The organism is Flavicella sp. IMCC45668 (assembly GCF_057219105.1).
Genome location: NZ_CM170114.1, coordinates 2,248,509 through 2,363,851, shown reverse-complemented (window position 1 = coordinate 2,363,851; position 115,343 = coordinate 2,248,509). Strand labels below are relative to the sequence as shown.

The window sequence follows — 115,343 nt, the reverse complement described above, 5'->3', positions numbered from 1 at the left end:
CAAACATATTTTAGCATTTTTTGCCGCTTCAGATGGAATTGTAAATGAAAATTTAGCAGAGAATTTTGTGACTGAGGTGCAGTATTCTGAGGCGAAATTCTTTTATGGTTTTCAAATCATGATGGAGAATATTCATTCAGAGGTGTATTCTTTATTGATTGATACTTATGTGAAAGATGAATCTGAAAAAGATCAGTTGTTTAGAGCTATTGAAATTTTTCCTGCGATTAAGTTAAAGGCAGAATGGGCTTTGAAATGGATAGAATCTGATTCATTTGCAGAAAGATTGATTGCATTTGCTGCTGTGGAGGGGATTTTCTTCTCAGGTAGTTTCTGTTCTATTTTTTGGTTAAAGAAACGAGGATTACTTCCTGGTTTGGCATTTTCGAATGAGCTGATATCAAGAGATGAAGGTTTACATTGTGATTTTGCTGTACACTTACACAACAATCATATTGTGAATAAAGTTCCAAAAGAAAGGATTACTGAGATTATTGTAGATGCGTTGAATATAGAGCGTGTGTTTATTACAGAATCACTTCCTGTTAGTTTGATTGGAATGAACGCGAAATTAATGACTCAATACTTAGAGTTTGTTACGGATAGACTTTTATCAGAATTTGGATGTGATAAAGTGTATGGATCATCAAATCCATTCGATTTTATGGATATGATTTCTTTGGAAGGGAAAACAAATTTCTTTGAGAAAAGAGTATCTGAGTACCAAAAAGCAGGTGTGAAATCTGGAGGTACAGGATCAATCAGTTTTGATGCTGATTTTTAAATAGAAGCGAATACATATTTTCTCTAAGAAAAAAATAGAGAAATTTTAATAAGTTAATTCGGCCCTAAGAAGCTGGAGGAGGGATTTTAGCCCCTAGAGTTAAAAAATACAAATCAAAAAAACCACAAAGATGTTCGTAGTAAAAAGAGACGGGAAGAAGGAATTAGTAATGTTCGATAAGATCACTGCTAGAATTAGGAAAATTTGTTATGGATTAAATCCATTAGTTGACCCGGTTAAGGTTGCTATGCGCGTAATTGAAGGTTTGTATGACGGAGTAACTACTTCTGAATTAGATAATTTGGCTTCTGAAATTGCGGCTACTATGACTACGGCTCATCCTGATTATGCAAAATTAGCGGCACGTATTTCTGTGTCTAATTTACATAAAAACACAAAGAAAGTTTTCTCTGAAGTAATGGATGATTTATATACATATATCAACCCAAGAACAGGAAATGATGCTGCTTTATTGGCAGACGATGTGTACCAAATTATTAAAGATAATGCTGCTTTATTAGATTCTACACTTATTTACAGTAGAGATTTTAACTATGATTATTTTGGGTTTAAAACTTTAGAGCGTTCTTATTTATTGAAATTAAATGGAGAAATAGCTGAACGTCCTCAGCATATGTTGATGCGTGTAGCTATTGGTATCCATAAAGAAGATATTGAAGCTGCGATTGAAACGTACGAGTTGATGAGTAAAAAGTTTTTTACACATGCAACGCCGACTTTGTTCAACTCAGGAACGCCGAAACCACAAATGTCTTCATGTTTCTTATTGCAGATGCAAGATGATAGTATTGATGGGATTTATGATACATTAAAACAAACAGCTAAGATTTCTCAATCTGCAGGAGGAATTGGTTTATCTGCCCATAATGTAAGAGCTACAGGTTCTTATATTAGAGGTACAAATGGTACTTCTAATGGAATTATTCCAATGTTAAAAGTGTACAATGATACTGCTAGATATGTAGATCAGGGTGGAGGAAAGCGTAAAGGTTCTTTCGCTATTTATCTAGAGCCTTGGCATGCAGATGTAGTTGACTTTTTAGATTTGCGTAAAAATACTGGAGCTGAAGAGAAACGTGCGCGTGATTTATTCTTAGCACTTTGGATTCCAGATTTGTTTATGAAACGTGTGGAAGAAGATGGGAACTGGACGTTAATGTGTCCAAATGAATGTCCAGGTTTATATGATAGTTATGGAGATGAGTTTGAAAAACTATACGTCGGTTACGAAGAGAAACAAAAAGGTCGTAAAACAATCAAGGCTCGTGAACTTTGGGAGCGAATTCTAGAATCACAAATTGAGACCGGAAATCCGTATATGTTGTATAAAGATGCAGCGAATAGAAAATCAAATCAAAAGAATTTAGGTACCATTCGTTCTTCTAACTTGTGTACTGAGATTATGGAATATACAGCCAAAGACGAAGTAGCTGTATGTAATTTAGCGTCTATTTCTTTACCTATGTTCGTTTCTGAAAATGCGGAAGGGGTTAAGTTTTTTGATCATAAAAAACTGTATAAAATCACTAAGAAAGTTATACGAAACTTAAATACTGTAATTGATAGAAATTACTATCCAATAAAAGAAGCTGAAAATTCTAATATGCGTCATAGACCTGTTGGTTTAGGAGTGCAAGGATTGGCAGATGCTTTTATCATGTTGCGTATGCCTTTTACTTCTGATGAAGCTAAAAAATTAAATCAAGAAATATTTGAAACATTATATTTTGCTTCTGTAACTTCTTCTATGGAGATTGCAAAAGTTGATAAACCATATTCTTCTTATGAAGGTTCTCCAATGTCTAAAGGAGAATTCCAATTTAATATGTGGGGTGTTTCTGAAACAGAATTGAGTGGTAATTGGGATTGGGTTAAGTTGCGTAAAGATGTTAAAAAACACGGAGTTCGTAATTCACTGCTAATGGCTCCAATGCCAACGGCATCGACTTCTCAAATTTTAGGGAATAACGAAGCGTTTGAACCTTATACGTCTAATATCTATACTCGTAGAGTATTGTCAGGTGAGTTTATTGTTGTAAACAAACACTTGTTAGAAGACTTAGTAGGACTTGGGTTATGGGACAATGCAATGAAAGAAGATATCATGAGAGCAAATGGATCTATCCAGCATATTGATGTGATTCCTCAAGATATTAAGGACTTATATAAGACAGTTTGGGAGATGAGTATGAAAGATATCATTGATATGTCTCGTCAGAGAGGATACTTTATTGATCAATCTCAATCGTTGAACTTGTTTATGGAAGATGCGGATTACTCTAAATTGACTTCCATGCATTTTTATGCTTGGAAATCTGGATTAAAAACAGGAATGTATTATTTGAGGACTAAATCAGCAGTAAATGCGATTAAATTCTCTTTGGCTACAGATAAGAAAGCTCAAGCTCCGGGAGTTGCAGCACCGGTAGCAGCAGAAACTGTTCAAGATGCTCCATTAACAGCGGAAGAATTAAAACAAATGATTATTCAATCTCAAAACAATCCCGACGATTGTGAGATGTGTGGTTCTTAAATCATACTTGTTAAAAATAAAAAAAGGAACTCTAATAGAGTTCCTTTTTTTGTATTCGTAAAAAATTAATTTACAATTTCAAATTGTATATTGCAGCTAGAACATAATTGAAAGAATATATATGAATTGGGAGCAATTGCTGTCTTTGAAAAGAGCAGGAGACACAAAAAAACGCGATAGGAATAAGCAAGATGAAACTAGACTTGGTTTTGAAGTAGATTTTGACAGAATTGTATTCTCATCTTCATTTAGAAGTTTACAAGACAAAACACAGGTGATCCCAGTTTCTGAAACTGATTTTGTACATACCAGATTAACTCATAGTATGGAGGTTTCCGTTGTAGGGAGATCTTTAGGGAGAATTGTAGGACAGAAAGTAATTGAAAAATATCCCCATTTAAAAGAATTGGGCTATACTTTTAATGATTTTGGTGCTATTGTCGCTGCTGCTGCCTTAAGTCACGATATTGGAAACCCTCCTTTTGGTCATAGTGGAGAAAAGGCTATTGGAGAATATTTTAAATCTGGAAAAGGGAAACAATATAAATCTCAGTTGACCTCTAAGGAATGGCAGGATTTTGTTGATTTTGAAGGGAATGCCAATGGTTTTAAAATATTATCAGAAGGAAACGCAGACTCAGGCTTGAGACTTTCTTACGCCACGTTAGGTGCCTTTATGAAGTATCCCAAAGAGTCGCTTCCAAAGAAACCAACAAAACATATTGTAGATAAAAAATACGGCTTTTTTCAATCTCAAAAAGAGTTTTTTAAAGATGTAGTGCAAGACTTGGGATTAAAGCCTTTGAGAATCGGGGAAGATCTTGCCTATAATAGACATCCACTGTCTTTTTTAGTGGAAGCTGCGGATGATATTTGTTATACGATTATTGATTTTGAAGATGGAATCAATTTAGGTCTTATTGAAGAAGAGTTCGCTCTTGAGTATCTAATAAAACTTGTGAAAGATACCATCGATATAAAAAAATACAATTCATTACAATTTAAAAAAGAACGCGTTAGTTACCTTAGGGCTTTGGCAATTGGAACATTGATTCAAGAGGCAGTGCGTGTTTTTATAGAAAATGAAGAGGCTATTTTAAAAGGGGAATATGGTGTTTCGTTATTAGGTAAATGCAAATATGAAGCGCAAATAAATGATATTATTCAAATCAGTATTGATAAGGTATACAATAGCAATAATGTTGTTGAGAAGGAAGTTGCAGGGTATAAAATAATAGCAGATCTGTTAGAAGTTTTTATTTCGGCGACAAATAATATGTATGAGGGAGAAGCCTCTAACTATGATAAACTTATTTTTAAATTACTTCCGGAAAGTTATAGGAACCTTTCTGATTCAATTTATGATAGAATTATGATGATTTGTAGCTATATAGCTGGTATGTCAGATGGTTATGCTATATTGTTACACAAAAAAATTAGCGGAACCGCAATTTAATAGAATAGCTATGAAAAGGATATTAAGTATTGCTGGTGCGCTGTTGTTGGTTTATGTAATTTTTCAATTTAAAAATTACATAAAAGATCCGAAATTAAAACATATAGCGTATTTGGAGAATTCTCCATTTAAAAATACACTAAAGTTATCAAAGAAGGAGAGAAAAGCACAAGGTTTACCACCAAATAAATATTTTGAACGGGAATGGGAATTGTCAATGAACCCTGCTACCGGTAAACCTGAGCCTGAAAAAGTTTTAAAATTACAGCAAAAAATCCTGGAAAGAGGTCCTTTGCAAAAGGTTCCTGGAGATGCATTGGATAATAAATGGGTAGAAAGAGGTCCGAATAATGTTGGAGGTAGAACGAGAGTCTTATTGTTTGATCCTAATGATGCAACACATAAAAAAGTTTATGCTGGTGCGGTAAGCGGTGGCCTTTGGGTAAATCAAGATATAACAAACGTAAATTCAAGTTGGACTCAAGTAACAGGAGTTCCCAGTAATATGAATGTCTCATGTATTACTGTTGACCCTAGAAATAGTAATATTTGGTATTTAGGTACTGGTGAACAATATACTGCTGGTGCTGCTGTTGGAAATGGAGTCTATAAAACGACTGATGGGGGACAGAACTGGATAAATGTCTCTCTTAGTACCATTGGAATTGGCGATTTTTCTACTGATGTAGATTTTTTGGCAGGAGTTTATTTTATCAATGATATTATTGCATGGGACAACGGATCATCAACAGAAGTTTTTGTAGCTGTTGGTGGTTTTATTTATTCTGATGCTGGAAACCCTCAAAATTGGTTAGGTTTACAATCCGCAGGTTTATATAGGTCCATTAATTCCGGAGATACATGGTCAAGGATAGAATCCGATAATTTTAAGTATAATTTTATTGGTCGTGATTTTTTCTTTATGCCAAATGATTTTGAAGTAGGAATTGATAATACCTTATGGATGGGGACAATTGGTTCTGCAGTTGCATTAACTGGAGCAGGTTCGATCTTTAAGTCTTCGGACGGAGAAACATGGGATTTAGTAACAACGTTAGCCAATTCCAATAGAGTTGAATTGGCGGTGTCAAATTCTGATGCTAATAAACTATATGCTCTAACTCAGGGGACTACTTCTAGCGGTCCTCATATATATGGAACAACCGATGGTTTTAGTACAGTTACAGAATTGTCAAAACCGAATGATGCTGATCCTGGTATTCCTGATAACGATTTTACGCGAGGCCAAGATTTCTATGACCTAATGATTGAAGTGGATCCAAATGACGATGATATTCTATATGTTGGTGGTATTAATTTGTTTAGATCTACGGATGGTGCTCAAAATTGGGACCAAATTTCAAAATGGCGCAGTGGCATAACGGGAAGTTTTCCGGTGGTACATGCAGATCAACATGCAATGACTTTTAGACCTGAAGCATCAAATGAGGCTGTTTTTGGAAATGATGGTGGTGTTTATTATTGTTCATCGCTTGCTACGGCAAATACAACAAGCGCTACTACAAATTCGGTGAATTCTGATTTTAATGTTACACAGTTCTATTATACAGCACTAGCACCAACGGCGGACAATGAATACTTTTTAGGAGGAACGCAAGACAATGGAACACCTTTTTTTGGAAATCCTAATAGTCAAAATTCAGAAGATATTTTTGGCGGAGATGGAGCCGCATGTTTTGTAGATCAAGTAGGTGAGTCCTATATGATCGTCTCATATCTTTATAATAATGCTTACGGATTGTATAATTTTATTTTAAATGAATGGAGAACGATAAATAGTGATTCTGAAAATGATGGTGACTTTATTAATCAAGCGGCTTTGGATTCGAATTTAGATATTTTATATACGAATGGTTCCTCAGGGGGTATTTCTAAACTTTATAGGTATTCTAATCTTTTAAATATTTCGTCTAACGGTTCAGCTCTTAAACGATCATTAGCAGATCCGTTATTAATGAGTTCACCTACTGCAATAACGGTCTCAAATTATACCACCACAAGTTCTACTTTGTTGGTAGGAACTGAAACAGGAGAATTATTGAGAGTTATAAATGCAAATATAGATCCAGAATGGACAGATATTTCCGATTCTAATTTTTTAGGAAGTATTTCCGATGTTGAATTTGGTAATAATGAAAATGAAATCTTTGTTACTTTTCATAATTATGGCGTTTCTAGTATTTGGTATTCTAAAGATGGAGGAACTACATGGTCGGAAAAAGAAGGGGATTTACCTGATCTTCCTGTAAAAGCGATTTTGTCTAATCCGATAGAATCGAGCGAGGTTATTATTGGAACTGAATTAGGAGTTTGGAAGACTACTAATTGGAATGATGAAAACCCGAATTGGGTACAGTCTTACAACGGAATGAGTGATGTGAAGGTTACAGATTTTGAATATAGGAAAGATGGGTATGCAGTTATGGCGGCAACATATGGAAGAGGCTTGTTCTCTGGTGTTTTTGGAGCTAGTTCTCCAACATTTGCTTTGTCTGCTTCAGAAAGTTCTTTAAAAATCATAGAAACAAAACCAGTGACTTTTCAGGTTGCTTATCAGGTTTTTGCTGGGTTTGATGAAGAAGTATCCGTGCTGGTTTCAGGAAATCCGACAGGTTCATCCGTAACGATTAATCCTAATTCACCAATTTCAATGAATTCAAATGGTTCTTTTGAATTTACGGTTACTCCTTCCGATGAGTATGAAACAAGAACTTACTCTTTAGAAGTATCAGTAACTTCATCAGCTGAAACCAAAACAATAGGCTTTTTACTAGAGGTAGATTTAGACATTGACAATGATGGAATTGATGCAAAAGATGATAATTGTATCGATGTTGCTAATCCTGATCAATCGGATAATGATAATGACGGAATTGGAGATGTATGTGATGATGATGATGATAATGATGGTGTTTTAGATTTTAATGATAACTCTCCATTAGTTTCCAATCCAGATCAACTAGATACTGATAGTGATGGAGAAGGAGATGCTAGTGATACTGATGATGACAATGATGATGTTTTAGATGTGGAAGATAACTGTCCATTAGTTTTCAACCCAGATCAACTAGATGTGGACGAAGATACTATTGGTGATATTTGTGATGATTCTATTGAGATTGATCCAATTCAGCCAAAAGGGTTCACACCTAATAATGATGGAATTAATGACAATTGGGTCATAGAAAAAATAGAGGAGATGTATCCAGATAATACTTTGGAAATTTATAATAGATCTGGCCAGTTGGTTTATAAAGCTCAGCCATATAAAAATGAATTTTCTGGAGTATCAAATACCTCTGGGAATATGCAAAAATTACCGGTAGGTTCTTATATGTATATTTTAAAATCAGGAGATCCTATTGCGGATTTTTATCCAGAGGCATATGTTAAAAAAGGTTGGATGTATATAAAATATTAAAGAGAAAGAGATGAATAAAATAAAACTACTACTTGTTTTTATGCTTTTTGGAGGTGTATTATATGCACAAGAAAATGCGCCTAATTATTTATTGTACCGATACAATATGAATATTTTAAATCCTGCTTATGCTGGGGTGTCTGAAAACTCAGAGGTTGGGTTAGGTTTTAGAAAACAGGCTACAGATTTTGATGATTCAGCTATTACGCAATATGCTTCTTTTTCCACTCCTTTAAAAAAGAATTTGGGTATCGGTGCTTCTTTGATTAATGATAAGGTGTTTATTACAAAGGAAACTAGTATTGTGGTAGATTTATCTTATAAGTTACAAATGGATGCTGTAACCAATTTGTATTTTGGTTTGAAAGCTGGTGGAGCTTTTCATAGTGTAGATTATAATTCTCTTGGAGTGAATGACCCTTTGTTTAGTAGTAATGAAAGTACTTTTAGCCCACAAGTTGGGGCAGGAGCCTATTTAAAAGGGGAAAAGTATTTTATTCATCTTTCTTCCCCAAATCTAATTTTATCAGAAATTCAAAGTCCGAAATTGGACAATACTGGGTCAATTATATCCGAAAGTGTTGAAGAAAGATTACATGTGTATTTAGGTGCTGGTTATACTTTCTCTTTAAATGAAAATATTGATTTGACACCTTCTGTCTTTTCTAGATTAGTAACAGATGAAGAGATGCTTTTAGATATTTCTGCCGTTGCCGATTTTTCTGAAAAAATTGAAGCAGGATTGACTTATAGATTAGATACTTCGGTCATTGGTTCGATTATGTTGAAAGTTGTAAAAAATACATCTTTTGGATATGCTTATGAGTCTGTAACCTCTGATTTTAGTGCGGTTTCTTCAGGAACTCATGAGTTTGTAGTAAGGTTCGTGTGGTAATTTAGAAGGAATATACTACCCCAACACCCAAAAGTTGTTTCAATTGTATTTCTGGTTTTCCTGTTTCTTTATCAACTACATCGTTATCAAATACTATATGGGTACCAATGTTTGCTTTGACAAATTTATTAACGATGAGTTGCAGTTTTAGTTCCCAATCCACATCGATATTGGAAAAGTCATTTAAATAATCTGTGTAGAGAATAAGTTTATTGTTCATCACGATATTTTCCATAAGATCATGTTTCCATTCTCCAGTGGTTAAGATTCCAAATTCTATTTTTGATCTTTCTCCTTTAATTACACCAAAAGCTCCTTGGTTGGAGAGTATTTCATCATACACAAGTGTTGTTTTATTGGTCAGCGGAGAAAGGTAAAGTTTAAAGGCTTTATCAGGAGAGGTGTATTGTGAACCTACCCCAAGAAAGATGTAGGCAGGAGCAAAGAATTTTGAAATATAATCTTCTCTATTCGGATATTTATATCCGGGTGCATATTGCGTTCTAAAATTAAATCTTGCCGAATTGTACCAGTTTGAAGTAGCCGTTTTTCGATACCCAAAATTAGAGATAAACTCCAAAACATCATCGGTTTTTCTAGTGTCTTGGCCATTTTCTTTATTCAAACCATAGCGACTTTTAAAATGATTGTTCCAAAATAAACGATCTCTTTTGTAGTTGAATTCAAAATCAACAGTAGTAATACCAGCAATGGAATTTTCACCACCGGCACTCCAGTTAACAAAGGCTGTTTGCGTCATTAATAACCCCAAAGTTTTCTTGAATGCCCATTGCGTACTCGTGATTTTTTCTTTTTTTACAGGCGTAAGAGAGTCTATTTCAACATGTGCAGAAACCGTTGCGGTAAAAAGCAGAAATATTGTTGTAAATAGGGCTTGTTTCATGGTTTAGAAAAGTCTAAGATATCAAAAAAAGTGCCAAATAGTTATAAATTTAATTTGATCTCAGTTTTAATACTTTCATTATCTAAATGTATTGATTTGAGAAGTTCAGTTGTGGATCCATGTTCTATAAACTCATCCGGAATTCCGAGTGTTTTAATTCTTTTGTTGTGATAATTATTTTCTTGAGAAAATTCAATAATTGCACTTCCAAACCCTCCTTTAACGGCATTGTTTTCAATAGTCAGAATACGATCAAATTGGTTGAATATCTTTATCAAAAGCGATTTATCTAACGGTTTTATAAATAGCATATTGTAATGGGCTATTTTTTGCTCTTCTGATTCGGAGAAATCGTTGATTATTTCTGAGATTCTGGTTCCAACAGTTCCGATAGAAAGAATTGCTAGAGTGCTTCCCTCTTTTAAAATACGTCCCTTTCCAATAGGAATTTCTTCGAAAGGTACTTGCCAATTTTCAATGTTTCCTTTTCCTCGTGGGTATCTAATTGCAATCGGGTTTTTTAAATGTCCTAATTGTACCGTATATAAAATGTTTCTCAAATCAATTTCATTTTGCGGTGCAAAAAGGATCAGGTTTGGAATACATCTCAGATAACTGATGTCAAATACACCATGGTGTGTTGCTCCATCTTGTCCTACCAAACCTGCTCTATCGATACAGAAGATTACTGGAAGGTTCTGAATGGCTACATCATGAATAATCTGGTCATAGGCACGTTGCAGAAAAGTAGAATAAATGGTGCAATAAGGAATTAGTCCCTGAGTAGCCATACCAGCTGCTAAGGTAACTGCATGTTGCTCCGCGATACCTACGTCAAAAGCTCTTTCGGGTAAGGCTTCAATCATGTATTTTAAAGAGCTTCCAGTTGGCATTGCTGGGGTAATACCTACAATGTTCTTATTCTGTTTGGCCAATTCTAATAAAGTCAGCCCAAAAACATCTTGGTACTTGGGAGTATTATTATGGTTTTGTTTTGGTAAAATTTCTCCTGTGCGCTTGTCGAATTTACCAGGAGCATGATATTTTATTTGTTCTTGTTCAGCTTGTTTGAGTCCTTTTCCTTTTGTGGTAACGATATGAAGAAATTTAGGACCCTTTATTTTTTTTAATCTTTCAAGTTCAGTTAAAAGTCCATTTAAATTGTGTCCGTCAATAGGTCCAGAATAATTAAAGTTTAGGGCTTCAATCATATTTCCTTTAGGAGCCTTTTGACCGATTTTTGCTTTCATCAAGTACTCTTTTAATGCGCCAACGCTAGGGTCAATTCCCATTGCGTTATCGTTTAAAATTACAAGTAAGTTAGCATCTGTAACTCCGGCATGATTTAACCCTTCAAAAGCCATACCTGACGCAATAGAAGCATCACCAATAACAGCTATATGTTGTGTTTCTAGATCTCCCTTAATTTTAGAAGCCATCGCCATTCCCAATGCTGCAGAAATAGAAGTTGAGGAATGTCCTGTTCCAAAGGAATCATACTTGCTTTCTTTTCTATTTGGAAATCCGCTCAAGCCATTGAATTGGCGATTGGTGTGAAATTTTGTTTTTCTTTCAGTTAAAATTTTGTGCGCATAGGCTTGATGTCCAACATCCCATATTAAAGAATCTTTTGGTGTATTGAAAACATAGTGCAATGCGATGGTCAATTCTATAACCCCCAAACTTGCCCCCAAATGACCTTCTTTAGTGGCAACAAAATCAATAATTGCTTCTCGTAACTCTTTGGCAACTATGGGTAAATCACTAAAGTGAATTTGCCTTAAATCGTTAGGGTTTGTTATGGTATTTAGTAATTTTTTTGTCATAATTTGAGCGAAACAAAGATACTATAATTTAATACAGTTTTATTCTTAGAACTAGTTATAACTTAAAGGAATTCTTTATTTTTATCTGCATTAATTAAAATATACTTGGGACTATGTTAAATCCTTTTGATGATACTTATTTTATGAAACGTGCTTTGCAAGAGGCTCAATTGGCTTTTGATAAAGATGAAGTTCCCGTAGGAGCCGTTATTGTAAGTCAAGATAAAATAATTGCAAGAGGACATAATTTAACAGAGGCCTTAAATGATGTAACTGCACATGCAGAGATGCAGGCTTTTACGGCTGCTTCTGATTTCTTAGGAGGTAAGTATTTAAAGGATTGTACTTTGTATGTTACGTTAGAACCTTGTCAAATGTGTGCTGGTGCCAGTTACTGGACTCAGATAGGAAGAATTGTTTTTGGTGCATCGGATGGCGTAAGAGGTTTTGAGAAATGTAAAACGGTATTGCACCCTAAAACGACCGTTACGAAGGGTGTTTTGGAAGAAGAATGTTCTTTAATATTGAAGCGTTTTTTTATAGAAAAGAGAAATTTGAACTGATATGAAACTTAGTATTACTTACATAGAACTTAAACGTCCGATATATTTTTTTTCATTGTCTTTGCAAGCCATGAAAATTGTGAAACAGTTAAAAACAACGTCTTGTAAAAAGAATAAAAACCTTGGTTTTTGGACCAAGCATTATACTATGTCCTTATGGGAAGATGAAGATGCTATGAAAGAATTTGTTAGGAGCGGCGCCCATCTTGAAGCTATGAAAAATAGTTCACAAATAGCGAAAGAAATAAAAGTTTTAACAATCGATAGTGATAGGTTTCTTCCTTGGAAAGAGGCAAAAAAAAGAGTAACGAATCAGAAGAATGTTTTAAGGTAGTAGCACTAGGAATCTTCTTCTTTTTCTTCTGGCCCTTGCATGTTTTTAAATGAATATCGGGTTAAGTCTTTTCCTTTATATCCTATGTAAATAAATAGCGGAAGTAATACAAACGCTAAGACCAAAACACCTATTCCAATGAAAAATTCTGCTTTTTCTGCTTGGATACTTTGCATATAAAGTCCGCTACCAATTAAGCCGAGAACAATTAATAATATAAGTTTTAGTACTACCTTCATCTTAGTTTGTTACTTCAATTAATTTTCTTCTATAAGCTGTTAGCAATCTAGATTTAGAAATGAATCCCATATAGATTCCATTTTTTACAACGGGTAAATTCCACGCACCACTATCTTGAAATTTTTTCATGATTTCTTTCATGGTATTTTTTTCGTAGTCAATAATACCTTTAGAATTTTGCATCAATTCTTGTACCGTCACAGTTTCATACAATGTTTGATCAAACATAATTCCTCTAATATCATCCAATAGAACAACACCAAGGTATTGGTTTTTTTCATTGACTACAGGGAAGTTATTTCTTGATGATTTTGCAACTGCCTCCTTAACAACATACCCAAGTTTCATTTCGGGCAATAAGGAAATAAAATTTGTTTCAATTACCTTATCAATATCCATTAACATCAACACATTTTTGTCTTTGTCATGGGTCATCAATTCTCCTTTTTTTGCTAGTTCGGCGGCGTATATATTAAAAGGAATGTATTTTTTAGTGATCAGATATGAAATGGCAGCAGTGATCATAAGTGGAATAAATAATTCATGTCCACTAGTAATTTCGGCAATCAGGAAAATTGCTGTAAGTGGTGCATGAAGTACTCCTGCCATCAATCCTGCCATACCAACTAGGGCAAAATTTCCGGTTGATAATTGATGAGAAGAGATGTTTAAAGTGTTAAAAAACAATGCAAAAACAAAACCGGTTACACTTCCTGTAAATAAAGTAGGGGCGAAAACTCCCCCAACACCTCCAGCACCAAAAGTAATAGATGTTGCAACAATTTTAAAAACAACAAGACCTAATAAAAAGATAATAATCCACCAGTTGTTTTCAGTCACTATTTCAAAATAATTTTGTCCGAAAACTCCTGTTACGTTGTTGTTTAATAGGTTGTTGATGGTTTTAAAACCCTCACCAAATAATGGAGGAATAAAATAAACGATGATACCCAATCCGATACCCCCAATTAATAATCTTTTGTACGGGTTTGTAACTTTAGCGAAAAAGTCTCCAATGATAAAATATATTTTACTGAAGTATACAGAAATCAATCCACAACTCACACCTAAGGCCACATAATATATCGTATCAATCAGTGTGAATTTATCAGTAAGTTCAAATCTTAATATGGAGTTGTCACCTAAAAAAAAGTAAGAGGTTAGAATCGCTGAAATTGAAGATAATAATAATGGTATTAGTGAAACTAAGGTAAGGTCTAAACTAAAAATTTCAATTGCAAATACGATGGCTGCAATTGGGGCTTTAAAGATGGAAGACATGGCTGCAGCAGCTGCTGCTCCAATTAACAAGGTACGTGTACTTCTGTTCAGATGAAAAAGTCTAGATACATTAGAACCAATGGCAGCACTAGTTGCTACAGTAGGTCCCTCTAGTCCCACAGATCCACCGAACCCAACAGTTATGGGAGCCGTAAGTATGGAACTATACATTTTATAACGTTCCATAAGACCTTTCTTTTTAGATATCGCATGTAAAGTTGATGGGATTCCATGCGATACTCTATGTTTAATTACATGTTTAATCATCAGAAGAGTTAATAACAGACCGATGATTGGAAAGATGTAAAAAACAGATTGATAATTATGAACCTCCTCTTGAATAAGGTGGGTTAAGTTTTTTAGTGTCACGGCAGCTAAACCAGAAAGCAAACCAATAATTATACTAACAATGTAGATAAATTGTTGGCTTGTTAGATGTTTGTATTTCCAAATTAAAAATTTGGTAATCAGGTTTTTTTTCTGTGGTGACATATACTATTATCAATCAAAAATCCCACTTAGAAAAGTGGGATGTTATGTTTATGCTTGCTCGTTGTTTTCTTTTTCTAGAATGTTTAATTTCAAGCTCAATTCTGTAAGTTGAGCATCGTCTAAAGCTGCCGGTGCGTCAATCATTACGTCTCTTCCTGAGTTGTTTTTTGGGAAGGCAATAAAATCTCTAATAGTTTCTTTACCTGCTAAAATAGCCACCAATCTATCCAAACCAAAAGCCAAACCACCATGAGGTGGAGCACCATACTCAAAAGCATCCATTAAGAAACCGAATTGAGCTGTAGCTTCTTCTTCTGAGAATCCTAAATGTTTCAACATGATTGCTTGTGTAGCTTTGTCATGAATTCTAATAGAACCTCCTCCTATTTCATTACCATTTAATACTAAATCGTATGCGTTTGCTTTAACGGCACCAGGGTCTGAATCTAATAATTCCAATTGACCAGGTTTAGGTGATGTGAAAGGATGATGCATTGCATGGTAATGTCCTGTTTCTTCATCTAGTTCTAATAATGGGAAATCAATCACCCATAATGGAGCAAATTCTTCCGGTTTTCTTAAGCCTAAACGTTCTGCTAATTCCATACGTAAAGCACTTAATTGAGCTCTAACTTTATTGGTGTCTCCACATAGTACACAAATCAAATCACCAGGTTTAGCTCCTGTTTTTTCAGCCCATGCAGCCAAGTCTTCTTGATTGAAAAATTTATCAACAGAAGATTTGAAAGAACCATCTTCATTGTATTTAGCATAAATCATTCCGGTTGCTCCTACTTGAGGTCGCTTAACCCATTTGATTAATTTGTCTATTTCTTTTCTTGTATATGCGCCACCACCAGGAACGGCAATACCTACAACAAGTTCAGCGTCGTCAAATATTTTAAATTCTCTGTGTTTTGAAATTTCGTTTAATTCTCCAAACTCCATTCCAAAACGAATATCCGGTTTGTCATTACCATAAGTTTTCATGGCATGATCAAAAGTCATTCTTGGGAAATCTCCTATTTCAACATTGTTTACTTTTTTCAACAAATGACGTGTCAATCCTTCAAAAATATTTAAAACATCCTCTTGTTCAACAAAGGCCATTTCACAGTCAATTTGTGTAAACTCTGGCTGTCTGTCTGCACGTAGATCTTCATCTCTAAAGCATTTTACGATTTGGAAATATTTATCCATTCCACCAACCATCAACAATTGTTTGAATGTTTGAGGAGATTGAGGTAAGGCATAGAACTGACCTTCATTCATTCTAGAAGGTACTACAAAATCTCTAGCTCCTTCTGGAGTAGACTTGATCAAGTATGGAGTTTCAACTTCAATGAATTCTTCATTCGATAAAAAGTTACGAACTTCTTGCGTTACTTTAGACCTGAAAATCAAACTGTCTTTTACAGGATTTCTTCTGATGTCTAAATAACGATATTTCATACGCAATTCTTCTCCACCATCAGTTTCATCTTCAATGGTAAAAGGAGGAAGGTTCGCTTCGTTTAATATAGTCAATTCAGAAACCAAAATTTCTATCTCTCCAGTGGCAATTTTGTCATTTTTAGACTGACGTTCAATTACGGATCCTTTTACTTGAATAACAAATTCTCTACCTAGAGTTTTGGCTTGTTCAATAATTGCTTTGTCTGTACGATCGGCATCAAAAATTAGCTGCGTAATTCCATAACGATCACGTAAATCTAGCCAAATCATAAAACCTTTGTCACGTATTTTTTGTACCCAACCAGATAAGGTTACTTCTTGTCCAACATTTGAAATATTTAATTCACCGTTCGTATGACTTCTATACATCTATTAATTTATTTAGAAAGATAGGTAGTTTCCTATCTAAATGCGTTTAAAATTTGTTTCCCATTTGGGCTGTGCAAATTTAAGGATTTACTAGAAATAAGCTTAAGATTATCAATTGTTTTTATAAGTTTGTTAGAATCGTCTCATTGAGTTCTATAATATTTAGTTATGACAAATAAAATTAAAACAGGAGTGTTGTCTTTTGGTATGTCTGGGAGCTTGTTTCATTGCCCTTTTTTGAATATCCATGAACATTTTGAATTGCACAGTATTGTGGAGAGGTCAAAGAAAAAGGCGAATCTTGAATATCCTCAAATAATTAGTTTTGATTCTGTAGAGGCTATGTTAGCCAGTGATGATGTAGAATTGATAGTTGTTAACACGCCGAGTTCTACCCATTTTGAATTTGCTATGAAAGCGTTGAAAGCAAGAAAACATGTTCTTGTGGAAAAGCCATTTACAGCTACCGTAGAAGAAGCAAAATTATTATTGCAAGAAGCTCAGAGAAATAATTGTAGAATATTCCCATTTCAGAATAGACGCTTTGATAGTGATTTTCTGTCAGTTAAAAACGTTGTTAACTCGGGAGTTTTGGGGGATTTGATAGAGGTACATTTCAGATATGATCGATATAATATTTTAATTTCAGATAATAAAACAAAAGAGACAGCCACACCTGCAAGCGGCGTTTTGTATAATCTTGGACCGCATGTCATTGATGCTGCTATTGCTTTGTTTGGTCTTCCAGAGAAATGGTCGAAAGTAAAGAACAAAATAAGACCTCATACTGAAATTGACGACTATGGCGCTTTTCATTTTCAATATAAAAGTGGGCTTCAGGTTTTTTTAACAGTAAGTTTGTTGGTGGCTGATGCGCAGAAATCTTTTGTAATTCATGGTAAAAAAGGATCTTTTGTAAAAGGTAGAACAGATGTACAAGAGGAACAATTGAAAAGAAAAATGAGTCCAGAAGATAAGGGATTTGGAATGGAGGTTGCCGGCTCTGAAGGTGTTGTAACGATTGTTGAAAATGGTGTGAAGAAATCAGAAAAAGTATCTGCTGAGGCTTCTAATTATTTAGCCTTTTTCGATGCTGTTTCAAATGCTATTAGAAATGAAGAAGAATTTATTGTTACCCAAGAGCAAATTTTAAAACAAATTGAAATTTTAGAAGGTTAGCTAATTCTAAGCAGCGCTTTCTCATTGTGCTTAAAAATGTTTGTTAACTTTGCAGTAAAATAAAACTCCTTGGAAGCAAAGCTATATTTAGTACCTACACCGATTGGAAATTTGGAAGACATCACTTTCCGAGCGATAAAAACATTAAAAGAAGTCGATTTGATTTTAGCTGAAGACACACGTACTTCAGGAAAATTATTGAAACATTTTGAGATCGGAACTCAGATGATGAGTCATCATATGCATAATGAGCATAAGATGGTGGATAGAGTTGTGCAAAGAATACAATCAGGAGAGGCAGTTGCTTTGATTTCTGATGCTGGTACTCCAGCTATTTCTGATCCAGGTTTTTTATTATCTAGAGCTTGCGTTAAAGCGGGGGTATCTATTGAATGTTTACCCGGGGCAACGGCTTTTGTACCGGCTTTGGTGAATAGCGGATTGCCAAATGATAAATTTGTATTTGAAGGTTTTTTACCCGTTAAAAAAGGAAGGCAAACAAGATTATTATTGTTAGCCGAGGAAACTCGAACTATGATTTTTTATGAGTCGCCTCACAAACTTTTGAAAACTTTAGGTCATTTTTCTGAATATTTTGGCGCAGAAAGACAAGTTTCTGTTTCTAGAGAATTGACAAAAATGTTTGAAGAAACAAAACGAGGAACCGTAGCTGAAGTAATAGAACACTTTTCAAAAAACACCTTAAAAGGGGAAATTGTTGTTGTGGTGGACGGTAAAAAATAGATTCATTTGAAAAAAAATCTGTTTTTAAAGCGCTGATATTTAGGTGTTTTATTGTTTGTTGTAGTTTGGGTTTGATTTTTTTTTAAAAAAAAATTAAACCTTTTTTATTGATAGGGGTCGAAATAAAAAACCACTAATCAAGATACAATGAAAAAAATACCCCTAAGAATTCTTTTAAGTGCGATTGTTTTATTCGCGTCCTGTTCAAAAGAGGATACAACAGATAGTGAAATTCAAGGTGATCCTTTTGCGGAATTAAATTTACCAGATGAATATTTTAATTATGCAAACATTGCATTGCCGAACCATATAACTTCGAATGGATTTCCTGAGCTATTTCAATTCCAGGCAGTTACCGAGATTGACAATACTCCAAATGACAATCAAATAACCAACGCTGGTGCAACCTTGGGTAGAGTTTTATTTTATGATAAAAAATTAAGTGGAAATGGAACCATTTCTTGTGCTTCATGTCATGATGCTGCGCATGGATTTTCTGACCCTGAAGTTTTGAGTGTTGGGTTTGAAGGCGGCTTAACACGTAGACATTCTATGGCGATTGTAAATGCCAGATTCAATGCAGGTGGGAAGTTTTTTTGGGATGAAAGGGCAGCAACTTTAGAGGACCAAGTACTGATGCCTTTTCAGGATGATGTAGAAATGGGGTTGACTCTAAATGAATTGGTTCAGATTTTTCAAAATCAAGATTACTATCGAATATTGTTTGAAGATGCTTTTGGAGATCAAACGATTTCAAGCGATAGAATTTCAAAAGCTTTGGCGCAATTCATTAGAAGTATGGTAAGTACAACTTCGAAATATGACAAAGCTAGAAGTGAAGTGACTTCTGCGATTGTTGACTTTCCTGGTTTTACGGATCTTGAAAATCAGGGGAAAAGACTATTTTATCTGCCAAGACCACTTTCAAATGGTGTCAATGGAAATTGTGTTGGATGTCATCAAACAGAAGCTTTTATCGGTCCTTCGCGTACAAGTTTGGGGCCTTTAACAACTTTTACAACAACCAATGGATTAGATGCAGTATCTACCACTGATTTGGGGGTCAATGAAACTACAAAAAATGCAGCTGATATAGGGAAATTTAAGATTCCTTCTTTGAAAAATATCGCCATTAGACCGCCATATATGCATGATGGAAGATTTGCGACTTTGAATGAGGTTATTGAGCATTATAGTTCTGGAATTAAAAATCACGCGAATCTAATTTCACCTTTGGTAAATTCTGCTGGAGAAGTCGGCCAGTTTAATTTTACTCAAGACGAGAAAGAGGCATTGGTTGCGTTCTTAGAAACGTTAACAGATGATGATATGTTGACTGATGAGAAATATAGTAATCCCTTTGAATGATATGAAGCACGTGTTATATTTTATCCTAATTTTAACTGTTGTCAGTTGTTCTTCGGAGGTCGAAATTCAAAATGAGATACCTCCAGCAGAAGGGACTACACCTAATATTTTATTCATTATTGCTGACGATTTAGGAAAAGATGCAATCAATGGATTTTCAGAAGGAAGCATCAAACCAACGACTCCTAATTTAGATGCAATTAGAACTTCAGGGATTTCGTTTGAGAATTTTTGGTCATATCCAACTTGTTCGCCCACTAGAGCAACCATTATCACAGGGAAATATGGTTATAGAACAAATGTAAAATGGGCAAATGATGCATTAGATCCTTCTGAAAAAATATTGCAAAAATATATAGCTGAGCAAACTTCAAACGCATATACTTCAGCTATTGTTGGTAAATGGCATTTATCTGGCGGAGATACTTCAGTCAATCCAGAATCATTTGGATTAGATTATTTTGCTGGTCTCATTCGAGGTCAGCCTAAGAGTTATACCAATTGGCAATTGTACGAGAATGGTGCAAGTACAAATATGACAAAATATATTACATCAGCACTTACAGATTTAGCAATTGATTGGATAGAAACCCAAGAAAAATCTTGGTTTATGTGGCTAGCATATAATGCCCCACATACTCCGTTTCATGTTCCACCGAATGGTTTACACACCCAAGGTGATCTTCCTGTTTTCTCGGAAGGAATGGATGAGATGCCCTATTATTTAGCTGCAATAGAGGCCATGGACTACGAAATTGGTCGATTGTTGGGAGCTATGACACAAGAAACAAAAGAGAATACTATAATTATTTTTATTGGAGATAATGGATCTCCGAATGAAGTAGCACAAAGTCCTTATAATTTTTTTACTGCAAAAGGCTCTTTAAATCAAGGTGGAGTAAATGTTCCGATGTTTATTTCTGGAAAAGGGATTTCCAATACAAGTACTAATTCAAGCTTGATTTCGAGTACAGATTTGTTTGCTACAATTGCAGACATAGCTGGCGTTTCTGTAGATGAAATTAATGACAGTAAAAGTTTTAAATCATTGTTGACAGCACCTGGTGAAAACGTAGCACGCAAGTATCAATATGCTGAAAAAGATGATGGTTTGAATAACTTGTGGGCGATAAGCAATGGAGCCTATAAACTTATTAAAAATGCAAATGGAGAGGAAGCGTTTTTTCATCTTTTGGATGATCCCTATGAACAAACCAATCTTTTGGATGGAGCTTTGACAACTGCAGAAACTGCTGCTAAAATAGATTTAGAAACTGAATTATCAACTATTAGAAACTAGAAAAATGAACGCTAAGTGAAAACGTTTTCTAGTATCAATTAACCTAAATAGAATAAAATGAAAAAGTGTTTAAATGATTTAATCTTAATATTATTTGCTTCCATCGCTCTTTTTTCCTGTTCAAGTAATGAGGGACAGGAACCTGAAACTTCATCTGAAACTGAAATTGAAACTCCTTCAGTTTTTGAAGGATTTGCAAATGCTCCTTCCAGTTCGTTGATTTCATCTGGTACCGTTGAAGTAATTACGGAAAATACAGTGCGGTATCATATCATAAATATTTCTGATAAGCCTTATACTGTTACTATGGTTGAAACCGAAAATACTGTGGTAATTGTTGATTTGGGGCCTGGAACAGTAGCAGGAACTCAATTAAGGACGTATTTTGATGCAATTGCTAAACCAGGAGCTGTAATTATTACTCACAATCATAGCGATCATTATAGCGGAGCTGAGAGTTTTTCTGATTTTGATTTCTACGCACAAAGTGATGTTGCCATTCAGTTGAACACAAGTAGTAAATTTGGAGGATTGTATTCGAAAGGGGTTTTTGGGGTTCCCAATTCAAGGGAAATAGGTGATTTAATTTGGGTGTTTGATAAGGTTTCAAATGCTGAGACAGGGGAAAATGGTTACCTCTATAATGAAAGGCATAAAGCTTTGTTTGCTGGAGATTTAATATATAATTTGTGTCATCCGTTTTTAAGAGAATACACTCCGAACACTGGTGAAGACGAAATTGAAAATTGGATTGCTGGTTTGAATTTTCTTAAAAACAATTTTTCGAATTACAATCATATTTTTTCTGGCCATAACGGATCCCGTTCGGAGATTTCTAAGGTGATTGAAGAAAATATAAATTATCTTCAAAACGCAAAAGGAATTATTAAAGGGACTCAAAATATTACTGGTGGTGTAAAGGCAACAACAAATCAAGAAGTCATTGATGAGTTGCAAATTTTATTTCCAAATTATATGGAAGCAGGATTATTATGGTCACTTCCTGCAGCAATTGGTCCCAACGATACTGGTGCTGATTGGTTCTGAAAAAAAGATACAAAGCTAAAGGTTTACTTTAATAATTTACCTGAAATTGCATTCTAATGAGTTGTCCCTTTTGTCTGTTTACTGGATCTAAGGAGCTTTCATATCTTCGATCTGCAATTGTGTAGTTTGCGGTAAATTCGAATGCTTTATTGAGTTGCCATTCTACTCCAATTTCTAATTCCTGCATGTCATAACTTCTTGCATCTATTTCAAATTTTTTCCCACCTTGGTATCTCATGTATCTTGCAAATGGGGTGATGATATGCTCTTTTTTTCTAATCATATACATCAACTGAGCATAACCGCCATGTAGAGACTCTATTCCTATGGTGTGTGGTGTAGTAAGGTTGGAACTGTCATAAGCATATTCAGGTCCTTTCCCCAAATTATATTCAGCTTGAAAACCAAAAGGCTGTGGATAATAAATAAAATGAGCTGCAATTCTTTGGTCTCTAAAGGTTTGGTCTTGTGCCTCAATATCTGTAATGGTACCATCTTCGGTTCTTAATTTAACTCCTGAGTTTACTTCAGTTGTTACATATTCTCCAGTATAGCCGCTAATTCCTGCTTCTAGAAACTGGCCAGATTTTAATTTAATAGGATAGGTGAATCGCAAGGCGATGTGCTTTAGTTTATTGACATCAGGGACTAAGGTGTTTGCTTTTTGTCCGTTGTACAACATTAAATATGCCATTCCATAATCGCCACTACCTTTAAGTCCTTTAGAAACAAGCTCTTTTAATATTGCCCTTTTGTTGAGTGTTGCCCAATGGATTCCAAAACTCAGATCACGTTCATCTTTTACTGCACTGTTTAGAGGATCATTTCTATCTAAGCCAATTCTATTTTGAGAAGATTGTAGATTTTCAAATCCAAAAGGGATTTTACTTTGTCCACCTCGGAATTTAAAAGTACCCGCTTTGTCTATACTATAATCAAAATATGCATCTCTTAATTGTCCAAGATTTTTTCCGTCTGAAGCGAAGTCGGCTTGAAAATAAAAATAGACCCTTGGGTGAATCTGACCAGAAATTTTTAATCGCATACGACGAAGTGAAAAACCATGATATCCTCCATAGGTTCTGTCTCCTTGTGGACTTTCCATTTCTGGATTGGTCTTGTATAGGTCATTGTATCTGGCTTGTAAGTAGCCTCCTGTTTTAACTTTTTGATACCAATTTATTTCGGGAGGTGTTGTTTTGTTTTCTGTTTGTTGAGCATTTATGAAAAGACTGTTAAAAACAATAAAACTGATAGACCAGAAAATTTTCTTCATCACAACTGATTTAGTTGTTCTAAAGATAAACAATAGTTTTTAGGATTAGAATCTAACCTAGGTGAAAAAATGATTTTACTGGAATGAGATTATTTTTCTGGCGATTCTTTGTGAAATCCCGGTGATAATTTCATAAGATATGGTGTTCGAATTTTGCGCTAGTTCATTAACCATATTCTGATTGTCGAAAACAATAACTTGATCTCTTTCCTTGCATTCAACCCCGGTAATATCTACCATAATCATGTCCATACATACGTTTCCAATGATTTTGCAAAGAGTGTTGTTGATGATTACCGCTCCTTTTCCGTTACCTAATTCTCTAGAAATTCCATCAGCATGTCCTATAGGTAAAGTTGCTGTTTTGGTTTCTTTTTCTGCGATAAAAGCTCTGTTGTATCCCAATGATTCTCCGGGTAAAATATGATGGATTTGAGAGATAATAGTTTTTAAGGATCCTACATTTTTTAATTGGGTGGTTTCTTCAGGAGTATTTCCAAAACCATACATCCCTATTCCAAGTCGTACCATGGTATGATGAGCCTCAGGATAATTTATGATACCAGAAGTATTGCTTAGATGAAACTCTATTGGATGCGAGAAAGTCGTAGTGATTTTATCTCTTATGGCTTTAAATTTGTCAATCTGTTTATTGGTGAATTGTCTTTCATTTAAATCTTCACTGGCTGCCAGATGAGAAAAAACAGATTGTAGTTTCAAACTTTTGTTGTGTTGAAATACTTCTATAATAGTATCCACATCATTTGGAGTAAATCCAAGTCGATTCAACCCAGTGTTGAATTTTAAATGCACTGGGTAGTTCTCAAATTTGTTTTTTTGGGCAAATTCAATAAATGCAGTTAGCGTTGCATTAGAGTATATGTTTGGCTCTAGTTTGTATTTTGTTAAAAGTTCATAATTTTGAATTTGAGCATGTAGCACTAAAATAGGCAATTTCACTCCTGCTTTTCTAAGAGAAATTCCTTCATGAGTATAGGCAACAGCAAGATAATCTACATTGTTCTTTTCTAAAACAAGACTAATTTGAGCGGCATCATGGCCATAAGCATATGCTTTTACTACTGCTAATAGTTTAGTAGTGGGCTGTAATTTGTTTTTGAAATAGGCAATATTATGCGCTAAGGCATTCATGTCTAATTCTAGAACGCTAACATGATTATTTTCTATACTCTTCAAGATGAATTATTTTTTGTCTTTTTGTATTGCTTTAAAATAAGCTGCTCTGCTTAATGGTTCATAGTTTTCAGTTTCACCTAGAACAACTAGTTTTTTATCTTCTGTGGTACGATGGCTAAAATGTGCAAGGTTCCCTGTTTCTGTGCATACTGCATGTACTTTTGTAACGTACTCTGCAGTTGCCATTAGGTTGGGCATCGGACCAAAGGGTTTTCCCTCAAAATCCATATCTAAACCGGCAACAATAACTCTAATACCTCTATTGGCAAGATCGTTACATACAGATACAATTTCTTGGTCGAAAAACTGAGCTTCATCAATTCCAACAACATCTACATCATTTACTAATAGACGGATGTTTGAGGCAGCAGGAACAGGAGTGGACCTTATTTCATTGGCATCATGAGAAACAACCATTTCTTCATCATACCTTGAATCTGTGGTAGGTTTAAAGATTTCAACCTTTTGTTTGGCGATTTTTGCACGTCTAAGTCTTCTGATTAATTCTTCGGTTTTTCCAGAAAACATAGAACCACATATTACTTCTATCCATCCAAATTGTTCTGTATGATTTACTGTATTTTCGAGAAACATTTTGTAATTTTAAAACTTGAATCATTCCGACTGAGGTTTCAGTCTTTGTTCGACAAATTTATCAAAATAAAATAAGTAAAGGTCTTCAAAAAGAATCAAATTATGCATAAAAAGATAGAATCGGAGTTGGTGAGTTTAGCTCATAGTATTTTACAAATGAAAAATAAAGAGGATGTTTTAGCATTGAAAGCAAAGGCGGGAGAACTTTATGAGAAACTTTCGGTACTTGCTTTTGTAGATAGATATGTAGCCGCTACACCTGGTTCTTCAAAAGAAGAAATTCTTGAAAAAGCTGCTTTGTTGGAGTTGGATAAGGAGGCTAAATCGGTAGTTGCTGAATTGGAAGAGCCAGTAGTTGAACAAGAAATTGTATCTGAGGAAAAGGAGGGTTCTAAAATTGTTACTGAAGCTGTTGTGAACTCTGAGGAGCTACAAAAACAGGAAGAGGAAATAACTTTGGAAGAAGTTGTGGAAGAGGAAAACGAAGTTGCTCCTGTGACGGAAGCAAAGTCTGTTGAAATAGAGCAGGCAGTGGAAGTGAAAGAAACTCCCGTAGTTGAAGATTTATTTTCTACAAGACTAGAAGAAAAGGAGCCGGTGTTGAAAAAAAACACACTAGAAAAAGAATTGGAAGGAACGATCTCTTTGGATGTGACCACTGATTTATTTGAAAATGCTGTAAGGGTAGAAACTGCTAAAAAATCATTAAATGATGTTTTGGTGCACAAGAATTTACAGATCGGTTTGAATGATAGGATTGCGTTTGTGAAGCATTTGTTTGACGGAAGTCAGGAAGATTTTAATAGAGTAGTATCTCAATTAAATTCGTTTAAGGCAGAAAAAGAAGCTATTAAGTTTGTTACGAAGATGGTGAAATCTGATTATGACTGGAGTGGAAAAGAAGAATATGAAGAGCGATTTATTACATTAATTACTCGTAAGTTTGCATAATTATAAATTATAAGATAGAATAGATGAAGGCATCGGATTACAATAAAATTTTTGACAGTGTAATTGCAACATATCATGTGGTTGATTCAGTAGACCAACCTTTTGAAAATATATATGATTCAGCGACATTGGAACATTTGTTATATAGAAAATGTTGGATTGATACGGTTCAATGGCATTTTGAAGATATAATTAGATTACCAGATATCAATCCAGTTGAGGCGTTAGAGTTGAAAAGAAAAATTGACGCATCTAACCAAGATAGGACGGATATGGTTGAATATATTGATAGCTATTTTTTGAAAAAATACGAGAATGTAGTTGAAAAACAAACTGCAACAATTAATTCAGAAAGTCCAGCATGGGCTATTGATAGATTGTCTATTCTAGCTTTGAAGATTTATCATATGAGAGAGGAAGCTACAAGAGAAAGTGCTTCTTCAGAACACAAAGCGGCATGTCAAACGAAATTAAATATTTTGTTAGAACAACGTATTGATTTGTCTACAGCTATTGATGATTTAATTCAGGATATTGAGAGTGGAGATAAATACATGAAAGTTTACAAGCAAATGAAAATGTATAATGACGATGAGTTGAATCCGATGTTAAGAGCAAAAAAATAAAATAAAAAAAGTGAGAGGTTTTCCTCTCACTTTTTTTATGGATTCTGTTTTTTACACCAAGGCTTCAGAAAGTGCTTGTATATTTTTTTTACTGTTTCCAATAAAAATTTGATCATTTATAATTGCTACCGGGCGTTTCAAAAAAGTATAATTTTCTAAAATTAAATTTTTGAAATCTTGCTCAGAAAGGTTTTTGTCTTTTAAGCCTCTAGACTTGTATAGCTGAGCTCTTTTACTGAACAAATCTTCATAACTACCACTTAAGGCATACATTTCTTCTAATTGAGATTCTGTAATGTTTTCAGTTTTTATTTCTTGCAAGGTAACTCCCTCTAGATTCAATTCTTTTAGAATTCGTTTACAAGTATCGCAAGTTTTTAAATAATATAATTTTTTCATCTTTGGAATTTGACAGGTCTTTTGATTCCATCAAAAATAATATGTTTTGAACCTAAAATTAGCTACTTTTAGCAAAATTTTTTAATAAAATTATAGTTGTATTTATGGAGCATATTTTTGATAGTTTAAGCAAAGGGAGAGTTTTGATGTTAAAATTGATAGATGGACTTTCGATAGAACAATTAAATAAAATACCTGAAGGTTCTAAAAATAATATCGCATGGAATATAGCGCATTTAGTTGTGACGCAGCAATTATTATGTTACAAACTCTCTGGGTTACCTTGTTTAGTTTCTGATGAGATGATAGAGCTATACAGAAAAGGAACGGTACCTACAAAAGACGTTACCAAAGAAGAATTTGATGAAATAAAATCTTTATTTATTTCATTGCCTTTAAAGTTTGAAGAGGATTATAAGAAAAGAATTTTTCAAGAATATTCTTCGTACACAACAAGTGTGAATGTTACTTTGACAGACATAAAATCAGCAGCTACATTTAACTTATTTCATGAAGGAATTCATTTAGGAGCGGTGTTAGGCCTTCGAAAATTAGTTTAAGGAATACTTTCTATATCAATAGATTCGTTAACCGTCCAGTTGGCTTTTAGCTTTAGTTCGGTTTCAAAATAATAAACCTTTTCAGGCTGAATTTTATTTCGGAAATTCCCTGTGTCCCATATCTTGTTGTTGTTGTCGTCAAATATAATTCTAACAAGGTATGTGGCAGGTTTTAAGTCTACAAATTCGTAATTTTCACTTTTAGAAGTAGTTCTTTTTTCTACTACAAAATCATCTTTACCAGATAAAAGTTCAACAATTAAATTTTTGTTGTTTGGGTTGTTTACTCCCAATTCTAATATGGCAAAATCTTCAATGTCTTGTGTTTTTAGAATGTATTGCAACGTGTCATTTGTTTTGCCATGGAAGCTTTGAAAAGCATTTGGTAATACGTCTATTTGGTAACTTCCATTTCTGATTCTTTCAAAATCAATATATAGTTTTGATTTTTCTTTATTGAAACTTGGTTTAAAGTTTACCGCTAAAGTATCTTGATCTGTAACATAGATATTTTCCGGGTCTACAGAAGCAAAAGGGAAATTAGACTCTAAATAAAAGGTGTCTTTAGGATGTAAACTTCCACTGATAGGAGCTGTGATTTCTAAAGAATCTAGTTTTTTTGTTCTAAGTTTTACGGTGTATTTTTTTTCTAAAGTATCTTTTTTAACCAAGAATTGAAGTGAGTCTGCTTCAAATGGAGTGAACCAAAAATTCAAGGTATCCTTGTCTTTTTCTTTAGCGATAAAACTTTTGAAGTTTTCAGGCGTTTCTGTTAGTAGTTTGATATCTAATCCTTTTCGTTCCCCTTCGTAACCGAAAATTATTTTTCCAACACGTTTTTCAAGTGGTCTTTTTAATTTAAATGCTGACTTTTCCTTAAATAAGTTTAAGGTGAAAAAAGAATCTGTTGGGATTTGTATATAATTTTGTGAAAAGGCAATTTTATCATCTTTGGGATCAAACTGATAATTGTTGTTGTAATCTTTTAAGGCAATAAGTTGGTATTTCCCTTCTTTAATATTGGTGATGTCAAATACAATGGAGTCCAAGGTATTTGTCATATAACTTGGTTTCTCGTTATAGATGATAGAATCGTTATACGTTTCTGTAACCTCAAATAATAATACAGAGATTTCGGTGTCAAATACTCTTTCATAAGAATCCTTAACAATCCCATATATTTCTAAAGAATCTACATAACTACCTGTAGAGAATACATATTTGAAACTACCCAAAGGGTTTCCTTCATTGTTGTCCACAATACTATTTCCAAAATTGAATGAATAGGTAGTGTTTTCTTTAAGAGTGTCGTTAATTTTTATAGTAATTTTTTTGCTAGCAGTCCCAACGGGTGTAATGTCAGATTGATGTTTTAAAGGGGGCGAAACGATAAGTTGTTTGTTGAGGTCTTTAAATTTTACGTATTCATCAAACTGTAACTTAATTTTTTTAGAATTAAAATTGATCGCTTCATATACCGGTGTTGCGGTAACCATTACAGGAGCAATGCTATCTTTAGGACCTCCTGAAGGACTTCCTTTTCTGGCACAATTTGTTGTAATGATACAAACAAGCAGCGAAAATAGACTTAGAGAAAATAGCTTTTTCAAAATCGAAAAAAATTAAATTATAAGCTACAAAGTAACAATTTATTTAGGGAATTTTTTAATTAAAATTTAAAAGTTGATTGTGTGCGCTACTGACGCAATGGTTAAGGAGATATTTTGGGTTTTGAGTAATTCTTTTGCGCAGTTTTCCATGGTTGCTCCAGTGGTAATAACATCATCAAATAATAAAATATGTTTGCCAATGAGTTTCGTTTGATTTTGAAGTTTGAAATTATGTTTTGCATTTTCCCAACGAGCAAGTTTGTTTTTTTTCGTTTGGGTTTCAGTTGAGTTTATTTTAACCAAAACATTCTCAAGCATAGGAGCATTTAGATATTGTGAAAGAGCGTCACCAATGCTGGTGAGTTGGTTGTAGCCTCTTGATTTTAGTTTTTTGGTATGCAGCGGTACAGGGATTATGTAATCAATGGGTTTTAGGGTTTTAATTTTTCTTAAATCTTGCGCAAGTAGTGCTCCAAGGAGAGTGCCTATCTTTTGATTGTTATTATATTTTAATTCATGAATTAGATTTTGAGTTATGCTTTTCGGTTGGAAGAGCAATAATGAGGAAGCTAAGTTGTATGGGATTCTTCCGAAAAATATTTGATCAAGAGGATTGTTTTTTTGATTGCTGTAGTAGGCGTAAGGCAAATCATGAAAACAATGAGCACATAGGTTATTGTAGTTTTTTTGCAAATGTTGTGAACAGCCAATGCAGGTATTTGGGTAGAATAAATCTAGGATATCATTGAGTTGTTCTAAAAACATCATTCCTTTTTACTTAAAGATAACGAAAAACTTAGATAAGGGACATATTTATCTGTAATTATGGGAGGTATAACTGTGTATTTAAAATTATTAGTATTAAATTTGGCTGCTTAAAAATTAACCGAAAAATTAAAAATGGAAAATAAACAGCCAAGTAAGTTGACAACAATAGTATTAGGGGTATTATTATTAGTTGCAGTAGTATTTGCTTTCTATTCAAATTCTCAGCATACTGCTTTACAAGCAGAGCTAGAAGCTGAAAAAGCAGAAATCAAAGCAGAACTAGATGATTTAGTTGTGAAGTATGACGCAAAAATTGCGGAAAACACAACAATGAGTGCTAAGTTATCTGCTGCAAGAGAAGACATTGTTACTTATAGAGATTCTTTAGAATCTGAAAAGAAAGCGAGTTATTCAACGATCAAGAGATACAAAAACAGAGTTTATTCTTTGCAAAAGAAAAACAAAGAATTGTTTACTCAGGTTGAAGATTTGACTGCTCAAAATGAAAAATTAAACGAAGAAGTAATTGCTGCAAAAGCAATTATTGAAACGAAAGAAGCTGAAGGTGCTGAATTGGCCGCTAAAAATGAAGAGCTTGCAGGGAAAGTTGCTATTGCTTCTGAATTAGCTGTAGATGGATTGACAGTTGCTTCGATGAAGAAAAAATCTTCAGGATCTTTAAAAGCAACTACAAAAGCGAAATACACAGATGCTTTTAGAGTTTCATTTAAAATTGGAGAGAACGTAATTGCTGAGGGAGGAGATAAGGTTGCTTATATCATTATAACAGGTCCGGAAGGAGCAGTTGTTGCACCAAAAGGTAAGGTTGAAATTGCAGAGGAGGAAGTTTACTATTCTGATACAACAACGATCAATTACCAAAATATAGCAACTGATGTTATTGTAATAACTGATGTAGTTAGAAAAGAAAACAAAAAAGGAGTCTATACGATTGCTGCCATTTTGGATGGAAAAACAATTGGAGAGTCTAAAATTGCGTTGAAGTAATTTAGAAGAATATGATTATTTCATGATTGAAATAAGTAAAAGAGCGAAGTGAAAACTTCGCTCTTTTTTTGTTTAAATTTATTTTGAAAGGGTGTTTGTGAATACATCTTTTGACTTTTCAGAAAACATCATATACCCAACAACAACTGCCGTTTTTATGAATACAAGTATAGGAATTAAATGTCTACTATCTGATGCGTAGATTACGGGATTCGAGAATAGTGAAATTACATATTCGATACCTGAAAAAATAAGCTGTGTTCCAAGAATGATAGAGATTATAATAGGAGAACTTGTTCTCTTTTTTAAGAGTAATAGAATGGCTAATGCAGTGAATACTGCATAAGAAATAGTAGTTACTGAATTCATAAATACTTTTAAGCCTAGGAATATTTTATTTTCTTTAATAATTAAATACAACCATGTGCTAGAAAAAGATTCGATGATCATAATTAACTGAAAAAGAAAAGATAAGCACAAAACAATTGCTATGCTGATTAACCAGAAGTCAAATTTCTGATGTCCCTCATAAAAGGTTGTGATTTTGGGTTTCGGGTCATAGCGGTAAATTTTCGTTGATAACCAAACAAGCATTGCTACTAGCCAAAGTAAAATACCAATACCTAAGTAATGAAATAAGGTTTCGTTGGTTAAGGATATATTTAGAGGAGAGTGAGACTTGCTTTTAATTAGAGTATATCCAATGTTGTGATGGACTTTCTTTATGTCTTTAAAAAAAGCAGAGTAGTTTTCGCTTTTTACACAATCTGCTTTACTACTGTAAAGGTATGAGATGTCGATTTCTTTTTCTGAAGGTGAATACTTAGCCATAAAGTCATAAAAGAATTCGTTAGAGTCGACACTTAAGTATTCATTTTTGATATTCCAATTGCTATTTAGTTTGATTTTCATGTTGTATTCAATATCAACTGGGTGAGCTATGAAAAATGAATGTTCTCTCTTTTTTTCTGTAGGATTGGGTAAATTATTATATATCAGTCTAGGATGAAACCCAGCTAATAGCGATTGCTTATTTTCAATTGATTCTTCCCAAATACTGTCAATCTGATAGGATTCATAAATTGTAAAAATATTTTCTTTAGGGTTGTCTTCGTATGTGATGTCTTGGTTGAATTTTAGGTCTGAATAAATGTTAGAAAGATCTTCTTTAAAAGAGTTTTGGATGTTCTGAATACTATTTTCCTTGAAAATTTGTCTTTGATTATCGGCATAAGAACCATAAAAGATGGTTTTGGATTTTAATTGAACGCTTGAAGAATTCTCTAAGAATGTTATTTCTTCATCAATAATTGATTTTCCATAATCAGCTACTTTTATTTTCTCTAATCCTTCAGAGTTTTTTTTCAATACTAGTCCGTACTTGTAATCAGGGAAATATGTGGTTGTAACCGTACCGTGTTGGTTTGCTATTGTAGGATCGAACCAATACGAATATCCATCCGTGTCTTTAACTTTTACAACACAATGATTAAAATTATTGTAAGAAGGAAGCAGTGAATTGGATGTTTCGCCTAATAAGGAATTAACAAGAACAGGATATGCTTCAATTCCCAATTGATCAAGCATTGCACACATTAAAAGGCTTTTGTCTTTACAATCACCATATCGCTGATTAAAAACTTTATTTGGATGAAAAGGTTTATAGGCCCCAATTCCTGATTCTAGACCAAGGTATCGAATGTCGTCTTGAACAAAATTAAGAACTGCAAATATTTTATCTTTTCTATCTAAATGTTGTTTGTTAATACTATCCGTTAGAGAAATAATTTCAGGATTTAGTTTTTGCTTAATTGTGAAAAGATTAATTCCCCAATTGATTAAAGGTTTCCAACTATTGTTTGAGCTAACTTGTACCGCTTCATTTATTATTTCGGAAATTGGAATGTTGTTTTCTGGTAAAAATTCCTTAGAATCTTTTTTACTCCATGAATAATCAAATATTTTGTTTTCGGTTTTAATTACTGGCTCTAGGTCAGTGTTAAAGTTTTTAATGAATAATTTTTTTGGACTTATTATTCGAACATAATTATTAGCAATTGGAATTTGATCATTTAGATAAAAAAAGTCTGAAAATTCATCGTTTAATATCGGATTAAAACCTTTGGTTGTGTAGCTATAAGTCAAGATGTCACCGACTCGAACATCAGGAATGTGTGTTAATGCGGTTATAGTACCATCATAAATAAAACTTTCGGCGCTAGATTCTTTATGTAGCGATTGAAAATTTTTAAGGTCTAATTTGTTGATTTCTTTTCCATTTCGGATTATTTTAAGATCATGGAAAAATAGTTTTTGATAGGAAGGGTCATAATTAACTGAAACCGAAGAAACGTTTTGAATACCAGTGTTGTCAATAATCTTGATCGTATGTTTTATGAATCTTTCCTCTTTAATTATGTTTGTTTGTGTTTCTAGCAATAGAAAATACACACCTTGTTTTATTTCAGATAATGGTATGTTTTTTTCTGTAGAAAAATTATTTTTTTTAACCCATTTAGGTGTACTTTTTTGAATTATTTGAGAAAAAACATTTGCATTAAAAATGATAATAATAAGGAATAATAAATTTTTTTTCATTGATCTAATTTTAAGGCTAAAATACTTATTTTTGCAGCATGGCAAAGCAAGAAGATCAATTTAAAAAAGTAGTTTCACATGCAAAAGAATACGGATATGTATTTCAGTCTAGTGAAATTTATGACGGTTTGAGTGCAGTATATGATTATGCTCAAAACGGTATTGAATTAAAGAAAAATATTAGAGAGTACTGGTGGAAATCTATGGTGCAAATGCATGATAATATTGTTGGTTTAGATTCAGCAATTTTTATGCACCCAACAACCTGGAAAGCTTCAGGACATGTTGACGCATTTAACGATCCATTAATTGATAATAAAGATTCCAAAAAACGTTACCGTGCAGATGTTTTGATAGAAGACTATGTAGGTAAATTGGATGCTAAAATTGAAAAAGAAGTCGCTAAAGCTGCAAAACGTTTTGGAGATGCTTTTAATAAAGAAGAATTTCTAGCAACTAATGGACGTGTTTTAGGTTACAAAGAAAAAGGTGATGCTATTCTTAAAAGAATGGGGCAATCTTTAGAAAAAGAGGATTTGGCAGATGTCAAAGCTTTGATCGAAGAGTTAGGTATTGGTTGTCCTTTATCAGGTTCTAAGAACTGGACAGAGGTAAAGCAATTCAACCTAATGTTTGGTACAAAATTAGGGGCTTCAGCAGATTCCGCAATGGATTTGTATTTACGTCCTGAAACAGCTCAAGGTATTTTTGTGAATTTTTTGAATGTGCAAAAAACCGGAAGAATGAAGATTCCTTTTGGAATAGCGCAAACAGGAAAAGCGTTTCGAAATGAGATTGTAGCACGTCAGTTTATCTTTAGAATGCGTGAATTTGAACAAATGGAAATGCAGTTTTTTGTGCGCCCTGGTACACAAAAAGAATGGTATGACACATGGAAACAAACACGATTGAATTGGCATTTATCTTTAGGTTTAGGTGAAGAAAATTACCGATTTCACGATCATGATAAGTTAGCTCATTATGCAGATGCAGCTGCAGATATAGAGTTTAGGTTCCCGTTTGGTTTTAAAGAATTAGAGGGAATTCACTCAAGAACAGATTTTGACTTAAAAGCTCATGAGGAGCACTCTGGGAAGAAATTACAATATTTTGATCCTGAATTAGGGGAGAGTTATGTACCATACGTGGTTGAAACTTCTGTAGGGTTAGATCGTTTGTTCCTTTCGATTTTCTCTAACTCTTTGCAAGAGGAAGCGTTGGAAAATGGAACTTCACGTACCGTATTGAAGTTACCAGCGGTATTAGCGCCAACAAAAGCGGCTATTTTCCCATTAGTTAAAAAAGATGGATTGCCAGAAGTAGCAAAAGAAATTGTGAATGATTTGAAATTTGATTTCAATGTTATTTATGATGAAAAAGATGCTGTAGGTAAACGTTATAGAAGACAGGATGCAGCTGGTACACCATTTTGTATTACTGTAGATCACGATTCATTGAATGATAAATCTGTAACAATCCGTCATAGAGATACAATGGAACAAAAAAGAGTATTGATTTCAGAATTAAAATCAATTATCAATAAAGAAGTAAATATGTCTGAGTGGTTGCAAAAAATAAAGTAACCTAAATGGATCTATAATTTAAAAGCCTTTGAGAATTACTCAAAGGCTTTTTTTATTTCATGAAATTTTAATGAGATTAATTATTACATTTGGGGAAAAACCAAATATGAGAAATTATAAATTTTTATTCCTAGCTTTATTTATTAGTACCATCACTTTTGCACAGAAATCAGTGCTTATTCGTTATCAACCTAAGGTTGGAAGTACCTTAATGAATAATATGGATGCCGATATGAATATTACCATCAAAGCAGGAGATCAAAATATCGTAACAAAAATGACGATGGGATTTGATATGTCTTATCATACGAAGTCTAGAAAAAAAGATGTGAATGCTATTGATATGGTTTTTGAAAAAATAACAATGGACATTAATAACCCGATGATGTCTGGTTCTTACAATTCAGATAATAAAGAGGAAACAGATCCTTTTGCATTAAAGATAGCGGAAAGTTTTAAAGGGGTTTTAAATAAACCAGTTCCTATGAAAATAAATTCTCAAGGAAGTTTTTCAGAACCTATAGAAATTGAAAAAATATTTCCGCAAATACCAGCTTCAAAAGCTAATGAATTGAAGGAACAAATGTCCAATCAATTTATTCAATTTCCAGAGAATAAAGTTAAAATTGGAGAGAGTTGGACCATGTCAACTACTATGAATCAGGTGGGAAATTTAGAGTATACCTATACCTTAGTAGGAATTGAAAAAGATAGATTGTTGTTAACGCTTTCAGGAAAAATGTTAGAAAGTGAGAGTCAAACAGTAAAAATGCTAACCGCAAATATTTCAGGAGACGTTACCTTAGATAGAAAAACAGGTGAAACTCTAAAGTCGAATATTGTTATGGATATGGATATGCAAATGGAGGCTCAAGGAAATACAATGGATATGAATATGAAAGCTGAAATTGGAATAAAAGCTACGCAACTGTAATTAAATAAAAAGTATATCTAAAGTCCTAAGAATTTTCTTAGGGCTTTTTTTATGAGTTTTTTATTAAGAAGTATAAGGAACAAATACTAAAGCCTGTTAGAAATAAATCTTTGATAGTGTTTCCTGAAAAGCTTTTTATGAATCTTCCGATAAGAATACTTGAGGGTGTAAAAATTAGCAATACTGCGGCTCTATTTTCTAAACCGCTTGAACACATAGCGAGAGTTCCAAAAAACAACATTGAAATGGCAAGCCCATATTGAAACCGATAAGGGCTATTTATGGAAAGAACTTGAGTTAGGGAGGCAAGAATGCTTATTGCTGTTACTACTACAAGAATAATTAGGGGAGTAGCTAGATAATCTTGAAAATCAAAATTATAATTCAAGATGGAGTTAAAAGCTGTTTTCTCAAAAAAGAATGCTAGGTTATTTGTGAAAAAGCAATAACTAAAAAAAAGAATTAATGTGGCTGTAAAACCAAGAATTGGACTTAAAATATTTTTTAATTTTATTTTTTTAGACAAAATAATTCCTAAAAAAATAAAAGGTAGAAATACTACAGCTCCAGAAAAAATCAGAAACGAAATTCCGGCATAAATTCCAGTATCAAATAAAGTAGATTGTTTTTTTTCTTTGGATTTTAGTTGCGCAATATTTTTATAAATTAAAAGGTATAACAAGGAAACAATTAAAAATTTAATTTCTAAAAAAGCACTCGGAAACAAGCCATAAAGCAGGATCAAAGCAAATGTATTATGTAAATTTTCATTTGAAACTTTATTTTTTATAAAATAATAAGAGTTTAAAAAGATAAATGCAATGTTTAACAGCAGAGAAAAAAGTGCTAAACTCCAATGATTATAGTCTGTTGGAGCTTCTTTTCTTAAAAAAAAATGTGTTGTAAAAAGGAGAAAAAACAAAACTGAAAGGACAATACTATTAATGGGTTTAGTTTTGTCAAAAAAATTGGCTAGCATGTTTAGTTTTTATATTTTTGCAGCGTAAAGATAATTTAAGTTATGATAGCAAACAATATATTTAGAATCATCGGAGAATTGTTCACAGAAGGTCTTTTTATTCCTTTTGATTTAATTAGAAGCGATAAAAACTGGTGGACATCTAATATTATCAATTTTCTTTTTATCGGAGTCTTTTTTGTGTTATTAGCATATTGGATGAAAGAATCGATCAGATTTAAGAAAGAAGGTACAGAAGATTTACCTAAATAGAGTTTTCTTTTGGGAAGTAAAAACAAATTAAAACGTTTCAACGAAAACGAAACTTTTTCTAACGTTATTCAGCCAACTCGTGATGAGGTAACTACTAATTTTCCACATAAAGGAAAATGGAATGAGTTCTTTAAAAACGACAATCCTATCATTCTAGAATTAGGATGTGGTAAGGGTGAATACACAATCGCTTTAGCAGAAAAAAATCCGAACATCAATTATATCGGAATAGATATAAAGGGGGCTCGATTTTGGAGAGGTGCTAAAACTGCTTTGGAAGAAGATTTGCCAAACGTTGCCTTTATTCGTACTCAAATTGAGTTGGTAGATTTTTGCTTTGCGGAAAATGAAGTGAGTGAGATTTGGATTACTTTTCCAGATCCACAAATTAAATATAAAAGAACAAAGCATCGTTTGACAAATGCAGAGTTCTTAAAAAAATACCATCATATTCTAAATGAAGATGGAATCATGCATTTAAAAACGGATAGTGAGTTTATGCATGGTTATACTTTAGGTTTATTACATGGTCAAGGTCAAGAAGTGTTATATGCGCATCATGACATATATACCAACCCACATGCGCCTGAAGATGTTTTAAATACGCAAACATTCTACGAAAAGCAGTATTTAGAAGTAAAAAAAGCAATTACTTATATTAAGTTTAGACTTAAATACTAAATTATTAAGTGCTGTATTCTTACTAAACAAATAATTATATTTGTTTGAAAAGGGATGCATGAAAAATAATATTAGTTTAAAAGAAGCTATTTCTATCGGTATTGGTGGAATGGTTGGTGGAGGTATTTTTGCTGTTCTTGGTTTAGCGGTTTCTATAGCTAAAGGTGCAACCTATATTTCATTTTTAGTTGCTGGAATATTAGCTTTGGTTACGTCTTATGCTTATGCTAAACTTTCTATGAAATTTCCTGATAAAGGAGGAACTGTTCGGTTTATCAATGAAGGCTTTGGTACATCTGTTTTTAGTGGTGCTATTAATAATTTACTATGGGTTAGTTATATTATAATGCTTGCGCTATATGCTTCGGCTTTTGGTTCTTATGCACCAAATCTGATGTCTATTACAGGAAACCTAGCCATGGATTCACATCTGTATACTACAGGAATTATTGTTTTGGCAACTGGTATCAATTATTATAGTATCTCGGTTGTGGGTAAAATTGAGTCGTATGCTGTAGTAATAAAACTAATTATTTTAATTTCTTTTATTGGTATTGGAGCATATGGTTTAATCGGTAATCCTAATTTAAGTCAGCTTGGGGTAGATAATTGGGTGAGTTCTGTGAAAATATTAGCTGGTGGAATGGTGATTTTTGTGGCTTATGAAGGATTTGAATTGATTGCTAATGCAGCGCCTGATATTGAAAATCCAAAAAAGAATATACCCAAAGCCTATAAGTATTCCGTAATTTTTGTAATTCTTTTGTATGTGATTATTGCTGCGGTAACTGTTGGCTCACTGCCTTTTAGTGAAATTGCTACAGCAGAGGATTATGTGCTCGCAGAAGCAGCTAAACCCATGTTAGGTCAGGTTGGGTTTACCATTATTACTATTGCAGCTTTGATTTCAACATTTTCTGCCATTAATGCTTCTTTGTATGGGGGAAGTAGGGTGAGTTATGAAATTGCTGAGGATGATGAATTGCCTCATGAACTGACGAGCAAATTGTGGAATCAACCTATTGGTTTACTTGTTACTGCCGTTATTACGGTTTTAGTGACCATTGCATTAGAGTTAGAAAGTATATCTACTGCCGGAAGTATTGGGTTTTTACTGATTTTTGGTATTGTGAATTTTGTAGCTTATAAACTGTCTGAAAAAATTAATGGAAATAAATGGATTTCTTTCAGTGGATTTATTTTGTGTTTGGTTGCCCTTGTAGTGTTAGTGCTACAACAATTAAAAAGTAATTTTCTGAGTGTTGTGGTGGCTCTTTCTATTATTAGTGTTTGTTTTATTGGTGAATATATTTACAAGCATTATTTTGATGCCAAACAGAGTGATTAACTGTTTCTTAATTTGAGACAATTCTCAGAAAATTTAATCCCAACCGTTTTATTTAGTTCTAACGGAGTATTATGCTGAATAAAAAGTGTTTGATCTTTGAACACAACCTCAATTAAATAATTTCCTTCCATAAAATAGGTTTGTTTTATGATGGCTTTATGCTCGGAGTTGGCATCTATCTCGATATCTTGAGGATAGAGTAAAATGGTTTTGTTTGAGTTGGATTCGGTTATTTTGTTAAGTGCTATTTCGTTTACATCACCAAAGAAAGAAGCTACATATTTAGAGGGAGGATTGCTGTATAGGTTGTTTGGGGTGTTTTCTGCCACTAATTGTCCTTCTTTCATGACAAGTATGCTGTCAGCAAAAGAAAGCGCATCAGTACTATCGTGCGTTGCTACAATACAGGTAATATTCTTTTTACCTAAATAGTTGAATAATTTTCTTCGCAAGTTGTTTTTTCTAAAATTGTCGATGTGACTAAAGGGCTCGTCTAGTAATAATACCTCAGGTTCTTTTGCTAAAACTCTTGCCAGGGCAACTCTTTGTTTTTGGCCGCCACTTAAGTTTTTTACTTTTACATGTGCAAAATCAACCATATCCACCACTTCCAATAGTTCCGCAGTTCTTGCTTTTTTTTCTTTAGGAAATCTGTTCGGTAAAAATTTCCCAATGTTTTCTGCTGCTGAGGTAAATGGCATCAAGTCAAAATCCTGCGATAGATATTTCATAAAAGGCTCTCCTGGAACTAAATAATAATTCGGGCCCAATAATTTTTCATTATTGTAAGAAACAGTTCCTTTATCAATATGAAGCAATCCATAAATGATTTCTAACAGGGTACTTTTTCCGCATCCACTTTCACCTATAATAGCCAGGTATTCTCCTGGTTTAGCTGAGAAAGATATGTTTTTCACAACCTCTGTTTTATCATAGGCGAATGATACGTTTTTTAATTCTAGCAAAGCTGTTATTTTTTGAATTTTAGTTTTCTTTCGATAGCAGAAATCATCATTTTTGCAATATCTTTTCCTGTTGCTTTTTCTATTCCTTCAAGTCCTGGAGAAGAATTTACTTCTAATAATAATGGACCTTTGTTAGAACGAATTAAATCTACACCAGCTACATCAAGACCTAAAACTTTTGCCGCTTTAATGGCAAGTTTCTTTTCTTCTTGAGAGATTTTTACAATTCTTGCAGTGCCACCTTGATGAATGTTTGCTCTAAACTCTCCTTTTACTGCAACACGTTCTATGGAGGCAACAACTTTACCATCTATTACGAAACATCGTAAATCTCTTCCGTCTGCTTCTTTGATGAATTCTTGTACTAATATGTTTGTTTTAAGACTTTTAAAGGCGTTTATTACACTTTCTGCTGCTTTGTTAGTTTCTGCCAATACAACCCCTTTACCCTGTGTGCTTTCTAGTAATTTTATAATTAATGGAGCTCCATTTACCATTTCAATTAATTCCTTTGTTTCTAAAGGAGAATTGGCAAATCCAGTTGTTGGAATATGAATTCCATGTTTAGAGAATAATTGAGAAGAGAATAATTTATCTCTTGATTCTGCAATTGCAGAGGCTCCATTTTGGATGAACGTTCCTATAGAATCAAATTGACGGATCAAGGCACAACCATAAAAAGTCATACTTGGTTTTATTCTAGGGATAATGGCATCAAAACTATCCAAAACGTTTCCACCACGATAATGAATTTCTGGATTGTCAGCATCCATTTTCATATAACATTGCTGAGCATTTAAAAAGAACATTTGATGTCCTTCTTGCTCACCCGCTTCCATAATTCTTTTGTTACTATATAATTCAGGGTTACTTGCAAGAACCCCAATTTTTAGTCCATTTTCTGTAGTCTTACTTCTTTTATAATAAGAGTCTATTTGTTCTGGTGTAAAGGTTGTAAGACAATCTTCTTGAGAAGGATCAATAATTAATCGATCAATCATTGCTTCTCTACCTAATAACATTCTAAAGCCCATAGAATCTCTATTGGCCAATGTAATTTCAATTTCATATTGATCTTCACCGATGATAAGATCTGTAAGGATAACGTATCTCTTTTCACTAACTCCTGTTGAGCTTTTAACATATCTTGTACCAGATATTTTTGATTCACAATGGATGCTTACACTTGGGTTAGATTGCAAAGGAAATACTTCATAACGCACCCATTTTTCTCCTCTCTTTTTAAAGGGAACTATATTAAGTGCATGTATAGACGAGGTTTTGGCTCCAGAGTCAATTCTAGCTTTTATTGCCGGTATTTGAAGGTTTGGTAATACGCACCATTCCTCACTTCCAATTATTTTTTTTTCCATGAGATATATTCAATTGTTTTTAACAAATATATTATATAAATAGTTTCAAAGGTTAAATTAAAAATATGTTTTTAAACATAAAAAAAAGAGGAAACACAATTGTATTTCCTCTTTTTCTTTTATCGTTAAAGCGATTAAAATCTATTCTTGATTTTCGATTGCTTCTTTGATTTTTGCTTCCAATTCTTCTGCTAATTCTGGGTTGTCTTTGATTAAGTTTTTAACTGCATCACGACCCTGTCCTAATTTTGTATCTCCATAGCTAAACCAAGAACCACTCTTTTTGATAATTCCATAATTTACCCCGATATCTAAAATCTCACCAACTTTAGATACCCCTTTTCCGTACATAATATCAAATTCTGCTTGTTGGAAAGGAGGGGCAACTTTATTTTTCACCACTTTTACTTTAGTACTGTTTCCAATTACTTGGTCTCCATCTTTAATTTGAGTCCTTCTACGGATATCTAAACGTACCGATGCATAAAATTTTAAGGCATTACCACCAGTTGTTGTTTCTGGGTTTCCGAACATAACACCAATTTTTTCACGTAACTGGTTGATAAAAATAACAGTACAGTTCGTTTTAGAAATGGTACCTGTTAATTTACGCAAAGCTTGAGACATCAAACGTGCATGTAATCCCATTTTAGAATCTCCCATTTCTCCTTCAATTTCACTTTTAGGAGTCAATGCAGCAACAGAGTCAATCACTACGATGTCAATTGCACCAGAGCGGATCAGGTTTTCAGCAATTTCTAAAGCTTGTTCTCCATTGTCAGGTTGAGAGATAATTAAGTTGTCAATATCAACACCTAGGTTTTCTGCATAATATCTATCAAAGGCATGTTCTGCATCAATAAATGCAGCAATTCCTCCAGCTTTTTGGGCTTCTGCGATTGCATGGATTGTAAGTGTTGTTTTACCAGAAGATTCTGGTCCGTAAATTTCAATAATTCTACCTTTTGGGTATCCACCTACTCCTAAAGCAAGATCCAATCCTAAAGATCCAGAAGATATAGATTCCACATCTACATGAGCAACATCACCCATTTTCATAACAGCTCCCTTACCATAAGTTTTGTCTAACTTATCAAGGGTCATTTGTAATGCTTTTAATTTAGCATCTTTTTCTTTAGTATCATTTGCCATATTTGCTTCGCTTCTGAAATTTATAATTAGAAAGTAAAAATAGTAAAAATATTATGTTTTTTTCCTTCGAAATGAGCCTTCGAAAAGGAGTTTTCAACAATTTTAAAAAAACTATTTTTTTTGAAATTTATAAATGAAATTTTTATGTTCTGTATCAGTTTTTAAGATATAATAGCCTCTTGGCAAGTGTGATAGTTTTATACTTATTTCAGTTTCACTAGTCGTTTGTGAAAAGACCAACTGCCCCATGATATCATAAATAGAAATTGCATAAATTATCCCTTTACTTCTAATAGATAGATAATTTTGCACAGGGTTTGGGTATATAGAGAAGTTGATAGAATCCTTTGTGTAATCTGATTTTAAGACCCCTGAAATTTGAATAGTACCAATAACATCTTCAGGATAGCTGTAGCTTCCGAAATTCCAGTTGGAGATATTGGTGAATTGTTTGGCGCAATCTGAAATACTTAAATTGCTGCAAGTGTCAGGACCGTTATAATATCCCTCAGTAACAGTTGGTTGATAGATAGCGTTCTCGCCATCTACTAGTGTTGTTCCGGATAAAGTACTCCCGGGTGAGTCTGAATCACCAAAGTAACTTAAGAATGTTCCATAAGAAGATCTTGTTCCAGTGATTGCAATTATTTCATCATCGGTTAAATCTAAAGAGAAGCCCCCATCGCTTTCTGTAGCAGTTCCAATGGAAGCCTGTATACCAGGACTGTTGTCATTTGCATTTTCTATATGAACGACTGTCCCTTGAGATATGATTTCTCCAGTGCTGTTTACCCAGGTTACTTCCCCTTCCGTAGTTGTTGATGCAAAAGAGTTACCTGTCCATTCTTCATCGATAAATTTAATGGTAGTGTTGTTAGGGCAGTCGTCTAAAAGTAAAAATGAAAATCCATCAGGATTATCATGATAAGCAACAATAACAATATCTCCGGGTTCGGAAATAGAATTGTTTTGCACTTGGGCAAAAGAAATAAGTTGTGTTGTTAAAATCAGTAAAATTGATAATTGTTTTCTCATAGCATTTATTTTAGTTGTCATTTAAAAAGCTATGTGAAAACCTTGTGGTTGCACGTGTCAAATTACTATCTCAAGATAGTAATTTGAAATTTTCATTAGAGGAATAAGAATTCCTTTCCATAGCTTATTTAAGTTAAGAAAGGTTTTTTTAAAAAGAAAAATTGGCGCAGAGAATTTAGTAAAACCTGTGTGTTAACATAGGTTAATTTAGAAGGTTTCTAGTGCACTTTCAATCACCGTATAAATTTTTTCTAATTCTTCATTTGTAGTAATAAAGGGTGGTAAAATATAGATTGTGTTTCCTAAAGGGCGCAAACAAACACCATTTTTCATAAAAAAATTAAAAAGTTGATCTCTTAGATTTCCATAACGTTGCATCTCAATATTCAAATCTAAGGCAAATATTACTCCTGTTTGTCTTGTAGTTTTTACTTTTGGGTGATTCTTTATCCTTTCATTAAATGCAGCATGTTTCTTCTGAATTCTAATACTGTTTTCTTTCATTTCTTTAGAAATAAGAAGATCAATTCCTGCTGAAATTGCGGTACATCCAAGCGGATTAGCAGAGTAGGTATGTCCATGAAAAAAACCTTTAGAAATCTCACTATCATAAAAAGCATCATACACTTTTTGAGAACAGGTAGTGAGCGCCATTGGTACAATTCCTCCCGTAAGTGATTTAGACAAACACATAACATCTGGTTTGTTTTCTAAATAGTCTGAGGCAAAATATTTTCCAGTTTTTCCAAATCCGGTCATTACTTCGTCTGCAATACACACAACGTTGTTTTGCTGTGCAATTGCAATCAATTCACTTAATAATGCTGCAGGGTACATTTTCATGGCAGCTGCCCCTTGTACAAGTGGCTCAAAGATAAACGCAGCAATTTCACCGGTAGCAATCAATTGAGTAAAACTTTCTTTAACGTTATCGAAGTTTTCTTGTGTGGGTACTTCAATACGATCTATCGTTAATAAGAAATCTTCAAACGGACCATTGTAAACAGAAAGTCCGGATACGGACATTGATCCAAAAGTGTCTCCGTGAAAAGCATCTTCTAGGGCAATGATTCTATTTCGTTTTTCTCCTTGGTTGAAATGAAATTGAAGTGCCATTTTAATAGCGACATCAACAGAAGTAGATCCATTGTCTGAAAAAAATATTTTTTGTTGATTTTTAGGTAAAATAGTCATTAGTTTTTCTGACATTTCAACAGCAGGCGGATGTGTAAATCCGCTAAAAACAACCTGGTCTAATGTTCCTAATTGGGTTGTAACTTTATTGATGATGTAGTCATTACAATGACCATACATACAAGTATACCAAGAGGCGATTCCATCGATATAAGTATTGCCATCTTCATCATAAAGCAATGCACCCTTGGCTTTTACTATTGCCAAATGATTTGGGTGTAGTTTGTGTTGTGTTAGTGGATGCCACAAATGTTTTTGGTCACGTTCTTGTAAGTTCATTTTAGTGCTATTTCTATAGGAAATTCAAATGTACAATTCTATAATGTAAGTGAGGCTTAGGTTTTTTAATTATAACTTTAAGAGGTTTTCTCTAAATAAATTTGCATACTTAAGCGTTGTATCCTGATCAATAGTTTGTTCTTCATCAATCCTACCAATAACATTAGCTCCTGTCATTTTTAAGATGATAGATTCTGTTTCTTTGTTTTCTGAACCACTAAAGATTATGGAAACCTCAAAGCCTTTTTCTTGTAGCATTTTTACGGACAGTAATGTATGATTGATGCTGCCTAAATAATGACGAGAAACCAAAATTACTTTGTAGTCTGGTTGTATGATATCAAGGATAGTATGAGTGTCATTTAAAGGGACTAATAATCCACCAGCACCCTCAATTACTAGGGTGTTCTCTGTAGACGGACAGTTGATGTTGCTAAGTTTGATATTGATATTTTCAATTGCAGCTGCGGCATGGGGACTCATTGGAGTTTCCAGGGCATAGCTGTTTTTATAAAATTTAGAAGTCGTATTGGATATTAAGTTTTTTACTTTGTGTGTGTCAGAATAATCCAATTCACCAGCTTGTATTGGTTTCCAATAATCTGCCTTTAAGGCTTCTGTAACAATTGCAGAGGCTACAGTTTTTCCTACCTCTGTTGAAATTCCAGTGACAAATATTTTTTTCATGTTATAATGTTGCTAACGCTGTTAATAATGCATCTATTTCTTGGTGTGTATTATAGCTATGGATGCAGATTCTTAATCTTTCTTGACCTTTTGAAACAGTAGGTGAAAGAATGGCTTTAATATCAAATTCGTTTTCTTGCAGTTTTTGTGCGAATGCTTTTACAATGTTATTGCCCGGAATAATACAACAATGTATAGCACTGTTGCTTGCAACAAAATTAGAGTCTAATTTTTTTTCAGAAACTCCTTTTTTGAAGTAGGCGATATTGCCTTGTAATTTTTTTAATTCGGGTGTGGTTTGTAATTCTAGATACGCAGCCTGTATGGTTGCAATACTATGAGCAGCTGCTGCGGTTGTATAAATAAAAGATCTAGAAAAATTTATCAAATAGTTTCTTAACTCATTACTCCCAAGAATTATAGCTCCATGACAACCGAGAGCTTTTCCAAAAGTATGAACTCTTGCAAAAATTTGATGCTCCAAGCCTAGTTGTTGCACAGTTCCTTTTCCTTGTTCTCCAAAAACACCATTAGAGTGGGCTTCGTCTACAATTAAGAGGCATTGATACTGGTTGCATAAATTTACAATTGATTGGAGAGGTGCGCTATCACCATCCATAGAATAGATGGTTTCAATTGCTATATAAATGGTTCCCTCAGCTTTTTTAATTTTTTTTTCGAGATCTTCTGTGTTGTTATGCTTGAACTTAAATGATTTAGCATTACTTAATCGAATGCCATCTCTTATAGATGCATGAATTAATTCATCAAAAATTATGGTATCTCCTTTTTGTGCAATACAAGAGAACAAACCAATATTAGCATCATAACCAGAGTTGAATAGCAAGCCACTTTCAGCATTATGAAAATCAGCAATAAGGTTTTCAGTTTCTAGATGAATGTCGTGTGTACCTGAAACGAGTCTAGAGCCGGTACTTCCATTTTTAAAGATTTGAGAATTACACAGCTCATTTGATTTTTTACTGATTGCTATGTTTTGAGAAAATCCCAAATAGTCATTTGAAGAAAAATCAATTTTATTTTTGTCGTTTGTAAGAACACGAAACGAATTGTTGTTTATTCTTTCGTTTAGTTTTTTCTCAAGATGATTAGGGAAAATAGACATATTTAGACATTTGTATATTTCAAAATACACTGCGAAATTAATGAACTTTTTTAGAATATAAATTTTTAAAAATAAACTGATAAAAACTATTTGTTATAGTGAATATCACATTTGTGTTATAACACTTTGTAATAATTTTGTAAATTTGTAAGAATCACTATTTGAGACTATTAACCAAGTTCTGAAGAGTGTGTATATAAACTTAATCAAAAAATAAAACAATGGCATCATTAACCCCTTATACAGGTACCCTTGGTAAAAGATTAGCCAAACATTTACTAAGAAGGGCTACATTCAATATTTCTAAAGACAGAATAGATGAATTTAGTGCTTATACTCCTGCACAGGCAATTGCGAAACTAGCAATCATTCCTGATAAAAATTTAACACAACCTATTCATTATGTAGATGGAGAATTAACACAGCCATCTCCTTGGATTGATGATGATCCGACCTATGGAGCTGTGAATGTAAACAATGGGAGTGGAGGTTCAAAACTTAGGTATTTTGTTGTCGGATGGTGGTTGGATGAAGCGAAAAGAGATACTTCCTATCGATCAAAAATGGCCTATTTTTTATATACTGATTTTACTGCCGCTAGTGCGAATTTAAATGGCCAGTATGGTACGTTTTATGATTATTTACATTTGTTAGAGAGACATTGTTTAGGCGATTGGAGGGAATTTATTTTTCAGATGACTAAGAATCCCCAGATGTTGAATTATTTGAATAACAACCAAAATACTGTAGACAACCCAAATGAGAATTATGCTCGTGAATTGTTGGAATTGTTTACTATTGGGAAAGGGGCTCAAGCAGGTGTTGGAGATTACACAAATTATACAGAAAGTGATGTTGAGGAGGCCGCAAGAGTTTTAACCGGTTGGAAATATTATTACGTAAATACTGTAAAAGATCCGGATAAAGATAGATATCGAGTAACAAATGGCGCTGAATTTGGTGATATTCCTTGTGGGTATCCTTCTAGATGGCAGCATGATTATGATAGAAAAGAATTCAGTCATCGTTTTGATAATTATGTAATTGAAGCTTGGGATAAATCAGGAACTACCAATGAGCAAAAGGATGCTAGGATGGAGGCAGAGCTCAGAGAGTTCATCGATTTGATATTAAGCAAAGATGAAACGGCCAAATTTATTTGTAGAAAATTATATCGTTTTTTCGTGTCAAGAACCATAACTACTGAAATAGAAAGTGATATTATTGAGCCTTTAGCGGTAACGTTTAGAGCGAATTATAATTTGCAGGAAGTGATAGATCAATTGTTGTTGAGTAAGCATTTTTATGATCTTGATGATGTAAATAGTACGGACGAAATTATAGGAGGATTAATAAAATCTCCCTTAGACTTGGTTTTGCAAACGTTAACAATAACGGATTACCCTGTTCCGGATCCAATTACGCATGGACAACATCATTATCTAAATTTTTATTATTGGCAGATTGTTTTGTCAATTCTGGAACCCGCAAGTCAAAATCCTTTTTTCCCGCCATCAGTGGCAGGATTTCCTCCTAATTATGAAAATCCAGATTTTGATAAATTTTGGTTCAATTCTTCAACAATAATTCCACGTTATAATATGGCTGATGTATTATTGAATGCTGGGAAAACCAAAACAACATTTTATGTAACCACTTTTGTAGAAAATTCTGTAAGCGATCCTTTCAATCCTACTACGTTGGTTTCTGAATTGGTTGAGATTATGTTTCCAGAACCTATTGATGCGGATAGGTTGAATTATTTTGTAAATGATATTCTATTAGAAGGCGGTGAAACAACTCCTCAAATGTGGGCGGACGAATGGAATATATACAAAAACTCAGGAAATAATTCGGGAGTTGAAAGTGTCTTAAAACCATTGTTTAGAGCACTGACATGGGCACAAGAATTTCAAAATAATTAAAATATCAGAACATGAAAAGAAGAAAATTTTTACAACTATCGGCTTTAAGTTCTGCAAGTGCATTAATTTTAAATGGCCACAAAGTAAGTGCGTTTTCCAAAACTGCACTATTAAATAATATCCCGGCAGCCATCATTGAAGGAAGATCTTTAGTGATGATTCAGTTGTTAGGAGGTAATGATGGATTGAATACCTTGATTCCGTTGGATCAATACGACGATTATGCAAATTTACGACCTACTTTAAAGTTAGCCAATTCTGGTGTCAATGCTGCTATTAATTTAGATAGCACACTGCCTTTAGAAGATCAAATGCTTTTACATCCTGCGTTAACAGGCTTTAAAAGTTTATATGATGCAGGTAAGTTAAATGTGATCAATAGTGTTGGGTATCCAGTAATTAATAAATCACATTTTGCTGCACGTGCGTTGATGTTGAATGGGGGAGATGGAACGGTTGAAAATGCGAACAAAACCTCTGGTTGGATGGCTCGTTATTTGCATTCAGGATATAATTATCAAGATTATAGTGATCCGTTAGGAATTCAATTAGGAAGTAAAAAGCCATCATTAGGTTTTCATTCAGAAAATGAGCATAAAGTGGATGTGAATTTAACGGGTCAAGATGTTTCCGGTTATTATAGTGTAATTTCGAATATAGGAAATCCGGAACCAAGTAGTATTCCAAATTCAGAGTTTGGAGACAATATGAGTTTTATTTCACAAACCGAGCGAGCTACTAATGCTTATTCACAAAGGATAAGTGAGGTGTTTGATGCGGGTAGCAATAGTAATATCTCATATCCAGATTACGATTTGGCAAATCAGTTGAAAACAGTTGCCAGAATGATCAAAGGAGGTTCTAAAACAAAAATATTTTTGGTGACTGCTGGTGGTTATGATACGCATGCTGATCAGGTTGAAGGTGGAGCAAGTCATACGGGAACTCATGCCAATTTGTTAAAAGAATTGGGTGATTCAGTAAAGGCATTTCATGATGATATAGAGGCTATGGGGATTGATGAAAAGGTTGTTTCTGCTACATTTACCGAGTTTGGTAGAAAGCCTTTAGAAAATGGGAATTTTGGTACGGATCATGGAAATTTAGGGCCTATGTTTGTGATAGGTAGTGCTGTGAATCCGGGTGTTACTGGAACCAATTTAGATCTTTCTTCGATAGTGAAGCATTTTGACGAAGGTCAGATGCAGCATGATTATAGGCAAGTGTTTACAACCTTAATAGGAGATTTCCTCGGGGCCTCAAGTGATGTAATTGCTGGAACTGAATTTTCTGAATATGATGGAGATAAAAAATTAGATCTTATTGGAGCAAGTCAAAAGGCTTTGAGTACAGATCGCATTCAGGTACCGAAAAATCAAATGACCGTTTATCCAAATCCGGTTCAAGAAAATTTTGTGTTGAAATACGATAGTAAGATGTCTTACAGAGGTTATTTAGTATTATATAATATCTCGGGAGCTGTAACTTTTACGATGCCTTACGATTTTGATTTTGGGATTAATATTTTGCCTTCGATTGACATGCGTAATTTTAAAGCAGGACATTATATTTTAGCAATAAAGGATAGTTTTAATAAAACCATGGCGAAACAGCGCTTGGTTAAGGTATAAACAAAAAAAACTCCGAGTAAATTAATACTCGGAGTTTTTTTATTATTTGAAAAGTAATTAGTCTACTAAGATAACTACTTTGTTGTCTTTCATTTCAACAGTACCTGAAGTAATCTTTAGTGTAAGAATTTTATCATCATCTATATGAGTTTCAAAAAGACCACTTAATTGGTCAAATTCTAAATGCTCCTTAGTATGAACGTGAACTTTTACAATTCCTTCTTGTAAAACAGATACAATTGCAGCGTGATTTTCTAACATTTGAAAGTTACCATCTACACCTGGAACAGATACAGAGTCAACTTGGTCGCTAAAAATCGTAGCTTCTGGTGATACTATTTCTAAAAACATATTTTCTTTAGTTTTTCGTTTTTAGTTCTTAGTTTTTAATTTGGGTTGTTAAAAACTCAAAATTCAAACTAAGAACTCAAAACTTATTTTTAAGCTTCAGCTAACATTTTCTCTCCAGCGTCAATTGCGTCTTGGATAGAACCTCTTAGGTTAAATGCAGCTTCAGGGTATTTGTCTAATTCACCATTCATAATCATGTTAAATCCTTTGATAGTGTCTTTGATATCTACCAATACACCTGGGATTCCTGTAAATTGCTCAGCAACATGGAAAGGTTGAGATAAGAAACGTTGTGCACGACGTGCTCTGTGTACGATTAATTTATCATCTTCAGATAATTCCTCCATACCTAAGATCGCAATAATATCTTGCAATTCTTTGTAACGTTGTAATAATTCTTTTACATTTTGAGCACACTCATAGTGTTCTTTTCCTAAAATCTCTTCTGTTAAGATACGAGAAGTAGAATCCAATGGATCTACCGCTGGGTAAATACCTAACTCAGAAATCTTACGAGATAATACCGTAGTTGCATCTAAATGGGCAAATGTAGTTGCCGGTGCTGGATCCGTTAAATCATCCGCTGGTACGTATACCGCTTGTACAGATGTAATAGAACCAGTTTTTGTAGAAGTAATACGCTCTTGCATAGCTCCCATCTCAGTTGCCAATGTTGGTTGGTAACCTACGGCAGAAGGCATACGTCCTAATAAGGCAGATACCTCAGATCCTGCTTGTGTAAAACGGAAAATGTTATCTACGAAGAATAATACATCTTTACCTTGTGTAGGGTCTCCAGCTCCATCACGGAAATATTCAGCAATAGTCAAACCAGATAAGGCAACACGTGCACGTGCTCCAGGTGGCTCATTCATTTGTCCGAATACGAAAGTTACTTTAGAATCTTTCATTTTCTCGTGGTCGATCTTTTCAAGATCCCATCCACCTTCTTCCATTGAATGCTCAAATTCTTCTCCGTATTGGATAATTCCAGCTTCAATCATTTCACGCATCAAGTCATTTCCTTCACGTGTTCTTTCTCCTACTCCTGCGAATACAGAAAGTCCACCATGTCCTTTTGCAATATTGTTGATCAACTCTTGGATCAATACAGTTTTACCTACTCCGGCTCCACCAAATAATCCAATTTTACCTCCTTTTGAGTAAGGCTCAATTAAGTCAATTACTTTAATTCCTGTAAATAAAACTTCTGTAGATACAGACAAGTCTTCAAATTTAGGAGCATCACGGTGAATAGACATTCCCTTGTCTCCGTCCTTTGGTAAAGATTGTAACCCATCAATAGGATCTCCATTTACATTGAATAAACGACCGTAGATGTTATCACCTACTGGCACTTTAATTGGGCTTCCAGTAGCAACTGCTTCTACACCTCTACTCAAACCATCTGTTGAATCCATTGCGATACATCTTACAGTATCTTCACCGATGTGCTGTTCTACCTCTAAAACTAGTTTAGATCCGTTATCCCTTGCGATTTCTAATGAATCGAAAATTTTTGGAAGACCTTCTCCTGTTGTAAATGCGACATCAATTACTGGTCCAATAATTTGAGCAACTTTACCTGTTAATTTAGACATTGTTGTAACTATTAATTGTTAGTTCTATTTTTCTATGTGAGTTTTACCTCGTTTTTCAGGGTGCAAATATAGAAGTTTTAATTTGAAATAAAAATATGTTTTTGGGTTTTTTATAGTCCCAAAAAGTATTTTTTTTTAAAGGATTTTCATAAAGTTAAATGGAATGCCTAATGGCCTTGTATTTAGTGATCTATTGAAGATTTAGACTTCTTTCAAATGTTTGCTGCGTTGGTTTTATTCAAAAAGAATTTCGGTTTTTTTTGAAATCATTTTTGCAATAAAAAACCACCTTGTTTTGAAGGTGGTTTTTTCTGCTTGTTTTTCTGCTTGTTTTTAGAATCCTCGAACCGTCCAAGATGCATAAACTTGACTTCCTATGGTACCCGCTCCAGGAGCACTTTGGTATTCATGTCCTAATAAATTGGCTGCTCCAATTTTTAAAACAGATTTAATTTTTGGCATTGCATATGTTACCTGAGCATCCACCGTAGTTCTTGCTGGTAATATAGCGTCTATAAAGGTAGATTCCCATAAATAGGCATCGTTCCATCTAGCATCCAATCTGAATCCAACATTATGTCCAATGTTATTGTTTCCGAAAGAAACCTTTACCTTATGTTCTGGGGTGTTAAACCCTGCTTCATAATCTGGATCCGTGCTTTGGTCAAAATCAAATTTAGCCCAAGTATAATTGAAACCTAGATCATAGTTTCCAAAAACTTTTGTACTCAAACCAATTGCGGCTCCGTAAGAAGAGATGTCTGCTTTGGAATTGGTATAGGTTTGAAATGCTTGGTAATCCTCGTTTCCAATAGCGGCTAATAAATATTGTGTATTTGGGTCAGTAGCGACGTTATCTGGATCTATTGTAGAAACATCTCCATAAAATGGAGTTACAACAGTTTTATTCCCAATGAAGTTTTTGTATATATTATAATAAGTACTAAAGTCGATTACCCATTTTTTTACAACACCACGGTATCCCAATTCAAAAGCAGTTACTTGTTCTGGTTTGACAAAGTCGACTTGTGATTGTTCTAATAATCCTGCATGAAGTGCAGCTGCTTGTTCAGGTGTAATTGCCCCACCGCTTTCGATAACCGTTTTTTCTACTTCGTCACCAAAGATAGTTAAGGAATTTAGTGTGAATGAGTTTTCATAGGCGTCGCGACCGGAAAGAGTTACAGAGTCTGGTACTCCTGGAAGAGCTGCCCCTTTATCACTAACTTCTTTAGGTCTAGATTCATATCGATCTAAATTGTCTGGTGCAGATCCCACTAGAATCGCGCGTCCTAAATCAAGTCCAATATATTGATCTTGTGTGGTTGGGTTTCTAAATCCAGTTTGGTATGAGATTCTGAAATTGTGTTTTTTTGCTTCATCGGCATTGTAAACCAACGATACTCTAGGAGAGAAAAATCCATCAAAATTTTGTGATTTATCATAACGTACAGAGGCGGTTAGTTTCAGTTTTTCTTCTGCCAGCCATTTTTGACCCTGTACATAAGCTCCAAATTCATCATAGTCGATTGGACCATCTGCATCCGTAAAGATAGTACCGCTAGAGTTTAAGGAATACCTTCTTGCCGATCCTCCCAATTGGATTTCTGCGAAAGAAATTTTGTCTTTAAAGTTGTAATTGATATCTGAATGGTAGATTTTTGATTTATCTACAAATTTTGATCCAGTATTTAAATCTCCGTCAGAAATTGTTTTGTTGAATAATTCCTCAAATTCAGGAGTTCCTGGTTGAGGGGTTAAAAGTGCATCAGCAGATGTTCTTGCAATACCATGGGCTTGCTCAGAAGTTGCTCCCCCTTGAACTGCTTGTAAATATGCTCCGGTATAAGTTCCAAACCAAGGCTCTGCATTTCCTTTGTTCATGTTTACCCCGGTAAAAAACATGTCATACGAATCTCCGGCATCTTCTGCGGTCATATACGCTCTCCAAAAGAAATGATTGTTACGTACCTCTAATTTATGCTGTTGCATCACAAAGTTTTTAAGGTAGTACCTATTGGCTCCTTGGTATACCGTATTACCGGTACCATATTTACCATTGTAGCTTATTTCTAAATCGCCACCCGTAGGTCTGTAATACAGTCCAACATCCGCTTTGAAACTTCTTGCCTTATAGTCGGTTAAATCTGTTTCTCTATAACCTGTTCTACTCACATCTTCTGATGGTACTAAATTTGAAGCACCACCTGGAATTAGTCCTTGAGACTCTAAAACTTGTGCAACTTCGTTGATATTTGCTTGAACTTCATCACCATATACATTTGCCTGGTCAAATGCAGGACCTGTTATTTCTGGGATTATTTGATCTGGTTTCCCTGCTCCCTGGTCAACATATTGTTTGTAATCCGTAGCAGCCCAGTCAGTTCCGTCTAAAAAGGAAAGCGTTGCTTTTGCAGCAAATTTATCGTTGAACTTTTTCGCAACTCTTACACCGGCATCTATAAATTCATTGGTTCCGTTGGCTTCTTGAATGGTTACACCAGATTTTAAATAAGCACTCACTCCTTCGTGGTCAAAAGGGTTTTTACTATTCATAAATAAGATACCGTTAAAGGCATTGGCTCCGTATAAGGCAGAAGAAGCACCTGGAAGCAATTCAACACCTTGTATGTCTAACTCAGAAATTCCCAATAAATTTCCTACAGGGAAGTTCAAAGCAGGAGAGGCATTATCCATTCCGTCTACCAGTTGTAAGAAACGTGTATTTGAGAAAGCAGCAAACCCTCTTGTATTAACCGATTTAAAAGTCAAACTACTTGTATTGACATCAACTCCTTTCAAGTTTTCAAGTCCGTCGTAGTAAGATGCCGAAGAAGTGTTTTGGATCTCTTTGATTCCCATTCTCTCAATAGTCACCGGAGATTCAAAAATTCTCTCAGGTGTCCTGGAAGCAGAAACAACTACTTCATCAAGAACAGTTCCTTCGTGCAGGTTAAAATTGATTGATTGGTTGCTAGCATTAATGGTTTTAGTCTCTTTGTTAAAACCAACACTACTTGCTTGTAGTATAAAAGGTGGTGTTTTACTTGTTTCTAAAGTAAAATTTCCATCAAAATCGGTAGAAGTTCCGATTGTAGTGCCTTTTATTGTGACACTGGCTCCTGGGATAGGTTCATTTGTTTTTGAATCAATTACTTTACCCGAAATGGTTGTTTGAGCAAATGAAACAGCACTAAAAAGAACGAACGAAATAATCAATAAATGGTTTTTCATAGGTATATAGTTGGTTAGTTTCTATGAAAATACAATTTTTTTTCACAAAAAAAAACTAACCAATCATATTCCTTGTCGTTTGAATACGTTTAAATCAGGTGTTTAGTATTTCAGATAAAGCCAACCTTTTTGTGTTTTGTACTTTGGATCAGAAAAGCTAATCTCATAAATATAGGTCCCAATAGGAAGTTTAGAACCGTTGTTTCCTGTTCCATCCCAATCATTTTTGTAATTGCTGGAAGAGAATATTATTTGTCCTTGTAAATTAAATATTCTCACATTTGCGTTTGGTAAGGTTGGATGCTCAAAATTTGTTGTGTTTATGTTTTCTATGGTCCAATAATCATTGATTCCGTCTCCATTAGGAGAAAATGCTTTAACGGCAGCAGGAGAATCATCCTCAGGGAAGTTTCCTGAGCTTAATGCATTTTGGTCAATTCCATTGATTGTTATTTTCCAATCGTTTAAAGTTCCTTCATCATCAGCGGCATTGTCGGAGATACTTAAGGTCCAGATCCCTAGACTTTGTTTTTTTGAAAATAAAGATAGAGGTTCCAGAGGTCTATAAGAGCCTGTGTATGGAGCGGTTCCTTGAGTTATTGAAATCGAGGCATTGTCGTTAAAAATAGTATTATCATAGTTGGTTCCTTCGTCGTCACTATGTGTTACAAGTAATACCTTTTCGTTATCAGGATTTGTTAAATAAATCTCAAGATCGCCCACATAAGTGTGTGATATATCAATCGTAACAAGAACTTCTGATATGTAAATATTGTCGGTAATATTTATTTCTGAGGTGATTCCATCTGGAGTATTATCAGGAATAGATATGGTTTTATTATTGGTGAAATTAAATTCTTCAATAGTTCCGGTGGTAAATTTATAAATTTGAGAAAAAGTACCCGTGTTACAGCTGTTGGTCTCTCTTACTCTCCAATAATAAGTGTTGTTTTCAACTAGGTTGTTTGCAGCATATTTTTTTAAATCGGTGTTGCTAGACTCAATAATATTGGTGAAGTCTAAATCTGTAGCTATTTCAATATAGTAAGCGTTGAATTGCGTTTCTGTGTTCCAGGTAAACTCTATCGCTGTTTCTAAGCTAGTAATATTGTTCTGAGGGTATTGTAAATAAGGAACTGTGGTGATCTCAGTATCAATTGTAAGTGATAATTCTACTGTATTGGTCTCTGTAGTTGCAGTACCCGTAAGCTGTGGTTGGTAGGTTCCGACGAGTTCGTTGGATGTATTTGATATAGTCACTTCAACCATAGTGCCATCTGTAGTCGCTGTTTCTGGAGAAAATGTAGCAGAAGTTCCTTCTGGTAGATTGGACATTGAAAAAGTGGTTGTTTCATTAAAACCTTGGAATGTATTGTATTCAAAAGAATATACGGCATCGTTTGGCGCACAAGTTTTTGTAGAACTTTCTGTAAGACTCATGATAAACTTGGAAGATTCTATTATGAGGTCTGTGGCATTGATGTTATAGAAAATATTATCAACAGCTTCTACTTTTATTCTTGCATTTGATGTAGAAACCTGAGGGATAATAATATTATGACTTCCATTGTTCAATACGTTGGAAGCTGCTGTAATTGGAAATGTCATTCCTCCGTCTTCTGAAATTAGGATGTTTACAAAATCCGCATTAATTGGCGTTAAATTAGTGTCTGCCACTTCCCAGGTAACATTAGTAGATTCACCAGCGTAAAGAGTTTCTGAAGTGGTGTGAGAAGTAACCGCAAAAGATGCGTTTGTGTTTTCTACAGTGATTGTTATGTCATCGGTATCAAATTGACCATAGGGAGATCCATTATCTCTTGTAGTCAATCTGAATTTTAAATTTCTAGAAACAGAAGGGAGCTGTTCCCAGGTTGTACCTGTGCTACCTGTTAAAACAGTTTCTATAGCCGGGAAATATCTTTCAGCAGTAGTACTTCCTACTAAAGACCTAAATAAAGGACCCGTGCTGCTGTCTGCTTGAGGAGGCATTTGCGCAGTTTCTTTATCCATTTGCTCCCAAGTATAATGAAGCGCTCCTGTACCAGAAGTTCCTGTACCTGTTAGTACAAATGGAGTGGAAGCAGGGATGTTGTAATTTAATCCTGCATTTGCGGTAGGTGCTGCTTCTGTAATGTCATTCTGTTGGGCACAAGTGCTGTTTCCTAATACAATATTGTTATACATCTGTTCTAAACTAATTCCATGAAAATAGTCATTGCTGTTACTTTGCACATTAGGGCTACAAATACCTGCATACCCCATGATAGTTGATCCACTTCCGGGTTCTACGGAGCTGCTATTAGAAATATTACCACCACAAGAATTATTAAATGTATGTGTTGCTCCAAATTGATGTCCCATTTCATGCGCTACAAAATCAATATCAAAAGAATCTCCTTTAGCAGGGGTTCTACCGGAAACACCTTGTGCTTTTTTACTAGTACATGGAGATGCTAATTCAGCTAAGCCAGAAAACCCGGTATTGAATAAATGTCCGATATCATAATTAGCAGAACCAATAATAACATCACATTTGCTTTGAACTTCTTCTAACATTTTAAAGTCATCAGAACTCGTGTATCCATCTGTTTCTGGGTCTAGAAAAATCAAATCGTCATTGTTTTCAACCAATTGCATGGTTAGTGCAAGTTCTTTTTCAAAAACTCCGTTGATCCGTGTCATGGAAACATTCATGGCAGCAAGAACGGCTTCTTTCTTTTCTGTGTCTGTTGCAGAAACTGGAATTCCTTGGTCTGTCAAGTGGTATTGAGCATATTCACCAGTACAAGATAGCGCTAGTCTGAAAATTCTTGATTTACCATCATTGGTACTTGTTTTTTGTTCGGTGTTTTTTTTGTTTTTAGCAATGGAGGTAGCTTCATCAGTTACTTTACACTCATAATTCATGTTGTCAAAATCAATATCGCTTTTGTCATACACTTTATAAGTTAACGCATCTTTAGTATAGGGGTCAATAAATTCAGTATTTCCATTTTCTCTTAATTTCATAGAGTGCAATCCAATATTACTTACACTAAATCTAATGGTGTTGTTGGGAGTGTTTTTTGAGACTCCTAAGTAAGATTTTATATTTGGATATTTTTTTTGAAGTTCTGGAGCCAAGGTTGAAACTTCTGTAATGGTATATGTTGTAAGTGCTCCTTGTTTATTAGGGAAAGGAATTTCTAGATTGGATTTATTTATTTTCTTCGCAAGCTTTGTGTTTTTTAGAAGCGTTTTTAAACGATCTATATCCAGTCTGTAAATTTTTTCTTTTTCTAATTGTGTGATTTTTGCATTTTTTTGAAACAATAATAGACTTGTAGAGGATTCTTCTGTCCATAAATCTTCATTTTGAGAAAACCCGAACGAGGTTGCAAAAAAAGACAGTAAAATAAAGTATTTGAGTTGATTAGTAATATTGTCCATAAAAAAGTGCTTGTATCACAAACTTATTTAAAATAAATTAGAGTTGTAGATAAAATTGATAGAAGTTGAATTCTAATTGTTAAAACCTCATTGAATTTTTAAAAAAAAGGAGGATTTTTGAAGTTAAATAAAAAATGGGTGTAAATTTGCAGCTGTACTAAAATTTAATTTTGTCCCGTTGAAAGTAATTGAAAATTACAAGAATTTTACCGAAACCAAAAAATCTATTGTAACCATTGGGACTTTTGATGGTGTGCATATTGGTCATCAAGAAATTATAGCTCAGTTGGTAGCAACGGCGAAAAAAAATAATGCCAATTCTGTATTGCTTACTTTTTTTCCTCACCCTAGAATGGTGCTGCAAAAAGATAATAGTATTAAGTTGATCAATACTATTGAAGAGCGTATTGAAATTTTAGAAAAAACAGGATTAGATTATTTAATCATTCATCCTTTTGATAAAGATTTCTCTAGATTAACTGCTTTTGATTTTGTGAGGGATATTTTAGTAAATCATTTAAATACTGCGCAGCTGGTTATAGGGTATGATCATCGTTTTGGTAGAAATAGAGAAGGTGATTTTGAACAATTAGAAGAGTATGGAGAGATGTACGATTTTTTAGTACAAGAAATTCCAGCACAAGATATCAATGCAATTTCTGTTAGCTCTACCAAAATCCGAAGAGCTTTGGCCGAAGGAGAAATACAAAAAGTATCAAAATATTTAGGACATTGTTTTACGCTTTCAGGAAAAGTTGTCTCCGGTAAAAGGTTGGGGAATACTATAGGGTATCCAACAGCTAATTTAGAGATTAAGGAATCTTACAAACTCATTCCCAAAAAAGGAGTTTATTTGGTAAAGTCTATAATCAATCAACAGGAGTTTTACGGGATGATGAATATTGGCGTGAGGCCAACCGTTCAGGGAGAGTCTCAAACTATAGAAACTCATTTTTTTGATTTTGAAGGTGACTTATATGAGCAAAATTTGCAGATTGAATTAATTGAGTTTTTAAGAGAAGAACAAAAATTTCAATCAATTGAAGCTTTAAAGGAGCAACTTGCTTTGGATAAAAAAAAATCATTAGAACTGATAGAAAATTAAGAGCTGTACTCTATGAAGAGTAGCACTCTGTAGTATAGCTTAAACTATTCTGTTTTTATGGGCTTTTTGAAAATCTATTTTTATAAATTTGCCTTTTTAAAATAGATGATAAAATGTTACAAGTTCACTACATAAAAGACAATAAAGAAACGGTATTAGCCGGATTGGCAAAACGTAACTTTAAAAATGCTGAAAGTACTATAGATGCTGTATTACAGGCAGATGAAGATAGGAAATCTACACAAGCAGCATTGGATGCCATTTTGGCTGAGTCTAATAAAATATCCAAGGAAATTGGAATTTTATTTAAGTCTGGTGAGCCTCAAAAAGCAAATGCATTAAAAGAAAAAACAGGTGCTTTAAAAGAAGAGTCAAAAGCATTGACAGACAAGCTAGCAGCTGTAAATGTTTCTTTGCAAGAATTGCTATATACAATTCCGAATATTCCTAATGGAATAGTACCTACCGGAACTAGTGAGGAAGATAATGAAACTGTTTTTGAAGAAGGAGAAATTCCAACGCTTCATGAAGGAGCTTTACCGCATTGGGAACTTGTTAAGAAATATGATATTATCGATTTTGAATTGGGTAATAAAATTACAGCGGCTGGTTTTCCTGTGTATAAGGGTAAAGGAGCTAGATTGCAACGTGCGTTGATTAACTACTTTTTGGATAAAAATTCAGAAGCTGGATACCAAGAAGTTCAGCCTCCTTATTTGGTAAATGAAACTTCTGGTATTGCAACGGGTCAATTACCGGATAAAGAAGGACAAATGTATCATGATGCTAAAGATGATTTGTATTTGATTCCTACAGGGGAGGTTCCTGTGACGAATATTTATAGAGATGTGATTTTAAAATCAGAGGAATTTCCTGTTTTAAATACAGCATATTCTCCATGTTTTAGAAGAGAAGCAGGGTCTTATGGAGCACATGTTCGTGGTTTGAATAGATTGCATCAGTTTGATAAAGTAGAAATTGTTAGAATAGAAAAGCCAGAGAATTCATACAAAGCATTGGATGGTATGGTTGAGCATGTGCAAGGTTTGTTGCGTGATCTAGGATTGCCATATAGAATTTTAAAACTATGCGGAGGAGATTTAGGTTTTACATCAGCATTGACATATGACTTTGAAGCCTACTCAACGTCACAAGGAAAATGGTTAGAAATTAGTTCTGTTTCGAATTTTGAAACATTTCAGGCAAATCGTTTGAAATTGAGATACAAAAATGAAGAAGGGAAAAAGCAATTGGCACATACTTTAAACGGAAGTGCTTTGGCATTACCAAGAGTTTTGGCTTCTTTGTTAGAGAATAATCAAACTCCTGAAGGGATAAAAATACCAGAAGTATTGGTTCCTTATACAGGTTTTGATATGATCAATTAAAAAATAAAGTAATACGAAAAAGCCCTTTACAACTTGTAAAGGGCTTTTTTTATGTGTTGTAAAAAGTTGTTTATTTTCTTTTTGATAATTTATCGTTAATATCCATTAGATATTTGATTCCAACGGCTTCCATTGGGTTGGCTCCATCGCTTCCTCCACCAATGACAATATTTGGTACATTTGCTTTTGCTAGTTCTCTAGCAACACCAATTCTTGTTTCCATTTCAATACTGGCAGCCTCTAAGGGGGTTAAACCAGCAGCCACTTTAAGTTTATCTCCTTTGGCTTCAGCTTCTTTTAATACTAATTTAGCAGCGGCATCTAGTTTTGCTTGTTCTAAGTTTTCCGCTGCAACGAGTTTTGCTTTTCTGGCTCTAATTACCTCTTGTAACTCATCTGCTTCTTCGGTTGCTTTAGTTTTCGCAATTAACTTTTCACCTTTAGCTTTTTCTGTAAGTGCTTCTTGTTGAGCAGTTATTAGCTCTTGTTTCGCAGTTGCTTCATCAGAAGCAGCATCAATTTTTGCTTTAAGTTTTTCATAAATTCTGTCATCATAAATCACTTCATCAATTGAGGCAAACGAAGCTACGATTCCATATTCTTGAATATCTGAAACACTTCTCTTTATATTTCCGTTTTCATCCAACTTTTCTTGAACTTGAATGTAGGTTTTAGTAGATCCATCTTCTAATAGCCGCGTTTTAGTTTCAGTAATCAATAATACTTGTCCATTTCTTAATTGATCTTGGAAATATTCATTTAGTTGTGATTGACCACCAGAATAGTGAGCTTCTGAGCTCATACGCTGAGTACTATAAGAGGCAATTTGCTTCTGATACATTAACAAGGTTGTTGTCATTAAATTGTTAATATTGGTATATGTTTTGTGCAAATCAATCATTTTCGATTTATCACTGGGCAAATCCCATTTTGTTGTGTGGCTCAAGGTGGCCGCATCTCCTTCAGAAAAGGTCCCCATGTGAGGCAACATATGATAATCGGCATCAGGAGAGATATGTTCTCGACTGCTTACTTGAATTGTAACGTTATTTGGGTATGTTGTAACCTTTGAAAAGAATCCACTAAAATATAGACCAGGTGTAAAACGAACATCTAAGTCACCAGATAAGGTTTGAACAACTTGTCTTTCCCCAGCATCATTATTGCTGAAAGGGTTGAAGGATACAATGGCAATAGCAAGTATTCCGATCCCAATAAAAATTTTTACACGTGTCGGTGTAATTCCAAAATTACTTAAGTTCATAGCTTTATAAAGTTTTATAGATGCGAAGAAATACTATTTTTTTATGTTAACAAGGAAAAGTCATATTTTTTTTGTCATAAAAACTGGAGTAGCAGTAAATTGGGTAGCAATATTATTCTAACTATCTTTGAACTCTGAAAAAATAAAAGAAATTAGAAGATGTACGTATATAATATTACTACAAATATTGAAGGTGATTGTGAGCAAGAGTGGTTATTGTGGATGCAAGAAACTCACATTCCTGAGACTTTAGAAACCGGAAAATTTATCTCTGCAAAAATGTGTAAAGTTTTGGTAGAGGAAGAAATGGGAGGTGTTACTTATAGCGTACAATATACGGTAGAAACAAAAGAAGCTCTTGAAGCATTTTATGCTGAAGATTCTGTGAATCTAAAAAACAAAATGAACGCAAAATATGCTGGGAAATTTGTTTTTTTTGAAACCGAAATGAAATTGATCGATAAGCAGTTCGCATCAAAAAATTAAAATTTAATTGTTATTTGCCTGTAACTAATGTTCTAAGCAAATGTGCGCCAAATACGAAAACGTAATGACAGTAAGAGCCAAAAAACATTTAGGACAACATTTTTTGAAAGATGAAAAATTTGCTAGTGATATTGCAAATAGTCTTACAGAGAAAGGATATGACACTGTTTTAGAAATTGGTCCCGGAATGGGAGTAATGACAAAGTATTTGTTAGAAAAAAACTATACAACTCATGTTGTTGAAATAGATACTGAGTCTGTTGAATATTTGCAAAACACTTATTTGAAATTAGCACCTAGAATTATTTCTCAGGATTTTTTAAAAATGAACTTGTCTGATTTTTTTGAAGGACAGTTCGCGATAGTTGGTAACTTTCCATATAATATTTCTACGCAGATAGTTTTCAAAACCTTAGAGTTTAGGAATCAAATTCCTGAATTTTCAGGGATGTTTCAAAAAGAAGTAGCGGAAAGAATAGCAGAAAAAGAAGGAAGTAAGAAATATGGTATATTATCTGTACTTGCCCAAGCATTTTATGATGTTGAGTATTTGTTTACTGTACCTCCCACAGTTTTTAATCCACCTCCAAAAGTAGATTCTGGTGTGATTAGAATGATCCGAAAGGAAAATTTTACCTTACCAGTTGACGAGAAAATGTTTTTTAGAGTTGTGAAAACTGCTTTTGGTCAAAGAAGAAAAATGCTGAGAAGTAGTTTAAAAGCTTTAAATTTATCCGAATCATTAAGAGATTCAGAATTATTTACCAAGAGACCAGAACAATTGTCTGTAGAAGCATTTATTAATCTTACTTCATTGATAGAGAATGACACCCATTGAAATTAATAAGGATTTTTTAAGTGATGTTAAAGAGCTTATAGGAAAAGGAGATAATCTAGCATTGTCTTCCCTTTTTGAAGAGATGCATCATGCTGATTTAGCTGAGGTTTTAGAAGAGCTAAGTTTTGATGAAGCCGTGTTTATTATCCGTTTGTTGGATACAGAAAAAACAGCCGATATTCTTACGGAATTGGATGAAGATACTCGTGAGAAAATCTTACAAGAGTTGTCTTCAGAAGAGATTGCGAAGGAAATAGGAGAACTGGATTCTGATGATGCAGCCGATATTATTGGTGAGTTACCTGATGAGCAAAAAAATGAGGTGATTTCTCAGTTAGAGGATGTAGAGCATGCCAAAGATATTGTGGATCTTTTGCGTTATGACGAGGATACTGCTGGAGGGCTGATGGGGAAGGAGTTGATTAAGGTTAATGAAAACTGGACCAATCTTCGATGTGTGAAAGAAATGCGAAAGCAGGCCGAGGATTATGATAAAGTACACACTATTTATGTGGTGGATGATAATGATGTTCTGAAAGGTAGGCTTTCTTTAAAAAGTTTATTGACCACTTCAACAAAAACTCCTGTAAAGGATGTTTTCAATCCGAAAATCACTTTTGTAAGAGCTGATGAAAATGATGAAGATGTTGCCAAAACTATGCAGAAGTATGATTTGTTTGTGGTTCCCGTGGTGGATGAAATGAACAGATTAATAGGACAAATTACCTTAGATGATGTTGTAGATGTAATTAGGGATGAGGCAGATAAGGATTATCAAATGGCAGCCGGTATTACGGAAGATGTTGAAGCGGATGATAGTATCTTACAACTGACAAAAGCAAGGCTACCATGGCTTGTACTAGGACTGTTAGGAGGTTTGGGAGCAGGCTCGATTATGGGGGGATTTGAAGAGGCATTAAAAAATTATCCGAAACTATTTTTCTTTACTCCGTTGATTGCCGCAATGGCTGGAAATGTTGGGGTTCAATCAAGTGCTATTATGGTGCAAGGTTTGGCCAATAATAACATTAAGGGTAGCGTGGTAAGTAGATTGTTAAAGGAAGTGGGACTTACTCTGCTAAATGGTTTAGCTTTAGCGCTACTAGTATCTATTTATGGTTTTTTTCAAATAGATAATAGCACCATTACGTTTGTGATTGCATTAGCCTTGATGATCGTTATTACGATAGCAGCCGTTATTGGAACTTTTATTCCGATTCTTTTAGATAGAAATGGTATTGATCCCGCACTTGCAACCGGTCCGTTTATAACCACCAGTAACGATATTTTTGGAATTTTAATTTATTTTATGATTGCCAAGTTTATGCTAGGCTTTTAATCTTAGTTTTTCCAAAAATTTCCATAACACAATTCCAGTGGTTACAGAAATATTCAAGGAATGTTTCGTACCAAATTGTGGTATTTCAATGCAATGATCAGAAGCAGAAACAACTTCTTGTTGTACTCCTTTGACTTCGTTCCCCATTACAATAGCATATTTGTTATCTATTGAAATCTCAAAATTTTCTAACATAGTAGCATTATCTGCTTGCTCAATAGAAGCCACTGTATAGCCCTCTGATTGTAATTTATGAACAACCTCTATCGTGTTTTCTACATACTCCCATGCAACTGTTTCTGTGGCTCCTAAAGCCGTTTTATGGATGTCCTTATTAGGAGGTGTTGCAGTGATCCCACATAAATAAATTTTCTCAACAACAAACGCATCACTTGTTCTAAAAACAGAACCAATATTATTTAGACTTCTAATATTGTCTAAGATAACTACCAACGGAATTTTTTCAGTTTGTTTGAATTCATCCACTTCTAGTCTGTTAAGTTCACTGTTTTTTAGTTTGCGCATCATTCGGTTTTAGGGATTCAAAATTAACGAGTTTTCTGAGCTCCTACAAATTTATTTGATTGTAAAACTTGTGTTATCTTCGAAAGAATTATGTGGTTGTTTTAAAGAATTATTTTAGATTTGAGCCTATGAATTTATCAGGAAGAACTTTAGTTATTGGAGATATACATGGTGCTTTAAAAGCTTTGATTCAAGTATTGGAAAGAGCAAAAGTCAAAGAAAATGATTTGCTTATTTTTTTAGGTGACTATGTGGATGGGTGGAGTCAATCACCTGAAGTGATTAATTATTTGATTCAACTAAAGGAAAGTCATAATTGTATATTCATGAGAGGGAATCACGATGATCTTTGTTATCGATGGTTGAAGCATGGAGAAAGTAATGAAACTTGGCTCATTCATGGCGGGCAATCCACGGTAGCTGCCTATGAAAAGATACCTTATAACTTTAGAAGTATACATATTCATTTTTTAGAAAATTTACGGGATTATTATCTAGATGATCAAGATAGATTGTTTGTACATGCTGGTTTTACGAATCATAATGGTGTTGCGCATGAATATTTTGATAGAATGTTTTATTGGGATAGATCTTTGTGGGAAATGGTTTTAGCCATGGATAAGACTTTGAAAAAGGGTGATCAATTTTATCCTAAGCGTTTGTCTCACTACAAAGAAATATTTATCGGCCACACGGCACTTTCTAGAATTGGCAAAGACACACCTGTAAATGCAGCAAACGTATGGAATGTTGATACCGGTGCAGCCCATAAAAATGCACTTACAATAATGGATGTGGATACGAAAGAATTCTGGCAGAGTGATGCAGTATACAAATTGTACCCTGACGAGAAAGGGCGAAATTAACGTGTCTGACGTTAAAATTTTGTAAATAACTTAACATATGTATATTTTTTTGTATATTTACACCCCCTAATGATTTACGAAACTATTTTTTCAGTAGCAACTGTTTGACACGTTGTGAAGTTGCAGGTGATTAATTTCTCTTGTATGTATGAATTGTAAATTGTAAGTTATGAAAATTGAATTGTTCAAAAAACCCAATGAAAATGTTGTAGCAATAGCTGTAACTTTTGTCCTTTTTATTTTATTATTTGTCTTAAAAGTTCAAGAGGATAAAAGCCGTGTAACAAGTAAACTTATAAAGGGAACTGAAATTGAATTGGCAAGTACTTCTATTATTAAATAGAGATACTGTATGCATTTATATAGCCTGAGGAAGTAAAAACTTTCTCAGGCTTTTTTGTTTAATACATTAGTTTTTGAGCCAGATTTTCTTCGGTATGAAATTTTCCTGAATTAACTATTTTATTGTCTCCTTCGGTATTGTTTTTTGCACCCCACAATAAAGCAATCAAGTCAATTTTATTATTTTTAAATAGATTATTTTCAATTCTTACATTAACAATTCCTCTGGTGTTTAAAAGAATCTTGTTTTTTTCTTTAGATCCGCAATTAGAAAAAATTGAGTTACTTATCATTAGGTTTCCTCCGATGGTAGATTCATCATAGCCACCTCTATAATAATCAACAACGTTTTGCTGAACATTATGAAATTGACAATTGTTAATGGTTAAAAATTCAACGTTATAATCACCACGGTCATTAGTTTCTTCAGATAGTTCTATTCCATTGGTACAATCGATAAATTTACTGTCCTTGAAAACAATTTCTTCGGCAAAAGTTTGTTTATAAGCTTTTAAGATATAGTTGAAGTTTTGAACTGAACATCCTATAACAGTTAAGCCATAATGGTTAGACATATTTTTCTTAAGGTTAGAGAACGCCTGTTGTGTTTGGTTACCTGCTAAAGAAATATTTTCAATAATCAGATTTCCGTAGGGATGTAATTCAAAGAGCGGACTGTTCGCCGAACCGGAATACTTGATAGTAACGGTGTTTTCTGTTTTGGCCTTTATGGTGATTTTCTTTGAAATTTCAAGTGATTTCGAAATGGAATAATTCCCTGGTTCTAAAATTAAAATATCGCCTGGCTTGGCTGCGCTTATTTTATTAGAAAGTTCCTTAGGTGAAACTTGTACAAGGTTTGGTTTTGTTTGTGGTACTATATTAGAATACCATGTAGTACCATATAATGATTTATCCAAAATAGAAGGTACTTTTGTTTCATAAGAAACGGTTGCTCCAATTGAATTTTTAGAGGCTCTTGAATTGCCTAAAAGATCTGTTTTAATGGTTTCAAAACCAAATCCATTATAAATAGTGTTTCCTTGTACCTTAGGAAAGTATAAATATTCGGCTGCCTTTGTAAGTTGAAAATTAGATTTTTCAATTTGATCCGAATGCTTATAATCGACACCGTTGTTATTGATGAGGTTATTTTTAAAGGTAACCCCATCTGCTTTATCATGCTCTATGATAGGTTGAGGGTCTCCTTTTTCACTGTAAATAACATTGTTGGCTACCACAGTTCTTAGAGGTCTAGCAGAACGAATTTCAGATTTGGGTAATACATCTTTTTGTGCAATGTTCGTTCCAACTCCAAATTGCCAAGGTGATTTGCAATTTACATAAGTGTTGTAGGCAACAACAACATCTGTAACTTGATTGTATCTATTTAATGGTGATTTAGGAATTCCATTCATAACAGCTAAAGGACTACGGAAATTCTCTCCGATGATGTTGAAAAAATAATTATTTGTAATCCAGTGACCCGTATTTACAATCCTGATTCCGCCAAAATTTTTATTGATTCCATCCCCAATAAAATAATTTCCATCTATACTGCAATAATTACCATGTCTGGTAACAACAGAACCTTCACTTTTATAAAATACATTATTAGTTATTTTATTAAAGTTGGTTTTGCTAGAGATGATTTCAACTTCACCATTACATTCTTCAAAAAGATTATTTGCTATAGTTGTGTAACTAGGACACATTGAGGTAAAACTACTACCAAGTTGAATAGTTTCTCCTCTAGCACCACCTTTTCTTGGTCTCGGTCCAAAATGATTGTTAACTATTTGATGGTAGTTATTAATGCTTTGGTTTCCTTTTAAATCAACGCGTAGTGTCGGTCCACCATTTGTTTTCCCTGCGAGATAACAATTCTTTAGGCTATTATGTCTTCCATAAAATTGAACCCACAAATCATCTTGATCTCTTTCCGGTTTGTTAAAATCTAGGATGACACAATCTGTGATGCTACAATTATTAGCAACTTCATTTTCGCTAACTCTAAAGGCAATTACATTTTTTTTAGGTGCATATCCTTTGCGAAAAAACAATCCTTCCACATGTAAATAATTTCCTGCCAATGACAAACTAGAAATACCTTCAATAAATACCTTTCCTGGAGTTTCTGCTTTAATTGATATTGGTTGTTGTGCTGTACCATTTCCCGTAAAAACAATTTCTACATTTTTCCAAATACCATTTTGCATGATAATATTAGCACCGGGTAGAGCGTTTTCAATGGCAGTTTTAAGTTCAGCATTATCTTTAACAAGAATAGATTGCTCTTTTGAATTTGTTGCACAAGCAACAGTAACAAGAAAAACTACGGATAGAAATAAATGTTTAAACATGGGAATTAAATTTTTTAAGTTACTAAATCCAGTTCAATATTTTTTTGACATCATAGTCTTCTGGATTATCTATATATTTTTTTGCCTCCTCGTAATCACGTTCTCTGATATAAATTAAATGATTAATAAATAATTGAGCCATTTCTGAATCAATATCTACTAGTCTTGGAGGTACTTTTCCATTTTCATCCTCAAAATCTTTAAGATAAAGAGGGGTTACATCTCCTCTAGAGTTTGCACTTACGATACAACCAGTGTTTCCTTCGTCAAACAATTTTTTTACACCAATTCCTAATAGGGTACATAATGTAAGGTCAAAAGCAATAGGATTTGAACAACGCAATTCATATCCAATTTCAACAGGTCTAGATTTAATATCTAAATTAATTTCTTTTAATTTGGTTTGTAAAAGATAATTAAAAATGTGCGATTTACTTACATTTCCAAGCTCAGGGTGACCATGATCATCGTAGGTGAAGTTAATTCCTGAATCAAGAATCTCTTCTTCATCCATAAAATGGAAAACCCCCTCACTTACCATCACCACACCATATTCGATACCTCTAATTTTACTCTTAATAATAGAGGAAATAATCATATTGATAATTTTATCAAATGTGATTTTGGTTTTATTAAACATTTCAGGTATGATCATCATTGGAAAGTGACAAGCAGAGGCTATTCCAAATGCTAGATGTCCTGCTGATCTACCCATTGCAGAAACAACGAACCAATTTTCACTAGTTCGAGCGTCTTCATAAACTGTGTTACCAATTCTGACTCCTTCATCCTTAGCGGTATGGAAACCAAAAGTTGGATTTCTATCTGGCAATGGTAAATCATTATCAATAGTTTTGGGAACATGAATATGTGCCACATCTAATTTTTGAGTTTCTAAATATTTAGAAAGTCGACTTCCGGTTGATGCCGTATCATCACCCCCTATGGTAACTAATAATTTAACATTGTGCTTTTCGAAAAAGTCAGGTTTAAATTCAGAGTCCTTGGGTTTATGCCTACTCATGATAAGAGTGGAACCACCTCTACTATAAATTCTATCTGCTCTATGAAAATTGAATTTTTTTATGGCAGGTTCTTCAGAGAATAATCCTTTGTAACCATGATGTACACCAAGTACATCATAACCATCTTTGATAAAAGTTTTTGCAAGCGTACTAATAACTGTGTTGATTCCTGGAGCTGGACCACCACCACAAATAATTGCAATTGATTGTTTCATGTTTAATTTTTTTTTAATCGAGTAAATTTATGTCCATAAATTAGTTTCTATCTTATAAATAGTGATAAATATTTATTGGAATACTTGATATTTACTAGATTATGAAAACATAAAAGATCATGAAACTGATCTTTTATGTTTTGCATTGAATCAGAGGTTTATTAGATACCTAAAGCTTGACCACCACCAATTTGGATAGTTTCAGCTGTAATAAATGCTGCATCATCACTTGCTAAGAAAGATACTACAGAAGCAACTTCTTCAGGTTGACCTAATCTACCTAACATAATGTTATTTTTCCAAGAAGCGAAAACTTCTGGTTTTGTAGATTTGATCTGTGCATGAAATGGAGTATCAATAGTTCCTGGAGAAACTGCATTTACACGAATACCATATTCAGCTAAGTCTTTTGCTAACGCTCTAGTAATTGCGTGTACACCTGCTTTTGAAGTACCATAGATTCCAGCACCTGGTCCACCAGCATTCCATCCAGCGTTAGACGTATAGTTGATGATAGTTGCATTTTCTCCTTTTTTAAGAAATGGTATAGCTGCCCTTGAAGCAAAGAAAGTTGAATCAAGATTTAAAGCCATTACAAATCTGTAAAATTCAGTTGTCATTTCTTCAAAACGAGATCTTCCTCCAAGTCCACCTGCATTGTTTACAAGCACGTCAATACGACCATATTTTTCTCCAATTTTTGTGATGTTCTCTGTAACAACTTCGTCTTTCGTTACATCAAATCCGTAATATTCTGCTGTAATTCCTTCTGCGGCAAGTTCTTCAACTCTTTTTACACCAGCTTCATCATCGATACCGTTTAATACAACGGTATAACCATCTTTTCCTAATCTTTTAGCTACTTGAAATCCTATTCCTCCCGTAGCTCCAGTAATAACTGCTACTTTTCCTTCTGTTTTGCTCATAATTATGTTTGTTTATGTGTGTGTTAAATTTTATTCGATTTTATTTCTTTTTTTTCAATGGTTCTACTTTTGGAATTAGCACCCATACACTGGCCATTACAATAAAGGCAAGAGATGCACCAATCACAAAGGCAGGAGTATAATTTCCACCTGTAGTGAGCATTGGTACAAGAGCTACTAGTCCAGCTCCTGTTAGTTTTGCCGCTGTTCCTGAGAAACCTGAAAGCGTACCAACTGTTTTCTGTCCATATAAATCACTTGGCAGGGTTTGTACATTTCCAATAGCAGTTTGAAATCCAAAAAGTACTGCGGCCATGATCAATACTGCTGCTACTGGAGAACCTGGATTGGATAGTGCCAATAATGCAGGTAGCATAATTAAACAACCAAGTGTAATTACCATTTTTCTAGTTTTGTTTACATCCCATCCCGATTTTAATCGGTTTTGAGCTAATAATCCACCAAACCAAGCTCCTAACATAGCTCCTACATAAGGGACCCATCCGTATATTCCTATGGCTTTGACATCCATGTTATATACTTCCGATAAGTAAATTGGAATCCAAAATACAAATAGCCACCATATCGGGTCTATTGCTGCAGATGCGATGATAACCCCCCAGCTTTGTTTACGACCTAGTAGTTCTTTAACTTCAGGGTTGTATTCTTCTGTTGTTTCTTTTGATTCTGCCGTTTCTTCTTGACCAGATAAAATATATTCTCTTTCAATTTCAGTTAGCCAAGGATGTTTTTTTGGTGGTGCTTTAACAATAATTAACCACGGTACTAACCATAACAAACCAACAAGACCAATGATAATGAAAATCATTTGCCAACTAAAGTAGACTGTTAAAAATGCGATGGTTGGTATGGCAACGATTCCGCCAATAGCAGCCCCTGAGTTAAACAACCCTTGTGCAAAAGCTCTTTCTGTTGCTGGAAACCATTCAGCATTTCCTTTTGCAGCACCAGGCCAGTTCCCTGCTTCTGAGATACCTAAGATAGATCTGAAAAAAGCAAAACTTAAGACCCCACTTGCTAAAGCATGTAATGCCGTTGATATTGACCAGAATCCAATAGATAATACAAATCCAATTCTTGTTCCTAGTTTGTCAAATATTTTTCCAAATATTGATTGCCCAAATGCATAAGAGAACATGAAAACTACAGAGATCAATGCATAGATCTCTTTTCTCTCCGTCATTGTTTTATCCGGATATAAATCTTCTGAAATACTTGGCCATAAAACAACAAGAGCCTGCCTGTCAATGTAATTGATTACGGTGGCTAGAGCGATCAATGCAATTACCCACCATCTGAGTCCTTTTACTTTCATATTGTTTGAGTTAAGTTTTTGATTTTGTTATGTTTACTTTCTTTGTCTTTGTTGTTGTAAAGACAAAGTATTCCTTTTTATTCTACACCAATGGTCCAGAATAATTTGTTTTTATTAAAACTAATATGTGTAAACTTAAATGGTTAAGCGGTATTTGCCACTTTACCCAGATTCTTAGAAAAAGAATCGAGAAGATTTAAATTTACGTCCCTCCAAATTATATATCTAACAAACAGGTCGTGCATCCTGTAAATCAGAATTTGTCATTTTTATTCGTTGTTTGCGCAATACTCGTATAATGTTTTAAAGTGTATTTTCATTTTTTCTTTCGCTAAAGCAGGATCTTGATCTTTGATTGCTTCATAAATATCTTGATGATCTTTTATACCAGAAATAGCTAATCCGTCCGCACATACATGATATTTTTCAATATTTATGATTATTTCTGGCGTAATAATCAACATGAATGTATTTATAGAACTATTTTTACTAGCCTTTGCTATTGCAAGATGAAAAAGAAGATCTTCTTGTACTGCATCTTGTCCACTCAAAGCTTTCTCTTGATAGGCATCCAGAGCTTCCTTGATCTGTTCTAAATCTTCGTCTGTTCTTCTAATTGCTGCCAAAGAAGCCGTTTTTAGCTCCAAAAGAATTCTCGTTTCTACAAGAGATTTAAAATCTTGCTTTTCTAAACGAAGAATATCTTCAATCATACCATTAAGTGCTACAACACCGATATTTGCAACAAAGGTTCCACTTTGTGGAATAGAGTTTAACAAACCATAAAATTCTAATTTTTGAATGGCTTCTCTTACGTTACTTCTACTTACCTCAAACTTATCAGACAGCATTCGCTCTGATGGTAACTTATCACCAGGCTCCAAATTCTTATAGTTGATGAGATCTCTAATTTTAGAGATGATCGAATTTTGTATATCTTTATTTTCGTTTTTTGTAAGTACTTCTAATTTCATATCGTCGTTGTATTTCCAACCAGATTGGTTAACCAGATTGGTTGGTGTAAATGTATAGATTATTTTCCTGTATAAAAAATATTTTTAAAGTTAATTTTTTTGTTTGTTTCTCGGGTGTTTGGAAGGAATCTTACCGGGATAAATCCCGATAAAATTCTTTCACTAACTCAACCAAATAATTTTAATGTGTCACTGTTAAATTGTAATATTTTACTGTTGCATATGCATTTGGATCTGTCGATCCTAAATAATTTCCTGCTTTAAAATAATTTTCAAATACACCCCATTTTTCCATATGTATATCTTGATATACTTTTGAATAGGTTTCATTTAAGATTATTTCCATTTTTCCTTCTGAAACAATCACTTCTAAAGTAAATTTGTCAAAACCTACATCTACTGGGAAATTATAGCCATCATCGTTGCCCCAGGCATCTGTTTCTAAAATTTCTGTACTGCTGGCATTCAGATTGTTTAAAACTTTTGTTTTAACCCTCACTAGACCGTTTTGCCAATAAATTTTTAACATGGGAGGGGCATTGTTGTCTTTTTGACCAATTAAGTCTCTTTGTTCATTCGTCAATCTTCCATGGATTTGCATAATGATGGTTTTATCATATTCTCCATCACTTTTTTTAGAAATTTTTTCCATAGAAAGGGTGCCTTTCATTCTACCTCCCTCTTTAAAGGTCCAGTTGGTGCTGTTACTTCCAGGAACCATTTGTTCTCTTAACTCAGTTCTTGAGTAACTTGAGTTTGCGGTAGAAGCTCCAGGATACGTATGAAATACAAGAGCACCATTTATGGAGTCGTTGTAAAAAAATGGTTTCAATTTATCAATTGTACCATAACCTAAAATTTCTGGTGGTTCAATTTCATCGGGCTTACCTATGGGTAATGTCACTTTCCAATTTTGAAGATCAATATTTGGAAGTTGATAGTCATCATTTGGTATTTCACCATTTGTTGGTTCTTCAGGTATTTCCGGTTCGTCACTTGATAGTACTATCGTATTCTCATAAGTACCCTGGCAACTTATAGCTAAAATTACAATGCAGATCGACAAAAAACTTGTCAAAAGATATTGATTGTATGAGAATATTTTTTTCAAGTGGTATTTATTTAATGTTTAACTTCTAATTCGTAATATTTTATTTTAGAATAGGCTCCTTTGTCTCTTGATTGGAAATAATTTCCTGCTTTGAAATAATTTTCAAATACGCCCCATTTTTCCATGTGAATTCCTTTGTATACTTTAAATTCACTTCCATTAAGAACAATGACCATTTTCCCTTCAGAGACTTTTACTTCTAAAGTGAATTTTCTAAATCCAACTTCTTCTTTAAAATTAAAACCATCATCATCTCCCCATGCATCTTCATGTAAAAGTTCTTCGTAGGTTGCATTTGGGTTTTTCAATACTTTAGTTTTGACTCTGACTTTTCCCTGATCCCAATATATTTTTAAAATAGGAGGAGCGTTGTTGTCATCTTCACCAATTAAATCTCTTTGCTCATTTGTCAAACGACCATGGATTTGCATGATAATCGTTCTATGATATTTACCATTCGAATCTTTGGTAGTTTCTTCCATGGCAAGTTTTCCTTTCATGTATCCCCCTTGTTTGAAAGTCCAGTTGATATTGTTTTCTCCTGGCACCATTTGCTCTCGTAATTCAGATCTCGTATATTTTGTATTACGGGTTTTTGAATTCGTTGGCATGGAATGAAACACGATTGCACCCTTTGTTGAGTCGATGTACATGTACGGTTTTGCTACTTCAATATTGGCAAAGTTGTTGATTTCTGGAGGACCAATTTCAACAGGTTTTCCATTTTCTCCTGCAACTGGTAAGGTTACTTTCCAGTGACTTAAATCAATTTTAGGAAGTTTTGTTTTTTTTCTTTTCTTCTTTTTTTTCTTCTTCTCCTTTTTTTCAATTTTAACGTCGGACTCATTAACACCTGTCTCTTGTGTTTGAGAATATGCGCCAAGTGATAAAAATAGGGCGATAAAAAATGTTAAAGATGTCGTTTTACAATTCATGTGATTATGTTTTATGATGGAGATACAGTTATAAATCTTGTTTGAAATTTAACGGTATCTCCATGTTTTATTAGATACTACTGGAGTTGAATTTATTCAAAACCTGGAGTAATGATGTCAATGTTATCATAAAATACTTCTGTGCTGCTATCAACTGATAATGGAGCTTTTATGTAGATTACTATCCAATCTGTAGTTGGGATGAAAGTAAAAGTGTTTGTGGTAAAAGTATTATCAGTTGCAGATCCTTTAGATGAATTGAAATCGTTTGTAATTTCGAAATGTTTATCTGCAAAATTTTCTATTCCTACCTCAGTTGTTATATCTGTATTTAAAATATATACATCAGAGTTGATTCCTTCAGCTTCAGATCTTGAATCGATTGTAAAGGTGTATTCTACACCAGCTTCAACCGCTAGTTTTTGATAAAGTCGTCTACATGCTTGATAAATCTTAATAGAGCGTGTCTTGGATCCATTCACGTAAGAACCATCACTTGCAGATCCAGGTTGCTCATTAGTACAGTAAGTGGCATCTATATAAGCATTTAAGTCAGAATTACTCCATAATGCCTTATATGGACTTGGAATTTCACCCAATACATCATCAATAACGGTACTGTTAGGTGTCATGTCCCATGCATCTGCATTATCACTAGTACTTCCTGTTAAATGATCGTCTCCTGTACCGTTTTGAACAATAGCTTTAAAGGTAGGTGTAACAGTAGCATCAGGATTTACAACTGAAACCGTTTGTTCCATTTCAGAAGTGTCTCCTGAATCATTTGTAGCTGTTAATGTAACTACGAAATCACCTTCGGTAGAAAAAGTTTTTGTTGGAGATTCTTCGGTTGAGGTTGTGTTATCTCCAAAGTCCCAAGAATAGCTAATCGCATTCGTAGAGGTATTCGTAAATGTATATACTTGCCAATTATTTGGGTCTTGAAGAAAAGTAAATCCAACAACAGGAGCTTCAGGGTTTGTAACAACTATAGTTTTTTCAACTCTGTCTGTTGTTTCAGTACCGTTTGACACGGTAAGAACTACATTGTAGGAACCTGCTTGTCCAAAAGTATGAGTTGGTTCCTCTTCAGTGGAGCTATTACCTTCACCAAAATCCCATGCATATGTTGAAGCATTGGTAGATCTATCTGTAAATATATATGTTTTATAATCTGTTACATCCACTACTTCTGTAAAGGCTGCGATAGGAGCAGGTGAAATGACTATTGTATCTTCCCCTTCTATGTCTTCTGTACAAGAGAATATAAGTGCTATTGAAACGAGAAAAGAAAAATTAATGATTCCTTTATTTTGTAAATATTTCATTGTCTTCATCATAATATCTTATTCTTTATCTTTAAAAAATTCTATTTGAGTAAAATTCATCCATTGACTTTTACGAGTAGCTCCTGTTTCGTCAAATCGACCAAAACCAATTAGCTTAACGTATCTACAATTGATAGAAGTAGGGAAGATTTTTACTTGAAATTCTGAAGTTGCAGATTCGGATAACATAAAATCTCCTTCCTCTGGAATAACTTTAGTAAAATCAGCATCATCAGTTCCTGTGCTTGATGTCCAAATTTGATAACCATAAGGGTCTGATTTTACATCTGTAGTAAATTGGATTACTCTTAAATCTAGAATACTGGCTAGATCATAAATGATGTATTCACCATCGGATCTAACGCTACCTTCAATAAGTTCAGCATCATCTTGTGCAGTCCAACGAGTTCCGGCATTTTTATCCAAAGTATTTGAAGCAAATGCGTCTTTCTCTACTTGGTATGATGAAAAGCTATGAACCGTTACGGGTTCTCCTGCATCACCAGTATTGATCAAGTCGAAAAACAAGTTCAAGTCTCCTAAAGGCTCACCATTGTCAATTATTGATACAGAATTAGTATAGACATCAGTTAGTCCGTTATTATCAGATACTGACAAGGTAACATCATAACTTGCTGTAATAGGAGGGTATGAATGTTCTTTTGGTTCAAAATCTGTTGACGGCTCACTTCCATCACCAAAATCCCATACAAAATTACTTGCGCTAATTGATTCATTTGCAAAGGTTGCTTTATTCCATTGATCACCTTCTCCAGTTACGGCTCCAAAAAACGCGGTAGGAGGCGTTTTGTCTTCTTTAGAGTTTTCTCCTGCCAAATCGTATGAGAAATCACAAGAGGTAGCTGCCAATGCTATTATTGATAAAGCTACGGCTGGTAGTTTTTTCAAAACTCTCATTTTTATATTTTTTAAGTTTTTCATTTTTTTGAAATTTAATTATTCGTTAGCTTCAAGAATTAGTTTCTATCTCCAATTTATATTTTGAATCAATGCAGGTTCACCATTTGTATTCAGTGGACTTAAGTTGATTTCTCTCAATGGAATAGGTAAGGTAACATCAAAAGCGTTAAAGTTATATCCATTTGCTTCTGCAAAAGCAGTCAACACTTCTGTAGCAACTCCAAAACGTTTCAAATCAAACATTCTTTGGTTTTCAGAAAAGAATTCAAATCTTCTTTCTTGAATTAGGTCGTCTTTAGATATTGTAGTTACAGCTGAGAGTCCCGCTCGGGTTCTAATTTTGTTATAGTTATCACCCCAAGTACCCGATACAGAAACTTCACTACCTCCTGCAAGGTTTGCTTCTGCGTACATCATCACAACATCAGCATATCTCAATACGATAAAATCAGTACCTGCCTGTTCATCATCAGAGCTCGTAGTATAGTGTTTAGCTGTTTGATATTTGTCTTCTGAATCGTTACTATCGATATCAAATAGTGCACGGTTTGTACCCCCAAAATTTGTCAATTTTGCATGTAGGTCTGTCGTTAAATAATTCAAACCACTTGAATTTCCTGTAGCAGCAAATTCTGCTGAATAATTTTGACTATCGTTTGCAGCATCATTAGAGAATCCAATGGCAAACATGATTTCATCATTTAATTCGTTTGTAGGATCGAAAATATCTATGTAATTGTCTAATAAGGCATACTCTGATGAAACTTGGTCTAGGTGAACAAGTGCTTGCGCATAATCAGGGTTGTCTAAAGTCATATATACTTTAGCTAACATTGCATGGGCTGAACTTTTAGAAGCTCTTGATTTAAAAGTGTCGTCTAATCCTTCAGTAGCTCTGATAAAATCTTCAATAATAAAGTCATAGATTTTATTCTCTGAAACTCTAGTAAATTGAATTGCTTTTTCATCTTCAGTTAATACATGATCTACTAATGGCAGTCCCAAATTTTCCACATCTTCTCCATACATACGAATTAGATTGAAGTAAGCATAGGCTCTTAAAAATTTAGCTTCTGCTTCAACTCTTTCGAAAGAAGCTTCAGGTTCTAAAGTTTTCATTGCATCTAACACTACATTTGCAAGGTAAATTACACGATACAAGCTAGAATAGTAGTTTGCTGAAATTCCGTTGTTTGCTTGAACAGAAAAGTTCTCAAATTGTCCGGCATCTGCAGAATCATTTGCATCTGGAGATCTTGTGTTACTATTGTCAGATAACATTTCTGTAACATAAAACTCAACTTGAACACCTCTATTGTCGTTCAATTGATTTGAGTTTACTCCTTGAAGTGCATCATAGATGGCAATTAAACCAAGCTCTAGTTCTTCAGGTGTCTGATAAAAGTTTTCTGTTTTAATGGCAGAATCTGGATCTGGATCTAGAAAATCTGAACATGAATTAAGCAGAAAAGCGAAAAATACGATTGTTATATATTTTGAATATTTCATTGTTTGTTTTTTTTAAAAATCAATATTAACACCTAAAGAAATTGTACGAGCAATCGGAGAACCACCTCGTTGGTATCCGTACTGTGTTGGACTTGTTTTGTCTAACGCTTCTGGGTTCCAACCTGTGTAATCATCAGCAGTAAAGTATAACAGGTTTTGACCTGTAGCATATAGTTTAAGATTAGAGATACTACCCATTTTAGCCAAAAGACTTTGAGGTAAGTTGTATCCAATATTAATATTTCGTAAGGCTATATATGAGGCATCTTGAATGATGCTGTTTGTATAGATTTTCTCAACGATGAACTCACTATCTACCGTGTTTTTAATTTGGTCAAAAGCAGTATGGTTGAATAAATATTGGTCTGCAATATTTCTCACTTCTGCTCCATGACTTCCTTGAAACATAAAAGCAAAACTTAAGTTACCATAGCTGAACTCATTTGAGAAACTCCAAATAAACTCTGGATAAGGATTCCCTAATTCAGTTTTATCTTCTTCATCTAAAACACCATCACCATTTAAATCTTTAACATATACCACTCCTGTTTCTTGTCCAACATGTCTAAAGAAGTTAGAAGAACTGAATTCATCTAAAGGAACTTCTCTGTCTACAACATAACCATAGAAAGAAGAAATTGGTTGTCCTTCTGAGTTGATCCACTCTGTCGGTCTCTTGTTATCGATTGTTGTAATTTGACCATTAGAAGATGCAAAATCAACCAAAGTGTTTTTGTTTGTTGTTAAAAGAACCGTTGAATTCCAACTAAATTTTTCTGTTCTGATGTTTTTCGTTCTTAATTCAAACTCCCATCCTTGGTTTTTTACTTTTCCAATGTTATCCAATGTATTTGAGTAACCTGAAGTTGCTGAAATTGGATTGTTTAATAGTAATTGATCACTTGTTCTTTGATACCAGTCAATAGAACCAGTAATTCTGTTTCTAAACAAGCCAAAATCTACTCCTGGATTTATTTCAATCAAACGTTCCCATTTTAATTCAGGATTACCAATGTTTACAGGAGAGTATCCTGATTTGATACTACCTTCTTCCGTATAACTTACATTTGATACTAAATCTAAACTAGGGTAGTAGTCAACTAAAATATTACCTGTACTCAATTGAGAAGTACTTCCTTGTGCATCTGGGTCAACACTTCCAGTGTTCAATCTGTCATTTCCTGTAACCCCGTAACTAGCTCTTACTTTTAATCTTGAGATTACATCAGTATCTTCTAAAAAGTCTTCTTTGTCAATATTCCAACCTACAGAAGCTGCAGGGAAGTTTCCGTATTTATATTGAGATCCAAAAATTGAACTACCGTCTCTTCTTAAACTCAAACTAACTAAATATTTGTTGTCGAATGCATAATTGAATCTAGAGATAAAAGAGATTCCTCTTTTGGTCCATTCAAAACCTTGTGCATTTGATGGGATAGGTGCATTCGATAATTGTTGTATTTTATCATTTACAATTCCGATACCTCTAATAGAAGAAAAGAAATAATCTCTTTTTTCTATTGAGTTTCCTAAGGTAACACCAAAATCATGTTTGTTAAAAGTTTTGTTATAGTTGAAGAAATTGTCGAAAATAAAATATTGGTCTCTTTGAGTAATTTCATCAATATAGGCATCTGTTGTTTCTCTACGAGCCAATGTTCCTAGGTAATCTTTTCTTTGCGTGTCTTGCATTGAAACTGATAAAGAAGATTTAAATTTTAAACCATCCATGATTTTATATTGTCCGTATACATTACTGAACAATTTAAACTTATTATCCGTTCTTTCTCTTTCTGCAACTCTTGCATATGGATTTTGATTTGTAGAATTTCCTAAATTACTCGTTAATTCTTCTTGGTAGATACCATCACCATCTAAGTCCGTGAATTCAAAATGACGCATTTGAGCATAATCTCCTACCTGTACATCTGCAAATTGACCATTAGGATCAATGTAATTTAAAGTATGTTCTGTATGGTAAATAGGTAACCAAGGCATTTGTCGTGCCACGTTATGAATGTTTTCTGAAAATCTTTTTCTTACCGTATAACTTGGTGTAAAGTTCATTCCAGCAGATAATTTTTTATTGATTTTAAAATCTACTTTTAAACGGGCTCCAAATTTTTCATAGTTATCAAGCAACAATACTCCCTCATCATTTGAATAACTTAAACTTGACGCATATTTTACGTTATCATTTCCACCTCTAATAGAAAGAGAATGGTTTGTAATAGCACCACTTCCGATAAAAACATCTTGCCAGCTACGGTCAGTACCTGTAGAAAGTCCGAATTTTGTGTAATCAGAAATTTCCAATCCTAGATCTCTTTGCTTTTGCGCCCAACTCTCAACCGTTTGACCATAAGCATCACTTTTTCTACCTGTTTTTATTCCTGTAAAAGTAGAGTAGTTGATTCTAGTTTTACCTGAGATACCTGATTTCATCGTAATCATGATAATACCATTTGACCCTTTAGAACCGAATATAGAAGAAGAAGCAGCATCTTTTAAGATCTCAAAAGATTCTACATCGTTCATGTTTAGAGAACCTAAGAAGTCTGAATCTACAATAATTCCATCCACTACAATTAATGGAGTTGAGTCACCTGCCATAGAACCAGTTCCACGAATGGTAATGCTTGGTGGTGCACCTGCTTGACCATCAGTGGCTTGAATATTTACACCAGATACCTGTCCGATCAATGCGTCATCAACTCTGGCTACCGCTATTTCATCTAGAGTTTCGTTTTTTACTTGTGAAATTGCACCCGTTAAATGAGATTTTTTTTGTGTTCCGTATCCAACAACAACAACTTCATCTAAATTAGAAATATCTTCTTTCAAAAGAATATTTAAGGTTGTTTGATCATTAATAATTACAGTCTGAGATACATAACCCACATAGGAGAATTGTAAAACATCACCGGTTTTTGCTTTGATTTCAAAAGCACCATCAAAGTCCGTTGTGACTCCTTTGTTTGATTTAACAACAACTACGTTGATCCCAGGGATTGGGACATTATCAGTAGCAGATAAAACGGTCCCTGTAATGGTGTTGTCCTGAGCGTATATCGCAATGTTTAGCAACAGAACTACTGAAAATACTAGTTTTGTTTTTAAATTGTTTATCGATTTTTTCATGTTTAAATTGTTAGTTTAAGAGGTACAATACAAGCGTATTGATTAAGTTATAATGTTTTTGCTTTCGCATCAAAAAGAAAACCTTGATAAAATTTACTCAATGGAGTTGTATTCGTTAGGTTCTTTTGGAAAACTGTTAAAAGTGGATGGGTATAAAATTGGTCATATGGTATTGGTTTTTCTGGTTGTCCAAACTGGAAAACCAATTTGGTTTACCAAAAATAAGGTTTTATGATGTTAAAAAAAAATATTTTAACAAAAAATATAGAGTTGAAGGTGAGTATCAAAAAAAAGATAGTGAAATATTACGAATATTTATTCGAGATAAGGTGAACAGAGGTTGGAGGTTGTTTATCTTGATACGGCGTTATGTGTTTTTAGCCAGTCTTCTCCTTTTTTATCTCTAAAAAAATCCATCCATACATAATACATTACTTTATCTGTGTCTACAGTTACGGAATGACTTGACCCTAGGGGAATATGTAGCAACGCGTATTCAGGGAATTTTATATGGGCATCATCTGCAAATACGGTCACAAAGTTGTTGTTTAAACCAAGAAATAATTGCTCTAGCATTCCATGTTCATGGGCACCAACCTTATCTGGTCCTTTTGTTTGAACGGTACCCATGGCTATTCTTGGAATATATTTATTAGGTAAGATGGTTCTGCTAATTGTATTTGGACTTTTTATGGGTTCCGTATAGGCTTCACATTCCGTAAATTTTTTGAAGTAAACTTTCTCGATATTGGCTTTTGGGAATTCTTTCAAATCTGAAAGGTCTTGCTCTGTTAACTTACTTTCTATTTTTAGATAACATAAGGTGTCATTTTTGGTAGGGGTAATGCTAAAGTTAGAGATTGCATTTGGTAAAAAAATGGATTCAGGTTCTAGGGTGAATGTTTTATTCTCGGTGGAAATTGTTCCTGTCCCTTTGATAAAAAGATAGATGAATTTAGAATTTTCTATTAATTGCTCTTTCAATGTTTTGTTGGTAATATTTATTTGATTGACCGTGATCCCTTTTATTTCATTCTTAAGAATGACCTTGGAATAAAAATTTTGATCAGTGTCTATAGCCATGTGTAGTTTTTCTAAAGGGATAGTTTGACTTTTCATAGAGAAAGTAGTTGATACCAGAAGTGTAAATAAGAAAATGTATTTCATGATGTTGGTTGGTTTTAAACTAAAAAAAACACGGATCGTAATAATTGACCCGTGTTTTCAGAAACTAATTTAAATTGAAATAATTCAAACAAATAATGTAACAGATGTTTGAAACTTGGACTCGGTAAAAGAGTCCAAGATTTTTGAATTTTAGAATAGATTAGTATGGGTTTTGAGATAGGTTAGGATTTGCCTCAATTTCTGTATTAGGAATTGGCATAAGATAATCCACAGATGCATCCCATCCTACTTTAGCTCCTTCGTACCCAGAAGCAGAAAATACTTGATCTCCTAACTGTCTTCTTGCAATTGTATACCATCTTTTACATTCAAAAGCTAGCTCAATTCTACGTTCTTCAATTACATCAGCAACGGTAACTGTAGCAAGATCAGCAGGAACAGCACTTGGTGCAAATGTCTTTGCTTCATCTGCTCCAGTTTTGTAAGCTCCACCTAATCTCGCTCTAGCTCTCACTTGGTTGACATATCCCGTTGCAGTAGCTGCATCCCCTGTTTCAACAGCTGCTTCTGCGGCAATTAATAAAATTTCAGCATAACGCATCATTGAATAATTATGGCTTGTTGCTCTACCACTTCCACGGGCAAAGAAACCAGGATAACGTGCATATTTGGCAATGTAAGGAGTGTTTCTTGCATGCTCATGTCCACTAATAGTGAAGTTGGTATAATCAACTTTTACACCACCAATATTGGCTTCTTGATCAAAACTTACTTCGGTTCTATAATCTAAAGGATCGAAAGATGCGAATACTGCTTCTGTGGGTACTGCTACAGACCATCCCCCACCATCATTTCTATCATCTCCTCTAATACCAGCCATTGGCGCAATTTGATCATAAGCATTATCTGATGCTTCAACACCGTTGTAATCTAATGCGAAAATTGGTTCTGGGGAAGCATCGATAGCGTCTGCATTAAATAAGTTTTGGAAATTTGTATCCAAAGAATAATTTCCAGAATTGATAACCTTTTGAGCATATGTTAATGCAGTTGTGAAATCTGGAGAGCTTGGAGTATTTCCAGCTCTTGTTAAATATACCAAAGCTAAGTAAGAAGAAGCTGCTCCGGCAGAAGGAATTGAAGCTGCATTTGTTGTAGCTGGTAAATTAGCTTCTGCAAATTCTAAATCTGAGATAATTCCGGCATACACGTCACTAGCAGGCGTGCTAGAAATTGACAATGCTGCATCAATATCACTAACAGGTTCCGTTAAATATGGAATTGCTCCAAATTGTCTTACTAAATGAAAATAGTAAAAGGCTCTCATAAAGTATGCTTGAGCAACTACTTCGTTTTTGTTCGCATCTGTTAACGATTCAGCACCTTTTATTGCAAAGTTTGCCGCTGTAATTCCCTGGTAACTTTTTATCCAATACTCAGAGATCATTCCATTAGTAGGTAATGTTGTAAGTTCATCCATTTCAACTCTTCTTTCTTGCGTAGATTGAAGATTTACCATATCTGAACGTAACATCAAGGCGATAGAAAGTTTTCTACCCCAGAATTTCTCATTAATTGCAGCAGTCTTAGATCCCTCTATTGCTGTTTGTAGATCTTGAGATGTTTGAAAGAATCCATCAGGAGACAGTGTTCCTAATGGTTTTTCAACCAAGTCAGTACACCCTACTATCGATAATCCAACCAATAATAATATATATTTATATTTTTTCATGTCTATGTGTTTTATAGGGTTATTAAAATTTCAAGTTTAGGCTAAATGTTACAGATTTTACCGTTGGATAATTTCCAAAATCAAAGCCATTTACAGTGTTCGTGGACATGTTGTTGTTTCCAGCTGAACCAAAGAAATTCACCTCTGGATCTAATCCAGAATATTTAGTCCATGTCAATATGTTCTGTGCACTTACTGCTAATCTAATATTTTCAATACCGATTTTTTCGTATACATTTCTTGGAAGGTTGTATCCTAATGCTATATTTTTTAATCTAACATAACTTCCATCTTCTACGAAACGGGAAGAAATTTCTCTGTTACTATTATTTCCAACACGTGGTTGATCTGTGTTTGTATTGGTTGGAGTCCAAGCATTTTTGAAATAGTCTTGTGTAGTATTTGAGTCACCGTTCGTTAACTGTACGTTTGTTAAGTTCATAATTTCACCTCCTGAAGACCCTTGGAAAAAGATATTCAAATCAAAATCTTTATACACAAAATTGTTTGTGAAACCCCAGTTAAAGTCGGCATTAGGATTACCGATAATTGTTCTGTCTTCATCGGTAATAGCACCATCTCCATCAATATCAACAAATAAAGGATCTCCGTCTACAGTAGTACCAGTTCTACCTGCCATACCAGCTGGAGTAGCTCCGTTTTTTACACCTGCATATTCAAGTCCCCAAAATAATCCAACTTCTTCACCTACTCTCATTATAGTACTTCTGTCATGACTAAAGTAACTTGGAGTTCCGTCATCAAAGAAATCTGCATCATTTGCTAATTTCACTACTTTACTTTTGTTAGCAGAGATATTAAAATCTGTTGTCCATCTAAAGTTTTCATTAGAAATATTTCTTGTATTGATAGAAATTTCAAATCCTGAGTTGTTGATCTCTCCTAAGTTTCCAAGAATTTCATCATTTAAGTATCCTGCGTATCCTGGGATACCAGTATTAGGTAAAATCAAATCTTTTGTATCAATATTATAGTAGTCAACAGATAAGTTAATATTGTTGTTTAGGAAGCCGAAATCTACACCCACGTTAGTTTGATAAGAAGTTTCCCATTTCAAGTTTTCGTTTGCTGGTTGCTCCGCAGTAACTGCAGGAACAGTTGCACCTTCACTAGAAGCATATAACGTTGATAACAATGCTAATGATTGATAAGCGGCAATAGAAGGGTTACCTGTTAAACCATAACTAGCTCTTAATTTTAAGTTAGATATTGTTTTGTTTTCCATTAGGAACTCTTCATTAGAAATTTTCCACCCTAAAGCGGCAGAAGGGAAATTTGCATATTTATAGTTCTTAGAAAAGTTTGATGCACCATCACGTCTTAACGTTGCTGTAATTAAATACTTATCGTTCAGGTCATAGTTTATCCTACCAAATACTGATTGGATTTCTACTTCAGTATATTGAGATTCAGGTTGTAAAAATCCAGTAGAACTTTCTAGTCCATAGTATAAGAATGAATCAGAAATAAACCCTGTTCCTTGAGCTAATGAGCGCTCTGTTAAATTTCTTTGGTAAGAGAAACCTGCTAATGCAGTAAGTTTACCTTTTCCGATTTCTTTATTATATGTTAAGTAGTTTTCAGTTAATGCTGTAGAACGTTTCCAGTTTTCAACGCTAGCTCTTCCGCTTACGGCTGAAGCTGAAACAATCAATGTAGATGGAACATAAATTCCTTGCATTGTGTTTCTTGTACTTAAACCAAACGTCGTTTTGAAGGTAAGATCTTCAATTATCTCATATTCTAAATATGCATTTGCTCTAAACTCATCTTCTTTCGTATTGTCAGTTCTTTGAGATGCTACTGCATATGGATTGTCAACTGGGTCACCAATTTGATCATTTGTTGAGAAATTTCCGTCAGCATCTTTGATGTCTTTTGTAGGGTCAAATCTCATGGCTAATGAAATCGCATCATCACCACCACCACCAACACCATTGTTACCAGTAGATTGAGTTGCGACTCCTTTTTTAGTTGATTTACTTCCGTATAGATTCAATCCTAATTTTAATTTGCTAGTCACTTGAGCATCAAGGTTGCTTAAGAATGTTGCTTTTTCAAAACCAGAGTTGATTAAAACACCATCTTGTTTGTAGTAATTTCCAGAGGCATAGAAGTTAGATTTGTCAGTTCCACCAGAAAAAGACAATGTATGGTTTTGCGTATTACCTGTGCGATAAATTAAATCTTGCCAATCAGTATCAAATCCACCGTCGTTATAAGGAGTATTGTTACCATTGTTGGTTCTAATTTGTTGTTGGTATGTTACAAAGTCTTCAGCATTCAATAAATCTAATTTATTAGCGGTATTTTGTACAGAATAAGAACTGTTTAATTCAACTGTAATTTTACCTTGCCTACCTTTTTTAGTAGTAACTAAAATTACTCCATTAGATCCTCTGGATCCATAAATAGCGGTAGCTGAGGCATCTTTTAATACTTCCATAGATTGGATATCCGCTGCTTGAGGCATTGAACCTCCAACGAAACCATCAACAACCACAAGAGGAGTACTACTAGCAGAGATTGAAGTGTTACCTCTAATCTTAATACTTATAGGAGCACCTGGCTCTCCACCATTGTTAGATTGCACAACAACTCCTGCTGCTCGACCTTGTAGAGCTTGTGAAGCGTCTGCTACTGGAAAGGCATTTAGTTCTTCAGATTTTACAGAAGAAACAGATCCGGTAATGTCACTCTTTTTTCTGGCTCCATAACCGACTACAACAACTTCATCTAATTCATTGGAATCTTCTTCTAATGAAATATTAACAGTTGTTTGATTTGATACCGAAATCGTTTTCGTAACGAAACCTAAAAAAGAAAAGGAAATTTTACTTCCTTGAGGCGCGCTAATTTGATAGTTTCCGTCAAAGTCTGTGGTGGTACCATTCGAAGTTCCAACGACTAATACGTTTACTCCTGGAATGGCTGCTCCATCAGTTGATGATGTAATTGTCCCTGAAATTTCTTGGTTAGTCTGGGCAATTAATGCAATGTTGGTTAACAGAAAAGCTGTAAACAGCAATTTTGTTTTACAAAAATTAAGTGTGTTTTTCATGTTTAAAGTGTTAGTTTGGTAGTACTTTAGTACTATTTAGTTAATAAGATTTACATCTACTATCTTTCACTTTACACAATAAAATTACTGTATACAAAAGGAATTTTGTACTTTTGTAAGATGTTGTTGTGTATAATGATAACATGTAATCGGATTTACTTCCCTCCAAAGAAGTGTCCTAATAAGAGGATGGGCGTGCACCCATCCTTTTTTTGTTTAAGGTTTATTCATTTATTATGGTTTAGATTAGTTTTGTTTTTGTGGTTTCCCAAACTGGAGAACCAATTTGGTTTACCAAATATAGAATAATATAATCGTATATCAAAAAAAATTAACAAATATTTATATAAATAAACTTGTAATTCATATTGGCTTCATGATATTGAAGTTAATAAGTTTTGTTTAATTATCAAAATTAACATTAACACAATTGTATACCCTAAGATTTATCCCCAAAATAAGAGACCCCATCACCACTTAAAAAATCTTCCCTAACAGGACTGAAAGTATCGATTAGTTCGCCTTCTTCTAAACATACAGCGCTGTGCCATAAGTTTGGTTCAATATAAACTCCGTCACCGGCTTCTACGATCTTCTTTTCTCCGTCTATTTCGAATTCAAATTTACCTGAGGCGCAAAAGGTTGCTTGCGTATGAAAATGTTGATGTGGAGCTCCCAAGGCACCTTTTTCAAATTTTACTCTTACCATCATTATTTGGTTATCATATCCCAAGAATTTTCTAGAGACTCCTCCACCAAGTTGCTCCCATTCTATTTCTTTTGTGTCGATGTATTTTTCACTAAGTCTTTTCATTTTTATTTAATTAGAGTTAATTTATCGTAATAATATGGACCAGTCCATGTGTAATTTTTATTGAATATTTTTAAACTATGTGTTTCTAGATGAGAGGTATTTGAATTTACTGTGATAAATAATTTTGATTCACCAGATACTGTATGTATTAAAATAGCCGTGTAATCATCCGAGTTAAAAATTGTTTTAATGGTTTGGATATTACTTTTTGAGTTAATAGCCGATTCTGTGACGGGGCTGTAGCTCCCATGTGATTCAATAGCCGAAACAAATATTGTGTTTTGGGTATTGTCTCTTCTAAGCATAAAAGAAGGATCTCTACGTAAATTAAAGTTCGGATCGTTAGCACCTATTCTAGTGAAAAGTAATTGATCTTTAGAAGTTGTTTCAGTTGTTAATGTGTAAAATTTGTGATTGTGAAACCACGAAAACTTGCAGTTTTCGTTTTCGGCTTTTCCGATGCCTTCAATAAATAAATGTTGATAACCGTTTTTACTACCTAAAGGTTGTAAGTTTTTAGGTGTTGTGTATTTGAAGTTAGTACTTATTACTTGACCAAAATAGTAAATGGGAAGATCGTATCTATTACTTGTCTCAGAGGATACCTTTAGAATATCAATGACAAAAGGCTTTTCAAAATCCTTGTCTTTTATCAAGGCCATTGTTCTTAGCATTTCTGTACCTTTATATGTGTTTGATACTTTTGAACTAACCGCTTGTATTTCTGTGTTGTCTATAGCGAAATAGGATAGGTTTGGATGGTTCTGACTTCCTATTTCATATTTACCTTTGTAATGAGAAGTTTCATTTTGAGTAACCGTGTTGTGAGCAATTGTTTGTTTTGCCCAAGTTTTGTTTTCTTTTAGATAATTTCCACCTCCTTTTTGTTCGATGTTTACATAACGTGATAATCCATAATCCTGAATTACCTCCTCTCCATTTTCATATAAAGAGTAGGATAATTTATCATAATGTCCATGGCTAGAGCCTTGAGAAGCATATTTGAATACCAGTTCTAGATTTTGATTCCTTAAAATAGCAACACCACCTTGTTTTCCCTTTGGGCCATCCGATAGGTTGATGGAATTTTTTTCAAAGGGTTTCGCTTTTCCATTTTTAATATCTAAAGCTACAGCCAAACCTGAGTCGTCCAACAAAACGCTATTTTGTTTTTTGGCAATACTTAACAAACCTGGATCTTTGTTCCCATATTTGTATGAAATATCTACGGCAGTCACAAGTGCTTCTGTGTAATATGACATTCCTTTTTGACCGTCGTTCAATGGGAAGAAATCACCATCTGCGTCTGATAAATTTAATAGCGCATTGATAGATTTTAAAAGTACTCCCTCCTTGTACTCAAAAATTTTTAATTCTGGTTTTACATTTTGTAACCCTGTCGCAAAGATTAAAAACGGATACATCGCATATCTTTGATAATAGGGGCCTTCATTGTAGTATCCATCTGGAGAAAAAGGTTCTTCTATATTTGCTAAAAATCCTGCTTTTCCGTCTTTATTGATAAAACCGCCATCATCATCTTTAGCAGTTTTGTCCATTTTTTTTCCTTTGATACCGTATAAAGCGCGTTGAATTAGAAGATCATCATCCATGACCAATCCGATCATTCCAACCGCAGCATTTCCCCATGTGCTATGATTGTGAACTCTTTGATAAAATTGTGGGCTGTCTACAGAAATATGGTCGGCAAAAGGTCTGAATAAGTTTGTTTCAAGTTTGTTACGCTCTTCTTCTGTTAAGTAATCGTATATGCAATCGTAGGCTTGACTCACATAAACTAACCAGTTTGCATCATTCAGGGCTTGCCAAAATAATTTCCCTCTGGCGTAGGATCTTGTTTTTGGGTGCAAAGGCAATGTTTTGTACAATTGCTCATATTGCATTAACATGTCTTTTACATATTTGGCATATTTTTCATCCTCAAGAATTTGATACAAAAGTCCTGCTTTCTGCAAAACAAACCAGTTTTGTTTATGTCTAGAGTGCGTATACCCTCCAGAATAGTCTTTCGGAATTGGTGTATCAATACCCGCTTTAATCTCTGCATCAACTTCTGCTTTTACTTTCTTTAGTGAATTGTCAAAAATTGGAATTTGACCTAATTGCTGTCTTATTTGTTTTACCCCTTGTTTCGTTAAAATCAAGCGAGGGTGCTCATTGTTTACTTGCGTAGTGTGTTCTTTGTTGTCTTTTCCATTACAAGCTATGAGAGTTATGATGGTGATCAGTAGGGTACAAATGTATTTCATCGTAGTTGTGTTTAATTTGTAATGGTTTTGTAGGATAATCGTAAAACAACAATTGGTTATCCAAATTGGTTTACCAAAAATACTCTTTATTTTTATTCAAAACAAATATTCTTTTGAAATTAGAATTGTGGGGGAGTTATTTATGATAGAAGATATAAAAATTCCTAGACTATCTCAAATTGAGTTAATCTAGGAAGTTCTAAATCTAATCTATGTGAACTTATTGCTTGACGATTTTTGTAGTTCCTGTAATGTTTCCACTAGTAATTTTTAAAACATAAATTCCGTTAGATATAGAAGATATATTTATAGAGTTAGTGCTAAGGTTTGATGCAGCAATTACCACCTTACCAGTAAGATCGATCAATTGAATTTGATCAATGTTGTTTTCTGATGTAAATTTTAATACATCCTTTGCTGGGTTAGGATATACTGAGAAATTAGCAGCGAATACATCTTCTACTGAAGCACCAGCATTTTCAATTAGTGAGATATTGTCATAAAATACTTCTGTGGATTTACTTATCGCATTTAATGCTCTAACATAAATTACTACAAAAGATCCTGAAGCTGTGAAACTGAAACTATTTGTTGTGAAAGTATTTGTTGAGGCAGAACCTTTGCTTGAGTTTTCATCGTTTGTGATTTCTAAATAAGCATCAACTCTTGAATCTGCAGCGCCGTTATCAAGACCTGCTTCAGTAGTGATTTCCTCATTTAACATAAAGACCTCTGATGGTACTCCAGCGCTTTCTGAGCGAGAATCAATAGAGAAAGTGTAATTTGCCCCTGGTGTTACAGCGACTTTTTGATATAGTCGACGAGTTGAGGTAGTTATAATAGGCGCAGAATCTGCATCATCATATAGTTTTACACCTCTGGTTTTGATACCATCTACGTATGATCCATCACTTGAAGAACCAGGTTGTTCGTCCACCCCAAAGGCATCTCCTGGATCTGTTGTGTAGGTGTTTTCAATATATGTCTCCAAAGTAGAATTGTTCCATAACGCACGGTAAGGGCTGGCAGAAGTAGCTCCTGCATCAGCATCTAATTTTACAGTGCTATTTGGGGTCATGTCGAATGAATCTGCATTATCAGAAGTTTCGTTTTGGAATTCATCTCCAGTTCCATTTAAAACAAGGTTTGTTTGACTCGTTCCATATTGAAAACAGAAAGCCACAAGTAAAATTGGTAAAAGTTGACTTTTTAAAAGTAATTTTTTCTTCATAATATTGGATTTAAAGGTTGTTTTTTTTGGTTTTCCAAATTGGGAATCCAAACTGGATATCCAAATTGGTTTACCAAAAGTAATAGAAATTTTCAGAAATAAAAAAAAAAGTAAAAATTAATTATTTGGAAATGATGTAAATAGGGGTAGGAAACTATTCATTAGCCTATGTTAATATTGATGTTATGGCATTTTAAGTTTTTTTTCTATTGAGGTGATTTAAAACAAAAGTCAAGAAACTTCGTCATAGTAATAAGGAATTCGTAAATTTGCCGTCCTTCTTTGTCTTAGAAGCTTAAAATCAATTCATTTTGAGATTAGACATCGTAATGAAGAAGGGCTTAAGTCTTTGTTTTATATGGATTTGTGTCGATTTTTTTTAAGAATGGATACAGTAAAGAATTAAACATTTATCCGATAAAAAAAGATAACAATAGTATTTTTGAAAACTTATAAATAAAAAGAACATAAAAATGGCAAAAACATTATTTGACAAAGTATGGGATTCACATGTTGTTCGTCGCGTTGAAGACGGACCAGATGTATTCTTTATCGATCGTCATTTTATCCATGAGGTAACTAGTCCAGTAGCATTTTTAGGATTAGAGAGTAGAGGAAACAGTGTTGTATATCCAGGTCGTACATTTGCAACTGCAGATCATAATACACCTACAATTAACCAACACTTACCTGTTGAAGATGCTTTATCAGCCAATCAATTACAAGCCTTAGAAAACAATGCAAAAAAGCATGGTATTTCTCACTGGGGATTAGGTGATGTTAATAATGGTATTGTACACGTTGTTGGTCCTGAAAATGGAATTACATTACCAGGTGCTACAATTGTTTGTGGAGATTCACATACTTCAACGCACGGTGCTTTTGGTGCCATTGCTTTTGGAATTGGAACTTCTGAGGTTGAAATGGTATTGTCTACTCAATGTATTATGCAACCGAAACCTAAAAAAATGCGTATCAACGTAAATGGGAAATTAGGTTTAGGAGTTACTCCTAAAGATGTTGCATTATATATCATCGCAAAACAAACTACTTCTGGAGCTACAGGTTATTTTGTAGAATATGCAGGAGATGTTTTTGAAGATATGACTATGGAAGGTCGTATGACTGTGTGTAACTTATCTATTGAGATGGGTGCTCGTGGTGGTATGATTGCTCCGGATCAAAAAACATTTGATTATATAGCTGGTCGTGCTCAGACTCCAAAGGGAGCTGATTGGGACAAAGCAATGAAATATTGGGAAACTTTAAGTACTGATGAAGGTGCTGAGTTTGACGTTGAATTCAATTACAACGCTTCTGATATTGAGCCAATGATTACTTACGGAACAAACCCTGGAATGGGTATCGGAGTAACTCAAGATATTCCAAATGCTGAAAATGTAGAGGGTGGTGTTGAAACTTACAAAAAATCTCTAGGATACATGGACTTCAATGAAGGAGATTCTATGATCGGAAAAGAGATTGATTTTGTGTTTCTTGGATCTTGTACTAATGGTCGTATCGAAGACTTTAGAGCTTTCTGTTCAATTGTAAAAGGACGCCAAAAAGCGGCAAATGTTACTGCTTGGTTAGTTCCTGGATCACATAAAGTAGTAGATCAAATAAAAGAAGAAGGTTTAGATAAAGTGATTACAGACGCTGGTTTCGTTTTAAGAGAGCCAGGATGTTCTGCTTGTTTGGCAATGAATGATGATAAAATTCCTGCAGGGAAATTATCAGTTTCTACATCAAACAGAAACTTTGAAGGTCGTCAAGGACCTGGATCAAGAACTTTATTAGCTTCTCCATTAGTAGCTGCGGCTTCTGCTGTTGAAGGTGTAGTAACTGACCCAAGAACAATCTTAAACGCTTAAAAATAGAATACAATGGCTTACGATAAATTTGAAGTATTAACAAGTACAGCTTATCCATTACCAACTGAGAATGTGGATACAGATCAAATCATTCCTGCTCGTTTCTTAAAAGCAACAGAGCGTAAAGATTTTGACATTAACTTTTTCCGTGACTGGAGATACAATGCAGATGGAACACCTAAGGCTGATTTTCCTTTAAATCAAGAAAAATATGCAGGGTCTAAAATTTTAGTAGGAGGTAGAAACTTCGGTTCTGGTTCTTCTAGAGAACATGCCGCATGGTCTGTATACGATTTCGGATTGAGATGCGTGATTTCCTCTGCCTTTGCAGATATCTTTAAAAATAACTGTTTGAATGTTGGTGTATTACCAGTTCAAGTTTCAGCTGAATTCGCAGACAAGTTATTTGTTGCAATTGAAGCAGATCCAAAAACTGAAATTACAGTTGATTTACCAAAACAAACAGTAACTTTGGTTGCTACAGGGGAGTCTGAATCTTTTGTGATCAATGGATATAAAAAAGGAAATATGTTGAATGGTTTTGATGATATCGATTATTTAAAAAATATCGAAGGAGAAATTTCAGCATTTGCAGAAACTCGTCCTTTCTAAGAAAGTACAAGTTTTAATAATTTAAACGACTTGGCTATATATATAGCCAAGTCGTTTTTTTTTATATAAATTTGATAAAAAAAGCTATGAAAAGAATTGTGTTAATTTTGTTTGGTTTCCTTTTGGTCCAGTGTGGTATCATTGAAGATTTGTGGGATTGCGAAGAGTATGAGGTCGGGTTTACATTCGTAAATAATACAGATAAAGAGGAAATAGATGTTAAAATTTCTGTTGTAAAAATTTATTCAGAAACTTTAGAGGTTTTGGAGACAGAGATTCATAATGTTCTAAAAGGCAGTGAAATAAATATTTCAAAATCAGCTAAATGGAGTGAGAAAATTAGTGGTTATTATGGAGATATTAATTTTTATGAAGGGATAAATATTTCTTACAATACAGATTTTTGTTTGATGATTGAGGAAGGAGGTAATAAGTATTTTACGTATTCTGCCGATTACGATTCAGAAGGATATTGTGATTCATGTGGAAAGGCTTGTGTAGATGTTGATGAGGGGTATGATGCCTCAATTGTTTATTTCTCAAATGAAAATATAACCTCAGATATTTTGAAAAATATCCCTGAATATCATGACTATCCATTTATTAATGATGAGATTATTGAATAGATTGTAAAACCTATTACTCTACGTGTAATTGTAAAAGCGTTTATCTAAATTGAGAAACGCTTTTTTTGATGTAATTACATTTTCGTTTTAGGTATTAGTATTCACTAGACCATGTTCTTCTCTAATCAATAATTATGCTGGAAACGTCTTAACTTTAGTAATTGTAATGTTAGCGGCAATAACTTGTGTAATTGGTGCATTTTCAATATTGTAAAGCAATAGATTTGCAGTTTTATCTATAAAAAGATATGTTTTATCAAAATTGAAATTTGTTAGTTCATCAGTTGTAATAATTTCTTCTGTCGTCTCTTCGGAACATGAAAATAATAAAAAGAGTAAAATTGGTAATGCGAGTAAACAACTGTAGTTTTTTATATTTAATTTTTTTTCAAAAATCGATTCTTTTCATGTTTAGAATATTCTTTATTAACTCATTTAGGAGTAAATTATATTCAAATGACTCATTTGTGTGTAAAATATTTTAGGGAATTACGACGGTTTATCGGCTTCTGCTAGTACAAAAAATAAAGTATTCTTAGGTTCTAATTTGATTAAACGGAGATATTGTCCTATATATAGGTTGAGGCATATTTCTATTTCTGAAATGCTAAATTCTAAATCCCTTTTTTTATCTTTGCACTCTTGATTTTTAAGCAATCATGAAAAAATAATAATAAAAATTTTTCAAAATAATGAGCAGAAGAAAAATTGAAATCATGGATACTACACTTCGAGATGGTGAACAAACCTCTGGAGTGTCATTTTCTGTTTCTGAAAAATTAACCATAGCAAAATTATTACTTGAAGAATTAAAAGTAGATCGGATTGAGATAGCATCAGCTCGCGTTTCTAAGGGTGAGTTAGAAGCGGTTCAAGAAATTTCTAAATGGGCTTCTGAGAATAATTATTTGAATAAGGTTGAGGTATTGACCTTTGTAGATGGAGGTAAGTCCATAGAATGGATGCTAGAATCTGGATCTAAAGTGCAAAATTTATTGACTAAGGGATCTATGAATCACCTTACGCATCAACTAAAGAAAACTCCAGAACAACATTTTTCAGATATTGAATCTTCTATCAGTTTAGCTGCTTCACATGGGATTCAAACCAATGTGTATTTAGAGGATTGGAGTAATGGAATGCGAAGTTCTAAAGAATATGTATTTGAGTTTTTAACATTCCTTTCTACACAACAAATAGAGCGTGTTTTGTTACCAGATACTTTAGGAGTGCTTACACCGAAAGAGTCTTTTTCTTTTGTGAAAGAGTTAAGAGAAGCCTATCCAGAGATGCATTTTGACTTTCATGCTCATAATGATTACGACTTGAGTGTGGCCAATGTTATGGAGGCCATCGATGCCGGAGCAAATGGATTGCATTTAACAGTAAACGGAATGGGGGAAAGAGCAGGAAATGCTCCTTTGGCTTCTGTTGTTGCTGTGGTGAATGATTTTATGCCGGATGTTGAGATTGCGGTAAATGAATCTTCTTTGAACAAAGTAAGTAAGCTGGTTGAAAACTTTTCTGGATTCAGAATTCCGGTTAGCAAGCCAGTTGTAGGAGCAAATGTGTTTACGCAAACTGCTGGAATTCACGCAGATGGGGATAATAAAAAGAACCTGTATTTTAACGATTTATTACCAGAGCGTTTTGGTAGAAAACGTAAATATGCCTTAGGTAAAACTTCGGGAAAAGCGAATATCCAGAAAAACTTACAGGATTTAGGTTTGCAGTTGAATGATGATGATTTGAAAAAAGTCACTCAGAGAATCATTGAGCTCGGGGATAAAAAAGAGTTGGTAACACAGGAGGATTTACCCTATATCATTTCGGATGTTTTAGACAGCAGTTCTAGGGAAGAAAATGTGGTGGTAGAAGGATATGTGTTGACGCATGCAAAAGGGTTGAAACCATCAACAACGGTTTCGCTTAGAATTAACGGGAAGTTGTTTGAAGCAAATGCGAGTGGTGATGGACAATTTGATGCTTTTATGAATGCTTTGAGAAAAGTTTATGCGGAGCATACTGACAAAACGGTTCCTACACTAACCGATTATGCCGTAAGGATTCCTCCAGGATCAAATTCTGATGCTCTTTGCGAGACGATCATAACTTGGAAAAATCGTAAAAAAGAATTCATTACTCGTGGTTTGGATGTAGACCAGACAGTGTCTGCCATCAAAGCAACTCAAAAAATGTTGAACATTCTTGAAATGTCATAATAAATAAAATGTTTTAGTGTTAGTCACTAACAAAATAATTAAATAATAAGAAAATGAAATTAAACATTGCCCTTTTAGCCGGAGACGGTATCGGACCTGAAGTAATTGATCAGGCAGTAAAAGTATCAGATGCTGTAGCAAGTAAATTCGGTCATGAGATTACTTGGAAGCCAGCTTTAACTGGAGCAGCTGCAATTGATGCAGTTGGAGAACCTTATCCAGATGCAACGCATGAGATTTGTAAATCTTCTGATGCTGTTTTATTTGGAGCAATTGGTCATCCTCGTTTTGATAATGATCCTTCTGCAAAAGTTCGTCCAGAGCAGGGATTATTGAAAATGCGTAAAGCATTAGGTTTGTTCGCTAACGTGCGTCCAACTTTTACATTCCCATCTTTATTAGATAAATCACCATTGAAACAAGAGCGTATTGAAGGAACTGATTTGGTTTTTTTACGTGAATTGACAGGAGGTATTTACTTCGGAGAAAAAGGAAGAAGAGACGGTGGAGATACTGCATTTGATAACTGTGTATACACAAAAGAAGAGGTAACTCGTTTGGCAAGAAAAGGATTTGAATTGGCAATGACTCGTTCAAAAAAATTATGTTGTGTTGATAAAGCCAATGTTTTAGAAACTTCTCGTTTATGGAGAGAAACAGTGCAAGGTTTAGAAGCAGAATACCCAGAGGTTGAAGTTGCTTATGAATTTGTTGATGCTGTAGCGATGCGTTTGGTTCAGTGGCCAAACTCTTACGATGTATTGATTACAGAAAACTTGTTTGGAGATATTTTAACGGATGAAGCTTCTGTTATATCTGGATCTATGGGATTAATGCCATCTGCTTCTATGGGAGCTGATATTGCATTGTTTGAGCCTATTCATGGATCTTATCCACAAGCTACTGGTTTGAATATTGCAAATCCAATGGCTACAGTTTTATCTGCTGCCATGATGTTTGAAAACTTTGGTTTACAAGAAGAAGGTAAAGCTATTAGAGATGCAGTAAATAAAGCATTGTCTGAAGGAGTTGTTACTGAAGATTTAGCAAATGGAGCTAAAGCTTATGGAACGATAGAAGTAGGAGATTTCTTAGCAAAAAGTATCTAGGCGATAATAAGATTAGAAAAGGGGATGTTGAAAAACATCCCCTTTTTTTATGTCAAATTTTAACCCTTTATTTTCTGAATTTGAACTTGAGTGGTAGTAAAATAAACATTTGATTTGTACGATGTATTCATGTTGAGTTAAATTGCAATCTAATATAAATGGTAACAGATGACTTGTTTAAATCAATTTAAAAGGAATTATATATTAATTGTAGTATTCGTATTATGTTATGGTATAAATGCGCAAAGAAAATCAGATAAACCCAATATTATTGTGTTTATGGCAGATGATATGGGTTATCAAGATGCAGGCTTTACTGGAGCAAAAGATATCTTAACCCCAAACTTAGATGCTTTGGCAAAATCGGGTGTTGTTTTTAAACAAGGGTATGCGAATCATCCTTTTTGTGGCCCCAGTAGAGCTGCTATACTCTCTGGTAGATATCCTTATCGCTTTGGGTTTGAAACAAATCCAGCTTACGATCCCGCAAACCCTATGATGGGAATCGATAAGAATGAAGTATTGTTTCCTGAAAGATTGCAAGAAGTTGGGTATACTACAGGTGCTATTGGAAAATGGCATTTAGGAACTGCAGAACAATTTCATCCTAATAATAGAGGTTTTGATTATTTCTATGGTTTTCTTGGAGGTGGTCATGATTATTTTAGAATTGATTTGACGAAAAGAGTTTGGGAGGCTTATCTTCAAGGTTTGCAGAGAAATAAAAGACCCGCTGATTTTGAAGGCTATTTGACAACTGCTTTGAGTAAAGATGCGGTAAAATTCGTAAATGATAATAAAGAGGATCCTTTCTTTTTGTATGTGGCTTACAATGCTCCTCATATGCCTTTGCAAGCTCCAAAAGAAGATGTGGCGAGGTATTCTCATATAAAGGATAAAAAGCGTCGTGTTTATGCCGCAATGGTTGATGTGATGGATCGAGGGATTGGTGAGGTTATTGGTGCTCTAAAGGAAAATGGAATTTTTGAAAACACGTTGATCTTCTTTTTGAGTGATAATGGTGGACCTCAGTCATCTGAAAAAAGTCCGACAAAAGGGAATGGTTCGAGCAATGCTCCGTTTAGAGGAGGGAAAGGTAATTTATATGATGGAGGAGTACATGTGCCTTTTATGGCTTGTTGGCCAAATAAAATACCGGCAGGACTTGTGTTCGATTATCCTGTAAATTCTTTGGATATTGGTAGAACCGCCGTGGAAGTAGCAGGAGGTGATGCATTGGCTGGAAATAAGATGGAAGGTGTGAATTTAATACCATTTACAATGTCTAAAAAACAGCAAGCCCCGCACGAAGCAATTTATTGGCGTGGGTCTAACGGGAAACAGTGGTCGGTTTTAGATGCTGATGGTGTAAAACATGTAAAAGATCATGATAGTAAAAAACCGGAATTGTTTTATTTAAGAAAAGATGTTTCAGAAGAAAATGACATGGCTGCCAAAAAGAGTAAGAAAGCTAAATCTTTACGTTTGTCATGGGAAACGTGGAATAAAGATAATATTCCTGGGAAAATGATCGGCTATAAAGGCTATCATAAGTTAAGAGATCAATTTTATGAAAACGCCGTTCCGAGTTATTATAAGAAAGATATTACTAAAAAGAAATAAGAATTAATTTATTCGATTAAAAAAGAGGATGTTGAAAAACATCCTCTTTTTGTTTTTAGAATAATATCTTTGCAATATGAAGGACGGAAAAATGTTACACTTAGAATTACCTACAGATCCAAGGTGGGTACATATAGTAGAAAAGAATATTGATGAAATTCTAACGGATCATGCATGGTGTGAGCAAAAAGCTGCTACGAATGCGATTACCATTATTACTTTTAATCCAAATTTAACAGATTTAGTTTCTGATATGTTAGCACTTGCTAAGGAGGAAATTGAGCATTTTGAAATGGTGCACGAAATTATCAAAAAGCGAGGAGGTGTTTTAGGAAGAGAGCGCAAGGATCCCTATGTAGGGGAGTTGTATCAATTTATGAAAAAGGGTGGAACTCGAGAAGATGCTTTGGTTGATAGGTTATTGTTCTCTGCTTTGATTGAAGCTAGAAGCTGTGAGCGCTTTAGAGTGTTGTCAGAAAATATAAAGGATAAAGAGTTGTCTTCTTTTTATAGAGAATTGATGATAAGTGAAGCTGGGCATTATACTACTTTTATTGGTTATGCCAGAAAATATGGTGGTAGAACGGATGTTGATAAAAGATGGAAAGAGTGGTTGGCTTTTGAAAATGATATTATTTCTAAGTATGGTAAGAGCGAAACAATTCATGGTTAAACCTTATATATCGGTATAAAAAAAGCTCCTTCATTTGAAGGAGCTTTTTTTATTCTGATAAGAATTATAAATTCTTAGTTCTTTTCTTCTAATAATTCTAAGAACTGATCCAATTTAGGTTGGATAATGATTTTAGTTCTTCTGTTTTTAGATCTGTTTGCAGCAGAATTGTTTTCTACTAAAGGATCATAACTACTTCTACCAGCTGCGATCAATCTCTCAGGTGCTACTTTGTAGTTCTTTTGCAAAGTTCTAACAACTGAAGTTGCACGCTTTACAGATAAATCCCAGTTATCTTCTAAGATTTCAGTGTTGATAGTTCTTGAATCTGTATGTCCTTCAACCATAACGTCCATTTCTGGTCTTTCGTTGATTACATCAGCAACTTTTTGTAAAACTTTCTTAGCTCTGTTTGATACAGTGTAAGATCCAGAGTTGAATAATAATTTATCGTTGATAGAGATATAAACAACAGTTTTCTCGATATTAACTTGAATGTCTTCGTCGTTTAAACCTTCGTCTAAAACTTTCTTTAAGTTGAAAGCTACCGCTAAATTGATAGAATCTCTTTTAGAGTTTGCATTTTGGATATGTTTGATGTACTCATCTTTTTTTCCTAATTGCTCTAAAGTTTCTTTTACGTTATCTGAAGCAGATTTAGAAATAACAGTTAAGTTATCTACGAATTCTAATGTTTTTTCGTTTCCTTTTAACAAGTAATCGATTTTATCTTCTAAAGCAGCATTCTTAGCTTGCTCTTTTTCTAATTCATTAGAAGAAGCGTTCAAATCAGTCTTAGCCGCTGCTAATTCTTGGTTTGTATCATTGTTTGCGTTTTGTAAGTCAGTGTATTTTTTCTTAGAAACACAAGAAGACAATAATAATACGCAGATTGTAGATAATGCTATAAGTTTTTTCATGGTTTTGAGTAAAATGATTTAATTTGTGCAAATATATTAAAATATCTATATAAAAGAACTTAAAAGTTCAATATTCAAAGATATAATTAATTGATTTACACAAGATGATGAAATTTAAAATGTTAATAAATGGTTTGTTAATCCTAATGATTTGCAATTCATGTGCAAAAATCAAGCCAAAAGAGTATAAATTAGAGGGAAATGTTTTCGGTACAAGTTTTCATATTACTTATTTGTCTGAGCACAGTGAGAATTATGCAATTCGTATTGATAGCCTATTCAAATTGGTGAATGCGTCTTTATCAACTTACGATGGAACATCTGATATTTCTAGAATAAATTCTGGAGAAGAGAATGTTCAAGTAGATACCTATTTTAAAGAAGTTTATCACAAAGCAAATAGAATTTATCTGGAGACAGATGGGGTTTTTGATCCTACAATAGGTGTTTTAGTAAATGCATGGGGCTTTGGGCCAGAAAAAGGAATGAGAGAAATCAAGGATTCAAAGATTAAGGGACTTCTTGAGTTAGTTGGTTATGATAAGGTTCAGTTAACGGAATGTTGTGTTACAAAAAAGGATCCAAAAATTTATTTGGATTTTAATGCAATTGCAAAGGGATATGGTGTAGATGTTGTTGCTAGGTTTCTTGATGAGAAAAACATTAAAGATTATTTGGTAGAGATTGGAGGAGAGGTCCGTGCCAAAGGGAAAAATTTTTCTGGAAAGTTTTGGAGAATAGGTATTGAAAAACCAAATTTTGATGGTTCAAGATCACTTCAACAAATAGTGTCATTAAAGAATGAGGCAATGGCTACTTCCGGAAATTATAGAAAGTTTAAGATCGATTCACTTACTGGTGAAAAATATGTACATACAATTGATACCAAAACCGGCTATACTGCGAAAAGAGATTTGTTAAGTGCCACAGTGATTGCGGATTTGGACTGTGCGGATGTAGATGGTTATGCTACCGCTTTTATGGCTATGGGCTATGAAGAAACTAAAAAGTTTATAAAACATCACAAAGAATTAAAAGTATTCCTTATTTATTTGGACAACAGCGGAGAAACGCAAGAGTTTTCTAACTTCACACTAAACGAGTAACTTTTGTGCTAGAGTTTTTTTTAGTAAATTAGGAACTGTATTTTTTTAATAACCGTTGTTTACTTCAAATTATATGTACAGAATTCTCTTTCTTTTATTGTTTTTTTCTTCTCAGTTTTATGGGCAATCTAGTGCTGAGATTGCAGAGATATATTTGGTGAAATCTGAAGAGCAATTGGAAAACAAAGAGCTGTCTAAGGCTTTGGTTTATTTTGATAAAGCGAAGAACTTATTGGGTAATGAATCTACCGCTAAAATGGAAGAAATTGGGACAATGATTTATTTTCAATTAGAAAATTACCCAGTAGCTAAAGAGCATGCTAAGAAATATTTTAATCTCACAACAGATAAAGGTTCAGAACGATATAATGAGGTACTCTATTTATACGTAGATATTGAAGAAAAAATTGAAGCAGAGAACAAAATAAAAGCGGAGCTTCTGGCGGCTGAATTATTAAGGAAAAAAGAGGAGCGTAGGATTGATTCCTTGACAACATTGTGGTATCAAAAATCAGCGGAAATGTCAGTTTTGGCTGATTCTATTTATTCTTTTGATAAAAATGGTGTAGCTGTATTTAAGAACGAAAAAGGTTTTTTCGGTATTATTAATGATCAGGGAGTTGAATTAGTCAAGCCGGCTGCTTATACAAACTTTTATCATTACGATGGTAAGGTAGTTTTAATGGAAGGTTTAAAAAATCAGTTTTCAAAGGTGATGGTTTATAAAACGGATTCAGAGGAAGCAATACTTTTGCCAAATGTTTCAAGTTTTAATCCATTGTCTACCAATTACGGGAAAGTGATGTTGCCTAGAGAGAATAATTTATTAGTCACATATCCAAATAACTCGAAACGTGTTTTAGTGTATGATTTAGACGCAAAGAATTATAAAAGTACGACAAACTTGTCTGAGTATTATCAGTATTGGAAAGATCATAAAGTCATTAAAAAATTTAATAAAGAGAATCAAATCAAAATAGATAAGGAATATTTAAGTTTTGGTGGTGATTTAGGAGGTTTCAGTGCTTTTTATAATGAAGATGGAAGCTTATTCGGTTATATTTCTTTAGGTGGTGCTATCGTTTCTTCTAGCAGTTATAAATATCTAGGAACCCTACACAACGGAGCAGTAGAGGCAATTGGTGAGAATGGAAAATCTTTTTGGTTGAATGAAAAAGGTAGTACTATCCAAAAACCAATAAATAAAAATGGAATTTATCAAGGTACTACTGCTCTTGTTAAGAGTAACTCAACTTATCAGTTTGTGAATGAGAAAAATGAAATTATAAAAGAAGGTACTTCTTTAGTAAGCTTAGATGAGTTTTTAAAATCTCATTAGGGTTTGATACAAACGGGTAAAATTTCAGAAGGGGCTAATCTAAATTTCTCAATTTCTTCGTTGCTAGCGAGGTCCGAAGATTTTATTTCTGATACCTGAAAGCCAATGTTTCTAAGTTTGTTAAAATAATCCTTTCCGTATATTCTTACATGGTCGTATTGTCCGAAATGAATTTTGCGATCTTCCGGATCTGTAATAGAAAAATCTTCATAGGTCTTTTCTCTGTCCAATTCTTGAGGGACTTGAAAAATTCCCATTCCTCCTGGTTTTAAAACTCTAAATAATTCTTGCATTGCTTTTTTATCATCGTTGATGTGTTCTAGCACATGATTGCAAAAAATTATATCATAAGAATCATCCTTAAAAGGGAGCGCACAAATATCTGCTTTTACATCTGCCAAAGGAGAATATAAATCTGTGGTAAGGTAGTCTAGATTTTTTTGTTTTTTAAAAAGCTTATAAAAACATTGCTCTGGAGCTACATGTAATACCTTTTGATTTTTTGAGAAAAAATTAGTGCTTTTCAGATACAACCATAATAGGCGGTGTCTTTCTAAAGAAAGCGTTCCAGGGGCAAGTACATTTTCTCGTTGTATGCCGTATCCATAGGGAAGAAATTTTCTAAATGACTTGCCATCTATTGGATCTGTAAAGTTATCCCCCCTTAGGTAAAAACTTACAAAAGGTTGGGCTAAATAACTCATCTTTATTAAAAATGGCCTAGGAATGGTATTTAAAATAAGTTTAAAAAGCGACATTCAGGAGCATATTTAGAGTACAAGTGGTACACTTCTGAATTCATCTTCCGCATTGGTTTCTATACCTAAAGCTTCATCAATGTATTTAAAGGTAGAAAGTAATTCTGGTTTTCCGTTTACTATCGCAACATCATGCTCAAAATGAGCAGAAGGTTTACCATCTTTAGTTAAAATGGTCCATCCATCATTTAACTGATTGATGCTTTTAGTACCCATGTTTATCATCGGCTCTATGGCAACAACCATTCCTTCGGTGAATTTTTTTCCGCGTCCTCTTTTTCCATAGTTTGGCATTTCAGGGTCTTCGTGCATTACACGACCCAATCCATGACCTACTAATTCTCTTACAACTCCATAACCACGGTCTTCTGTGTATTTTTGAATCGCATAACCTACATCTCCAACACGATTACCTGCTTTGAATTGACGAACACCTTCGTACAAACTTTGTTTCGTTACTTCCAAAAGTTTTTTAGTTTCAGGATCAATTTCTCCTACTTCAAAGGTATAAGCATGATCTCCATAAAAACCATTTTTCAAGGCACCACAATCAATTGAAATAATATCTCCTTCAACTAAAGGATCTTTATTTGGAATTCCGTGAACTACTTGAGCATTGGGACTCATACAAAGCGTATTTGGAAAATCATACAAGCCTAAAAAGCCAGGTTCTGCTCCATGATCCCTAATAAAAGCTTCTGCTAAAGTATCTAGATGTAAAGTGCTAACGCCTGGTTTAACCTCAGTAGCAAGCATTCCTAATGTTTTAGATACAATGAGTGCACTTTCGCGCATCAATTCAATTTCTTCTAACGTTTTTATAGTTATCATAAAGGCTATGTTTTTCTGAGCGCAAAGTTACTTTAAATAAAATATTTTTAATCGGAAAATTAAAAATTATTATGATGTAAGAAGTTCTATTTTTTCAGAAAGGAGAAAAAACCTTTGTTTTTCTTTTTCAATTGAGGTGTATCTTCGAAAAATATTTGATGTACTTTACCCCAACCAATAAAGCCACCAACATTTCGATCATCAATAAACAAGTCAGCATAGATTTTAGGAGAGGTTTTGCCATCCTGAATTTCTTCGGGATAGTTTTTGTTAATAGCGTAAAATTCAATTCCGTTTGCGCTACAAAATTCCACAGCTTCGTCTAATTTCTCTCCATGTCTAACGGTCCATAAAATTAATCGATGCCCTGCACTTTGAAGTTTTTTTAAAGTTGAAAAAGCAAATAGTTGTTCTTTTCCAATTTTTGGGTAGTTGTCTTCAACGATGGTACCATCAAAATCAACTCCAATAATAATGTGCTTGTGAAGTGCCATAGGTTTAGGGGTTAAGAGTTAGCAAATTACAATTTTTGTTGCTTATAACCTATTTTAAAAACTGTCTAGTTGTCTAGTTTAGACAGTTAATTGTCTAGGAGGTAGTTGACTAGTGTTATTATTTTAAGGTATTTAATAGACTTGATCTTCACATTTGGGCTTTTGGTTTTGAGCGGATTTAAGCATGTGTTATTTTAGAAGAATAACTAAAACTTAATTTAAATTATGAAAAAAATTACACTCATTATTGCTTTGATTTCTGGTATGTTAAGCTATGCACAAATCGTTCCTCCAACATTTACATGGACCAATAAATCAGATTATTTACTATCAGGAGAATATGTTGTGAAACCAGGTGATGTGTTGAGTTACACTATTGATTATACTTTAGGATCAACTGATGGTGTTCCCGATACAAAATGGTTTACGTTAGTAGCTTTTCAAGAAAAAGCATATGATGCTGCTGCAGATGCAAATCTAGGTAGCGATTGGATTACTGTGGATGGTGCTGGACCTTCCTATGCGGATCCAACAGGGACAATTACCATCCCTGGTTCTCAAGATTTATCCTCTGATGAAACTAAGTCTTACAGAGTTTTGATCTATTTAGCTTATTACAAAGGAGGTGACACAAATATGCAAGTTTTTGGAGGAGCAGGAGCAAGCGATAATCAATTGATTTCAGTTAAGTCGCAAGCGGAAATTGATTTGTTAAGTATAGAAGATTTTGAGCAGTCTCCATCTATTGGGGCTTATCCTAATCCAACACAAGGAATTGTAAATTTTGGAAAAGAAAGTTCTGTCTTTTCTGTTTTTGATGTAACAGGTAGATTGGTTGCTTCCCCTGCTGGAGGAAAGTCAATTGATGTTACATTTTTGCCTTCTGGAATATACTCTGTGAAAACGGACTTTGGTATTATTCAGGTAATTAAAAATTAGATTGAAATTTTTATTTTACAAAAAAAGCCTAGGAGAAATATCTCTTAGGCTTTTTTTGTGATACTATTTACCACGATGTTGAAGGTAATATGTAGCTTATGTACTCACACCTTTGTTTAAAGGTTGTTTTGCTTGTTAATGATAATTTTTTTAATCACACTGGTACTTGCTATTGAGATTTTTAGATAATATATTCCATCCGTTAAACCTATTACATTTTGCTGTTTAAGGTTCTCTTTGCTCAAAATTAACGTTCCCATGCTATTGAATAACTCAGCTTGGTAAACTCCCTCAGGGATTGTGGTTGGTGTTAGGATTTTGAAAGAGGTAGTTACGACCGTAGGGTATACTTTAATTTTATTTACAAAATCTAATTTTTGTACAGCTAAAGATGGACTCGCCGAGCAACTTGTGTCTGCGGATGAATCTGGGCATACGTTAGAGGGGCCTATCAAAAAGGATTCATCTACATGTGCTCCTTTAAAACATCTAGGTATATATGGCCAACTATCAGTAAGTATATAGTAATACGTACCTTGTGGGTAATCAGGTGTAACTCCGTATCGACCATTGCATTCATCTAAGTCAGTATTCACTTGTACAAATTCATAATCTTCAATATACAAACCATCATCTCCATTATCATCGTTTGATTCGTCATCATAGGCTCCTCCTGGGGCGGAAAAGCCATCTCCTGGTCGATTCCCAGATTTTAGTTGCCACCCAGAATCAAACGCTATAATAGGGCTATTACTATCGTTTGCGTTTGTGTATGCGTATTTGTAATAAACCGGATAGCCATCTGCCGCATATCCTACTATAGGAGAGAATGCAGTTCCATCGATTCCTAAGTTTACACCGGTGGTTTTTGTGAAGTAATCAGTTGCAATGGAATGGTAATGGTATTCGCCTTTCGCATTCAAATGTGCGCCCTGAGAGTTCATACCAAAAGCTTTTACGGCTTCAATATTCCAATCGTAGTTATATTCGCCGGTTGCAATGCCAGTTTCTGAATCTAAAATTTCAAAATATTCAGTAGAGCTTGGCGCGTATAGTACACCGTTTTCGGCAACACCAAATTTATAGGATCCATCAGTATTACATCCCTGAGCTTCATCATCTCCATACAATTGCGTAGTGCTTGCTCCCAAGGTTGGGTAGGCACACATAGTCCAGGTATCATCTTGACCTAAAACACTAAACCCCCCATTGAGACCACCGGCAGCATGATTTGGAATAGAGTTAGCATATACATATTTTACGTTTCCGGAGATCTCTGTGCATACTGCATTTTCCGATTCTTCGGCAAAAATGACTGCAGAATCGCATTGAGCATAGCTAGAGGAGCTTATAAATATTATTGAGCAAAAAATTAGTTGTAAAGTTTTCATTAGTAGGTAGCGTTTATAGAGTTGTGATCTTCGTTCAGTTTGAAAAGACGTTTTTTGTTTTGAAGGTATAACCAAAAATCAAAAGAAGTATGGTGGTCATTTAGGAAAGTAAGTCCTTTATTTTTGATATTTAACGAGTTTATTTTTTTGTCTTTAGTGGTTTTGAATTTGAGGGTTATGAATTTCGCTTCCGAAATGGTAGTGTTGTATACCAAAGGGACTGTTTTATCATTGATGCTAATACCAATGTTTTCTTGAATTAGATTTTGTAACATCAATAAATCTTTGAGCTCATCATTGTAGTTTTTTAATGAACTATGAAGTTTAGGGATGTTTTCTTTTGGAAATACAAAACTATATTCCAATGCATCTTTTGTTTCTTTAACCCTGCAGATTCCAATACTTTGTACATGCAATGTTAAAGAACATAGCACAAAATAGAGGGCTAATACTATAATTTTTCTCATGTTGTTTTTTTAATTAATAACAAGATACAAATAGAAAACCCTAAACTTTTAATTTGTAATTAATTGTTTTTTGATGAAATTAATGAAAAGCAGTGTTTTATTAGTTGATTTCATAAAAAAAAGCCCGATACAATTTGTATTGGGCTTTCTGATTATTTAAAAAATCTCTTTATAACAAAGAGTGACATGTCATTTCCTCTGGTTGTTTTACTCCCATTAATTCTAATATTGTTGGTGCTACATCACCTAGTACACCATCATTAATAGATTTCAAATCTTTGTCTATTAGGATCATAGGAACTGGGTTGGTAGTATGTGCAGTATGAGGGCTTCCGTCAGGATTCATCATTGTTTCACAGTTACCATGATCAGCGATAAGTAATGTTGAATACCCGTTAGCCAAACCTGTTTCAATAACAGCTTGCGCACATTCATCAACAGCTTCACAAGCTTTAATTGCTGCATCCATCATTCCCGTATGACCAACCATATCACCATTTGCAAAATTTAAGCATACAAAATCAGCTTCACCTTTCTCTAAATCTTCACAAAGAGCTTCTTTTAATTCGTAAGCACTCATTTCAGGTTTAAGATCATAAGTGGCAACTTTAGGAGAGTTTCTTAAGATTCTTGATTCCCCTTCAAAAGGAGTTTCTTGTCCGCCTGAGAAGAAGAAAGTAACATGAGGGTACTTTTCTGTTTCTGCAATACGGATTTGTTTTTTCCCTGCTGCAGAAAGTACTTCACCAATGGTATTTTTGATATTGTCTGTATTGTAAATTACATTTATTCCTTCAAAACTCTCATCATATAAAGTGATGGTTGTGTAGTATAAATCTAATTTTTTCATTCCAAAATCAGGGAAGTCATTTTGAGATAATGCATTTGTTAATTCTCTACCTCTATCGGTTCTATAGTTAAAGAATAGAACAACATCTCCTTCTTTAATTTGTGTTTTCGGAGTACCATCTTCATTTGTTACTACAATCGGTTTGTGGAATTCATCTGTAATACCTTCCGCGTAGTTTTCATTAATTGCATTAATGATGTCTGTAGTTTTCTTTCCTTCAGCATGCACCAATCCATCATAGGCCTCTTTAACTCTTTCCCAACGATTATCTCTATCCATTGCATAGTAACGACCAGTTACTGTCGCAATTTCTCCAGTAGAAATATTCATATGCTCTTGAACTTCATTTAAAAAGTAAGGAGCAGACTTAGGATCGCAATCACGTCCGTCAGTAAAGGCATGTAAGAATACATTCTCTACTTCATTCTCTTTGGCTACATCTAAAATTCCTTTTAAATGATCAATATGTGCATGAATTCCACCATTAGAAACAAGTCCTAATAGATGAACATTTTTATTGTTTTCTTTAGCGTAATTCAAAGTATCTAAAAGTACTTTTTCTTTACCTAATGTTTTTTCTTTAACAGCTTTGTTGATACGTGCTAGGTTTTGGTATACAATTCTACCAGCTCCAAGGTTCATATGTCCAACCTCAGAATTTCCCATTTGGCCTTCTGGCAATCCAACATGTTCACCATCTGTACGCAATGTAGCATTTGGGAATTTGTTATATAGACCGTCTATATATGAAGTTTTTGCATTAAAAACAGCAGAGACTTTAGGGTCTTGTGTAACACCCCAACCGTCTAATATCATCAAGATTACTTTCTTATCCATGTTGTAAAAATTTAATTGCCCAAAGATAAAAATGATTTATGAATAATATTTGAATAGCAGTAAATATTAACGAATTCGTTTGAGTTTGTTAGATAAAATAATTTAGGTACTTAAGATTTGATCTAAATTTATAGTTAATTTATTTTCTTATTTATTAATTTTGTTAGCGAACAAACTAAAATAAAAAAAATGGCAAACTTTGATAATGAAAAAATTCAAGAATACTTGAAAAATGGGGCAGTTGTATTGGATGTAAGAACTGACGCTGAATATGCTGAAGGGCATGTTTCAGGATCTGAACATATCGTGTTAGATAGAATACCTGGAAATATTTCTACAGTAAAAGACTTAGGGAAACAAGTAATTGCTGTTTGTAGAAGTGGTGCTAGAAGCGGTCAGGCTACTGATTTTTTAAAGCAACACGGTATTGATATTATCAATGGTGGTCCATGGGAAAATGTAGATCAATACATGTAAAAATATTTAAACAATAAAAAAAGCGACTAATTATTTAGTCGCTTTTTTTATAACCTATAGTCAGGTCTTTTGTGCAGTTTTATTTTTTCTAAAACATAAAATAAGGATCCGATCATTGCCCCTGTAAAGGTACCCATATTGATAGGGTCGAAATGATGACCAGTTATTAAAAATTTTGCATAAAAAACTACAATACCAATAACTAAGCATCCCATAAATAAATTGAATGGTTTGATATGTAGGTTAGCATAACTCCCACAAAATAAGCCAACCAATAAGGTGCTAAGCGTAATTTTTGTGTAGATTACTTTTTCAAAAGTGTAATCATGCACAAAATAGCTGCTTATTAACATTCCAAGCAGGGCTCCAGTGATAATTCCAATACTAATCTTTTTCATTTTTTTGTATATAAGTAAATATACTAAAAAAAAATATGTGATTTTTATTTAATCGCGACTAGAAAGAAATATTGAAATTATTTTTTAAATCTATAATTTTCTGTTCTAGGTTGATTTTGAAGTTTTTATGTTGATCTGATTCAGGGTTGAAAGGTTTGTGAGCTAAGCCTTTTTGAATTGTTTCAATAGTTTTTTGAAGTTTTACCGTGTCCTCAGAGATCCATGTTTTTTTAAATTGTTCCCAGATATAATCAACAGCAAGTTGGTTTGGATGCAAAAGGTCATCTTTATAAAATCTATAATCTCTTAAATCATCCATCATAAGCTCATAGGCAGGAAAATATTTTGTATTCGCATCCAAAGAATTGTGAATGGCGGAAATTAAATGAGACTTGCTTATTGTATTTTGCACCATGCCATCTTTTTGATGCCTTACTGGACTCACGGTAAAAATAATTTGAACCTCTTTGTTGCAGTTCAATATATCTTTTTTTATCGTTTCAATGCTGTTTTCTATTTCCGAAATGCTCAATAGTTTTTTCTCAAATTCTCTTTGTGGAATTTTATGGCAGTTGGCAACTGTTTGCTTTGTCTCTGTTACTTGATACACCCAACTTGTCCCTAAGGTGATGATGATATGTGATGCAGATTTTATTTTTTTTTGAGTTTCTAAGATTGTTTTGTTGATCTTTTTAAGAACAGCATTTTTATTAGGACCCGAAAAATCTGAATGATGATTGAAGCTATGCCAAAGATCATTATGAGAAATGAGTTTATTTTCAGTGTATTGGATTCCTTTGATACATTCAGAAATTGCTTTTTCAGCGGCTACGGGGTTGAATAAAATTCCATAAGGATTGGTAGATGACTTGAATTTTAGATATTCAAATTTTGCTCCAATATTCTCAGAAAAACATGAACCAAATAATAAAATATTTGAATTGTAATTTATGGTGTTTGATTCTTGTTTTATTTTGAATTGCGTTCTGAATGTGGAATCCGTCATTGCGCTTAGATATTTAATGAAACTACCAAGCCTTCATTGTTCCTAACGTTAAACACAGTTCCGTCTTCAAAAATTAAATATTGACCTTTTACACCTTTCAAAACACCTTTGTAAGAATTGGATTTGATGATGTTCAAACTTTTAATTTTTGTAGGGTATTGGTTCACTGGATAATTTAAATCAAGAATGTTTTCAGACGCATCTAAAATATAGGGATGTACTTCTTCAGGTATATATTGAATTAGTTCTTCTTTTTTTAGTTTTAGATCTCCATCAAAAACATCATTCTTTAGCATTTTTTGCCAACTTGTTTTATCACTTACATATTGTTTTAAAGCAACCTCTGCAATACCTGCAAGATATCTGTTGGGTACTTCTAATATAGACAAGGCTTTGCTGGCTCCTTGATCTATCCAACGCGTTGGTACTTGTGTTTTTCTGGTTACACCAACTTTAATTTCACTAGACAAAGCAAGGTAAACGATATGTGGTTTTAATTGCACAGATTTTTCGTACTCTAAATCTCGATCTTCGATACCTAAATGTGCCTTACTCAATTCAGGTTTCATGATCCAATCACCGGCCGATGGCTGTTCGTAAAAACAATCATAACAAAAACCTTGTCGGAATATTTTTTTTTGTTTTCCACAACTCAAACATTGATAGTTTTCAAATTGAAGCTCTACTTTTCTGTCTAGTAGCTGATTGAGGTTTAAAAAATCATCACCCATTTCTAAATAATATTCTATGGTTTCAGAATATTCTGTATTCATTTTTTTTAAAACTCCTTGGTATTTCATTTGTGGAATGTTGTTGATGTGAAATTTATTTTAGTGTTTGTACTTTAAAAAAAAACACTAAATTTAACTTGATAAAGATAGGTATGTATTTTAAATCTTGAAAATTTAAAATTTTAAAATGCTTATTTTTTATGGGCTCAAATAGCTCCATCAGATTTGAATTAATTGAGAATAAAATCAGTGTTTAGATACTTTAATTGTTATGAAATTTTTAT

Annotated in this window: 95 protein-coding genes (2 of these 95 cut by a window edge); 42 read left to right on the top strand and 53 right to left on the bottom strand. The window is 34.0% G+C overall.

Features of this window, described 5'->3' with window-relative positions; genetic code table 11:
* The 5 genes from AC2DZ0_RS09770 to AC2DZ0_RS09750 all read left to right on the top strand — a co-directional run.
* Positions 1–784, top strand: partial view of a ribonucleotide-diphosphate reductase subunit beta gene (locus tag AC2DZ0_RS09770; protein ID WP_484641541.1) — the 3' portion only. 188 nt of this gene lie to the left of the window's left edge; the window shows 784 of its 972 coding nt (coding positions 189–972); its start codon lies beyond the left edge, outside the window; its stop codon occupies positions 782–784.
* Between the two features lie 130 nt (positions 785–914).
* Positions 915–3,338: a ribonucleoside-diphosphate reductase subunit alpha gene (locus tag AC2DZ0_RS09765; protein ID WP_484489868.1), complete on the top strand. Its 2,424-nt coding sequence runs from the start codon at positions 915–917 to the stop codon at positions 3,336–3,338.
* A 121-nt stretch (positions 3,339–3,459) separates the two neighbouring features.
* Positions 3,460–4,794, top strand: a complete 1,335-nt coding sequence (locus AC2DZ0_RS09760) for a deoxyguanosinetriphosphate triphosphohydrolase (protein ID WP_484641540.1) — start codon at positions 3,460–3,462, stop codon at positions 4,792–4,794.
* Positions 4,795–4,804: 10 nt separating this feature from the next.
* Positions 4,805–8,236 (top strand): T9SS type B sorting domain-containing protein, encoded by a 3,432-nt coding sequence (locus AC2DZ0_RS09755; protein ID WP_484641538.1) that lies wholly within the window; start codon positions 4,805–4,807, stop codon positions 8,234–8,236.
* Positions 8,237–8,246: 10 nt separating this feature from the next.
* On the top strand, positions 8,247–9,131 hold the full coding sequence (locus tag AC2DZ0_RS09750) for a PorP/SprF family type IX secretion system membrane protein (protein WP_484641537.1): 885 nt from the start codon (positions 8,247–8,249) through the stop codon (positions 9,129–9,131).
* A 1-nt stretch (position 9,132) separates the two neighbouring features.
* Here AC2DZ0_RS09750 and AC2DZ0_RS09745 read toward each other — a convergent pair whose 3' ends face one another.
* Both AC2DZ0_RS09745 and dxs read right to left on the bottom strand, forming a co-directional pair.
* Positions 9,133–10,035, bottom strand: coding sequence for a DUF3078 domain-containing protein (locus AC2DZ0_RS09745; RefSeq protein ID WP_484641536.1), 903 nt, complete (start codon positions 10,033–10,035; stop codon positions 9,133–9,135).
* Positions 10,036–10,076: 41 nt separating this feature from the next.
* A complete protein-coding gene (gene dxs / locus AC2DZ0_RS09740; RefSeq protein WP_484641535.1) occupies positions 10,077–11,861 on the bottom strand; it encodes a 1-deoxy-D-xylulose-5-phosphate synthase in 1,785 nt (594 codons plus the stop codon).
* 113 nt (positions 11,862–11,974) lie between these two features.
* Here dxs and AC2DZ0_RS09735 point away from each other — a divergent pair, with 113 nt between their 5' ends.
* A complete protein-coding gene (locus AC2DZ0_RS09735; protein ID WP_484489862.1) occupies positions 11,975–12,424 on the top strand; it encodes a nucleoside deaminase in 450 nt (149 codons plus the stop codon).
* A 1-nt stretch (position 12,425) separates the two neighbouring features.
* Positions 12,426–12,758 (top strand): DUF3291 domain-containing protein, encoded by a 333-nt coding sequence (locus AC2DZ0_RS09730; RefSeq protein ID WP_484641533.1) that lies wholly within the window; start codon positions 12,426–12,428, stop codon positions 12,756–12,758.
* Between the two features lie 5 nt (positions 12,759–12,763).
* Here the strand turns inward: AC2DZ0_RS09730 and AC2DZ0_RS09725 are convergent, their stop codons facing one another.
* From AC2DZ0_RS09725 to aspS, 3 genes are read right to left on the bottom strand one after another with little or no spacing between them, the layout of a single operon-like run.
* Positions 12,764–12,997 (bottom strand): hypothetical protein, encoded by a 234-nt coding sequence (locus AC2DZ0_RS09725; RefSeq protein WP_484641532.1) that lies wholly within the window; start codon positions 12,995–12,997, stop codon positions 12,764–12,766.
* Between the two features lies 1 nt (position 12,998).
* Positions 12,999–14,771 carry a chloride channel protein gene (locus tag AC2DZ0_RS09720; protein ID WP_484489859.1) on the bottom strand — a complete coding sequence of 591 codons (1,773 nt, stop codon included), beginning with the start codon at positions 14,769–14,771 and terminating at the stop codon, positions 12,999–13,001.
* Positions 14,772–14,819: 48 nt separating this feature from the next.
* Positions 14,820–16,595, bottom strand: a complete 1,776-nt coding sequence (aspS, locus tag AC2DZ0_RS09715; RefSeq protein WP_484641530.1) for an aspartate--tRNA ligase — start codon at positions 16,593–16,595, stop codon at positions 14,820–14,822.
* A gap of 168 nt (positions 16,596–16,763) precedes the next feature.
* On the opposite strand from aspS, the gene AC2DZ0_RS09710 reads away from it, so the two are divergent.
* From AC2DZ0_RS09710 to AC2DZ0_RS09690, 5 genes are all read left to right on the top strand, one after another.
* Positions 16,764–17,774 carry a Gfo/Idh/MocA family oxidoreductase gene (locus AC2DZ0_RS09710; RefSeq protein ID WP_484641528.1) on the top strand — a complete coding sequence of 337 codons (1,011 nt, stop codon included), beginning with the start codon at positions 16,764–16,766 and terminating at the stop codon, positions 17,772–17,774.
* 69 nt (positions 17,775–17,843) lie between these two features.
* Complete coding sequence (gene rsmI / locus AC2DZ0_RS09705; protein ID WP_484641527.1) at positions 17,844–18,518, top strand: 16S rRNA (cytidine(1402)-2'-O)-methyltransferase; 675 nt, start codon at positions 17,844–17,846, stop codon at positions 18,516–18,518.
* 147 nt (positions 18,519–18,665) lie between these two features.
* Positions 18,666–19,886, top strand: a complete 1,221-nt coding sequence (locus AC2DZ0_RS09700; RefSeq protein ID WP_484641526.1) for a cytochrome-c peroxidase — start codon at positions 18,666–18,668, stop codon at positions 19,884–19,886.
* Complete coding sequence (locus AC2DZ0_RS09695; RefSeq protein ID WP_484641525.1) at positions 19,858–21,186, top strand: sulfatase-like hydrolase/transferase; 1,329 nt, start codon at positions 19,858–19,860, stop codon at positions 21,184–21,186. The genes AC2DZ0_RS09700 and AC2DZ0_RS09695 overlap by 29 nt, the downstream gene beginning before the upstream one ends.
* A 57-nt stretch (positions 21,187–21,243) precedes the next feature.
* The gene (locus AC2DZ0_RS09690; RefSeq protein ID WP_484641524.1) at positions 21,244–22,233 is read left to right on the top strand and encodes an MBL fold metallo-hydrolase; all 990 of its coding nucleotides are present in this window, start codon (positions 21,244–21,246) and stop codon (positions 22,231–22,233) included.
* A 28-nt stretch (positions 22,234–22,261) separates the two neighbouring features.
* Here AC2DZ0_RS09690 and AC2DZ0_RS09685 read toward each other — a convergent pair whose 3' ends face one another.
* The 3 genes from AC2DZ0_RS09685 to AC2DZ0_RS09675 all read right to left on the bottom strand — a co-directional run bounded on the left by AC2DZ0_RS09685 (position 22,262) and on the right by AC2DZ0_RS09675 (position 25,300).
* On the bottom strand, positions 22,262–23,509 hold the full coding sequence (locus AC2DZ0_RS09685; RefSeq protein ID WP_484641522.1) for a porin: 1,248 nt from the start codon (positions 23,507–23,509) through the stop codon (positions 22,262–22,264).
* 75 nt (positions 23,510–23,584) lie between these two features.
* The gene (gene alr, locus AC2DZ0_RS09680) at positions 23,585–24,706 is read right to left on the bottom strand and encodes an alanine racemase (RefSeq protein WP_484641520.1); all 1,122 of its coding nucleotides are present in this window, start codon (positions 24,704–24,706) and stop codon (positions 23,585–23,587) included.
* A gap of 6 nt (positions 24,707–24,712) precedes the next feature.
* Positions 24,713–25,300 carry a thymidine kinase gene (locus AC2DZ0_RS09675; protein WP_484641519.1) on the bottom strand — a complete coding sequence of 196 codons (588 nt, stop codon included), beginning with the start codon at positions 25,298–25,300 and terminating at the stop codon, positions 24,713–24,715.
* Between the two features lie 102 nt (positions 25,301–25,402).
* Between AC2DZ0_RS09675 and AC2DZ0_RS09670 the strand changes: the two genes are divergently transcribed.
* Both AC2DZ0_RS09670 and AC2DZ0_RS09665 read left to right on the top strand, forming a co-directional pair.
* Positions 25,403–26,251 (top strand): hypothetical protein, encoded by an 849-nt coding sequence (locus AC2DZ0_RS09670; protein ID WP_484641518.1) that lies wholly within the window; start codon positions 25,403–25,405, stop codon positions 26,249–26,251.
* A gap of 23 nt (positions 26,252–26,274) precedes the next feature.
* Complete coding sequence (locus AC2DZ0_RS09665) at positions 26,275–26,877, top strand: DUF4254 domain-containing protein (RefSeq protein WP_484641516.1); 603 nt, start codon at positions 26,275–26,277, stop codon at positions 26,875–26,877.
* A 51-nt stretch (positions 26,878–26,928) separates the two neighbouring features.
* On the opposite strand, the gene AC2DZ0_RS09660 is transcribed toward AC2DZ0_RS09665, so the two are convergent.
* Positions 26,929–27,276: an arsenate reductase family protein gene (locus AC2DZ0_RS09660; RefSeq protein WP_484489847.1), complete on the bottom strand. Its 348-nt coding sequence runs from the start codon at positions 27,274–27,276 to the stop codon at positions 26,929–26,931.
* 104 nt (positions 27,277–27,380) lie between these two features.
* Here AC2DZ0_RS09660 and AC2DZ0_RS09655 point away from each other — a divergent pair, with 104 nt between their 5' ends.
* On the top strand, positions 27,381–27,836 hold the full coding sequence (locus AC2DZ0_RS09655; RefSeq protein ID WP_484641515.1) for a DinB family protein: 456 nt from the start codon (positions 27,381–27,383) through the stop codon (positions 27,834–27,836).
* Here the strand turns inward: AC2DZ0_RS09655 and AC2DZ0_RS09650 are convergent.
* Both AC2DZ0_RS09650 and AC2DZ0_RS09645 read right to left on the bottom strand, forming a co-directional pair.
* Complete coding sequence (locus tag AC2DZ0_RS09650; RefSeq protein WP_484641513.1) at positions 27,833–29,446, bottom strand: Ig-like domain-containing domain; 1,614 nt, start codon at positions 29,444–29,446, stop codon at positions 27,833–27,835. The genes AC2DZ0_RS09655 and AC2DZ0_RS09650 overlap by 4 nt on opposite strands.
* 66 nt (positions 29,447–29,512) lie before the next feature.
* On the bottom strand, positions 29,513–30,214 hold the full coding sequence (locus AC2DZ0_RS09645) for a ComF family protein (RefSeq protein ID WP_484641512.1): 702 nt from the start codon (positions 30,212–30,214) through the stop codon (positions 29,513–29,515).
* 132 nt (positions 30,215–30,346) lie between these two features.
* Here AC2DZ0_RS09645 and AC2DZ0_RS09640 point away from each other — a divergent pair, with 132 nt between their 5' ends.
* Complete coding sequence (locus tag AC2DZ0_RS09640) at positions 30,347–31,222, top strand: hypothetical protein (protein WP_484489843.1); 876 nt, start codon at positions 30,347–30,349, stop codon at positions 31,220–31,222.
* 78 nt (positions 31,223–31,300) lie between these two features.
* On the opposite strand, the gene AC2DZ0_RS09635 is transcribed toward AC2DZ0_RS09640, so the two are convergent.
* On the bottom strand, positions 31,301–33,820 hold the full coding sequence (locus AC2DZ0_RS09635; protein WP_484641511.1) for a DUF3857 domain-containing transglutaminase family protein: 2,520 nt from the start codon (positions 33,818–33,820) through the stop codon (positions 31,301–31,303).
* 38 nt (positions 33,821–33,858) lie between these two features.
* Between AC2DZ0_RS09635 and AC2DZ0_RS09630 the strand changes: the two genes are divergently transcribed.
* Together AC2DZ0_RS09630 and AC2DZ0_RS09625 are read left to right on the top strand one after the other, a co-directional pair.
* A complete protein-coding gene (locus AC2DZ0_RS09630; RefSeq protein ID WP_484489842.1) occupies positions 33,859–35,403 on the top strand; it encodes a glycine--tRNA ligase in 1,545 nt (514 codons plus the stop codon).
* A 106-nt stretch (positions 35,404–35,509) separates the two neighbouring features.
* Positions 35,510–36,337 carry a DUF6263 family protein gene (locus AC2DZ0_RS09625; protein ID WP_484641510.1) on the top strand — a complete coding sequence of 276 codons (828 nt, stop codon included), beginning with the start codon at positions 35,510–35,512 and terminating at the stop codon, positions 36,335–36,337.
* A 49-nt stretch (positions 36,338–36,386) separates the two neighbouring features.
* Here AC2DZ0_RS09625 and AC2DZ0_RS09620 read toward each other — a convergent pair whose 3' ends face one another.
* Positions 36,387–37,316, bottom strand: coding sequence for a DUF6427 family protein (locus AC2DZ0_RS09620; protein WP_484641508.1), 930 nt, complete (start codon positions 37,314–37,316; stop codon positions 36,387–36,389).
* A 42-nt stretch (positions 37,317–37,358) separates the two neighbouring features.
* Here AC2DZ0_RS09620 and AC2DZ0_RS09615 point away from each other — a divergent pair, with 42 nt between their 5' ends.
* The 3 genes from AC2DZ0_RS09615 to AC2DZ0_RS09605 are packed head-to-tail and all read left to right on the top strand — an operon-like array spanning position 37,359 to position 39,597.
* The gene (locus AC2DZ0_RS09615) at positions 37,359–37,568 is read left to right on the top strand and encodes a DUF6341 family protein (protein WP_484489839.1); all 210 of its coding nucleotides are present in this window, start codon (positions 37,359–37,361) and stop codon (positions 37,566–37,568) included.
* Positions 37,569–37,577: 9 nt separating this feature from the next.
* Entirely contained in the window at positions 37,578–38,249 is a 672-nt protein-coding gene (gene trmB, locus AC2DZ0_RS09610) for a tRNA (guanosine(46)-N7)-methyltransferase TrmB (RefSeq protein ID WP_484641507.1), read from the top strand.
* Between the two features lie 58 nt (positions 38,250–38,307).
* The gene (locus AC2DZ0_RS09605) at positions 38,308–39,597 is read left to right on the top strand and encodes an APC family permease (RefSeq protein WP_484641505.1); all 1,290 of its coding nucleotides are present in this window, start codon (positions 38,308–38,310) and stop codon (positions 39,595–39,597) included.
* Here the strand turns inward: AC2DZ0_RS09605 and AC2DZ0_RS09600 are convergent.
* The 7 genes from AC2DZ0_RS09600 to AC2DZ0_RS09570 form a co-directional block, all read right to left on the bottom strand.
* Complete coding sequence (locus AC2DZ0_RS09600; protein ID WP_484641504.1) at positions 39,594–40,562, bottom strand: ABC transporter ATP-binding protein; 969 nt, start codon at positions 40,560–40,562, stop codon at positions 39,594–39,596. The genes AC2DZ0_RS09605 and AC2DZ0_RS09600 overlap by 4 nt on opposite strands.
* Positions 40,563–40,567: 5 nt before the next feature.
* Positions 40,568–41,935, bottom strand: coding sequence for a 30S ribosomal protein S6--L-glutamate ligase (gene rimK, locus AC2DZ0_RS09595; RefSeq protein WP_484641502.1), 1,368 nt, complete (start codon positions 41,933–41,935; stop codon positions 40,568–40,570).
* 141 nt (positions 41,936–42,076) lie between these two features.
* Entirely contained in the window at positions 42,077–43,087 is a 1,011-nt protein-coding gene (recA, locus tag AC2DZ0_RS09590; protein ID WP_300323799.1) for a recombinase RecA, read from the bottom strand.
* Positions 43,088–43,198: 111 nt separating this feature from the next.
* Positions 43,199–44,122, bottom strand: coding sequence for a T9SS type A sorting domain-containing protein (locus tag AC2DZ0_RS09585; RefSeq protein WP_484641501.1), 924 nt, complete (start codon positions 44,120–44,122; stop codon positions 43,199–43,201).
* Positions 44,123–44,329: 207 nt separating this feature from the next.
* Positions 44,330–45,595 carry an adenosylmethionine--8-amino-7-oxononanoate transaminase gene (gene bioA, locus AC2DZ0_RS09580; protein ID WP_484641500.1) on the bottom strand — a complete coding sequence of 422 codons (1,266 nt, stop codon included), beginning with the start codon at positions 45,593–45,595 and terminating at the stop codon, positions 44,330–44,332.
* Positions 45,596–45,664: 69 nt separating this feature from the next.
* Entirely contained in the window at positions 45,665–46,282 is a 618-nt protein-coding gene (gene bioD, locus AC2DZ0_RS09575) for a dethiobiotin synthase (RefSeq protein WP_484641498.1), read from the bottom strand.
* Between the two features lies 1 nt (position 46,283).
* Positions 46,284–47,408: an aminotransferase class I/II-fold pyridoxal phosphate-dependent enzyme gene (locus AC2DZ0_RS09570; RefSeq protein ID WP_484641497.1), complete on the bottom strand. Its 1,125-nt coding sequence runs from the start codon at positions 47,406–47,408 to the stop codon at positions 46,284–46,286.
* A 221-nt stretch (positions 47,409–47,629) separates the two neighbouring features.
* Here AC2DZ0_RS09570 and AC2DZ0_RS09565 point away from each other — a divergent pair, with 221 nt between their 5' ends.
* Positions 47,630–49,333, top strand: coding sequence for a DUF1800 domain-containing protein (locus AC2DZ0_RS09565; protein WP_484641496.1), 1,704 nt, complete (start codon positions 47,630–47,632; stop codon positions 49,331–49,333).
* A gap of 11 nt (positions 49,334–49,344) precedes the next feature.
* Positions 49,345–50,964: a DUF1501 domain-containing protein gene (locus tag AC2DZ0_RS09560; protein ID WP_484641495.1), complete on the top strand. Its 1,620-nt coding sequence runs from the start codon at positions 49,345–49,347 to the stop codon at positions 50,962–50,964.
* 57 nt (positions 50,965–51,021) lie between these two features.
* Here the strand turns inward: AC2DZ0_RS09560 and AC2DZ0_RS09555 are convergent, their stop codons facing one another.
* From AC2DZ0_RS09555 to AC2DZ0_RS09540, 4 genes are all read right to left on the bottom strand, one after another.
* Entirely contained in the window at positions 51,022–51,315 is a 294-nt protein-coding gene (locus AC2DZ0_RS09555) for a F0F1 ATP synthase subunit delta/epsilon (RefSeq protein ID WP_484641493.1), read from the bottom strand.
* Positions 51,316–51,404: 89 nt separating this feature from the next.
* Entirely contained in the window at positions 51,405–52,916 is a 1,512-nt protein-coding gene (gene atpD, locus AC2DZ0_RS09550; protein ID WP_484641492.1) for a F0F1 ATP synthase subunit beta, read from the bottom strand.
* 333 nt (positions 52,917–53,249) lie between these two features.
* On the bottom strand, positions 53,250–56,150 hold the full coding sequence (locus AC2DZ0_RS09545) for a TonB-dependent receptor (RefSeq protein WP_484641491.1): 2,901 nt from the start codon (positions 56,148–56,150) through the stop codon (positions 53,250–53,252).
* A gap of 102 nt (positions 56,151–56,252) precedes the next feature.
* Positions 56,253–59,582, bottom strand: coding sequence for a reprolysin-like metallopeptidase (locus AC2DZ0_RS09540; protein WP_484641489.1), 3,330 nt, complete (start codon positions 59,580–59,582; stop codon positions 56,253–56,255).
* A 178-nt stretch (positions 59,583–59,760) separates the two neighbouring features.
* On the opposite strand from AC2DZ0_RS09540, the gene AC2DZ0_RS09535 reads away from it, so the two are divergent.
* Complete coding sequence (locus tag AC2DZ0_RS09535; RefSeq protein WP_484641488.1) at positions 59,761–60,687, top strand: bifunctional riboflavin kinase/FAD synthetase; 927 nt, start codon at positions 59,761–59,763, stop codon at positions 60,685–60,687.
* A 113-nt stretch (positions 60,688–60,800) separates the two neighbouring features.
* Entirely contained in the window at positions 60,801–62,075 is a 1,275-nt protein-coding gene (gene serS, locus AC2DZ0_RS09530) for a serine--tRNA ligase (RefSeq protein WP_484641487.1), read from the top strand.
* A gap of 70 nt (positions 62,076–62,145) precedes the next feature.
* On the opposite strand, the gene AC2DZ0_RS09525 is transcribed toward serS, so the two are convergent.
* Positions 62,146–63,339 carry a hypothetical protein gene (locus AC2DZ0_RS09525; protein WP_484641486.1) on the bottom strand — a complete coding sequence of 398 codons (1,194 nt, stop codon included), beginning with the start codon at positions 63,337–63,339 and terminating at the stop codon, positions 62,146–62,148.
* A gap of 159 nt (positions 63,340–63,498) precedes the next feature.
* Between AC2DZ0_RS09525 and AC2DZ0_RS09520 the strand changes: the two genes are divergently transcribed.
* From AC2DZ0_RS09520 to mgtE, 3 genes are all read left to right on the top strand, one after another.
* Positions 63,499–63,825, top strand: coding sequence for a DUF4286 family protein (locus AC2DZ0_RS09520; RefSeq protein WP_484641485.1), 327 nt, complete (start codon positions 63,499–63,501; stop codon positions 63,823–63,825).
* A gap of 64 nt (positions 63,826–63,889) precedes the next feature.
* On the top strand, positions 63,890–64,663 hold the full coding sequence (rsmA, locus tag AC2DZ0_RS09515; RefSeq protein WP_484489821.1) for a 16S rRNA (adenine(1518)-N(6)/adenine(1519)-N(6))-dimethyltransferase RsmA: 774 nt from the start codon (positions 63,890–63,892) through the stop codon (positions 64,661–64,663).
* On the top strand, positions 64,650–66,002 hold the full coding sequence (gene mgtE / locus AC2DZ0_RS09510) for a magnesium transporter (RefSeq protein ID WP_484489820.1): 1,353 nt from the start codon (positions 64,650–64,652) through the stop codon (positions 66,000–66,002). Before rsmA ends, mgtE begins: the two co-directional genes overlap by 14 nt.
* Here mgtE and AC2DZ0_RS09505 read toward each other — a convergent pair.
* Positions 65,991–66,527, bottom strand: coding sequence for an RNA methyltransferase (locus AC2DZ0_RS09505; protein WP_484641483.1), 537 nt, complete (start codon positions 66,525–66,527; stop codon positions 65,991–65,993). The two genes, mgtE and AC2DZ0_RS09505, sit on opposite strands and share 12 nt — an antisense overlap.
* A 128-nt stretch (positions 66,528–66,655) precedes the next feature.
* Here AC2DZ0_RS09505 and AC2DZ0_RS09500 point away from each other — a divergent pair, with 128 nt between their 5' ends.
* Both AC2DZ0_RS09500 and AC2DZ0_RS09495 read left to right on the top strand, forming a co-directional pair.
* Positions 66,656–67,393: a metallophosphoesterase family protein gene (locus tag AC2DZ0_RS09500; RefSeq protein ID WP_484641482.1), complete on the top strand. Its 738-nt coding sequence runs from the start codon at positions 66,656–66,658 to the stop codon at positions 67,391–67,393.
* Between the two features lie 169 nt (positions 67,394–67,562).
* Positions 67,563–67,736, top strand: coding sequence for a hypothetical protein (locus AC2DZ0_RS09495; protein WP_484489818.1), 174 nt, complete (start codon positions 67,563–67,565; stop codon positions 67,734–67,736).
* A 58-nt stretch (positions 67,737–67,794) separates the two neighbouring features.
* Here AC2DZ0_RS09495 and AC2DZ0_RS09490 read toward each other — a convergent pair whose 3' ends face one another.
* From AC2DZ0_RS09490 to AC2DZ0_RS09410, 17 genes are all read right to left on the bottom strand, one after another.
* Entirely contained in the window at positions 67,795–70,098 is a 2,304-nt protein-coding gene (locus AC2DZ0_RS09490; RefSeq protein ID WP_484641481.1) for a chondroitinase-B domain-containing protein, read from the bottom strand.
* A 22-nt stretch (positions 70,099–70,120) separates the two neighbouring features.
* Positions 70,121–71,338: a 6-phosphofructokinase gene (locus tag AC2DZ0_RS09485; RefSeq protein ID WP_484641480.1), complete on the bottom strand. Its 1,218-nt coding sequence runs from the start codon at positions 71,336–71,338 to the stop codon at positions 70,121–70,123.
* Positions 71,339–71,499: 161 nt separating this feature from the next.
* Positions 71,500–72,264, bottom strand: coding sequence for an SDR family NAD(P)-dependent oxidoreductase (locus AC2DZ0_RS09480; protein ID WP_300325496.1), 765 nt, complete (start codon positions 72,262–72,264; stop codon positions 71,500–71,502).
* A gap of 40 nt (positions 72,265–72,304) precedes the next feature.
* Positions 72,305–73,600: an MFS transporter gene (locus AC2DZ0_RS09475; RefSeq protein ID WP_484641478.1), complete on the bottom strand. Its 1,296-nt coding sequence runs from the start codon at positions 73,598–73,600 to the stop codon at positions 72,305–72,307.
* Positions 73,601–73,869: 269 nt separating this feature from the next.
* A complete protein-coding gene (locus AC2DZ0_RS09470; protein WP_484489814.1) occupies positions 73,870–74,574 on the bottom strand; it encodes a FadR/GntR family transcriptional regulator in 705 nt (234 codons plus the stop codon).
* A gap of 181 nt (positions 74,575–74,755) precedes the next feature.
* Positions 74,756–75,676 carry a polysaccharide lyase family 7 protein gene (locus tag AC2DZ0_RS09465; protein WP_484644833.1) on the bottom strand — a complete coding sequence of 307 codons (921 nt, stop codon included), beginning with the start codon at positions 75,674–75,676 and terminating at the stop codon, positions 74,756–74,758.
* A 20-nt stretch (positions 75,677–75,696) separates the two neighbouring features.
* Positions 75,697–76,620 (bottom strand): polysaccharide lyase family 7 protein, encoded by a 924-nt coding sequence (locus AC2DZ0_RS09460; RefSeq protein WP_484641477.1) that lies wholly within the window; start codon positions 76,618–76,620, stop codon positions 75,697–75,699.
* A gap of 92 nt (positions 76,621–76,712) precedes the next feature.
* Entirely contained in the window at positions 76,713–77,948 is a 1,236-nt protein-coding gene (locus AC2DZ0_RS09455) for a PKD domain-containing protein (protein WP_484641475.1), read from the bottom strand.
* 18 nt (positions 77,949–77,966) lie between these two features.
* Positions 77,967–78,890 (bottom strand): PKD domain-containing protein, encoded by a 924-nt coding sequence (locus AC2DZ0_RS09450; protein WP_484641474.1) that lies wholly within the window; start codon positions 78,888–78,890, stop codon positions 77,967–77,969.
* 42 nt (positions 78,891–78,932) lie between these two features.
* Positions 78,933–80,378: a RagB/SusD family nutrient uptake outer membrane protein gene (locus AC2DZ0_RS09445; protein WP_484641473.1), complete on the bottom strand. Its 1,446-nt coding sequence runs from the start codon at positions 80,376–80,378 to the stop codon at positions 78,933–78,935.
* A gap of 12 nt (positions 80,379–80,390) precedes the next feature.
* Positions 80,391–83,519, bottom strand: a complete 3,129-nt coding sequence (locus AC2DZ0_RS09440; protein ID WP_484641471.1) for a SusC/RagA family TonB-linked outer membrane protein — start codon at positions 83,517–83,519, stop codon at positions 80,391–80,393.
* Positions 83,520–83,870: 351 nt separating this feature from the next.
* Positions 83,871–84,686 (bottom strand): cupin domain-containing protein, encoded by an 816-nt coding sequence (locus tag AC2DZ0_RS09435; protein ID WP_484641470.1) that lies wholly within the window; start codon positions 84,684–84,686, stop codon positions 83,871–83,873.
* A gap of 160 nt (positions 84,687–84,846) precedes the next feature.
* A complete protein-coding gene (locus tag AC2DZ0_RS09430; RefSeq protein ID WP_484641469.1) occupies positions 84,847–86,379 on the bottom strand; it encodes a RagB/SusD family nutrient uptake outer membrane protein in 1,533 nt (510 codons plus the stop codon).
* Between the two features lie 22 nt (positions 86,380–86,401).
* Positions 86,402–89,461, bottom strand: a complete 3,060-nt coding sequence (locus tag AC2DZ0_RS09425) for a SusC/RagA family TonB-linked outer membrane protein (protein WP_484641467.1) — start codon at positions 89,459–89,461, stop codon at positions 86,402–86,404.
* Positions 89,462–89,900: 439 nt separating this feature from the next.
* Positions 89,901–90,275 carry a cupin domain-containing protein gene (locus tag AC2DZ0_RS09420; protein ID WP_484641466.1) on the bottom strand — a complete coding sequence of 125 codons (375 nt, stop codon included), beginning with the start codon at positions 90,273–90,275 and terminating at the stop codon, positions 89,901–89,903.
* Between the two features lie 2 nt (positions 90,276–90,277).
* A complete protein-coding gene (locus tag AC2DZ0_RS09415; protein ID WP_484641465.1) occupies positions 90,278–92,545 on the bottom strand; it encodes an alginate lyase family protein in 2,268 nt (755 codons plus the stop codon).
* Positions 92,546–92,765: 220 nt separating this feature from the next.
* Positions 92,766–93,776, bottom strand: coding sequence for a T9SS type A sorting domain-containing protein (locus AC2DZ0_RS09410; RefSeq protein WP_484641463.1), 1,011 nt, complete (start codon positions 93,774–93,776; stop codon positions 92,766–92,768).
* 473 nt (positions 93,777–94,249) lie between these two features.
* Here AC2DZ0_RS09410 and leuC point away from each other — a divergent pair, with 473 nt between their 5' ends.
* From leuC to AC2DZ0_RS09375, 7 genes are all read left to right on the top strand, one after another.
* Entirely contained in the window at positions 94,250–95,650 is a 1,401-nt protein-coding gene (gene leuC, locus AC2DZ0_RS09405; RefSeq protein ID WP_484489802.1) for a 3-isopropylmalate dehydratase large subunit, read from the top strand.
* A 12-nt stretch (positions 95,651–95,662) separates the two neighbouring features.
* Positions 95,663–96,262 carry a 3-isopropylmalate dehydratase small subunit gene (gene leuD, locus AC2DZ0_RS09400; protein ID WP_484489801.1) on the top strand — a complete coding sequence of 200 codons (600 nt, stop codon included), beginning with the start codon at positions 95,663–95,665 and terminating at the stop codon, positions 96,260–96,262.
* Positions 96,263–96,348: 86 nt separating this feature from the next.
* Positions 96,349–96,888 (top strand): hypothetical protein, encoded by a 540-nt coding sequence (locus AC2DZ0_RS09395; protein WP_484641462.1) that lies wholly within the window; start codon positions 96,349–96,351, stop codon positions 96,886–96,888.
* A 692-nt stretch (positions 96,889–97,580) separates the two neighbouring features.
* Positions 97,581–99,110, top strand: coding sequence for an alpha-isopropylmalate synthase regulatory domain-containing protein (locus AC2DZ0_RS09390; protein WP_484489798.1), 1,530 nt, complete (start codon positions 97,581–97,583; stop codon positions 99,108–99,110).
* A 53-nt stretch (positions 99,111–99,163) separates the two neighbouring features.
* Positions 99,164–100,219 (top strand): 3-isopropylmalate dehydrogenase, encoded by a 1,056-nt coding sequence (gene leuB, locus AC2DZ0_RS09385; protein ID WP_484489797.1) that lies wholly within the window; start codon positions 99,164–99,166, stop codon positions 100,217–100,219.
* Between the two features lie 168 nt (positions 100,220–100,387).
* Positions 100,388–101,842 carry a sulfatase-like hydrolase/transferase gene (locus AC2DZ0_RS09380; RefSeq protein WP_484641461.1) on the top strand — a complete coding sequence of 485 codons (1,455 nt, stop codon included), beginning with the start codon at positions 100,388–100,390 and terminating at the stop codon, positions 101,840–101,842.
* A gap of 91 nt (positions 101,843–101,933) precedes the next feature.
* A complete protein-coding gene (locus AC2DZ0_RS09375) occupies positions 101,934–102,515 on the top strand; it encodes a MiaE family protein (RefSeq protein WP_484492494.1) in 582 nt (193 codons plus the stop codon).
* Between the two features lie 74 nt (positions 102,516–102,589).
* Here the strand turns inward: AC2DZ0_RS09375 and AC2DZ0_RS09370 are convergent, their stop codons facing one another.
* On the bottom strand, positions 102,590–103,435 hold the full coding sequence (locus AC2DZ0_RS09370) for an OmpA/MotB family protein (RefSeq protein WP_484489795.1): 846 nt from the start codon (positions 103,433–103,435) through the stop codon (positions 102,590–102,592).
* Between the two features lie 104 nt (positions 103,436–103,539).
* Here AC2DZ0_RS09370 and AC2DZ0_RS09365 point away from each other — a divergent pair, with 104 nt between their 5' ends.
* Positions 103,540–104,541 (top strand): FAD:protein FMN transferase, encoded by a 1,002-nt coding sequence (locus tag AC2DZ0_RS09365; RefSeq protein ID WP_484641459.1) that lies wholly within the window; start codon positions 103,540–103,542, stop codon positions 104,539–104,541.
* A gap of 73 nt (positions 104,542–104,614) precedes the next feature.
* Entirely contained in the window at positions 104,615–105,880 is a 1,266-nt protein-coding gene (locus tag AC2DZ0_RS09360) for a hypothetical protein (RefSeq protein WP_484641457.1), read from the top strand.
* Here AC2DZ0_RS09360 and AC2DZ0_RS09355 read toward each other — a convergent pair.
* The 3 genes from AC2DZ0_RS09355 to AC2DZ0_RS09345 form a co-directional block, all read right to left on the bottom strand.
* Entirely contained in the window at positions 105,877–106,638 is a 762-nt protein-coding gene (locus AC2DZ0_RS09355) for a class I SAM-dependent methyltransferase (protein ID WP_484641456.1), read from the bottom strand. The genes AC2DZ0_RS09360 and AC2DZ0_RS09355 overlap by 4 nt on opposite strands.
* Before the next feature lie 12 nt (positions 106,639–106,650).
* Positions 106,651–107,469, bottom strand: a complete 819-nt coding sequence (map, locus tag AC2DZ0_RS09350; protein WP_484489791.1) for a type I methionyl aminopeptidase — start codon at positions 107,467–107,469, stop codon at positions 106,651–106,653.
* A gap of 86 nt (positions 107,470–107,555) precedes the next feature.
* Positions 107,556–107,963, bottom strand: coding sequence for a BT0820 family HAD-type phosphatase (locus AC2DZ0_RS09345; RefSeq protein WP_484641455.1), 408 nt, complete (start codon positions 107,961–107,963; stop codon positions 107,556–107,558).
* Between the two features lie 225 nt (positions 107,964–108,188).
* Here AC2DZ0_RS09345 and AC2DZ0_RS09340 point away from each other — a divergent pair, with 225 nt between their 5' ends.
* Complete coding sequence (locus AC2DZ0_RS09340; protein ID WP_484641454.1) at positions 108,189–108,902, top strand: T9SS type A sorting domain-containing protein; 714 nt, start codon at positions 108,189–108,191, stop codon at positions 108,900–108,902.
* A 116-nt stretch (positions 108,903–109,018) separates the two neighbouring features.
* Here AC2DZ0_RS09340 and AC2DZ0_RS09335 read toward each other — a convergent pair whose 3' ends face one another.
* The 3 genes from AC2DZ0_RS09335 to gpmI all read right to left on the bottom strand — a co-directional run bounded on the left by AC2DZ0_RS09335 (position 109,019) and on the right by gpmI (position 112,447).
* The gene (locus AC2DZ0_RS09335; RefSeq protein ID WP_484641452.1) at positions 109,019–110,293 is read right to left on the bottom strand and encodes a YHYH protein; all 1,275 of its coding nucleotides are present in this window, start codon (positions 110,291–110,293) and stop codon (positions 109,019–109,021) included.
* Positions 110,293–110,760, bottom strand: a complete 468-nt coding sequence (locus AC2DZ0_RS09330) for a hypothetical protein (RefSeq protein ID WP_484641451.1) — start codon at positions 110,758–110,760, stop codon at positions 110,293–110,295. The genes AC2DZ0_RS09335 and AC2DZ0_RS09330 overlap by 1 nt, the downstream gene beginning before the upstream one ends.
* Positions 110,761–110,929: 169 nt before the next feature.
* Positions 110,930–112,447, bottom strand: a complete 1,518-nt coding sequence (gene gpmI / locus AC2DZ0_RS09325) for a 2,3-bisphosphoglycerate-independent phosphoglycerate mutase (RefSeq protein WP_484641449.1) — start codon at positions 112,445–112,447, stop codon at positions 110,930–110,932.
* Positions 112,448–112,636: 189 nt separating this feature from the next.
* Here gpmI and AC2DZ0_RS09320 point away from each other — a divergent pair, with 189 nt between their 5' ends.
* Positions 112,637–112,924 carry a rhodanese-like domain-containing protein gene (locus AC2DZ0_RS09320; RefSeq protein WP_484489785.1) on the top strand — a complete coding sequence of 96 codons (288 nt, stop codon included), beginning with the start codon at positions 112,637–112,639 and terminating at the stop codon, positions 112,922–112,924.
* 47 nt (positions 112,925–112,971) lie between these two features.
* Here AC2DZ0_RS09320 and AC2DZ0_RS09315 read toward each other — a convergent pair whose 3' ends face one another.
* Genes AC2DZ0_RS09315 through AC2DZ0_RS09305 form a run of 3 tightly spaced genes read right to left on the bottom strand, consistent with a single transcriptional unit; the run spans position 112,972 to position 115,128 of the window.
* A complete protein-coding gene (locus tag AC2DZ0_RS09315) occupies positions 112,972–113,322 on the bottom strand; it encodes a hypothetical protein (RefSeq protein ID WP_484489784.1) in 351 nt (116 codons plus the stop codon).
* Positions 113,323–113,380: 58 nt separating this feature from the next.
* On the bottom strand, positions 113,381–114,328 hold the full coding sequence (locus AC2DZ0_RS09310; RefSeq protein ID WP_484641447.1) for a GSCFA domain-containing protein: 948 nt from the start codon (positions 114,326–114,328) through the stop codon (positions 113,381–113,383).
* 5 nt (positions 114,329–114,333) lie between these two features.
* Positions 114,334–115,128 (bottom strand): DUF2797 domain-containing protein, encoded by a 795-nt coding sequence (locus AC2DZ0_RS09305; protein ID WP_484641446.1) that lies wholly within the window; start codon positions 115,126–115,128, stop codon positions 114,334–114,336.
* 202 nt (positions 115,129–115,330) lie between these two features.
* Here AC2DZ0_RS09305 and AC2DZ0_RS09300 point away from each other — a divergent pair, with 202 nt between their 5' ends.
* On the top strand, positions 115,331–115,343 hold the 5' end (the start) of the coding sequence (locus AC2DZ0_RS09300; protein WP_484641445.1) for a GH3 auxin-responsive promoter family protein. It continues 1,526 nt past the right edge of the window; 13 of the gene's 1,539 nt are visible here — the first part of the coding sequence; its start codon is at positions 115,331–115,333; the stop codon falls past the right edge of the window.

Excerpts from the sequence above, each read along its gene's own strand:
- AC2DZ0_RS09660 (WP_484489847.1), bottom strand. The coding sequence starts at position 27,276 with ATGAAAAAATTATATTATTTAAAAACTTGCGATACTTGTAAACGAATT.
- AC2DZ0_RS09415 (WP_484641465.1), bottom strand. The coding sequence starts at position 92,545 with ATGAAATACATTTGTACCCTACTGATCACCATCATAACTCTCATAGCT.
- AC2DZ0_RS09370 (WP_484489795.1), bottom strand. The coding sequence starts at position 103,435 with ATGAAAAAACTTATAGCATTATCTACAATCTGCGTATTATTATTGTCT.
- AC2DZ0_RS09720 (WP_484489859.1), bottom strand. The coding sequence starts at position 14,771 with ATGTCACCACAGAAAAAAAACCTGATTACCAAATTTTTAATTTGGAAA.
- AC2DZ0_RS09505 (WP_484641483.1), bottom strand. The coding sequence starts at position 66,527 with ATGCGCAAACTAAAAAACAGTGAACTTAACAGACTAGAAGTGGATGAA.
- AC2DZ0_RS09335 (WP_484641452.1), bottom strand. The coding sequence starts at position 110,293 with ATGAAAACTTTACAACTAATTTTTTGCTCAATAATATTTATAAGCTCC.
- AC2DZ0_RS09605 (WP_484641505.1), top strand. The coding sequence starts at position 38,308 with ATGAAAAATAATATTAGTTTAAAAGAAGCTATTTCTATCGGTATTGGT.
- AC2DZ0_RS09355 (WP_484641456.1), bottom strand. The coding sequence starts at position 106,638 with ATGTCGCTTTTTAAACTTATTTTAAATACCATTCCTAGGCCATTTTTA.
- AC2DZ0_RS09495 (WP_484489818.1), top strand. The coding sequence starts at position 67,563 with ATGAAAATTGAATTGTTCAAAAAACCCAATGAAAATGTTGTAGCAATA.
- AC2DZ0_RS09440 (WP_484641471.1), bottom strand. The coding sequence starts at position 83,519 with ATGAAAAAATCGATAAACAATTTAAAAACAAAACTAGTATTTTCAGTA.
- AC2DZ0_RS09700 (WP_484641526.1), top strand. The coding sequence starts at position 18,666 with ATGAAAAAAATACCCCTAAGAATTCTTTTAAGTGCGATTGTTTTATTC.
- AC2DZ0_RS09380 (WP_484641461.1), top strand. The coding sequence starts at position 100,388 with ATGACTTGTTTAAATCAATTTAAAAGGAATTATATATTAATTGTAGTA.
- rsmA (WP_484489821.1), top strand. The coding sequence starts at position 63,890 with ATGACAGTAAGAGCCAAAAAACATTTAGGACAACATTTTTTGAAAGAT.
- leuD (WP_484489801.1), top strand. The coding sequence starts at position 95,663 with ATGGCTTACGATAAATTTGAAGTATTAACAAGTACAGCTTATCCATTA.
- mgtE (WP_484489820.1), top strand. The coding sequence starts at position 64,650 with ATGACACCCATTGAAATTAATAAGGATTTTTTAAGTGATGTTAAAGAG.
- recA (WP_300323799.1), bottom strand. The coding sequence starts at position 43,087 with ATGGCAAATGATACTAAAGAAAAAGATGCTAAATTAAAAGCATTACAA.
- AC2DZ0_RS09540 (WP_484641489.1), bottom strand. The coding sequence starts at position 59,582 with ATGGACAATATTACTAATCAACTCAAATACTTTATTTTACTGTCTTTT.
- AC2DZ0_RS09670 (WP_484641518.1), top strand. The coding sequence starts at position 25,403 with ATGCATAAAAAGATAGAATCGGAGTTGGTGAGTTTAGCTCATAGTATT.
- AC2DZ0_RS09675 (WP_484641519.1), bottom strand. The coding sequence starts at position 25,300 with ATGTTTCTCGAAAATACAGTAAATCATACAGAACAATTTGGATGGATA.
- AC2DZ0_RS09390 (WP_484489798.1), top strand. The coding sequence starts at position 97,581 with ATGAGCAGAAGAAAAATTGAAATCATGGATACTACACTTCGAGATGGT.
- AC2DZ0_RS09395 (WP_484641462.1), top strand. The coding sequence starts at position 96,349 with ATGAAAAGAATTGTGTTAATTTTGTTTGGTTTCCTTTTGGTCCAGTGT.
- AC2DZ0_RS09500 (WP_484641482.1), top strand. The coding sequence starts at position 66,656 with ATGAATTTATCAGGAAGAACTTTAGTTATTGGAGATATACATGGTGCT.
- AC2DZ0_RS09630 (WP_484489842.1), top strand. The coding sequence starts at position 33,859 with ATGGCAAAGCAAGAAGATCAATTTAAAAAAGTAGTTTCACATGCAAAA.
- AC2DZ0_RS09525 (WP_484641486.1), bottom strand. The coding sequence starts at position 63,339 with ATGAACTTAAGTAATTTTGGAATTACACCGACACGTGTAAAAATTTTT.
- AC2DZ0_RS09470 (WP_484489814.1), bottom strand. The coding sequence starts at position 74,574 with ATGAAATTAGAAGTACTTACAAAAAACGAAAATAAAGATATACAAAAT.
- aspS (WP_484641530.1), bottom strand. The coding sequence starts at position 16,595 with ATGTATAGAAGTCATACGAACGGTGAATTAAATATTTCAAATGTTGGA.
- AC2DZ0_RS09450 (WP_484641474.1), bottom strand. The coding sequence starts at position 78,890 with ATGAAAAACTTAAAAAATATAAAAATGAGAGTTTTGAAAAAACTACCA.
- AC2DZ0_RS09310 (WP_484641447.1), bottom strand. The coding sequence starts at position 114,328 with ATGACGGATTCCACATTCAGAACGCAATTCAAAATAAAACAAGAATCA.
- AC2DZ0_RS09430 (WP_484641469.1), bottom strand. The coding sequence starts at position 86,379 with ATGAAAAAATATAAATATATATTATTATTGGTTGGATTATCGATAGTA.
- AC2DZ0_RS09305 (WP_484641446.1), bottom strand. The coding sequence starts at position 115,128 with ATGAAATACCAAGGAGTTTTAAAAAAAATGAATACAGAATATTCTGAA.
- dxs (WP_484641535.1), bottom strand. The coding sequence starts at position 11,861 with ATGACAAAAAAATTACTAAATACCATAACAAACCCTAACGATTTAAGG.
- AC2DZ0_RS09735 (WP_484489862.1), top strand. The coding sequence starts at position 11,975 with ATGTTAAATCCTTTTGATGATACTTATTTTATGAAACGTGCTTTGCAA.
- AC2DZ0_RS09560 (WP_484641495.1), top strand. The coding sequence starts at position 49,345 with ATGAAAAGAAGAAAATTTTTACAACTATCGGCTTTAAGTTCTGCAAGT.
- serS (WP_484641487.1), top strand. The coding sequence starts at position 60,801 with ATGTTACAAGTTCACTACATAAAAGACAATAAAGAAACGGTATTAGCC.
- atpD (WP_484641492.1), bottom strand. The coding sequence starts at position 52,916 with ATGTCTAAATTAACAGGTAAAGTTGCTCAAATTATTGGACCAGTAATT.
- AC2DZ0_RS09330 (WP_484641451.1), bottom strand. The coding sequence starts at position 110,760 with ATGAGAAAAATTATAGTATTAGCCCTCTATTTTGTGCTATGTTCTTTA.
- rimK (WP_484641502.1), bottom strand. The coding sequence starts at position 41,935 with ATGGAAAAAAAAATAATTGGAAGTGAGGAATGGTGCGTATTACCAAAC.
- AC2DZ0_RS09345 (WP_484641455.1), bottom strand. The coding sequence starts at position 107,963 with ATGGCACTTCACAAGCACATTATTATTGGAGTTGATTTTGATGGTACC.
- leuB (WP_484489797.1), top strand. The coding sequence starts at position 99,164 with ATGAAATTAAACATTGCCCTTTTAGCCGGAGACGGTATCGGACCTGAA.
- leuC (WP_484489802.1), top strand. The coding sequence starts at position 94,250 with ATGGCAAAAACATTATTTGACAAAGTATGGGATTCACATGTTGTTCGT.
- AC2DZ0_RS09365 (WP_484641459.1), top strand. The coding sequence starts at position 103,540 with ATGATGAAATTTAAAATGTTAATAAATGGTTTGTTAATCCTAATGATT.
- AC2DZ0_RS09685 (WP_484641522.1), bottom strand. The coding sequence starts at position 23,509 with ATGAAGAAAATTTTCTGGTCTATCAGTTTTATTGTTTTTAACAGTCTT.
- AC2DZ0_RS09475 (WP_484641478.1), bottom strand. The coding sequence starts at position 73,600 with ATGAAAGTAAAAGGACTCAGATGGTGGGTAATTGCATTGATCGCTCTA.
- AC2DZ0_RS09435 (WP_484641470.1), bottom strand. The coding sequence starts at position 84,686 with ATGAAATACATTTTCTTATTTACACTTCTGGTATCAACTACTTTCTCT.
- AC2DZ0_RS09570 (WP_484641497.1), bottom strand. The coding sequence starts at position 47,408 with ATGTCTATTTTCCCTAATCATCTTGAGAAAAAACTAAACGAAAGAATA.
- AC2DZ0_RS09425 (WP_484641467.1), bottom strand. The coding sequence starts at position 89,461 with ATGAAAAACACACTTAATTTTTGTAAAACAAAATTGCTGTTTACAGCT.
- AC2DZ0_RS09520 (WP_484641485.1), top strand. The coding sequence starts at position 63,499 with ATGTACGTATATAATATTACTACAAATATTGAAGGTGATTGTGAGCAA.
- AC2DZ0_RS09490 (WP_484641481.1), bottom strand. The coding sequence starts at position 70,098 with ATGTTTAAACATTTATTTCTATCCGTAGTTTTTCTTGTTACTGTTGCT.
- AC2DZ0_RS09690 (WP_484641524.1), top strand. The coding sequence starts at position 21,244 with ATGAAAAAGTGTTTAAATGATTTAATCTTAATATTATTTGCTTCCATC.
- AC2DZ0_RS09625 (WP_484641510.1), top strand. The coding sequence starts at position 35,510 with ATGAGAAATTATAAATTTTTATTCCTAGCTTTATTTATTAGTACCATC.
- AC2DZ0_RS09320 (WP_484489785.1), top strand. The coding sequence starts at position 112,637 with ATGGCAAACTTTGATAATGAAAAAATTCAAGAATACTTGAAAAATGGG.
- AC2DZ0_RS09485 (WP_484641480.1), bottom strand. The coding sequence starts at position 71,338 with ATGAAACAATCAATTGCAATTATTTGTGGTGGTGGTCCAGCTCCAGGA.
- AC2DZ0_RS09665 (WP_484641516.1), top strand. The coding sequence starts at position 26,275 with ATGAAGGCATCGGATTACAATAAAATTTTTGACAGTGTAATTGCAACA.
- AC2DZ0_RS09410 (WP_484641463.1), bottom strand. The coding sequence starts at position 93,776 with ATGAAGAAAAAATTACTTTTAAAAAGTCAACTTTTACCAATTTTACTT.
- AC2DZ0_RS09480 (WP_300325496.1), bottom strand. The coding sequence starts at position 72,264 with ATGAGCAAAACAGAAGGAAAAGTAGCAGTTATTACTGGAGCTACGGGA.
- AC2DZ0_RS09340 (WP_484641454.1), top strand. The coding sequence starts at position 108,189 with ATGAAAAAAATTACACTCATTATTGCTTTGATTTCTGGTATGTTAAGC.
- AC2DZ0_RS09455 (WP_484641475.1), bottom strand. The coding sequence starts at position 77,948 with ATGAAATATTTACAAAATAAAGGAATCATTAATTTTTCTTTTCTCGTT.
- AC2DZ0_RS09620 (WP_484641508.1), bottom strand. The coding sequence starts at position 37,316 with ATGCTAGCCAATTTTTTTGACAAAACTAAACCCATTAATAGTATTGTC.
- AC2DZ0_RS09710 (WP_484641528.1), top strand. The coding sequence starts at position 16,764 with ATGACAAATAAAATTAAAACAGGAGTGTTGTCTTTTGGTATGTCTGGG.
- AC2DZ0_RS09745 (WP_484641536.1), bottom strand. The coding sequence starts at position 10,035 with ATGAAACAAGCCCTATTTACAACAATATTTCTGCTTTTTACCGCAACG.
- AC2DZ0_RS09655 (WP_484641515.1), top strand. The coding sequence starts at position 27,381 with ATGGAGCATATTTTTGATAGTTTAAGCAAAGGGAGAGTTTTGATGTTA.
- AC2DZ0_RS09635 (WP_484641511.1), bottom strand. The coding sequence starts at position 33,820 with ATGAAAAAAAATTTATTATTCCTTATTATTATCATTTTTAATGCAAAT.
- AC2DZ0_RS09565 (WP_484641496.1), top strand. The coding sequence starts at position 47,630 with ATGGCATCATTAACCCCTTATACAGGTACCCTTGGTAAAAGATTAGCC.
- AC2DZ0_RS09445 (WP_484641473.1), bottom strand. The coding sequence starts at position 80,378 with ATGAAATATTCAAAATATATAACAATCGTATTTTTCGCTTTTCTGCTT.
- AC2DZ0_RS09420 (WP_484641466.1), bottom strand. The coding sequence starts at position 90,275 with ATGAAAAGACTTAGTGAAAAATACATCGACACAAAAGAAATAGAATGG.
- AC2DZ0_RS09730 (WP_484641533.1), top strand. The coding sequence starts at position 12,426 with ATGAAACTTAGTATTACTTACATAGAACTTAAACGTCCGATATATTTT.
- AC2DZ0_RS09555 (WP_484641493.1), bottom strand. The coding sequence starts at position 51,315 with ATGTTTTTAGAAATAGTATCACCAGAAGCTACGATTTTTAGCGACCAA.
- AC2DZ0_RS09760 (WP_484641540.1), top strand. The coding sequence starts at position 3,460 with ATGAATTGGGAGCAATTGCTGTCTTTGAAAAGAGCAGGAGACACAAAA.
- bioD (WP_484641498.1), bottom strand. The coding sequence starts at position 46,282 with ATGAAAAAAATATTTGTCACTGGAATTTCAACAGAGGTAGGAAAAACT.
- AC2DZ0_RS09375 (WP_484492494.1), top strand. The coding sequence starts at position 101,934 with ATGTTACACTTAGAATTACCTACAGATCCAAGGTGGGTACATATAGTA.
- AC2DZ0_RS09750 (WP_484641537.1), top strand. The coding sequence starts at position 8,247 with ATGAATAAAATAAAACTACTACTTGTTTTTATGCTTTTTGGAGGTGTA.
- AC2DZ0_RS09725 (WP_484641532.1), bottom strand. The coding sequence starts at position 12,997 with ATGAAGGTAGTACTAAAACTTATATTATTAATTGTTCTCGGCTTAATT.
- AC2DZ0_RS09615 (WP_484489839.1), top strand. The coding sequence starts at position 37,359 with ATGATAGCAAACAATATATTTAGAATCATCGGAGAATTGTTCACAGAA.
- AC2DZ0_RS09585 (WP_484641501.1), bottom strand. The coding sequence starts at position 44,122 with ATGAGAAAACAATTATCAATTTTACTGATTTTAACAACACAACTTATT.
- AC2DZ0_RS09640 (WP_484489843.1), top strand. The coding sequence starts at position 30,347 with ATGGAAAATAAACAGCCAAGTAAGTTGACAACAATAGTATTAGGGGTA.
- AC2DZ0_RS09765 (WP_484489868.1), top strand. The coding sequence starts at position 915 with ATGTTCGTAGTAAAAAGAGACGGGAAGAAGGAATTAGTAATGTTCGAT.
- AC2DZ0_RS09360 (WP_484641457.1), top strand. The coding sequence starts at position 104,615 with ATGTACAGAATTCTCTTTCTTTTATTGTTTTTTTCTTCTCAGTTTTAT.
- AC2DZ0_RS09695 (WP_484641525.1), top strand. The coding sequence starts at position 19,858 with ATGAGAAATATAGTAATCCCTTTGAATGATATGAAGCACGTGTTATAT.
- map (WP_484489791.1), bottom strand. The coding sequence starts at position 107,469 with ATGATAACTATAAAAACGTTAGAAGAAATTGAATTGATGCGCGAAAGT.
- AC2DZ0_RS09645 (WP_484641512.1), bottom strand. The coding sequence starts at position 30,214 with ATGATGTTTTTAGAACAACTCAATGATATCCTAGATTTATTCTACCCA.
- AC2DZ0_RS09545 (WP_484641491.1), bottom strand. The coding sequence starts at position 56,150 with ATGAAAAACCATTTATTGATTATTTCGTTCGTTCTTTTTAGTGCTGTT.
- AC2DZ0_RS09460 (WP_484641477.1), bottom strand. The coding sequence starts at position 76,620 with ATGAATTGTAAAACGACATCTTTAACATTTTTTATCGCCCTATTTTTA.
- AC2DZ0_RS09755 (WP_484641538.1), top strand. The coding sequence starts at position 4,805 with ATGAAAAGGATATTAAGTATTGCTGGTGCGCTGTTGTTGGTTTATGTA.
- AC2DZ0_RS09315 (WP_484489784.1), bottom strand. The coding sequence starts at position 113,322 with ATGAAAAAGATTAGTATTGGAATTATCACTGGAGCCCTGCTTGGAATG.
- bioA (WP_484641500.1), bottom strand. The coding sequence starts at position 45,595 with ATGAACTTACAAGAACGTGACCAAAAACATTTGTGGCATCCACTAACA.
- gpmI (WP_484641449.1), bottom strand. The coding sequence starts at position 112,447 with ATGGATAAGAAAGTAATCTTGATGATATTAGACGGTTGGGGTGTTACA.